General features: G+C 46.7%; 75 protein-coding genes (1 of these 75 cut by a window edge). 44 read left to right on the plus strand and 31 right to left on the minus strand.

Annotated elements, in window-relative coordinates:
- The 4 genes from BMZ28_RS13060 to BMZ28_RS13075 all read left to right on the plus strand — a co-directional run.
- Window positions 1–621, plus strand: the 3' portion of a protein-coding gene (locus tag BMZ28_RS13060; RefSeq protein ID WP_047779564.1) for a LysR family transcriptional regulator. 312 nt of this gene lie to the left of the window's left edge; only the last 621 of its 933 coding nucleotides appear in the window; its start codon lies beyond the left edge, outside the window; the stop codon is at window positions 619–621.
- An 877-nt stretch (window positions 622–1,498) separates the two neighbouring features.
- Window positions 1,499–3,520, plus strand: coding sequence for an EAL domain-containing protein (locus BMZ28_RS13065; RefSeq protein ID WP_074823826.1), 2,022 nt, complete (start codon window positions 1,499–1,501; stop codon window positions 3,518–3,520).
- Window positions 3,521–3,759: 239 nt separating this feature from the next.
- The gene (locus BMZ28_RS13070; RefSeq protein WP_047779566.1) at window positions 3,760–5,025 is read left to right on the plus strand and encodes a dicarboxylate/amino acid:cation symporter; all 1,266 of its coding nucleotides are present in this window, start codon (window positions 3,760–3,762) and stop codon (window positions 5,023–5,025) included.
- A gap of 266 nt (window positions 5,026–5,291) precedes the next feature.
- Window positions 5,292–6,734, plus strand: a complete 1,443-nt coding sequence (locus BMZ28_RS13075; RefSeq protein WP_047779567.1) for a M16 family metallopeptidase — start codon at window positions 5,292–5,294, stop codon at window positions 6,732–6,734.
- Window positions 6,735–6,802: 68 nt separating this feature from the next.
- On the opposite strand, the gene kdgK is transcribed toward BMZ28_RS13075, so the two are convergent.
- The 5 genes from kdgK to BMZ28_RS13100 form a co-directional block, all read right to left on the minus strand.
- Complete coding sequence (kdgK, locus tag BMZ28_RS13080; protein WP_074823828.1) at window positions 6,803–7,735, minus strand: 2-dehydro-3-deoxygluconokinase; 933 nt, start codon at window positions 7,733–7,735, stop codon at window positions 6,803–6,805.
- 113 nt (window positions 7,736–7,848) lie between these two features.
- Entirely contained in the window at window positions 7,849–8,757 is a 909-nt protein-coding gene (gene yhjD / locus BMZ28_RS13085) for an inner membrane protein YhjD (RefSeq protein ID WP_082118916.1), read from the minus strand.
- Window positions 8,758–9,070: 313 nt separating this feature from the next.
- Complete coding sequence (gene gorA / locus BMZ28_RS13090; protein ID WP_074823831.1) at window positions 9,071–10,423, minus strand: glutathione-disulfide reductase; 1,353 nt, start codon at window positions 10,421–10,423, stop codon at window positions 9,071–9,073.
- Window positions 10,424–10,516: 93 nt separating this feature from the next.
- On the minus strand, window positions 10,517–11,290 hold the full coding sequence (locus tag BMZ28_RS13095) for a hypothetical protein (RefSeq protein ID WP_074823836.1): 774 nt from the start codon (window positions 11,288–11,290) through the stop codon (window positions 10,517–10,519).
- A 36-nt stretch (window positions 11,291–11,326) separates the two neighbouring features.
- Window positions 11,327–12,169 (minus strand): 23S rRNA (adenine(2030)-N(6))-methyltransferase RlmJ, encoded by an 843-nt coding sequence (locus BMZ28_RS13100; RefSeq protein ID WP_047779572.1) that lies wholly within the window; start codon window positions 12,167–12,169, stop codon window positions 11,327–11,329.
- Window positions 12,170–12,566: 397 nt separating this feature from the next.
- On the opposite strand from BMZ28_RS13100, the gene prlC reads away from it, so the two are divergent.
- Window positions 12,567–14,609 carry an oligopeptidase A gene (prlC, locus tag BMZ28_RS13105; protein ID WP_047779573.1) on the plus strand — a complete coding sequence of 681 codons (2,043 nt, stop codon included), beginning with the start codon at window positions 12,567–12,569 and terminating at the stop codon, window positions 14,607–14,609.
- An 8-nt stretch (window positions 14,610–14,617) separates the two neighbouring features.
- Window positions 14,618–15,364, plus strand: coding sequence for a 16S rRNA (guanine(1516)-N(2))-methyltransferase RsmJ (gene rsmJ / locus BMZ28_RS13110; protein WP_047779574.1), 747 nt, complete (start codon window positions 14,618–14,620; stop codon window positions 15,362–15,364).
- Between the two features lie 90 nt (window positions 15,365–15,454).
- Here the strand turns inward: rsmJ and gdhA are convergent, their stop codons facing one another.
- The 3 genes from gdhA to pitA all read right to left on the minus strand — a co-directional run bounded on the left by gdhA (window position 15,455) and on the right by pitA (window position 19,501).
- Window positions 15,455–16,798, minus strand: coding sequence for an NADP-specific glutamate dehydrogenase (gene gdhA / locus BMZ28_RS13115; protein ID WP_047779575.1), 1,344 nt, complete (start codon window positions 16,796–16,798; stop codon window positions 15,455–15,457).
- A 494-nt stretch (window positions 16,799–17,292) separates the two neighbouring features.
- Entirely contained in the window at window positions 17,293–17,724 is a 432-nt protein-coding gene (gene uspA / locus BMZ28_RS13120) for a universal stress protein UspA (protein ID WP_047779576.1), read from the minus strand.
- Window positions 17,725–18,010: 286 nt separating this feature from the next.
- Window positions 18,011–19,501, minus strand: a complete 1,491-nt coding sequence (pitA, locus tag BMZ28_RS13125) for an inorganic phosphate transporter PitA (protein ID WP_074823842.1) — start codon at window positions 19,499–19,501, stop codon at window positions 18,011–18,013.
- A 280-nt stretch (window positions 19,502–19,781) separates the two neighbouring features.
- On the opposite strand from pitA, the gene BMZ28_RS13130 reads away from it, so the two are divergent.
- From BMZ28_RS13130 to BMZ28_RS13140, 3 genes are all read left to right on the plus strand, one after another.
- Window positions 19,782–20,981 carry a BaiN/RdsA family NAD(P)/FAD-dependent oxidoreductase gene (locus tag BMZ28_RS13130; protein ID WP_074823845.1) on the plus strand — a complete coding sequence of 400 codons (1,200 nt, stop codon included), beginning with the start codon at window positions 19,782–19,784 and terminating at the stop codon, window positions 20,979–20,981.
- Between the two features lie 553 nt (window positions 20,982–21,534).
- Entirely contained in the window at window positions 21,535–22,827 is a 1,293-nt protein-coding gene (locus BMZ28_RS13135; protein ID WP_428480391.1) for an HlyD family secretion protein, read from the plus strand.
- Window positions 22,820–24,955: a peptidase domain-containing ABC transporter gene (locus BMZ28_RS13140; RefSeq protein ID WP_074823852.1), complete on the plus strand. Its 2,136-nt coding sequence runs from the start codon at window positions 22,820–22,822 to the stop codon at window positions 24,953–24,955. The genes BMZ28_RS13135 and BMZ28_RS13140 overlap by 8 nt, the downstream gene beginning before the upstream one ends.
- Before the next feature lie 8 nt (window positions 24,956–24,963).
- On the opposite strand, the gene BMZ28_RS13145 is transcribed toward BMZ28_RS13140, so the two are convergent.
- Window positions 24,964–25,230, minus strand: a complete 267-nt coding sequence (locus tag BMZ28_RS13145; protein ID WP_047779581.1) for a DksA/TraR family C4-type zinc finger protein — start codon at window positions 25,228–25,230, stop codon at window positions 24,964–24,966.
- Window positions 25,231–25,691: 461 nt separating this feature from the next.
- Here BMZ28_RS13145 and BMZ28_RS13155 point away from each other — a divergent pair, with 461 nt between their 5' ends.
- From BMZ28_RS13155 to hemB, 11 genes are all read left to right on the plus strand, one after another.
- A complete protein-coding gene (locus BMZ28_RS13155; protein WP_047779583.1) occupies window positions 25,692–27,431 on the plus strand; it encodes a sensor histidine kinase in 1,740 nt (579 codons plus the stop codon).
- A 515-nt stretch (window positions 27,432–27,946) separates the two neighbouring features.
- Window positions 27,947–28,480 carry a DedA family protein gene (locus tag BMZ28_RS13160; protein WP_047779584.1) on the plus strand — a complete coding sequence of 178 codons (534 nt, stop codon included), beginning with the start codon at window positions 27,947–27,949 and terminating at the stop codon, window positions 28,478–28,480.
- 124 nt (window positions 28,481–28,604) lie between these two features.
- Window positions 28,605–30,113, plus strand: coding sequence for a DNA recombination protein RmuC (rmuC, locus tag BMZ28_RS13165; RefSeq protein WP_074823855.1), 1,509 nt, complete (start codon window positions 28,605–28,607; stop codon window positions 30,111–30,113).
- A 96-nt stretch (window positions 30,114–30,209) separates the two neighbouring features.
- Entirely contained in the window at window positions 30,210–30,965 is a 756-nt protein-coding gene (gene ubiE, locus BMZ28_RS13170; RefSeq protein WP_047779586.1) for a bifunctional demethylmenaquinone methyltransferase/2-methoxy-6-polyprenyl-1,4-benzoquinol methylase UbiE, read from the plus strand.
- Window positions 30,966–30,977: 12 nt separating this feature from the next.
- The gene (ubiJ, locus tag BMZ28_RS13175) at window positions 30,978–31,583 is read left to right on the plus strand and encodes a ubiquinone biosynthesis protein UbiJ (protein WP_047779587.1); all 606 of its coding nucleotides are present in this window, start codon (window positions 30,978–30,980) and stop codon (window positions 31,581–31,583) included.
- Complete coding sequence (gene ubiB / locus BMZ28_RS13180; RefSeq protein WP_047779588.1) at window positions 31,583–33,214, plus strand: ubiquinone biosynthesis regulatory protein kinase UbiB; 1,632 nt, start codon at window positions 31,583–31,585, stop codon at window positions 33,212–33,214. The genes ubiJ and ubiB overlap by 1 nt, the downstream gene beginning before the upstream one ends.
- 89 nt (window positions 33,215–33,303) lie before the next feature.
- Window positions 33,304–33,579 carry a twin-arginine translocase subunit TatE gene (gene tatE, locus BMZ28_RS13185; RefSeq protein ID WP_047779589.1) on the plus strand — a complete coding sequence of 92 codons (276 nt, stop codon included), beginning with the start codon at window positions 33,304–33,306 and terminating at the stop codon, window positions 33,577–33,579.
- Between the two features lie 3 nt (window positions 33,580–33,582).
- A complete protein-coding gene (gene tatB / locus BMZ28_RS13190; RefSeq protein ID WP_047779590.1) occupies window positions 33,583–34,107 on the plus strand; it encodes a Sec-independent protein translocase protein TatB in 525 nt (174 codons plus the stop codon).
- A gap of 3 nt (window positions 34,108–34,110) precedes the next feature.
- Complete coding sequence (tatC, locus tag BMZ28_RS13195; RefSeq protein WP_047779591.1) at window positions 34,111–34,908, plus strand: Sec-independent protein translocase subunit TatC; 798 nt, start codon at window positions 34,111–34,113, stop codon at window positions 34,906–34,908.
- Between the two features lie 99 nt (window positions 34,909–35,007).
- On the plus strand, window positions 35,008–35,790 hold the full coding sequence (gene tatD, locus BMZ28_RS13200; protein WP_074823857.1) for a 3'-5' ssDNA/RNA exonuclease TatD: 783 nt from the start codon (window positions 35,008–35,010) through the stop codon (window positions 35,788–35,790).
- A gap of 89 nt (window positions 35,791–35,879) precedes the next feature.
- The gene (gene hemB, locus BMZ28_RS13205; protein ID WP_074823860.1) at window positions 35,880–36,902 is read left to right on the plus strand and encodes a porphobilinogen synthase; all 1,023 of its coding nucleotides are present in this window, start codon (window positions 35,880–35,882) and stop codon (window positions 36,900–36,902) included.
- Window positions 36,903–37,210: 308 nt separating this feature from the next.
- Here the strand turns inward: hemB and rfaH are convergent, their stop codons facing one another.
- Window positions 37,211–37,702 carry a transcription/translation regulatory transformer protein RfaH gene (gene rfaH / locus BMZ28_RS13210; protein WP_047779593.1) on the minus strand — a complete coding sequence of 164 codons (492 nt, stop codon included), beginning with the start codon at window positions 37,700–37,702 and terminating at the stop codon, window positions 37,211–37,213.
- 222 nt (window positions 37,703–37,924) lie between these two features.
- Between rfaH and pepE the strand changes: the two genes are divergently transcribed.
- The 7 genes from pepE (at window position 37,925) to BMZ28_RS13245 (ending at window position 49,090) form a co-directional block, all read left to right on the plus strand.
- A complete protein-coding gene (pepE, locus tag BMZ28_RS13215; RefSeq protein ID WP_047779594.1) occupies window positions 37,925–38,650 on the plus strand; it encodes a dipeptidase PepE in 726 nt (241 codons plus the stop codon).
- A gap of 58 nt (window positions 38,651–38,708) precedes the next feature.
- A complete protein-coding gene (gene ubiD, locus BMZ28_RS13220) occupies window positions 38,709–40,196 on the plus strand; it encodes a 4-hydroxy-3-polyprenylbenzoate decarboxylase (protein ID WP_047779595.1) in 1,488 nt (495 codons plus the stop codon).
- Between the two features lie 52 nt (window positions 40,197–40,248).
- Window positions 40,249–40,950 carry an NAD(P)H-flavin reductase gene (fre, locus tag BMZ28_RS13225; RefSeq protein WP_047779596.1) on the plus strand — a complete coding sequence of 234 codons (702 nt, stop codon included), beginning with the start codon at window positions 40,249–40,251 and terminating at the stop codon, window positions 40,948–40,950.
- A 150-nt stretch (window positions 40,951–41,100) separates the two neighbouring features.
- A complete protein-coding gene (locus BMZ28_RS13230) occupies window positions 41,101–41,889 on the plus strand; it encodes a tyrosine-protein phosphatase (protein ID WP_047779597.1) in 789 nt (262 codons plus the stop codon).
- A gap of 545 nt (window positions 41,890–42,434) precedes the next feature.
- Window positions 42,435–44,558 carry a type VI secretion system Vgr family protein gene (locus BMZ28_RS13235; RefSeq protein ID WP_074823863.1) on the plus strand — a complete coding sequence of 708 codons (2,124 nt, stop codon included), beginning with the start codon at window positions 42,435–42,437 and terminating at the stop codon, window positions 44,556–44,558.
- Window positions 44,559–44,576: 18 nt separating this feature from the next.
- Window positions 44,577–48,650, plus strand: coding sequence for an RHS repeat-associated core domain-containing protein (locus BMZ28_RS13240; protein WP_074823867.1), 4,074 nt, complete (start codon window positions 44,577–44,579; stop codon window positions 48,648–48,650).
- Entirely contained in the window at window positions 48,650–49,090 is a 441-nt protein-coding gene (locus tag BMZ28_RS13245) for a YbbD-related protein (RefSeq protein ID WP_074823870.1), read from the plus strand. Before BMZ28_RS13240 ends, BMZ28_RS13245 begins: the two co-directional genes overlap by 1 nt.
- Before the next feature lie 75 nt (window positions 49,091–49,165).
- Here BMZ28_RS13245 and asd read toward each other — a convergent pair whose 3' ends face one another.
- Both asd and rhtB read right to left on the minus strand, forming a co-directional pair.
- The gene (gene asd, locus BMZ28_RS13250; RefSeq protein WP_047779598.1) at window positions 49,166–50,275 is read right to left on the minus strand and encodes an aspartate-semialdehyde dehydrogenase; all 1,110 of its coding nucleotides are present in this window, start codon (window positions 50,273–50,275) and stop codon (window positions 49,166–49,168) included.
- Between the two features lie 227 nt (window positions 50,276–50,502).
- The gene (rhtB, locus tag BMZ28_RS13255) at window positions 50,503–51,129 is read right to left on the minus strand and encodes a homoserine/homoserine lactone efflux protein (RefSeq protein ID WP_074823874.1); all 627 of its coding nucleotides are present in this window, start codon (window positions 51,127–51,129) and stop codon (window positions 50,503–50,505) included.
- A gap of 268 nt (window positions 51,130–51,397) precedes the next feature.
- Between rhtB and pldB the strand changes: the two genes are divergently transcribed.
- Window positions 51,398–52,393 carry a lysophospholipase L2 gene (gene pldB, locus BMZ28_RS13260; RefSeq protein WP_373994784.1) on the plus strand — a complete coding sequence of 332 codons (996 nt, stop codon included), beginning with the start codon at window positions 51,398–51,400 and terminating at the stop codon, window positions 52,391–52,393.
- Window positions 52,394–52,449: 56 nt separating this feature from the next.
- Window positions 52,450–53,247 carry a sugar/pyridoxal phosphate phosphatase YigL gene (gene yigL / locus BMZ28_RS13265; protein WP_074823879.1) on the plus strand — a complete coding sequence of 266 codons (798 nt, stop codon included), beginning with the start codon at window positions 52,450–52,452 and terminating at the stop codon, window positions 53,245–53,247.
- Window positions 53,248–53,549: 302 nt separating this feature from the next.
- Here the strand turns inward: yigL and BMZ28_RS13270 are convergent, their stop codons facing one another.
- From BMZ28_RS13270 to BMZ28_RS13320, 11 genes are all read right to left on the minus strand, one after another.
- Window positions 53,550–53,903: a VOC family protein gene (locus BMZ28_RS13270; RefSeq protein ID WP_074823881.1), complete on the minus strand. Its 354-nt coding sequence runs from the start codon at window positions 53,901–53,903 to the stop codon at window positions 53,550–53,552.
- A gap of 426 nt (window positions 53,904–54,329) precedes the next feature.
- A complete protein-coding gene (gene iolB / locus BMZ28_RS13275) occupies window positions 54,330–55,160 on the minus strand; it encodes a 5-deoxy-glucuronate isomerase (protein ID WP_074823884.1) in 831 nt (276 codons plus the stop codon).
- A gap of 95 nt (window positions 55,161–55,255) precedes the next feature.
- Window positions 55,256–56,146: a myo-inosose-2 dehydratase gene (gene iolE, locus BMZ28_RS13280; RefSeq protein WP_074823887.1), complete on the minus strand. Its 891-nt coding sequence runs from the start codon at window positions 56,144–56,146 to the stop codon at window positions 55,256–55,258.
- Between the two features lie 40 nt (window positions 56,147–56,186).
- Entirely contained in the window at window positions 56,187–58,085 is a 1,899-nt protein-coding gene (locus BMZ28_RS13285) for a bifunctional 5-dehydro-2-deoxygluconokinase/5-dehydro-2-deoxyphosphogluconate aldolase (RefSeq protein WP_373876101.1), read from the minus strand.
- Window positions 58,086–58,161: 76 nt separating this feature from the next.
- Window positions 58,162–59,295 (minus strand): Gfo/Idh/MocA family protein, encoded by a 1,134-nt coding sequence (locus BMZ28_RS13290; protein ID WP_047779605.1) that lies wholly within the window; start codon window positions 59,293–59,295, stop codon window positions 58,162–58,164.
- Window positions 59,296–59,465: 170 nt separating this feature from the next.
- Complete coding sequence (locus tag BMZ28_RS13295) at window positions 59,466–60,179, minus strand: exonuclease domain-containing protein (RefSeq protein ID WP_074823892.1); 714 nt, start codon at window positions 60,177–60,179, stop codon at window positions 59,466–59,468.
- On the minus strand, window positions 60,179–62,056 hold the full coding sequence (locus tag BMZ28_RS13300) for a DUF294 nucleotidyltransferase-like domain-containing protein (protein ID WP_074823895.1): 1,878 nt from the start codon (window positions 62,054–62,056) through the stop codon (window positions 60,179–60,181). Before BMZ28_RS13300 ends, BMZ28_RS13295 begins: the two co-directional genes overlap by 1 nt.
- A 61-nt stretch (window positions 62,057–62,117) precedes the next feature.
- Window positions 62,118–63,821 carry a solute:sodium symporter family transporter gene (locus BMZ28_RS13305; protein WP_047779608.1) on the minus strand — a complete coding sequence of 568 codons (1,704 nt, stop codon included), beginning with the start codon at window positions 63,819–63,821 and terminating at the stop codon, window positions 62,118–62,120.
- A 94-nt stretch (window positions 63,822–63,915) separates the two neighbouring features.
- Entirely contained in the window at window positions 63,916–64,902 is a 987-nt protein-coding gene (iolG, locus tag BMZ28_RS13310) for an inositol 2-dehydrogenase (protein ID WP_047779609.1), read from the minus strand.
- Between the two features lie 431 nt (window positions 64,903–65,333).
- On the minus strand, window positions 65,334–67,268 hold the full coding sequence (gene iolD / locus BMZ28_RS13315; RefSeq protein ID WP_074823897.1) for a 3D-(3,5/4)-trihydroxycyclohexane-1,2-dione acylhydrolase (decyclizing): 1,935 nt from the start codon (window positions 67,266–67,268) through the stop codon (window positions 65,334–65,336).
- Between the two features lie 21 nt (window positions 67,269–67,289).
- The gene (locus BMZ28_RS13320) at window positions 67,290–68,801 is read right to left on the minus strand and encodes a CoA-acylating methylmalonate-semialdehyde dehydrogenase (RefSeq protein ID WP_074823900.1); all 1,512 of its coding nucleotides are present in this window, start codon (window positions 68,799–68,801) and stop codon (window positions 67,290–67,292) included.
- A gap of 300 nt (window positions 68,802–69,101) precedes the next feature.
- Between BMZ28_RS13320 and BMZ28_RS13325 the strand changes: the two genes are divergently transcribed.
- Window positions 69,102–69,935: a MurR/RpiR family transcriptional regulator gene (locus tag BMZ28_RS13325; protein ID WP_047779612.1), complete on the plus strand. Its 834-nt coding sequence runs from the start codon at window positions 69,102–69,104 to the stop codon at window positions 69,933–69,935.
- Between the two features lie 387 nt (window positions 69,936–70,322).
- On the opposite strand, the gene BMZ28_RS13330 is transcribed toward BMZ28_RS13325, so the two are convergent.
- The 3 genes from BMZ28_RS13330 to glpT all read right to left on the minus strand — a co-directional run bounded on the left by BMZ28_RS13330 (window position 70,323) and on the right by glpT (window position 74,084).
- Window positions 70,323–71,243 (minus strand): hypothetical protein, encoded by a 921-nt coding sequence (locus BMZ28_RS13330; RefSeq protein ID WP_074823954.1) that lies wholly within the window; start codon window positions 71,241–71,243, stop codon window positions 70,323–70,325.
- A gap of 143 nt (window positions 71,244–71,386) precedes the next feature.
- Window positions 71,387–72,484: a glycerophosphodiester phosphodiesterase gene (glpQ, locus tag BMZ28_RS13335; RefSeq protein ID WP_074823904.1), complete on the minus strand. Its 1,098-nt coding sequence runs from the start codon at window positions 72,482–72,484 to the stop codon at window positions 71,387–71,389.
- Window positions 72,485–72,728: 244 nt separating this feature from the next.
- Window positions 72,729–74,084: a glycerol-3-phosphate transporter gene (glpT, locus tag BMZ28_RS13340; protein WP_074823907.1), complete on the minus strand. Its 1,356-nt coding sequence runs from the start codon at window positions 74,082–74,084 to the stop codon at window positions 72,729–72,731.
- Between the two features lie 375 nt (window positions 74,085–74,459).
- On the opposite strand from glpT, the gene glpA reads away from it, so the two are divergent.
- The 3 genes from glpA to glpC are packed head-to-tail and all read left to right on the plus strand — an operon-like array spanning window position 74,460 to window position 78,566.
- Window positions 74,460–76,100, plus strand: a complete 1,641-nt coding sequence (gene glpA / locus BMZ28_RS13345; protein WP_047779614.1) for an anaerobic glycerol-3-phosphate dehydrogenase subunit A — start codon at window positions 74,460–74,462, stop codon at window positions 76,098–76,100.
- On the plus strand, window positions 76,090–77,361 hold the full coding sequence (gene glpB / locus BMZ28_RS13350) for a glycerol-3-phosphate dehydrogenase subunit GlpB (RefSeq protein ID WP_047779615.1): 1,272 nt from the start codon (window positions 76,090–76,092) through the stop codon (window positions 77,359–77,361). The genes glpA and glpB overlap by 11 nt, the downstream gene beginning before the upstream one ends.
- Window positions 77,358–78,566, plus strand: a complete 1,209-nt coding sequence (gene glpC, locus BMZ28_RS13355; RefSeq protein ID WP_047779616.1) for an anaerobic glycerol-3-phosphate dehydrogenase subunit GlpC — start codon at window positions 77,358–77,360, stop codon at window positions 78,564–78,566. Before glpB ends, glpC begins: the two co-directional genes overlap by 4 nt.
- Window positions 78,567–78,908: 342 nt before the next feature.
- Here the strand turns inward: glpC and BMZ28_RS13360 are convergent, their stop codons facing one another.
- Entirely contained in the window at window positions 78,909–79,469 is a 561-nt protein-coding gene (locus BMZ28_RS13360; RefSeq protein WP_074823912.1) for a DcrB-related protein, read from the minus strand.
- A gap of 96 nt (window positions 79,470–79,565) precedes the next feature.
- Window positions 79,566–80,231, minus strand: a complete 666-nt coding sequence (locus BMZ28_RS13365) for a 7-cyano-7-deazaguanine/7-aminomethyl-7-deazaguanine transporter (protein ID WP_074823917.1) — start codon at window positions 80,229–80,231, stop codon at window positions 79,566–79,568.
- Window positions 80,232–80,496: 265 nt separating this feature from the next.
- On the opposite strand from BMZ28_RS13365, the gene tusA reads away from it, so the two are divergent.
- A complete protein-coding gene (gene tusA, locus BMZ28_RS13370) occupies window positions 80,497–80,745 on the plus strand; it encodes a sulfurtransferase TusA (protein WP_047779619.1) in 249 nt (82 codons plus the stop codon).
- Window positions 80,746–80,780: 35 nt separating this feature from the next.
- Here the strand turns inward: tusA and BMZ28_RS13375 are convergent, their stop codons facing one another.
- The 3 genes from BMZ28_RS13375 to rsmD form a co-directional block, all read right to left on the minus strand.
- Entirely contained in the window at window positions 80,781–81,407 is a 627-nt protein-coding gene (locus BMZ28_RS13375; protein WP_074823920.1) for a lysoplasmalogenase, read from the minus strand.
- A gap of 63 nt (window positions 81,408–81,470) precedes the next feature.
- Entirely contained in the window at window positions 81,471–81,734 is a 264-nt protein-coding gene (locus BMZ28_RS13380; RefSeq protein ID WP_047782438.1) for a DUF1145 family protein, read from the minus strand.
- Window positions 81,735–81,738: 4 nt separating this feature from the next.
- Window positions 81,739–82,353 (minus strand): 16S rRNA (guanine(966)-N(2))-methyltransferase, encoded by a 615-nt coding sequence (gene rsmD, locus BMZ28_RS13385; RefSeq protein ID WP_074823923.1) that lies wholly within the window; start codon window positions 82,351–82,353, stop codon window positions 81,739–81,741.
- Between the two features lie 318 nt (window positions 82,354–82,671).
- On the opposite strand from rsmD, the gene ftsY reads away from it, so the two are divergent.
- The 10 genes from ftsY to BMZ28_RS13435 all read left to right on the plus strand — a co-directional run.
- Window positions 82,672–84,186, plus strand: a complete 1,515-nt coding sequence (gene ftsY / locus BMZ28_RS13390) for a signal recognition particle-docking protein FtsY (RefSeq protein WP_074823925.1) — start codon at window positions 82,672–82,674, stop codon at window positions 84,184–84,186.
- Between the two features lie 4 nt (window positions 84,187–84,190).
- Window positions 84,191–84,865, plus strand: a complete 675-nt coding sequence (ftsE, locus tag BMZ28_RS13395) for a cell division ATP-binding protein FtsE (protein WP_047779623.1) — start codon at window positions 84,191–84,193, stop codon at window positions 84,863–84,865.
- Window positions 84,852–85,838 (plus strand): permease-like cell division protein FtsX, encoded by a 987-nt coding sequence (ftsX, locus tag BMZ28_RS13400; RefSeq protein WP_074823929.1) that lies wholly within the window; start codon window positions 84,852–84,854, stop codon window positions 85,836–85,838. The genes ftsE and ftsX overlap by 14 nt, the downstream gene beginning before the upstream one ends.
- 278 nt (window positions 85,839–86,116) lie before the next feature.
- Window positions 86,117–86,974 carry an RNA polymerase sigma factor RpoH gene (rpoH, locus tag BMZ28_RS13405; protein WP_047779624.1) on the plus strand — a complete coding sequence of 286 codons (858 nt, stop codon included), beginning with the start codon at window positions 86,117–86,119 and terminating at the stop codon, window positions 86,972–86,974.
- A gap of 142 nt (window positions 86,975–87,116) precedes the next feature.
- On the plus strand, window positions 87,117–87,440 hold the full coding sequence (gene glpE, locus BMZ28_RS13410; protein WP_047779625.1) for a thiosulfate sulfurtransferase GlpE: 324 nt from the start codon (window positions 87,117–87,119) through the stop codon (window positions 87,438–87,440).
- Window positions 87,441–87,726: 286 nt separating this feature from the next.
- Window positions 87,727–88,557, plus strand: a complete 831-nt coding sequence (gene glpG / locus BMZ28_RS13415) for a rhomboid family intramembrane serine protease GlpG (protein ID WP_074823933.1) — start codon at window positions 87,727–87,729, stop codon at window positions 88,555–88,557.
- Window positions 88,558–88,606: 49 nt separating this feature from the next.
- Window positions 88,607–89,368, plus strand: coding sequence for a DeoR/GlpR family transcriptional regulator (locus tag BMZ28_RS13420; protein ID WP_047779627.1), 762 nt, complete (start codon window positions 88,607–88,609; stop codon window positions 89,366–89,368).
- A gap of 360 nt (window positions 89,369–89,728) precedes the next feature.
- The gene (gene glpD, locus BMZ28_RS13425) at window positions 89,729–91,234 is read left to right on the plus strand and encodes a glycerol-3-phosphate dehydrogenase (RefSeq protein ID WP_047779628.1); all 1,506 of its coding nucleotides are present in this window, start codon (window positions 89,729–89,731) and stop codon (window positions 91,232–91,234) included.
- A 1,148-nt stretch (window positions 91,235–92,382) separates the two neighbouring features.
- The gene (locus tag BMZ28_RS13430; protein ID WP_074823937.1) at window positions 92,383–93,078 is read left to right on the plus strand and encodes a hypothetical protein; all 696 of its coding nucleotides are present in this window, start codon (window positions 92,383–92,385) and stop codon (window positions 93,076–93,078) included.
- A gap of 52 nt (window positions 93,079–93,130) precedes the next feature.
- The coding region (locus tag BMZ28_RS13435) for an ESPR-type extended signal peptide-containing protein (RefSeq protein ID WP_302846873.1) at window positions 93,131–94,872 on the plus strand (1,742 nt) is incomplete at its 3' end.

The following is a 94,872-nucleotide window of genomic DNA, read 5'->3' on the forward strand; positions in this document are numbered from 1 at the left end:
TTAGGTACGGCCCATTTAATGCACATCTTCTCTGAATATCGTAAGAAATATTCGAAAGTCAGACTGATTGTGGATTTGAGCGATAAGTTCGTTAACCTGAATGAAGGCCAGTTCGATTTGGCATTAAGAATTGTTAAAAAACCGCCAGAAAATTATGCTATGCGTGAATTGGCGCCAATTAATTGGGTGTATTGCGCCAGCGCTGAGTATTTGAAAAATCGAGGAGTTCCGGCCAGTATTCGAGATTTAAAAGACCATGATTGTCTGGTTTATCCAGGGATTGAGTCCGCCTGGTATTATCTTGACGATAACGGCGAAAAACAGCTGGTAAAGAGCCAACAGGAGCCGATACAGGCTAATAGTAGTTTGGTTTTGCTTGAAGCAGCGCTACGTTCTCAAGGGATTGCTTATTTGCCCACTTATTTATTGGGTAAACATATTGAAAATGGTGATTTAATTCCGTTACTTAAACCTAATTTGGGCAATGGAGGGCACCATCTTTATGCTCTTTATGTCCCGTGTCGATATGTGGATTATAATATCAGAACGTTCGTTGATTTTATTTACGATTGGGTGAATCCGGTTCCTTGGGATAACTGGACATCGGTAAATAAGAGATAGGCGTGTCTTTTTAATGATGTTTTTAAATTAATGATTAGATAATTATTTTATTTTTCTTGTTTCTTATAAATAGAAACTATGGATATCTCTATTTTCAGAGTAAGAATAATAAATCAGAAATGTTAATGTTAATTTCTTAACACGGATTTTCTTTCAAAATATGATACCCAAGTATTAAATTGATTGTTAGGGTGATTTTAAAAGAGGGGGTAAATTTTATTTTTTCTATTCACTAAGGCTAAGTTATATCTCTGGTTAATCAGATTAAAATTTCCGATTGTTGGTTAATCATTGGGTATTACATTCAATGAATATGAATGATGTTTTATCAAGCATATTATTGCGAATTAGGTACTCGATTTGCGTGTTCAGCATTTAGTTGAATATAAAGTTTATTCTGATATTTCATCATCCAGTAGCCGATATTTTTTAATATCGCTGACTTTTAGCTGATTCTGAGTGAGGTTCAGCCAGAATAACGCTTATGGGTGCTTGAGGTAGCGATATCGTTTAAATCGGCGGAGGACATTTTCTTTAGCATCAGTATTGCGCTATGTTTAGATCTCAACATGACCAACACTTTTTGCTTGATGTATATCGTTTAGCGAAAAAGTTATCCAAACTATAAAATTAGCTTCCGACCATTTTTACCAGTGTTCGCAGTACGGCTAACCTTTAGTGTCGCAAATTTAACTGCATGATGGCTGCATTTCTCTTTTTTAGCCCTGCTTGTGGTGTTTTATGCTGATTTTAAATGATAAAAAATTTTCGGTGAACTAGGTTAGAAAAAAACGGACGGTTATCGTTATAATATTTTAATATTAATGGTAAATTTGAATGTATTGCTTATTTAATTAGCTAATCTGGAGATAAAAGTTTGTTGGTAAAGCGTTCGCTAACAATTAAACAAATGTCGTTGGTAACGATTGTTGCCGTGGCGACAATCTGTATTTTTGTTGTGATACAAATGTTTGATTTTGTTCAGCAACGCAAACAGGATTACCTGATTCAGTTAGATAACATCGGTTATTCGGTTGCTGAGCCGCTGGAAAGAGACCTGTGGAATCGCAATTTGGAAGAGATACAGAACACGCTGGATGGCTTGATTGATGTTGGTTGGCTTAGCAAAGCGAATCTGCTGGTCAACGGGGAGATCATTCATTTATATAGCTTTCGAAAGTCGAATGACCGCGCTCCAACGTTCTTTGCTTCGATGTTGGGATTACCCATTAGCGCGCGGATGCCTCTTTATTCCCCCGAATATCGCTCGACAGATTCCAAACCAATGGGGTATTTGATATTAGAAGCGGATTCTTACCAGTTATATCAAGCTTCTCTGCATAAATTTGCTACCGTATTGGTGACCTATTTATTACTTGCTTTGATGCTCTCGATTGCTATCAGCTGGTGCCTCAATCGCTTATTGGTTTATCCACTGCGTGCCATTGCCGAAGACTTACGTACTTTGCCATCCGGCGTTATTCAGTACCATCAGCTTACCTTACCTCTGCGACATCAAGATGATGAATTGGGTATGTTGGTGCGAAATTATAATCGTAATCAACAGGCGTTGGCTAAGGCGCATAACCAGTTAAGTCGTCTAAGTACCCGAGATCCGGTCACGGATTTACCCAATTACACACTGTTTCAGGAATTGCTTAAACAGCAGATAGCCAATAGCTGTCTGACTAAGACCTCGTTCAGTCTGTTGTTTATCAATCTAGATTCCCTCAAGGATGTGTTTCAGGCGTTAGGGCCGGAGCGGGCTAACCAACATCTGGTGGAGATTATTGGGCGTATTCAACCAGTATTAAGCCATCATACGGTACTGGCGAGACTGCACGGTGAAGAGCTAGCGATATTAAGTAAATTCAGTGCCGCACCTCTGCAGGCGATGCAACTGGCTAAACGTCTGGTAGAGCTTGTTGAGTTACCCCTTGATGTTGATGAGTTTCATCTATTACCCGAGCTCAGTATTGGGATTGTTCAATATCCGAATGATGGTGAAGATGCGGATGAATTGCTTAGCCATGCTCAGTCGGCAATGCTGTTGGCTCAGCGGCGAGGGAAAAACCAAATCCAGTTCTTTGAACCTAATATGACCAATGAGGTTCAGCAGCGTTTAAAGATGAAAGGGGAAATTATTCGCGGCCTTAAGGAGAATCAGTTTCAGCTTTATTTACAACCTCAGGTTGATATTGCTACTGGCATTCCCTGCGGTGCTGAAGCATTGCTGCGCTGGCATTATTCTGCGGACGAGATCCGTTATCCGCTGGAGTTTATTCCTTTAGCTGAAGAGGCTGAACTGATCCTACCCTTGGGTCGTTGGGTATTGGAAGAGGCCTGTAGCATATTGAGCCGTTGGAAGCAGCAGGGCATTTCTCTGATCTTGTCGGTTAATCTCTCTGCTCTTCAACTGCAACAGGTCGATCTTATTGATCAACTGAAAGCGTTAGTTGAGCGTTACGATTTTGAGCCGGCCAAGCTCACGCTGGAATTAACGGAAACCGCGCATATCTACGATTTAGCGGAAGTGCTGCCAACGTTGATGAAAATACGTGAATTAGGCATATCTATCGCGTTGGATGATTTTGGTACCGGTTACAGTAATCTGAATTATTTGCGGCATTTACCGGTTGATGAGCTCAAAATTGATAAAAGTTTTATTGATGGTCTGCCTGAAGAGGGTGAACTGGTTAAAATTGTTAGTTCCGTCGCTCAGGTTTTATCCCTGAAGCTGGTAGTCGAGGGGGTAGAGACTCAGGCTCAGATCGATTGGTTACTGGCTCATGATATTCATATTGCTCAAGGATATTTATTTTCCCCAGCTATACCCTATAAAAAGTTTCAGGAAAAGTACCTGTCAGATTACTCTGAACCGCCAACTGATATTCTCTGAATCTAGCGGTATATCAGCGATTCCCCAGTAAATAGCCTGGAAGTTAATCGATTGCTTATGTGGTAATGAAATAACCAAGTTTTGGTCATAAAGTACCTAAAGCCCGCGTCTGTGATGCGATCCAGTTCATATTTCTGATTTTTCCCTATTGTTTCTTTAATAATTTAATATCCATAGTGTTAATTGGGTGTTATTTTCCTGCGCCTGTACCGTGTTGCTAATAAAAATAAGGAAGCATCATGAAATTGAGTATTTTTAAATCGCTATATATTCAGGTTTTATTCGCAATAACGGTTGGGGTACTGTTGGGGCATTTTTATCCTGAGATTGGCGCATCAATGAAGCCGTTAGGTGATGGTTTCATTAAATTAATTAAAATGATTATCGCACCAATTATCTTTTGTACCGTGGTGACGGGTATTGCCGGTATGGAGAACATGAAAGCGGTCGGTCGTACCGGCGGCATCGCGTTACTCTATTTTGAAATTGTCAGTACATTAGCGTTGCTGATTGGTTTAATCGTGGTTAACGTGGTGAAGCCTGGGGCAGGCATGAACGTTGACGCAAGCCAGTTAGATGCCAGTGCGGTAGCGGCTTATGCCGATGCGGCTAAGTCTCAGGGCATTATACCGTTCTTACTGGATATCATTCCTGGTAGCGTGATCGGTGCGTTTGCTAGCGGCAATATTCTTCAAGTGCTGCTGTTTGCTGTGCTGTTTGGTTTTGCTCTGCATCGTTTGGGTGAGAAAGGCCAAATGGTGTTTAACGTGATCGATAGCTTCTCCCGCGTCATTTTCGGCATTATCAATATGATTATGCGTTTGGCGCCGATTGGTGCATTCGGGGCAATGGCCTTTACCATCGGTAAATATGGTGTCGGTTCTCTGGTGCAGTTAGGGCAACTGATTCTGTGCTTCTACTTAACCTGCGTGCTGTTTATTGTGTTTGTGGTGGGAGCTATCGCCAGAGGCTTCGGTTTCAATATCTTTAAATTTATCCGCTATATCAAAGAAGAGTTGCTCATCGTTCTGGGAACCTCTTCTTCTGAGTCCGTTCTGCCAAGAATGTTGGATAAGATGGAGCGTTTGGGCTGTAAGAAATCCGTTGTGGGTCTGGTTATTCCAACCGGCTACTCTTTCAACCTTGATGGCACGTCGATTTATTTGACCATGGCCGCGATATTTATCGCTCAGGCGACCAATACGGAGATGAGCATACTCAATCAGATTACGCTGCTGGTGGTGTTATTGCTTTCATCGAAAGGGGCTGCCGGCGTTACTGGAAGCGGCTTTATCGTTTTGGCGGCAACCATTTCAGCGGTTGGCCATCTGCCATTAGCCGGATTGGCATTAATTCTGGGTATTGACCGCTTTATGTCAGAAGCTCGAGCATTAACCAATCTGATTGGTAATGGTGTAGCAACTGTTGTTGTGGCTAAGTGGTGTCGTCAGTTGGATGAAGAGAAACTCCAGTCCGAACTGAATAATCCAGGAAAAGAGGCTTAATAGACCGTTGTATAACTAGAATCGTTCAATTTATAACCATCTGTTCCTCCATTATATCCCGGTAGCTTGCTGCTGCCGGGATTCTCTGCATAATGTCACTATTGCAAGTTAGCCATCAGTTTTATCATTAAAATAGTAGTAGCATAACGTGATATCTCGACAGCCTGCTTTTTCAATAAAAAAACGTACAAAGATGCAAACATTCGCTGTCAGGCAATCATCACGATTCCCGTCCGGCTGATTTAAGCAGTAAATGAGGTTCCATTATGCAGTTTAAGTATTTACTCTCCGCGCTGAGCGGGGTCATGTTTATGTGGGTGGGAAGCGCGGCGCAAGCTGAAGCGTTAAAAGCCGATCCTGCCTGGCAGGAAGGGAAGCTGGAAAACGGTTTTAAATGGCAGATTTTGGCTACGCCGCATCGCCCGAGTGATAAAATTGAAGTTCGGTTAGAGGTTCATGCTGGTTCTTTACAGGAAGGCATACAGCAGACAGGGTTCTCCTATTTGCTTCCGCATCTCGCGATGGAGAAAACCGACAGTTATGAGTCGGAAGAAATTCAAAGCTTACTACCACTGATCACACCGGAAACTGAGCCTAAATCGCTGGTTGAGGTTTCTTACGATTACACCCGCTACAACCTTAGTTTGCCGACCAACAAACCAGAACTATTAAAAGAGGCATTTGGTTGGTTATCTGAGGCTGTCAGTCCTCCGACGGCAAGCAATGGTTTAATTCAGCTGATGAGTAACGATCCGCTTTCTCCACTGATTACCTTTCCGGCAGGCGTTAATGATGCCTGGTGGCACTATCGGATTAAAAACTCCCCATTAGTGGGCCATGAACCTGGAAGGCCTATCGCAGAAGGCGCAACGGCTGAGCGGCTGAATGAGTTCTACCTGAAATGGTATACCCCTGATTCAATGACGCTATATGTGGTGGGCAATGTTGACCGCCGTGCGATGGTTGAACAAATTAATAAGTCATTTGGTGGATTAAGCGGTAAGCGATTAACGCCAGCCACCATTGCAGCGTTGAGTGCATTGCCTGCAACGCCAGTCAATTTTTTATCTCAGGGCGTGGAAAAAGATCGCCTGAAGCTGGTCTGGGACGATCCATGGCATCCGATAGTCACGAAATTATCTCTGGAACGTCAGTGGCTGAGTATGATAGCTAACGATATGATCGCAAATCGGCTGAACCAGAAGATGGGCCGCGGCTCAGCAAAAAATGCGGCTCTGGATTTCGCATGCCAGATCCAGTTCCAGCGCTATCATTGCGATCTGACAATAGATACTCCGCTGGCAGCGATGAAAAATAATCTGAAGTTGGTTGCCGCTGAACTGGTGAAACTGGAGAAGGAAGGCGTTACTGACGCTGAGTTTAATACGCTGTTAGCAGAGCAGAAAGAACAGCTGGCTCAGATCATTTCTACTTATGCCAAGACGGATACTGCTCAAATTATGGCACAGCGACTGCTGGCTGAGAAAAGTGGTTCGATTACGGTTTCTCCCGAATCTTATCAGGAGTTACGCCAAAAGTTTCTTGATGGCTTAGACCTGATGACGGTGAATACGCGCATTAATCGGTTATTAACGATTAAGCCAACGTTGGTTCTGACTCAGCCTGCCGGGGAGCCGGAAGAGAATGTGCGGGTGTTGTCCGAACAGCTCGAGGCGATTATGGCACCTAAGGCTGACGAAGCTAAGTAAGCGCTAGTCTGGTGGATAAAAAATACCCCGGCCTGTTTTCAGCATCGGGGTATTTTTATTGAAGGGCTTTATACGACAGGCATGGCTGCGAGAGGAATAATTGCGCCACGGTATTGAATCACGGTGCTGGCGGTTAGATGACCGCGGATTGCTGCATCAACCACACTTCCCCCCTGTAAACGCACTGACAGATAGCCGGCGCTGAATGAGTCACCGGCGGCGGTGGTATCCACCACTTTTTCTTTTGGCAGTTTGACTGCCGGAATGACTTCCAACCCTTCATCGGTAGCAACAAGGCAAGAATCTGCCCCGCGCTTAATGACAATTTCACTAACGCCCAGCGCCTTGGTACGGGCAATTACGTTCTCATAAGGCTCTTCACCCCAGAGTAAGTCTTCATCATCCAGCGTCAGGAAGGCGATATCAGTGCAGGATAATACGTCATGATAAACCTGCTGAGTTTCTTCACGGCTTTGCCACAGGCGTGGACGATAGTTGTTATCAAAAATAACTTTACCGCCGTTTTTACGACATTCCATCAGTAGCTTTATCAGCTTTTCACGGCTTTGTTTATCGAGAATAGCTACGCTGATACCGCTTAAATAAAGGTAATCAAACTGAGCCAACTGCTGGCAAATGTGTGCAGAATCTTCACGCAGTAGCCAATAGCGGGCTGCCGCGTCATTACGCCAGTAATAGAATTGACGCTCGCCGGTATCATCAGTTTCTATGTAGTAAAGGCCCGGCATTTTATCGGCAAATTGTTGAATCAGATCGGTGTTGAGGTGTTCTTGTTGCCAGGATGCCAGCATTTGCTCACTAAAGGAATCGGTTCCCAGCGCGGTGACATAGTGCACGGCTAAGTTGTTAGTCGGCACCTGACGAGCAATATAAACGGAAGTATTTAAAGTATCACCGCCAAATCCGCGGCTGACGTTATTTCCTTTTTCCGACAGTTCAATCATGCACTCGCCAATAATGGCAATTCTTTTTGTTGTCATGATACGGCATCCCAATCTTAACTCGATAGATAATTGGGATTAGTTTTATAACTTACGGAACGATAGTCAAGGTAAAATAAAACATTGTTTCAATTATTTTACGGTAAGCATTATTAAGCTGACGATTTGTTTTGGTTTTCATCTGCGGTGGCAATCCATGCGGCGCAGAACAACGTTAGGCGGGCGAAGAAATAGAAGAAAGCCAGCAACCCGATAATAGAACCAAAGGCCGCCCCGGAAGGTGATTTTGCCAGTTGCGGCAGGGTGATAGTCATAATGAATTTGATAATTTCAAAACCGATAGCCGCCAGAAGTGTGCCTTTCATCAGTGCTTTTATATTGGAGCGTTGTTTTGGCAGCGCCCAGAAAATCCACAGGAACATAAAGTAATTAGCGGTAATGGATACCGCCAGAGCAATGGATGTCATTACCGGTCTTAACCAAGTGATATCATTTAAACCCAAAGCATCGATAATAGCCTGTTGAGCTGAACCGGCAACGGAGGTTAAGGCTATGGTGAACAACAGAGCCAGTATCAAGCCAGTTAGGGAAATGAAGTCTTTAATATATTTGAAATAGATTTTTTCCTGATCTTCCGGATTACGTTCCCAGACGTCGCGAGTTTGTGCCCGCACGGCTTCCCGCAGATTACCCATCCAGCTAATGCCGGAATAGAGGGCAACCAACAGGCCAGTAAGGCCAACGGTGGTACGCTGCTTGATGGCGGTGTTCACGGTATTTTCAAGGGTAATGGCCAGATTGGGATCGGAAACGCTGGTAACGATTTTATTGATCAGTCCGGCCAGCAGTTCAGGGTTAGAAGCTAGAATAAAACCGGCTGCCGCAAAAGAGACCATCAAAATAGGAATCAGGGATAAGAATGAAAAGTAAGTAATCGCTGCCCCAAACTGACTCCCCATACGATCGTTAAAACGTTCGGTTGCTCGCAATAAATGGGCAACGCTGGGAATAGCTTTAATTCTTTGTACTAGTCGGGAGGCAGTTTTTACGGTGTTCTTCATCAGAAAATTCTTTTGTTGTTGATCCGGATGGGCGATGGGAGAAAGTGGAAATCAAATCGCTCGCGGGTATACCGGTAATAGTAACAAAGTTTGTTGTTATGACCAAAAGGGGTAAGGGGAGTACTTATCCGCGAAGTTTTATGCCCGCGAAAGTTTCGTCCACTATGTATTGATGGTGGACGAAACGTTCACTGTTATTAAACTTAACTGACAAACATTAGCCAGATCGATTCCTTACCGTAAATCTTCACATAATAAAAAACCCGAATACCTAAACAGTACCCGGGTTTAAGATGACTGATAACCGTTATGCTTAACGCATGGTCACAAACTCTTCCGCAGCGGTTGGGTGGATAGCCACGGTGTTGTCGAAGTCTTTCTTGGTTGCGCCCATTTTAACGGCCACCGCGAAGCCCTGAAGGATTTCATCCATACCAAAGCCAATACCGTGGATACCGACAACTTTTTCCTCTTTACCCGCGCAAACCAGCTTCATGCGGCATGGCTGGCGATGAGAGGTGACTGCGGTATACATCGCGGTAAAAGATGATTTGTACACCTTCACTTGGTCGTCACCGTACTGCTGACGAGCCTGATCTTCCGTCAGACCGATGGTGCCGATAGGTGGATGGCTGAATACCACGGTAGGAATATTGCTGTAGTCCAGATGTTCATCAGGTTTGTTGTTAAACAGACGCTCGGATAAACGGCGGCCTGCGGCAACGGCAACCGGGGTGAGCTCTACTGCGCCGGTGTTATCACCAACAGCATAGATGCCCGCAACGTTAGTATTCTGGAATTTATCAACCGGGATATACCCTTTCTCATTGGTTTTTACGCCAGCAGCGGCCAGATTAATATTATCCGTTGCTGGTTCGCGGCCGATAGCCCAAATCAGGCAGTCGGTGGTGTGTTCTGTACCGTCTTCCAGCGCCAGCGTTAGGCTACCATCTGCATTTTTGCTGATGGCTTTTGGTATGGCATGGGTGTGTAACGTAGGGCCTTCTGCTGCCATAACTTCCAGCAAGGTTTCCACAATCATCGGATCAAACGTGCGTAATGGCGCATGTTGACGTACAAACAGATGTGCATCAGCACCCAATCCATTCATTACGCCAGCAATTTCTACCGCGATATAACCTGCACCAACAATGGCAACGCGTTTAGGCATGGCATCGAGCGCGAAGAAACCATCGGAATTGATACCATACTCAGCACCGGGGATTGATGGCACTGAAGGGCGACCGCCGGTGGCGATCAGAATATGGTCGGCGGTGATTTTTTCACCATTGACTTCAACGGTATGTGCATCGACAAAACGAGCGAAGCCATGAATGACGTCAACCTTGTTGTTGCCTAATACGCGATCGTAAGACTGGTGGATACGATCGATATACGCGGTACGGCTCTCGATGAGTTTCTGCCAGTCGAAATGGTTTACCGTAGTATCAAAGCCATAGTCAGAACCATAAAGATGGATGGCCTCGGCGATTTGTGCCGCATGCCACATCACTTTTTTAGGCACACAGCCAACGTTTACACAGGTTCCACCGAGATATTTAGCTTCGATAATGGCACATTTTTTGCCATAGGATGCTGCACGGTTAATTGAAGCGATGCCGCCGCTACCACCACCGATAGCGATATAGTCGTAATGTTTAGTCATGATAATGCCTACTGCTCTCTGATAGCCTAGAGGGGATTATGAAAGGTTCTCATAACCCGGTGGAGAATAAAAGATCCGTGGTCAGCTGAACGATTACATTTCCGCATAGACTGACTGGCAGGGATCGCTGTTGGTATTTAACCACTGATCGGGGATAGGTACCGATAATGTATCGGACATATCCTGTAAATTTTCACTTAGCCACTCGTTAGCCTGACGCATCAGTTCGAGTTCTTCTTTACTGTTTTTATTGGCATCTATTGCCGGTAAATCATCCAGCTGTTTAGATTCAACCACTTTGCCGTTCTGATACTTTTCATAAGACCAGCGACTGTTGGGGAGGAGTTTGTACTGAGTGCCATCAATCATTTTTTGATGGCGATAGCGAACCGGTACGGCTTTGCCCGCCAGATTATCAAATTTCCAGCCAATAAAATCACCGGGTACCGCAGGATCGGCATAAGTCCAGAAGCTGATGCCGCGACCAAGCTGTACATTCAACTCTGCCGGTGTACCGCCTTCATCAATATATTGCACCTGAACGCTTTGCTGATTGCTGTCTTGAAACCGGGTAATGCTGATTTTTTCGTTCCCTGATTTTACTACCAAGGAACATTGTCTAGCGCCGCTCCAAAACGTGAGTAAGGCTCCATCACCTTTAGGAATCGCGGGTTTGTTTTCAGGCTTACCGGTCGCACTATCTTTGGCTGGAGAATAGGTATAGCCCCGAACTTCAGAAGGTTTTTCACCATAGAAAACCCACTGAGCAATCGGAGATGGGAAGATAAATTGCCAGACCAGCCAGCCGCCCAGAACTACTACGGCGACAGCTGAAAGGCTAATGCCAATCAACTTGTCTTTTTTCATCACAATTCCCAATGATAGCTATTCATAAATGAGCGCTTACTCCGGCGTAATCCAGCTCACTTTGGTATGTCCGATGCCCTCAGGCACTAAGACTTTATGTATCCATGGTAAAACCGCATTCATCTGCTGTTCCAGTTTCCACGGTGGATTAATCACAATCATTCCCGATGCCGTCATGCCACGGCGCTCGTTATCAGGCTGAACTGCTAGCTCAATTTGTAGTATGCGGCGAATGCCGGTTTCTTCCAGTTCTTTGACCATACGTTTGATTTGCTGACGAAGCACCACAGGATACCACAAGGCATAAACTCCGGTAGCGAAGCGTTTGTAACCTTCCTGAATTCCCTGAACCACTGCCTGATAATCGGTTTTCATTTCATACGGAGGATCAATCAAAACCAAACCGCGGCGTGAAGCGGGAGGAAGCTGAGACTTCAGCTGTTGATAACCATCGGCGCGCAGAACTTTACAGCGCGGATCTTTTAGAAATTCATGGCGCAGCAGAGGGTAATCCGTTGGATGTAGCTCGGTAACGTGCAGGCGGTCATATTCACGCAGCAATTGAGCGGCAATCAGTGGCGAACCGGGATAGTACTTTAGCTGCCCACTCTTATTATAGGCGCGGACCGCGGAAAGATAGGGTTCAAGTTCAGCAGGAATATCATCACGTTGCCAGATACGGGCAATACCTTCCAGATATTCACCGGTTTTCTCCGCGTGTTCGCTACCTAAAAAATAGCGACCGGCTCCGGCATGCGTATCAAGATAAAGAAAAGGTTTCTCTTTTTCTTTCAGCGCTTCAATGATCAGGCTCTGGACCGTGTGTTTCACAACATCGGCATGGTTGCCGGCATGGAAGCTGTGGCGATAACTTAACATAATGTTTTAGACTTTCCTGTGAATAAATTATTCTTAATTAACTGAATTAATTAAAAATTAAGATGATTATCGTCTCAGTGTTATCCGCCAGAGAACCAACTAAAAAGCGTTTGTCCTGAAAACGGGCGGCACGTTGCGTTATGGGGCACAGTATAAACTGTCTGGTTGATAAAAAGTGAAAATCATTGTTGGCTTTATTCTATCAATGGAATTGAAGAAGCCGATAGTGTTGCTGTCAGTATAAGGCTGAGGTTATCCCTTAGTGAGTTAATGGATCGAACCATTGGAGTAAGAAGTAAAGAGAATATCTATTAATAGGATTTGTATCACCAGCCATTGATTTCGACCATAATAGTCCTCATGTTAGTTTTATCGCCAAATTTAAGGACCGTTTTTTATGACTAACCCATTGTTAGCTTTTCAAGGTTTACCACCATTCTCTTCCATTACGCCTGCTGACGTTGTTCCGGCAGTCAAATCAGCGCTGGCGGACTGTCAGGCTGAGGTCGAGAAAGTTGTTGCTCAACCGGGCCCGTTTACCTGGGAAAATCTGTGCCAGCCTCTGGCAGAAGTTGACGATCGGTTAGGCAGAATTTGGTCACCGGTCAGTCATCTGAATTCTGTTAAGAACAGTGCGGAACTGCGTGAGGCTTACGAACAGTCGTTACCGCTGCTGTCTGAATACGGCACTTGGGTTGGTCAGCATAAAGGGTTATATGAGGCTTACCGCAATTTAAGAAACGGTGAAGCGTTTAATCAACTGACTAAAGCACAGAAAAAATCGGTAGAAAATGCGCTGCGTGATTTCGAACTGTCCGGGATTGGTCTGGATGCGGAAAAACAAAAGCGTTATGGCGAAATCGTCTCTCGCCTGTCCGAACTGGGTTCAACCTACAGCAATAATGTGTTGGATGCCACCATGGGCTGGAGCAAATTAATTACCGATAAATCTGAACTGGCAGGTTTGCCGGAGAGCGCGTTAGACGCGGCTCACGAAATGGCAAAAGCCAAAGAACAAGATGGCTGGTTATTAACGCTGGATATGCCAAGTTATTTACCGGTTATGACCTATGCCGATAACCGCGAACTGCGCCACGAAATGTATCAGGCATTTACCACACGTGCTTCCGATCAGGGGCCGAATGCCGGTAAGTGGGATAATAGCGACATCATGGCTGAAACGCTGGCGCTGCGCTACGAGCTGGCTCAATTACTCGGGTTCAACACTTACGCGGATAAATCTCTGGCAACCAAGATGGCGGAAAACCCGCAACAGGTGCTGGATTTTCTTAACGATCTGGCTAAACGTGCTCGTCATCAGGGTGAGCAGGAGCTGGCGGATTTACGTACCTTTGCCGAGCAGAACTTTGGCAAAACCGAGCTTGAACCTTGGGATGTTAGCTACTACAGCGAAAAACAGAAGCAGCATCTGTATTCCATCAGCGATGAGCAGTTAAGACCGTATTTCCCTGAGCAGCGTGTAGTAGAAGGGCTGTTTGAGGTGGTTAAGCGGGTATTCGGTATTACCGCCAAAGAGCGCAAGGATATAGACGTTTGGCATCCGGAAGTGCGTTTCTTTGAGCTGTATGACGCCAGCGGTGAATTACGCGGTAGTTTCTATCTGGACTTATACGCCCGTGAACATAAACGCGGTGGAGCCTGGATGGATGATTGCATTGGCAGCCTGCGTTATGCCGATGGTCATTTACAAAAACCTGTGGCTTATCTGACCTGTAACTTTAACCGTCCGATCGGTGATAAACCGGCGCTGTTTACTCATGATGAAGTGACGACCCTGTTCCATGAATTTGGTCACGGTATTCACCATATGTTGACCAAAATCGATGCGGCGGGCGTATCCGGAATTAATGGCGTACCGTGGGATGCAGTGGAGTTACCGAGCCAGTTCTTGGAAAACTGGTGCTGGCAGCCTGAGGCATTAGCCTTTATCTCTGGTCATTATCAAACCGGCGAGCCGCTGCCTCAGGAGATGCTGGATAAACTTCTGGCGGCTAAAAACTATCAGGCGGCGCTGTTTATTCTGCGTCAACTTGAATTCGGTCTGTTTGATTTCCGTTTGCACTATGAATATCAGCCTTCAGAAGGCGCGAAGATTATGCAAACCTTGGCGGAAGTGAAAAAACTGGTGGCGGTTATGCCTGCGCCATCTTGGGGACGCTTCCCGCATGCCTTTAGCCATATTTTTGCTGGTGGCTATGCCGCTGGCTACTACAGCTACCTGTGGGCAGAAGTTCTGTCTGCGGACGCGTTCTCGCGTTTTGAAGAGGAAGGTATCTTTAACCCGCAAACCGGTCGTTCATTCCTCGATAATATCCTGTCTCAGGGTGGTTCAGATGAGCCTATGACGTTGTTTAAAAACTTCCGTGGCCGTGCGCCTCAGTTGGATGCGATGCTGCGTCATTATGGCATTAAAGGATAACGCTGAGGGTGTCAGTCTATTTAATCTGTGAAACAGGCGCCGATTCCGGCGCCTTATCCGTTTTAGCCGAACGCTGGGGCTTGGTTAGTGATGAGCAGTCGGTGATGGCACTGGTGTTAACGCCGGAACGTCTGGAGCTGCGAAAACGAGATGAGCCTAAGCTAGGGGCGATTTACGTTGATTTTGTTGCCGGAGCAATGGCACATCGGCGCAAGTTTGGCGGTGGTCGCGGTGAGGCGGTGGCTAAAGCAGTTGGCATCAAGGGCAGTTATTTACCCGATGTGGTTGATGCTACCGCCGGTTTAGGCCGAGACGCGTTTGTGTTGGCCTCCGTGGGATGCAAAGTGCGGATGCTGGAGCGCAATCCGGTGGTTGCTGCTTTATTGGATGATGGCTTACAGCGGGCTTATGCGGATGCCGAGATAGGTGGCTGGCTGAAGGAGCGTTTGACGTTGCTGCACGCGTCGAGTTTGACCGCGCTATCAGACATTCAACCAGCGCCTGACGTAGTATATCTGGACCCTATGTTTCCTCATCGGCAAAAAAGTGCACTGGTCAAAAAGGAAATGCGGGTATTCCAGTCATTGGTTGGTGAAGACTTAGATGCGGATGGATTGCTGGAACCAGCTTGTCAGATAGCTAAAAAGCGCGTGGTGGTTAAACGACCTGATTATGCTCCTCCATTGGCAAATCGCCAGCCTCAGGCATCAATCAATACCAAAAATCACCGTTTCGATTTGTACGTCACGCTATAAATCATACCCGTTTAGTTTCCGCGGGTTGATGCGGATCCTGTCATTAAATTCGGCGATAGCGCAGCTTGCACTATCGCCGTCAGCCTATTTTTATAACACGCCTTGACCTAACATGGCATCTGCGACTTTGACAAAGCCGGCAATATTGGCACCGCTGACGTAGTCCGTCTGGGCTTTGTTGCCGCCATAGTTTACGCAAGCCTCATGGATATCATGCATGATGTGCTGTAAGCGTAGATCGACTTTCTCTGCTCTCCAGCTAACGCGACCGGCGTTTTGCGCCATTTCCAGACCGGAAGTGGCTACGCCACCGGCGTTGGCTGCTTTACCTGGCGCAAACAGCACGTTAGCCGCCATTAGCGCTTCGGTTGCATCAATGGTGGTTGGCATGTTGGCCCCTTCAGCGACCGCTTGAACGCCATTTTGAATAAGCAGTTTGGCATCGGCTAACTCTAATTCATTCTGGGTAGCGCAAGGCAGGGCGATATCGGCCGGTACGCCCCATGGACGCTGGCCTTCAAGATAGGTTAAACCACGCTCGCTCGCGTAGTCCTTCATGCGGCCGTAGCGGCTATTTTTAATATCGATCAGGTGAGCCAGTTTATCGGTGGTGAAGCCTTCCTCATCAACGATAGAACCGCCGGAGTCGGAAGCGGTAATGACTTTTGCTCCCAGTTCCATAGCCTTCTCAATGGTGTATTGAGCCACGTTACCTGAACCAGAAACCGCAACGCGTTTGCCTTCAAAACCTGAACCATGACGTTTTAGCATGGCTTCAGTGAAATAAACCAGACCATAACCAGTGGCTTCTGGGCGGATAAGACTACCGCCAAACGAAATGCCTTTACCGGTGAAAACACAAGCGGTGTTGTTCGACAGTTTCTTCATCATACCGGCCATATAGCCGACTTCACGACCGCCAACGCCGATATCACCTGCCGGAACATCGGTGTCTGAACCTAAATGGCGATATAACTCGGTCATTAATGCCTGACAGAAACGCATGATTTCAGCGTTACTTTTACCTTTAGGATCGAAATCAGAACCGCCTTTACCGCCGCCCATTGGCAGAGTAGTCAGCGCATTTTTAAAGGTTTGTTCAAATCCCAGAAATTTAAGAATAGACAAGTTTACTGAAGGGTGAAAACGCATACCGCCTTTGAACGGACCAATGGCTGAGCTGAATTGAACCCGCCATGCACGGTTAACTTGAACGACGCCTTGGTCATTCATCCAGGAAACGCGGAATTGAATAACGCGCTCAGGTTCGACTAAACGTTCCAGCAGCCCTAGTTCGGTATAGCGCGGGTTTTCCTGTAGGAAAGGCCAGAGGGAAGTAAATACTTCGCGAACGGCTTGTAGAAATTCTGGTTGATGGCCGTCGCGTTTTTGCAGCATGACGAGAAAATCGTCCACAGTGGCATAATGATTCATTGATGTGATTCCTGTTGTCTTTTTTATTTTTTCCACGAAAAAACGCTATTCAGCATGGCGAATATTAGCGGGCTTCATGATCTGTGATGTATGTTCTTTCTGACTATAACACTAAATTATAGTGACAAAGCAAGCCGTTTTTTTAAGATAATTAATAGAATGAAACGATAGAGGCGGGAATATTAGAATCAATCATTATGCAATTTCAACAATTAATAAATCTAATTCAGATTTAATTCGACCTCTCTAATCTACTGATTTATATTTAAATTATAATTAATAAAATAGACTCGTTACGGATTTTGGCGTGATTGAATCTATAATATTCGAAGAAACCAGTATATTTCTCTTATTCTTAATCACAGATTAGCGCTAATAGTTAGGCGGAGATTTATCTTTTATTGGGGAAGGGGCGGAGGAATAATTTATTTCTATTGGTATTTTTATTAAACAAACGTCCGCATAAGCGGACGTTATATTATTTAAGCGAGAAATTATTCTTCGTCTCGCAAAGGAACAATCAGCATATCAATGTGCACGGTATTAATCAGCTGGCGGGCAGAAGACATCAGCTTGCTCCAAAAATCCTGATGATGGCCGCACAGCACAAGATCTATATCATACTTTTTAATTGCATCGACGAGCACTTGGCCGAGGTCGCCGCTACCGCTGAGCGTTTCGGCAATAGGATAACCGGCATTGGTTGCCAATTCGGTCAGTGCATTGTGGGTTTCTTCAGAGATGCGTTTTTGCATGTCACCCATATTGACATCGATTAATCCGGTATACAGATCGGAGTAATTGACATCTACGTGGATCAACGAAACTTTAGCGTTATACGGCCTAGCCATAGACACTGCTTTTTCTACCAGTACGCTGCTTTCCGGAGATAGGTCAACTGCAATCAAAATGTGTTTATATGACATAGGATAACTCCTTCTATAGGATCCGCTAACTTAGTTAAATAATAGCACTAATACGTGTAACTAAAGTGGTATATCGATCACATGATGTAAGCTTTTATCGCCGAATAATCCTGATCTCGATTCTGGTTAAGCATCATTACTTTAATGACTATAAAATAACGACAGGCTATTGGCTATAGTCCAATTTTATTCAGACCTTAATCATAGTGTGTTATTAGGGCTTCGGGTAATAAAAAACCCGTGGTGTTCATCACACTACGGGTTTTTATTCACCATTGGCTGATGATTAGATAAGTTTAAGCGCAATCCAATACAGAGAACCGGACAGCAACACCGCAACAGGTAGGGTTAGTGCCCATGCCAGAAAGATGTTCTTAACCGTTTTGCTCTGCACACCGCCACCGTCAACTAACATGGTACCGGCAACAGCAGAAGACAGAACTTGTGTGGTGGAAACCGGCATGCCGGTATAGCTGGCTACCCCGATGGACAGTGCGGCAGTAATTTGAGCAGAAACGCCTTGGGCGTAGGTCATGCCTTTTTTACCGATCTTTTCACCGATGGTCACCGCAACGCGTCTCCAGCCCACCATGGTGCCTAATGCTAAGGCTAAGGCGACCGAGATAATAATCCAGATAGGCGCATACTCAACGGTGATTAACAGATCTTCACGCAGCTCTTTGATATAGCGCTTATCTTGTGATGACGTTTCCGGTAGCTTGGTGACTTTAGCTGCCGTATCAGCAACGCATAAGAGTAAACGACGCAGTTGACCACGTTGCTCTGGTGCCAGTTGATCATAGCTGGTTAAACCCGCCAGCATTTGCTGTGAGTGACCAATAGCGACCAGAGCCCGGGAGTTATCGCAGTGATACTCGCTGTTGGAGCTGATCATTGGCAGCGGATCCGCATTGTTTTGCCCAACAATATGAGGAATGGCTTCACGGTGATTTTGATAATACTGCTCAAGGTGACCAATCGCATCACGAGTACGCGCAATATCATAACCGCTGGCACTCATATCGACGACGAAACCGGCAGGAGCAACGCCAATCAGCACCAACATTAACAAACCAATGCCTTTCTGGCCGTCGTTGGCGCCGTGAGAGAAGCTAACGCCAATCGCGGACAAAATCAGCATGATACGCGTCCAGAATGGCGGTTTACGTTTACCGTCTTTCTTTTCACGTTCTGCTGGCGTTAAGTGAATTCGCTGACGCTTTTTGCTGCCGCTCCAGAAACGACGCAGCATAAAAATCATCGCGCCGGCCAGAATCAGGCCAACTAACGGTGACAAAATCAGCGACAGGAAGATTTGAATCATCTTCGGCAAATTCAGCGCATCGACGATAGATGAATCGGTAACGATAGCGTTAGTCAGGCCGACACCAATGATAGAACCGATTAGCGTATGTGAACTGGAGGCTGGAATACCAAAATACCAGGTTCCCAAGTTCCAAATAATCGCCGCCAATAGGACTGAGAACATCATCGCTAAACCATGGGTTGAGCTGATATTGAGCAGTAAATCAGTGGGAAGTAGATGCACGATCGCATAGGCAACGCTCAGGCCGCCTAGCAAAACGCCCAAAAAGTTGAATACACCCGCCATAACAACAGCAAGCTGTTCACGCATGGCGCGGGTATAAATAACGGTAGCTACTGCGTTGGCTGTATCGTGGAAGCCATTAATTGCTTCGTAAAACAGCACGAACAGTAACGCGAGACCCAGCATTAGGGCAGTATGAAATTCTAGTCCTGCAAATATGTTTAGCATAAACCTTACTGTCAGTAATGGAGGTGGACGGGCGCATTATCAGCACAATTCTCCTGTTGGAAAAGGGGTAATTCACTTTTTTTTTGTTTCTGCAAAGTTGTTTACACTCTTTTACAAATATAACTAATTGTTATTTAATGAATAAATCGCCATATAAAATTAATATCATTCTGATAATAAAAATGGAATTCTCTGGTAGTAACTGGCGATGAACAATACAATCCGCTCATAAAGTGTAGATTAGCCGTAACAATATCGTCGGCAAATTTCAGAGGTTGGTGTGCTAGAACAAAAAGATGTGGTGATTATAGGTGCCGGAGCAGCAGGATTATTTTGTGCCGCTCAGGCCGGACAGTTAGGCTTGGAAGTGCTGGTTCTCGATAATGGTAAAAAGCCGGGACGGAAGATATTGATGTCCGGTGGCGGGCGCTGCAACTTTACCAATATGTACACCGATCATGGCGCTTATCTCTCTGATAACCCACATTTTTGTAAGTCAGCATTGGCGCGTTATACCCAGTGGGATTTTATTGATCTAGTCAGCCGACACGGTATTGCTTACCATGAAAAAACCTTGGGTCAGCTTTTTTGTGATAATTCAGCACAGGATATTATTGATTTACTGCTGAAAGAGTGCGAACAAGGTGGCGTTGAGCTGCGCATGCGTAGCGAAGTATTGAGCGTAGAACCCAACGAACGGGGCTTTCTGCTTCAACTGCCAGCGGGCGATATTCAGGCCAAATCGTTGGTAATAGCCAGCGGCGGTTTGTCTATGCCCGGATTAGGCGCGACCCCTTTCGGCTATAAAATTGCACAGCAATTTGGCATCAAGGTGTTACCGACCCGCGCTGGCTTGGTTCCTTTTACGCTGCATAAGCCCTTGCTGGAGATGCTGAATGTGTTATCGGGAATCGCGACACCGATAACCGTGACGGCCAATAATGGCACCAGCTTTAAGGAAAGCCTGTTATTTACTCACCGTGGGCTTTCTGGCCCGGCAATCTTGCAAATTTCCAGTTACTGGCAGGCCGGTGAAACGATAGCCATTAATTTATTTCCTGAATTGGATATCGACGGCTTCCTGAACAGCGAACGGCTGGAGCATCCAAATCAAAGCCTGAAGAATAGTTTAGCTCGTCATTTGCCCAAGCGATTAGTGGAGTGCCTGCAAACGTTGAATATTGTTCCTGATGTGACGCTAAAGCAGCTTTCAGTGCCACAACAACAGCGGTTAATTGAGGAACTCCAAAACTGGCAGATACAACCTAATGGCACGGAAGGTTATCGGACTGCTGAGGTGACATTAGGGGGAATAGACACCAAAGCCTTGTCATCCAAGACCATGGAATCGAATCAGGTTCCCGGCCTCTATTTTATTGGTGAGGTGGTTGATGTCACCGGTTGGTTGGGGGGATATAACTTTCAATGGGCGTGGAGTTCTGCCTGGGCTTGTGCGCAGGCGTTGGCTCAGCGGGAGTAGCTTGCTCGGCGTGCTCGTGCCACGGGTTCCCTTGTCTTTACGTTATTCCGAGGCTTGATTATCTAATATCATTTTTGCAGGTTGTTTGTTTACTACGACAAGTAGATGAATACCAAAATATAAAATAATGTTTGGATAATTTAGTCTCTCGCTTCTGATAAATTCATCATTGGATACTCTGATTTTATATAAGCCTGCTACCTGATCTATTGATACATCACAGAAAGGTTATCGAATAATATACGCTGGCTTTTGGTCTTTAAACGGAAATAAATAGCAATAAACACTTTTTAGTTAAGGCTATATTTATTAATTTTATTCATAGGGGGACTTTATCCGTTCTTTATTGTTGTGCATATGGCTTCAATCTGTTCATAGAATATCTCAATAAATCATAAAATTATTAATTAATATCAATATAATAATAGTGTTATCGCTATCGTGATATGCTTTCTGCTTAATTCAGGCGCGCTAATACAACAAATAACGTTTAAAAATTTAAACAGTGAGTGCTGACGGTATGCCTCTCAGGGAATCACGTAGTTAACGGATGATGAATAGAAAACGTATTTTCCGCCAAGAGGCGATAAATAATCAAAGGCAACAGTGGGTAGGTAAAGTCTTGTTGCTATCCGGCATTCCACCATGGTTAATATCATTACTATCAACGCTGTTTATTTTGGCTTTGTTTTGTTCTCTCTATTTTTTTCACTATACCCGAAGAATAGATGTAGAAGGCGAGATTATTACTATTCCCCATTCCATCAACGTTTATTCTCCCCAGCAAGGCTATATTATCAAGACCTATATAAAAGTAGGGGATATGGTTAATAAGGGAGATCCGCTGTATGAAATAGATGTTTCTCGTACCACTAATTTAGGCAATGTGAGCGCCGGGACAAAAACCTTAATTAAAAGCCAAATTGAAAATATCGACGCAATAACCGTCAAGCTGGAAGGAAATAAACAAACAACAATAGCCAGTTTACAAAGTCAGTTGGAACAGTACCTTTCATCCCATAAAGAAACCGAGAAGCTGATTGCCAGTGCCAGAGAAGGCGTGGAGAAAATGCGTCAGGGCATGGTTAATTATGAAAGGTATCTACGCAGTGGCTTGATTAATAAAGATCAGTTGAATAATCAGTCTTATCTCTTTTATCAGCAGCAAAATGCCTATCAGGGATTGAAAAGTCAGGGCATTCAAGAGGATCTGCGAATATCTGAATTGAGAAGCCAGATATTAACGCAGTCTGCCGATTTTGATAATCAGATCTTACAGAATGAGTATCAGCGCAACGATCTACAGCGCAAAATGATTGAGTCCGATGCCGGAGACACCATTATTATCAGTGCTCAATCATCTGGTCAGGTTGAATCATTAAGCGTGACCATCGGACAGATGGTCAATGCGGGTAGCAGCCTGGCTCAGGTTAGTCCAACCCAAAATAAACAATATTACTTGCTGCTCTGGCTACCTAATAACAGTCTGCCTTACATCAAAAATGGCGATGGAATTAATATTCGCTACGATGCGTTTCCGTCTGAAAAATTTGGCCAGTTTCCCGGTCAAATCGATACCATCTCCTATATACCGGCATCCCGCGAGGAATTAGCCCTGTATACCAGTAGTCCGGTTAAAAATCCTAATGAACCTACAGAAAACTTCTATAAGGTTTTGGTTGCCATCAAAGACACCAGCTTTAGTGACAAAGGAAAGCAGATGCAGCTCTCTAGCGGACTGAAAGCCAGAGTCATCGTGTTTCTGGATAAAAGACCGCTTTATGAATGGATGTTTATTCCTTTTTACGGCATCAAAAATAGTGTGGTTGGACCGATAAATGAATAACTCTCTATTCGAGTACATTAATAAGCGACTCAGCTTTAGTTTATGTAAAAAGGTACCGCAAATATTACAAACGGAATCATCCGAATGTGGACTTGCCTGTTTGGCTATGGTGTCCGGGTATTATGGTCTGAATATTGATTTATTTAATTTACGCCAGCAGTTTGGTATTTCGACTCAGGGAGCCACCCTTAACCTGATTAATCAAATAGCGGCTGAACTGGGGTTAAAAACCCGGTCGTTGGCGCTGGATATTGATGAAATCAAACAGCTAAAAAGGCCCTGTATATTACACTGGAATATGAACCACTTCGTGGTATTGGTGGCGGTCAGAAGGTCATCATTTATTATTCACGATCCGGCTTTTGGTCGACGCGTTATCGGGATTCAGGAGTTATCAAACAGCTTTACCGGCGTGGCGCTTGAACTATGGCAGGACAATAAATTTGAGAAGAAAACCCAAACCACTCGGGTGAAGTTGATCGAGCTGTTAAAAAACATAGCCGGTTTGAAAGGGGCGTTAACTAAAATATTTTTCCTGTCGGTGGTGGTTGAGGCAATCAATCTATTGCTACCGGTCGGTACTCAGTTGGTGACCGACCATGTTATTCAAGCCAGAGATCATAGCTTGCTGTCGGTTATCTGTATTGGCCTGCTGCTCTTTCTACTATTTCGAACCTTTGTCAGTATGATTCGCGCCTGGATATCATTGGTTATTGGGACATTAATTGATATCCAATGGAAAAGTTCTCTGTTCGATCATCTGATGAAATTGCCGCTGGAGTTTTTTGAGAAAAGAAAGCTGGGGGATATTCAATCTCGTTTCGGTTCCCTTGATTCAATCAGAAGCACCTTTACCAACAGTCTGGTGGGGGGAATGATTGATAGCATCATGGTTGTTGGTCTGATTACGATGATGTCGTTTTATGGCGGCTGGTTGGTTTGGGTGGTTATCGGCTTTACCGTGGTGTACTCCATTTTGCGTTTTGCGACCTATAACTATTACCGGCAGCTATCTGAAGAACAGATCGTGAAAGGGGCCAAATCTAGCTCTCATTTTATGGAAACCCTGTATGGTATTTCAACGATAAAAGCGCTGGGTATCGATAAAAAACGGTCTAACTTTTGGTTGAATCTGAATATTGATAAAGCCAACTCCAATATAAAACTCACTCGTTTTGATATGCTGTTTTCCGGTATCAATACTTTTCTGTCGACGCTCGATCAAATTACCATGCTTTGGTTAGGTGCATTGATGGTGATTGAGAATAGTATGACGCTGGGGATGTTTATGGCGTTTAATGCTTATCGCGGCCAGTTTTCCGATCGTTCCAGCAATTTGATTAACCTAATAATGCAGCTCAGAATGTTGTCTCTGCACAATGAGCGTATTTCCGATATTGTGTTCACCGAAGCGGAGAAAGAGATGCCGGAACGGCAGGTTTTCCAGACCGGTGAGGCGATCCCTTTCGAAATTAGAAACCTGTCTTTTCAGTATGACTCCTTATCCAAGCCGATATTTGAAGATTTCAACCTGAAGGTGGAACCTGGTGAAAGCGTGGCTATTGTTGGGCAGTCCGGTGTAGGGAAGACCACTTTGCTTAAGGTCATGTCTGGCCTGTTAAATCCCGTCTGCGGTGAGATATTCATTGGTGGACTGGATATTCATAAGATTGGTTTGAATAACTATAGAAATGCTATCTCCTGCGTCTTACAAGAGGATAAGCTGTTTTCTGGTTCGATAGCCGATAACATCTCGGGCTTTGACCTGCAATTAGATCGAGAGCTGCTGATTGATTGTGCAGTGTATAGCAATATACATGAAGAAATCATGAGTATGTCGATGGGATATGAGACGTTAATTGGTGAACTGGGTACCGGTCTGTCTGGCGGACAAAAGCAGCGGTTATTTATTGCCAGAGCGCTTTACCGCAAACCTAATATTATCTTTATGGACGAAGCCACCAGCCATTTGGATTTAGATAACGAAGCGTTTATCAATAATTCCATATCGCAGCTTAATATTACCCGTATTATTGTTGCCCACCGTCCTTCGACCATTGCTTCCGCTGATAGGGTGGTGACTTTGGGCAATAGCATGATGGATACAGAGCCCTTAGAAGGGGAATAGTGCCGGTATTATCTTAGCTGACTGTCTTTACTTCCCCGGCGGTTATAGCCAGCTTGCGGCAGGCTTTTCTTATCCAGTTGATTCTGGCAGGCAAGGCAATATCTGACGCCCGGTAGCGCCTGGCGTCTTGCTTCCGCAATGGGTTCTCCGCACTCGGCACAGTGCGTCGCGCTTTCGCCATGATTAAGCTGCGAGCGGGCTTTGGCCACCGCATCAGAAATGGTGCTGTCAATTTGATCCTGAACCGCCCCGTCAGCCGCCCATCCACTTGCCATGATAAAACCTCCTACAGAGCTGATGGTGGAAATGATGATGTGCTCTTATTAATACTATGGAGGCTATTTATTGGCATGCAAGAATTATGGTTATTTATTCATCTAATATGGATTTAATTTATTGATATTTAAAAACAAATAAAATAATTCGATTTTTATCCAAATTTTGATAAAAAAGAGCTTTACAGATGGTATTGATAATGATTATTATTTACATGTTTTCAAGGGGCGGTCATTCATGCCCACCTCGGGAAAGCACGACATTGCTCACATTGCTTCCAGTGTTTATTTTAGCCAGCCTTGCGCTGGCTTTTTTTTATTCCGGTTTTGAACGTCCGTCGCTGATTCGATTGAAACAGGGCATTGCTATCGCTAAATGTGGGAAATTTGCCGGAATATAGGCGGATAGTGGTAGAATAGCGGCGGTATTACGCCATCAGCAACCCAGAGAAACATTCGTCATGGACATCAAACAGATCGACCTCATTTTTTCGTTATTACAGCAAATGTGCGTCTATTTGGTGATTGCTTATCTGTTAAGTAAAACCCCGCTGTTTATTCCATTGATGCAGATTACTATTCGTTTACCTCACAAATTACTGTGTTACTTCACCTTTTCCATGTTCTGTATTATGGGCACCTATTTTGGTTTGCAAATCGATGACTCGATTGCCAATACTCGAGCGATGGGAGCAGTATTAGGGGGAGTGCTGGGTGGGCCGTCTGTCGGCTTCTTTGTTGGTTTGACCGGGGGGATACATCGTTATTCTCTTGGCGGGATGACCGCCATGGCATGTATGTTGTCAACCATCGTTGAAGGATTGGTTGGCGGATTACTGCACCGTTATCTGGTTCGCCATAATCGCATGGATTTACTGTTTCAGCCTTTAACGGTGGGCGCTATTACGCTGTTTGCCGAAGCCCTGCAAATGCTGATTATTTTATTAGTTGCCCGGCCATTCTCTCAGGCTTTGCATTTGGTTAATGATATTGCTTTACCCATGATGATTGCTAATACCGTAGGGGCGGCAATGTTTATGCGCATTTTGCTGGATCGGCGGGCAATTTTTGAAAAATATACCACCGCCTTTTCAGCTAAAGCCTTGCAGATAGCAGCCCGCTCGGAGGGAGTGTTGAGGCAGGGCTTTGACCAGAAAAACAGTATGCGGGTGGCGCGAATACTGTATGAGGAATTAGGCGTTGGCGCGGTTGCGATCACCGATCGTGAGAAACTGCTGGCCTTTATCGGCATTGGTGACGATCACCATTTAGCGGGTGCGCCGATCACTTCACACCATACCCATAAAGCGATTGAAAACAATCAGGTGGTGTATGCGGATGGTAACGAAGTGCATTATGCCTGTTCAATCACGCCTAATTGTAAGTTAGGTTCGACGTTGGTTATCCCCTTACGCGGAGCGGAACGAACGGTTATTGGTACCATTAAACTCTATGAGCCAAAGACCCGTTTGTTTTCATCCATTAATCGCACGCTGGGAGAAGGGATTGCCCATTTGCTATCGGCACAGATTCTGACCGGTACGCTGGATCAGCAAAAACAATTGTTATCCCAGTCGGAAATAAAATTGCTGCATGCACAGGTTAATCCCCACTTTCTGTTTAATACATTGAATACGTTGTCGGCAGTGATTCGAAAAGACCCCGGTCACGCTCGACGGCTGGTTCTTTCGTTATCTACCTTCTTTCGTAAGAACCTGAAGCGTAGCAATGATGTGGTTAGCCTAAGTGATGAGTTGGAGCATATTAACGCCTATTTGGAAATAGAGAAGGCGCGCTTTGCTGACCGATTAACCGTTGAAATTGATATTCCTGACGTTTTATTGCCTTTATCTCTGCCGGCATTTTCACTACAGCCGATTGTAGAAAATGCCATTAAGCATGGGACCTCCCAGATGTTGACGACAGGGTGTATCACGATTAAAGGCCATCATGAAGTTTCAGATATGGCTCATCAGTCATTGGTTCTGACGGTAGAAGATAATGCCGGACTTTACCAGCCTCGCCCCAATGGTGATGGATTAGGGATGAGTCTGGTCGACCGGCGTATTAAAGGCCGATATGGCTATGATTACGGTATCAAGGTTGAAAGTGAGTTTGAGAGTTTCACCAGAGTCGTGATTCGGGTACCTATTATTACCGCCGGAAATGATGAGCTTTTTGAAAGTCGCCCAACCGCTTAAGTAACATTTTTGACCGCTTAACGGGCTAAGCAACCGCTTATATATAATTAACTGTATCGTTTTTTACAAACGGGTATGGTGGTGCTCTGGAAACTCTCTCAGGGAGTGGCAGCATAAAGTTAATGGTTACTGCTGGTCGGTGGAATAGCTATTCCACGCTTGATGAAAAGGTATCGATATGTAGACCTCTATCGTGCTGTTGGCATTGCTTTTTGCCATCCTGTTTTTTCTGCTCCGTTAAAATATCGCTATCCTTTACATCATCAAGATGAAAGGGCTATCGATGGGAACGTAACGGCTAATGCTTAATCCTATATAAGTTAGTCGGTCTTCGAGTGGTAAAGCCGGGCAATATGCCCGGCTTTTTTATGGTTCTTAAGTAAAGTATCAGTGAGCTTTTGCTATTTTTTATTATTGCGGGGCGTTTTAATCCTACAATGTATAAAAATCAAAAGAGTATTGATTTTAGCGCGGGTTCTCTTGCTAAATGTATCAATTGCACGGGGAGCATTAGCATGACACTTGACCATATCATTAGCCTTACCATGAATTTTGTCCGTAACCATCAAGTATGGGGGCCACCAATTGTCTTTTTTTTGGCATTTGGCGAATCCATTGCTTTCCTTTCCCTGCTAATTCCGGCCACGGTGATCTTGATTGGCATCGGTGCGATTATCGGTGAAAGTGGTATTACTTTTTGGCCCCTGTGGGTGGCGGCTTCAGCCGGTGCATTTTTTGGCGATTGGATTTCCTACTGGTTTGGTCGGCACTACAAAGAAAAGGTGGCGGAAATGTGGCCGTTATCGCGCAATCCGCAGATGCTGGTACGCGGCCAGCACTTTTTTGATCGTTGGGGAACCGTTGGGGTCTTTATCGGGCGTTTCTTTGGTCCGTTGCGTGCAACCGTCCCTTTGGTGGCCGGCATCTGTGATATGCCCTCCAAGCCGTTTCAAGCGGTTAACCTCTCTTCGGCAATTCTATGGGGTTTTCTGATGTTAGCGCCCGGTGCCTTTGGTTTGCAGTGGATCACCCATTATTTGAGTTTTTAAACCGGACTTGTTTGATGATTATGCGAACAGTTAAGCAAAGCGCGATAAAACGGTCTGGACATTTATACAGTATTCTCTTACTTTTAACGCTTATTGAATAGCAACGCCAACATCCGGAGGCGCGGTGGATAGCAGCTTAATAATGATTATGGCCGCAGGTGTCGCAGGGCTAATCGTGGGCGGACTGGTTTCGGTGCTTTATAGCCAACGGCATAATCTGCAACAGGAAAGCCAAATTACATTATTAAAGTCTCAGCTTGATCAAGCCTGGTCTGAGAATGATGAGCTAGTGGCTGAGCGACAAAAACAGCGTCAGGAACTCCAACAGGGTCAGCTGGAACTGCGTGATACGCTGGCTCGTTTAGCCGCGCTACAGGAAAAGTCGCAGCAGCAGCTATTGTGGCATGAAGAGTGTGAACGTTTAAATCAGGAACTACGTAGTCTGCAAGGCATTAATAATGCATTGGAAGTTGAACTACGTGAAATGTCGACCCGCCTTGAAGAAACGCGTTTTGCCGCAGAAGAAAAACAGCGCCTGCTGATTAACAGTGAGCAGCGTTTAACCGTGCAGTTTGAAAATTTAGCTAACCGCATTTTTGACCAAAGCGGCCGCAAGGTTGACGAGCAAAATAGACAAAGTTTGGATCGACTATTGGTTCCTTTGTGTGAGCAACTGGACGGGTTTCGCCGTCAGGTTCAGGATAGCTATGGGCAGGAAGCGCGGGAGCGTCATACCTTGACCCATGAGATTCGCAATTTGCAGCAGTTGAATGCCCAAATGGCTCGCGAAGCCCTGAACTTAACCAAAGCCCTGAAAGGGGATAATAAAACCCAAGGTAACTGGGGCGAAGTGGTGCTCAGTCGGGTGCTTGAAGCATCGGGGCTGCGTGAAGGCTACGAATATCGGACCCAAGTGAATATTCGTGGCGAAGAGGGAAATCGGCAACAGCCGGACGTGATTGTTAATCTTCCACAGGGAAAAGATGTGGTTATTGACGCTAAAATGTCGCTGGTGAGCTACGAGCGTTATTTTAACAGTGAAGATGAGCAAGAACGGGCCCAAGCGATTAATGAACACGTTGCCTCTGTCCGATCGCATATTCGCCTGCTGGGGCGTAAAGACTATCAGCAACTGCCAGGATTACGCTCTTTAGATTATGTGTTGATGTTTATTCCGGTAGAACCAGCATTTTTATTGGCTATCGATCGTCAGCCAGAATTAATCAGCGAGGCGCTACAGCAAAATATTATGTTAGTGAGTCCGACGACATTATTGGTGGCGTTGAGGACGATCAGTAACTTATGGCGTTATGAACATCAGAGCCAGAACGCTCAGCAAATTGCCGATCGCGCTGCGCGGCTTTATGACAAACTAAGACTGTTTATTGATGATATGATGTCACTCGGCCTTAGTTTGGATAAGGCCCATGATAATTACCGGCAGGCGATGAATAAGCTATCTCAAGGAAGGGGTAACGTTATCGGTCAAGTGGAGGGCTTCCGCGCGTTAGGGGTTGAAGTCAAACGGCCGATAAATCCGACGATATCGGAGCCAGCTGTCGCTGAATCGTTATCAGAAATACCGAATAATATTACCTTGTCAGAGCATTCTGCTGATATTCCCAAAGAATAGCAAAAAAGAGTTAGTGGGTGGGTATGTTTCAAGGGGTTTCTGGTAAACTGAGCCGATTTTAATTCTTATTACCAACTATTGAACCAGGCTATAAAAATGATGAAGGATTCGCAGGAAACAACACATTTTGGTTTCCGCACGATCGAAAAAGATGAAAAAGTGGCGATGGTTGCGGAAGTTTTCCACTCTGTGGCGTCTAAATATGATTTGATGAACGATCTAATGTCATTTGGTATCCATCGTATATGGAAGCGCTTTACTATTGATTGCAGCGCCGTTCGTGAAGGGCAAAAAGTGCTCGATTTAGCCGGTGGTACCGGTGACCTGACGGCTAAGTTTTCGCGTTTAGTTGGCGAAAAAGGCGAAGTGGTACTGGCTGACATTAACGATTCTATGCTGAAAATGGGGCGTTCTAAACTGCGTGACATGGGCATTGTTGGTAATGTGAACTATGTACAAGCGAATGCTGAAGCGTTGCCTTTCCCGGATGATTACTTTGATTGCATTACCATTTCCTTTGGGCTGCGTAATGTCACCGATAAAGATAAAGCCTTAAGATCGATGTTCCGAGTTTTAAAGCCAGGCGGTCGCCTGCTGGTATTAGAGTTTTCTAAGCCGGTGGTTAAGCTACTGAATACCGCTTATGACGCATACTCTTTCCACGTATTACCGAAAATCGGTGAAATGATCACCCGCGATGCGGATAGCTATCGCTATTTGGCCGAGTCTATCCGTATGCATCCCGATCAGGATACCTTAAAAGGGATGATGGAAGAGGCGGGTTTTGACAATGTTAACTACTTTAACCTGACCGGCGGTATTGTCGCATTGCACCGTGGTTTTAAGTTTTAACAAAGGATTGCTATGTTGTTTGTTCCCTTGATTGCCGGCGTGATTGAGACTTCGCTTAACAGTTTGCTCTTTCGCGATCGCAGTATGCAGTCGGTTAGCCACAGGCTGGCAGGTAAGACGTTAAAGTTGAGTCTGCAAGAGCTGTCGACGTCTTTGACGCTGGTGTTTAGCATTAATCATATTGATGTTGTCAGTCAGTGGGAACAACCGGCTGATTGTACTCTGCTCACTCGCTTGCCGATTCTGTTTTCTCTGCGCGATCGCCAGCGCCTTTCGGCGCTGCTTCGAGACGGAGAGGTGGTGGTTGATGGTGATATGCAGGTCATACAGCAGTTTGTCACGCTTATCGATCTCGCTGAATGGGATCCCGCTGAGTGGCTGTCACCGTATATTGGTGATGTTGCAGCAGAGACGCTAAGCCAAGGGGTTCAGTCCGGTGTTCGAAAAATTCAGCAATGGACTCATCACCAACAGGATTATCTGGCTCAGGCAGTGACTGAAGAATGGCGTTTGGCTCCGAGCAAGTTGGAAGTGCTGCACTTTAGCGATCAAGCGGAAATGTTAAATCAACAGGTCGAATCTCTGGCCAAAAGAATAGAGAAGCTGGAGAAAGCCTGATGACCCCGTCTGAATTATTTCGTTTGTATGCCATTATTCGCGTTTTCCTGACCCATGGTCTGGATGAGTTAATCCCTAAGATGCGCTTAACCTGGCCGCTGAGAATGTGGTGCCGCTCACTGTTCTGGATGAAAAATAAATACCCGGATAAACCATTAGGCGAACGTTTGCGCTTGGCATTACAGTCTTTAGGCCCGGTATGGATTAAGTTTGGCCAGATGATGTCTACGCGCCGAGACCTTTTTCCACCGGTGATTGCAGACCAATTAGCGCTATTGCAGGATCAGGTTGCACCGTTTGACGGTGAGCTGGCTCGTCAGCAGATTGAAACTGCAATGGGCGGTAAGCTGGAGCAGTGGTTTGATGATTTTGAACCACAAGCTTTGGCGTCGGCTTCTATTGCTCAGGTACATACCGCAGTGCTCAAAAGCAACGGCCGGGAAGTGGTGCTAAAAGTGATTCGCCCGGATATTAAACCGGTTATAGAAGCGGATATTCGCCTGATGTATCGCATTGCTGGTTGGGTACCGAAACTGTTGCCCGATGGCCGTCGCCTGCGCCCGCGTGAAGTGGTACGTGAGTATGAAAAGACCCTGTTGGATGAGTTAAATCTGCTGCGTGAAGCGGCAAATACCATTCAGTTGCGCCGTAATTTTGATGGCAGCCCGATGCTTTATGTGCCTGAAATTTTCACCGATTATTGTCGTGAAAATGTGCTGGTTATGGAGCGTATTTATGGCATCCCGGTATCGGATATTGAAGCGCTGGAAGCTAACGGCACCAACATGAAAATGTTGGCTGAACGTGGTGTTCAGGTGTTTTTTACGCAGGTATTCCGCGACAGCTTTTTCCATGCGGATATGCATCCCGGCAATATTTTTGTCAGCTATTCTACTCCTGAAAATCCACAATATATCGGTATTGACTGTGGCATCGTCGGTTCTCTAAGTAAAGATGATAAACGCTATTTAGCCGAGAATTTCATCGCCTTCTTTAACCGGGATTACCGTAAAGTTGCTGAACTACACGTGGATTCCGGCTGGGTACCGCCGGATACTAACGTTGAAGATTTTGAGTTTGCTATTCGTACCGTATGTGAACCTATTTTTGAAAAGCCGCTGGAGGAGATATCCTTTGGTCACGTGCTGTTGAATCTGTTTAATACCGCTCGTCGGTTTAATATGGAGGTTCAGCCACAGCTGGTTCTGCTACAAAAAACGTTGCTGTATATCGAAGGATTGGGGCGTCAGCTGTACCCGCAGTTAGATCTGTGGACCACCGCGAAACCGTTCCTTGAATCATGGATGCGCGATCAGGTTGGTATTCCTGCGTTATTCCGTACCCTGAAGGAAAAAGCGCCTTACTGGATAGAAAAATTACCGGAATTACCGGAATTGTTTTATGACAGTTTGCGACAGCACAAAGAATTACAGAGCAGTATTGATAAACTGAGAACTCAGCTTTATACCCGGCAGGGGAAGCAAAATCAGTCACGTTACCTTTTTGGGGTAGGTGCTACACTGTTGGTAAGTGCTACAATTTTGTTCGTTAGCCATATTCCCGTTTGGCCAGCATGTTTGGCTGGTGCCGGAATCGCTTCCTGGCTGATTGGCTGGATTAAAGCGGCTTAAACAAATTTATTACTACAGCTTGATGAAACTGCCGTATACTTGTCGGCGATCACAAAATTAACCCGCTATCTAATGAAGAGGCATATCACATGGGTGGAATTAGCATTTGGCAATTACTGATTATTGTAGCGATTGTCGTATTGTTGTTCGGAACGAAGAAACTGCGTACCCTCGGCTCCGATCTTGGCGCATCCGTCAAAGGCTTCAAGAAAGCCATGAGCGACGATGAGACCACTTCTGCAAACACTGCAAATAAAGAAGAAACTCAGAAAGACGCTGATTTTGAAGTGAAATCTATTCCAGAGCAGCAACAGCCTGAAGCTAAAGCTGAAGAACAAAAGAGTCAGAATAAAGAGCAGGTATAATCCGTGTTCGATATTGGATTTGGTGAAATTGTACTGGTATTGATCATCGGACTGATTGTTCTCGGCCCGGAGCGGTTACCGGTAGCGGTAAGAACGGTGACTGGCTGGATTAGAGCAATGCGTTCTCTGGCCTCATCGGTACAAAATGAGCTTACTCAGGAACTGAAGCTACAAGAGCTAAAAGAAAGCCTGAAGAAAGCTGAACAAGCGGGTCTGCAAAATTTGTCTCCGGAGCTTAAGGCTTCTATGGATGAATTAAAAGAGATGGCCAGCGGGATGAAGCGCAACATCCAGAGCGATCTTAATAGTGCTGCCGAGTCTTTTGACAAGCCACCATCTCCTTCTCCAGACGCTGTAGCGACGGATAAAGCAGATACGGCCGCGAATGATACCGTGGCGAATAACAGCAAAGTACCTCCTGTTAACGCTGTTGCAGACGTTACTACACCGACTGTTGATGTGGCCGTTAAGTCAGTACAGCCGGAATCGGTCTCCGTACCCTCTAATAAACCTGATAGCGAAAAATAATCCATGGCAGTAGAAGATACCCAACCGCTTATCAGCCATTTGATTGAATTACGTTCCCGCCTGTTACGTTCGATGGTGTGTATCATCACGATTTTTCTGGCGCTGCTCTATTTTTCAAATGATATTTATCACATGGTGTCGGCACCATTGATGGATCAATTGCCGAAAGGCGCAAGCATGATTGCTACTGATGTGGCATCGCCATTTCTGACGCCTATCAAGCTAACGCTAATTGTGTCGGTCTTTATCTCTGCACCATATATTCTGTATCAAGTATGGTCGTTTATTGCGCCAGCGCTGTATAAGCACGAACGTCGTTTGATGATGCCCCTGTTGTTCTCCAGTACGGGGTTGTTCTATCTGGGAATGGCCTTTGCTTATTTCGTGGTCTTTCCGCTGGCGTTTGGCTTCTTTGTCAAAACGGCACCAGAAGGGATATTGATTTCCACCGATATCAATAATTACCTGAACTTTGTGATGGCGCTGTTTTTTGCTTTTGGCGTATCGTTTGAAGTACCCGTTGCCATTATCCTGCTGTGTTGGAGTGGGGTCACTACGCCAGATGACTTGAAGAAAAAGCGTCCTTATATCATCGTCGGTGCTTTTGTGGTCGGGATGTTATTAACGCCACCGGATGTGTTCTCACAGACGTTATTGGCGATACCCATGTGCATCCTGTTTGAGATCGGCGTGTTCTTTGCCCGCTTTTATGTTGGTAAAGGCCGCAAAAAACAGCGCGATCAGGATGACGATGATGATGAAACCCGCTCGGATGAAGGTGACGAAAAGCCTTCAGCCTGATGGATAATCCATAATTCTGATTTAAGCCGCCTTTCTTGGCGGCTTATGTTTTTATATAACACCAAAGGATAGCGGTGTTTAATCAGCAGGAGAAAAGTGATGTTTGATATTGGCGTCAACTTGACTAACCGACAGTTTGCTCAGGATCGGCATGAAGTCGTGAGTCGAGCAAAAGTGGCGGGTGTTAACGGTATGCTGATTACGGGGACGTCTTTAAAAGAGAGTTTGGCGGCCAATCAGTTATCCGATCACTATCCTGATTACTGCTGGAGTACGGCTGGCGTTCACCCCCATGACGCTTCTGGCTGGTCTGAATCATGCGCTCAGCAAATTTATCAGTTAGCGGCGAAAACCAATGTGGTTGCTATTGGTGAATGCGGTCTAGATTTTAATCGTAATTTTTCAACGCCTGAGCAGCAGGAACTGGCGTTTAACGCCCAGTTAGCCATGGCTGCCGAGCTGGGTATGCCGCTGTTTTTACATTGCCGAGATGCCTATCCGCGTTTTATTGAACTGCTTCGTCCTTGGTTACCGAAAATACCGGCGGCGGTGGTTCACTGTTTTACCGATAACCGTCAGGCTCTTGAAGCGTATTTAGCATTAGATTTATACATCGGCGTGACGGGTTGGGTCTGTGATGAACGGCGTGGTCAGGAATTACGCGAACTGGTGCCGTTGATCCCGGCGGATAAATTATTGCTGGAAACCGATGCGCCTTATTTGTTACCGCGTGATTTAACGCCAAAGCCCACTTCACGGCGTAACGAACCAGCTTATCTGGCTCATGTATTGCAGCAGGTGGCTATTCTGCGTGGTGATGATGCGGCTGAGTTAGGTGAAACAACGCAGAAAAATGCCTATCGGCTGTTGGGATTACGTTGAGTCATCGCTGTTGAAGCGTATGATAGGTTTGAGAGATAAAATTGTCGGGCCAAGTTCCCGTCAAGAGCACAGAACAGAGGAGAACTTTTGTGAGCTATATTATTCCGGGTGCTTTTCCTGAACGCCGACTGCGTCGGGTTCGTTACCATGATTTTAGCCGTCGCTTGGTTTCTGAGAATCAGTTGACGGTTAACGATTTGATTTATCCGGTATTTATCATGGAAGGCGAAAATCGCCGTCAGGATGTCCCTTCTATGCCGGGCGTTAGTCGAATGACTATCGATATTTTGGTTAAAGAAGCGGAAGAGTTGGCTAAGTTGGGCGTGCCGGTTCTTTCTCTGTTCCCGGTTATTGAAGCCGATCTTAAAACCCTGCATGCTGAAGAAGCTTATAATTCGCAGGGTCTGGTTCCTCGCGCGATTCGTGCTTTAAAGCAGGCAGTACCTGAGTTGGGTATCTTAACCGACGTAGCCCTTGACCCGTATACGGTACACGGTCAGGACGGTATTATCGACGAAGATGGCTATGTGATTAACGATATTACCAAAGAGATTCTGGTGCGTCAGGCCATGTGCCATGCCGCTGCCGGTGCGGATATTGTTGCCCCAAGCGATATGATGGATGGGCGTATTAGCGCGATTCGCCAGCAGCTGGAAGCGCAAAACCTGGTGAATACCCAGATTATGGCTTACTCCGCAAAATATGCCTCTTGCTACTATGGCCCTTTCCGCGATGCGGTAGGTTCCAGCGGTAATCTGAAAGGGGGCAATAAGAAAACCTATCAGATGGATCCGGCAAACAGTAATGAAGCCTTGCAGGAAGTGGCTCAGGATCTGCAAGAAGGGGCGGATATGGTGATGGTTAAACCGGGAATGCCTTATCTGGATGTGGTTCGTCAGGTAAAAGATACCTTTGGTGTGCCGACTTTTGCCTATCAGGTTTCTGGCGAATACGCGATGCATATGGCTGCTTTCCAGAACGGCTGGCTACAGGAAAAACCTGCGGTGATGGAATCCTTACTCTGCTTTAAACGTGCTGGCGCAGATGGCGTACTAACCTACTTTGCTAAGCGTGTGGCTCAATGGCTGCATGATGATGCTATGCGTCGTTAATAGTGGATGCCTGAAAAGTTATATGATTGCCATGAAACGGTTGGCAACTTCAAGGATGTTAATCGGAGGGAGAGACGGGCTGGGGGTCGTAGCAGCTTTAGCTGCCGGAGTGCCCGTAGCCCGGCTAGGCCCGACGCACGTCTAAGCTAATACAGGTGCCCTCCCGGCCGAACATGAGGGCGATGTGAGCATAGGGCTTTTTACGGCCGGAATATCCACTGGTATCGAAAAACACGTTTGGTATTGATCTCATGGCCGCGAATATCGCGGCCACTATTTTATTAACTCGTTCTAAACTACGCTAAACATCAATCGCGTTTCTCAAACTGTGTATTACTGATCTTATGTTCAACTTTCTGATTGATTAGGTTCAACAGCAGAATAGAGCGGGTTTCGCCATCGGGTTCGGCGTAAATCGCCTCCAGCCCTTCGAAAATCCCTTCGGTAATAATCACCGTGTCGCCGCTTTTTGGTAGGCTAGGATCGCTGACCTGTTGCTTAGGTTGCATCATCAGGCTTTTAATCAAACTGAATGGCACGGTAACCGGCATTTTACCAAAGCGAATAAAATGGCTAACCCCGCGGGTGGCGCTGATGGTGGTGGTATGAATTCTTTCCGGATCCAACTCAATAAACAGATAATTCGGGAACAGAGGCTCATCAAGGATGACCTTTTTACCACGAACAATTTTTTCTACCTGATAGGTAGGACTAAAGCTGGGAACATCCTGTCGTTGGAGATGCTCTTGAGCGCGCGTAAGCTGTCCGCGTTTACAGTAGAGTAGATACCAAGATTCCATTAATTATACGCCTAGTAATAATTCGCATTAAGGATAGCAAAACCGTTTAGCAATAAACATAAGCATCGGGGATTTAGTCGATTAATCTGAATATTAGGATTATGCTGGGAATCATTATCAATAATTGTTTCAATCTAAATAGTAATCGATCACAGTAAACGTGAGCGTTTTCCTGTATAAATAGCGTGTTAATAACTAAATAAAGAAACAGAGGTGGTTGAAATGGAAGCAATATTGTTGAGCAACGGTAAAACATCCGGTGACGCAGAATTGTTAGGTTACGCTAAAAAACAGATCCTGACAGTATTGGCGTCTCGGAAGGTTTCCAAAGCAATATTAATTCCTTATGCCCTGATTCGTAGTGATTATGACGATCGCGCTCGTGATCTGGAAAAGAGTTTAGGTATTTCCGTCACCAGCATCCATCATTTTGATAAACCAGCAGAAGCCATTGCACAGGCAGAATGCATTATCATCAGTGGTGGTAATACCTGGATGTTGAATCAGATGCTGCATGAGAAAGATTTAATTGTGCCTATCCAGCGCGCAGTACGTGAACGCGAAGTTCCCTATATTGGTTGGAGCGCAGGCTGTAACGTAGCATGTCCATCGATCAGAACAACCAACGATATGCCAGTACGTAGCAGCGTAGTATTACCGTCGCTGGGATTGTTCCCGGTACAGATTAACCCTCACTATATCGACGCGCACCTGAGCGGTCATATGGGCGAGAGCCGTGACGAACGTATTGCCGAATTTTGTGCGGTTAACCCAACAGAGTCCGTGGTTGCGTTACGTGAAGGAAGCTTGCTGCAAATTTCGGGTAACACACTGAGTTATTTCAGCGCCAAAGATCAGGGGTTCAAAATCTTTCGTCACGGTCAGGAAATCACTGAGCATTTTGACACCACTGCACTGAATTCATTAGTGCCTTTTACCTGCAGCTAAGCGCAAAGTTAGGGAAACCTTTCTATAATGACATCTTAACCGGCCACAGATAACAACTATGAAATACCGAGACCTACGGGAATTCCTCGATCTGCTCGAGAAGCAGGGGGAATTGAAACGCATAAAACAACCGATTGACCCTTATCTTGAAATGACGGAGATCGCCGATCGCACACTGCGCGCGAACGGGCCTGCGCTATTATTCGAAAATCCTAAGGGGTATCAAATACCCGTATTATGTAACCTGTTTGGCACGGCGAAACGCGTTGCTATGGGAATGGGGCAGGATGATGTCGGTGCGCTGCGCGATGTGGGTAAGCTGCTGGCATTTCTTAAAGAGCCGGAGCCACCAAAGGGCTTTCGCGATCTGGTGGATAAGCTACCGCAGTTTAAACAGGTATTGAATATGCCGACTAAGCGGTTGGCGTCGGCACCTTGTCAGGAGCAAATCTGGCAGGGTGATGATGTTGATCTTAGCCAACTGCCGGTCATGCATTGCTGGCCTGAAGATGCCGCTCCGCTGATTTCATGGGGGCTGACGGTAACTCGGGGGCCACATAAAGAGCGGCAGAACTTGGGTATTTACCGCCAACAGGTATTAGGTAAGAATAAGGTCATCATGCGATGGTTGTCCCATCGTGGCGGTGCGCTGGACTTTCAGGAGTGGTGCCAGCAAAATCCCGGGCAGCGTTTTCCGGTGGCTGTTGCACTAGGTGCCGATCCGGCAACGATTTTGGCTGCCGTTACGCCAGTGCCGGATACCCTTTCTGAATATGCGTTTGCCGGATTATTGCGCGGCTATAAAACGGAAGTGGTTAAGTGTATCTCGAACGATCTTGAAGTACCCGCTAGCGCTGAGATTGTGTTGGAAGGGTATATTGAGCCGGGGGAAATGGCGCCGGAAGGGCCGTATGGCGATCACACTGGCTATTATAATGAGATTGATCATTTCCCGGTGCTGACGGTTACCCATATTACTCGCCGAGCGGATGCTATTTATCACTCGACTTATACCGGTCGTCCACCGGATGAGCCTGCGGTGATGGGCGTGGCGCTTAATGAGGTTTTCGTCCCTATTTTGCAGAAACAATTCCCGGAAATTGTTGATTTCTACTTGCCACCTGAGGGATGTTCCTATCGGATGGCGGTTGTGACCATGAAAAAGCAGTACGCCGGGCACGCTAAACGTGTGATGATGGGCGTTTGGTCCTTCCTGCGGCAGTTTATGTACACTAAGTTTGTTATTGTCTGCGATGATGATATCAACGCCAGAGACTGGAATGATGTGATATGGGCGATTACTACCCGTATGGATCCCGCCAGAGATACGGTGTTGATGGAGAATACTCCGATAGACTATTTAGACTTTGCTTCGCCGGTTTCAGGGTTGGGTTCCAAAATGGGTATGGATGCCACCAATAAATGGCCTGGAGAAACTCAGCGGGAATGGGGGCGTCCAATTACTATGGATCCGGCCGTTCGTACTCGCATTGATGAGATCTGGGATGAACTGGCAATATTTGACGATAAAAAAATGCCTGAATAATTGCCGTGTAATCGGCAATGGCTTGAATTTAATGACTCTGTAGAGGGAGTACATGGCTATATTGAACTGCAAGATCGCTTCTGTAGAGTCGATCACTGACACGGTTTTTCGCGTACGTTTAGTTCCGGACGTACCGGTTTCATTTCAGGCCGGTCAGTATTTGATGGTGGTGATGGACGAACGGGATAAGCGCCCGTTCTCTATGGCATCAACACCGATGGAAAATAACCTGATTGAATTACATATCGGCGCCTCTGAAATTAACCTTTACGCAATGGCGGTGATGGACAGGTTACTGGCTGAGGATACCATTAGCATCGATATCCCACACGGTGATGCCTGGTTACGTCAGGACTCTCAACGGCCGATTCTGTTAATTGCTGGCGGTACCGGTTTCTCCTATGTGAATTCTATTCTGATGACGGTATTGGCGCAGCAGCCTGAGCGTCAGATTTCCCTGTATTGGGGAGGAAGAGAAGAAGCTCATCTGTATGACTTAACTCGTCTTGAGTCTTTGACGGTTCAATACCCAAACCTGAATGTGGTTTCGGTAGTCGAGCAGCCTGATGAGCTGTGGCGTGGGCGCAATGGAACCGTACTGGCCGCTGTGTTGTCTGATTTTGGTTCTTTGTCTGAGCATGATATCTATATTGCCGGACGTTTTGAGATGGTAAAAATTGCCAGAGAACGTTTCTGTAATGAACGCGGTGCCGATGAAACCCGAATGTTTGGTGACGCTTTCTCTTTTATCTGACCATCAGACAACGTTAACCGCAGGGTGTATTAACCCGGATCGTTTGTACATACCGCTGCACACACATCTTTGACAACTTGTCATTTGGAGATCGGCCACGGTCTCCAAAATGGCAGGTTTTATTTCAGATAGCTGAACTAAGAGGGACTCATGACAACTATCAATTTATTACATTCATCACTGTTACCTCTGCAAGGCGGCATCAACTTTCGCGATCAGGGGGGAAACCTCGCTCAGGATGGTCGTAAAGTTAAACCGGGCCTGTTATTGAGAGCGGGTGCTCTGGATCGATTAACCGCCGATGACTGCCATTATCTTAGTCAAATACCGCTAACCAATATTATTGATTACCGCGATGCCGACGAAGTAAAAGCAAAACCAGACGTAGTTTGGCAAGGGGTACAATATGACAATATTCCGGCTAATCCATTAACGGATGAAGTGAATGCTAACTTTGCCAAATTGACCGATGAGGCTCTGGCTTCATTTAACGCCGTTGATTTTATGAGTCGCTTATACAACCAGCTTCCTTTCAATAATCAGGCCTATCGTCATCTTACCCAAGTGATGCAGCAGCCGGGAGAAGGGGCACTGGTTCAGCACTGTGCGGTCGGTAAAGATAGAACCGGAATTGGTTCAGCCATTGCGCTGTTAGCTTTAGGGGCAAGTCGTGACACGGTGATTGAAGATTATATGCTGACGGAGACCACGCTGGCGCCTTATCGCACCGAGATCCTCAACCATATGTCAGCCCAACTGAGTGAACAGCACGGTATTGATAGCTTAAGCTATGTGATGTCGGCCAAAGAAACCTTTATCGGCACGGCGTTGAAGGCCATTGAACAACGTTACGGTAATACGGATAACTGGTTGGAACAAGAGTTTGGGCTAACGCCGGTGATTCGACAGCAAATGCAGAATAAGTATTTGGAAGGGTAGTTGGTTCTCATTAATCCTGTCTATTTAAAATCCGGCTAATGCCGGATTTTTTGTTATAGGAATGGCGGCATCGTGATGGGTGAATTTGATGGGAATATGGTGAAATAACTTAGCGAGACTAATTATCCTTGGAGTTTTGATGTAAAAATAACATAGTGACAGGCGTGGATATTACTATTATTAATGAAGAGTAAAAAGCGATAATTATTTTTATTAACGCGTTGTATTACTAACGTGTTAAATATGTGATTCAAGCGTTATTAATAACTGATTTTATTTGATCGAGTAAGTTATATAAGCTGGTTATGTTTTCTAGTTACATTATTTAATGAATTATATTCAATAGCTTGCTATTAATGTTAAATTTACCATTTCTTATAATTATATTGATTATTAAAATGTTACTTATCTTGTCTTTTCCACTTTTTCTAGTAAATATACGAGCTGTAATATATTAAGAATTAATATTAAATGTTCCTTGATTAATATTATTCATAATTTTTTAAAATCTTGAAGTTAATTATTGTGAAATAGGGATGTTGGGTATGGAAACGGGACTGTATTTTTCGTGCAAAGTTGGCGAATTATTGGAATCATCGGTTGATGTTATTAATTTTACTTTAGAAGAAGCCCTTTCAACCCTGTTTACTCTGCAAATTAAAGTGTCCAGCTTTGATGCGGATATCGATTTGGATGCCTTACTGCTACAACCCGCCTCTCTTACCGTCAGTGCTGATGGTGTTGGTCTGCGAATTATTAATGGAGTTATCTCAGAAGCCTTTCGAGGTGGCAGTGGCTTTAAGCGAACATATTATACCTTCACTATTCGCCCGGAGTTATGGTTATTAACCCTAACGCAGGATAACCGAATATTCCATCACAAGACCATTCCCGCCATTCTGGATGAACTACTGCAAAAACATCATATCCGAGCTGAGTCCAAATTAATTGATAGCCATAAATCTTGGGAGTACACCACCCAGCGCAATGAAACCGATTATGCCTTTTTTTGCCGTTTAGCCGCAGAAGAGGGAATTGTATTCTGGTTTGAAGAAGAGCAGTTATTCTACAGTGATAGTCGTACCGGCATGCTCGGTGGTGAAAAGTTGTTGTATAACGCCCATATTCAAAGCGCCAGCCGAGAGTCGGTGATTCACAATTTGGAATATGGCGCCAAAATGCAACCCAATGCGGTGCATTTGAAAGACTACAAATACTCACACCCGGCAGTGGGGCTGGATGCAAAAGTGAAGAGTCAGGGGGCTCGTCCATCTTATGCCATGTATGAGGGTTATGGCCGTTATGATGATGACGGTGTGGCGCAACAGTACGCCAAATACCGTTTGCAGGCGTATCAGGCTGACAGTTTATCTGGTTCGGCAGAAAGTAATTGTATTCAGTTAATGCCAGGTAAGATGTTTACGCTTTCTGAACATCCTACTCCATCCATGAACAGCAACTGGCAGGTAATTCGTATTGTTCATCATGGTAGTTTGCCGCAGGCAGTGGCCGATGAATCCCATGAGGGGGTACGAGTGGCCGTGCTGAGTAATCACTTCAGCTTTATTCCCGGTTCGGTGGACTGGCGCCCTCCGTTTATTGCTAAACCCATGGTATTTGGTAATGAGACAGCCACGGTAGTCGGCCCTGCTGGAGAAGAAATCTTTGTTAATGAACACGGTGAGGTAAAAGTCCACTTTCACTGGAATCAGTATGATCCTAAAGATGAAAATGCTTCTCTGTGGGTACGAGCGGGGCAGGCCTGGAACGGTGATGGTTTTGGGGTAATGGCCATTCCGCGTATTGGTCAGGAAGTTATTATTGCCTATCTGAACGGCGATATTGACCAGCCAATCATCGTCGGTACGGTATACAACGGCAAGAATGCCACTCCAATATCGCTGCCGGCGAAAAAGACGCAAACCACCATTAGGACTCGCACCCATAAAGGGGAAGGATTTAACGAATTGCGTTTTGAAGATGAGGCCAGTCAGGAAGAGATATACATCCATGCCCAAAAAGATATGAATACTGACGTGCTGAATAATCGAAGCACGCACGTGATCAACAATCACACCGAAAATGTGGATAACAATCAGTCGATGGCCGTCGGGGTTAATCAATTATTGCTGGTGGGTAACAACCAAACCAATGATATCGGCAGTAACCGCAAGACCACCATCGGCCATAACGACTCCCTAACAGTGAAAGCTAATCAGGCTGAAACTATAGCGCTGACTAAGGCCGAAAATATAGGCATAGCCAAAGCATTGAGTATTGGTGGCGCCTATCAGATTACCACTGGTGGAGCGATGAATACCTCGGTAGGGGGGATGCAGGCTTCCGAAATTGGCTTAACCAAATCTTTACTGGTCGGACAGAAGTACACGGCGGATATCGGTCAGGAAGTGAAGTGGACCATTGGTAACCGCAAAACCGAAACGGTGGGCAAGGTCTCCATTTATAACGCCGGAGAGCATCTGGAACTGGTCTGTGGTAAAGCCAAAATAGTGCTGACCAGCGACGGGGGTATTTACCTGAAGGGTGAACATATTGAACTGCAGGCCAATAGTGGTCTGAAAGGAGATGCCAATCTGGTGCAGTGGAATTGCAGTGCAACACAAAGCCCACCGGAAGCGTCTACAGAGAGTGACAGCAAGGATGCATAACAGCAAGGAGTTGCAAAGATGAGTGGTAAGCCAGCGGCCCGTCAAGGTGATGCAACACTAACAGGTGGCCCTATTGTTCAGGGTTCTGCCAGTGTATTAATTGGTACCCCCAGTGGTGTGGCCTGCTCTACCTGTCCCGGTGGTATGGCGGTAGGTAACCCGGTCAACCCATCTCTGGGAGCTAAGATACTGAGCGGCGAAACCGATATCGCCTTACTTTGCCCGATGCCGTTTGTGCTGTCGCGCAGTTATAGCAGTTATCAAACCGATACGCCGGGACCGGTAGGCATGTTTGGCCCTGGCTGGCAGGCGGCTTCCAACGTAAGCTTGCTGGTTATGGATGACGCATTGATACTCAATGATAATGGCGGTCGCAGTCTGCATTTCGAGCCTCTGGCTCCCGGTGAAGTCAGCTACAGTCGTAGTGAAGACCTGTGGCTAGTTCGTGGTGGGATAGAGTGCTTGCCCAACGACCATCCGTTAGCCACCTTATGGCTGGCATTACCTCTGACCTCACGCCTTTGTACTCATACTTATTTCGTTAGTAACAATGCTATTGGGCCGTGGTGGATACTGAATTATGTTATGACAGCTCCTCAAGAAGGGGATGTTTTACCCCCAATGCTACCGGCTCGCCGTTATCTGTTGGCTATTGTCGACCGCTTTGGTCAGCAGTTAACTTATAGGCGAGACTCTGAAGGGCTGTTTGCTGGTGAGATAACCGAAGTGATGGATGGTGCTGGTCGTCATTATCACCTTGAGCTCATAGATTTAATCAAAGATGATGAACACTTTTCTGATATGACAGCGGTTGGTTGGGGAACCGATAAATATATTCGCCTTAGCGCGGTTTATCTGACCAAAGACCCGCTCTATCCAGATGTCCCAGTCACACCGCTGGTTCGCTATGAATATACCTCCCGCGGTGAACTGGCTGCTGTCTACGACCGGGCGGGTTGTTTAACGCGTCGATTTGAATACCATCCTGAGCTGTTAGGGAGAATAACTTCCCATCAATACATCGGACGTCCTGCCAGTTTTTATGAGTATGATAATCAAGGCCGGGTAATTACCCAGACCAACCTTCAGGGGCTTAACTATCAGTTTAGCTATCAGCCAAACCAGACGATAGTGACCGACAGTTTAGAACGTCAGCAGGTTTACCATTTTGAGGGGGAGCGGGGGCTCAGACGTCTGGTGAAACTGGAGCAGGCCGACGGTAGTATCACTTCCAGCGAATATGACGGCAGCGGCAGACTGAAAGCGCAAATCGATGCGCTGGGGCGTAAAACTGAATTTGATATAGATGTGGCCAGCGGCAGGCTTCTGGGTCTAACCGCTCCAGACGGGGCGGTAACTCGCTTTAGCTATAACCGACAGAGGCAGTTAACCTCGACGATTCACCCTAATAGCAGTCGCACCACCAGTGAATATGATGTATTTGGCAGACTGGTATCCGCCACTGACTTATTGGGCAATACTTCTCGCTATCACTATCAGGATGAGAGTAGTGAATTGCTGGAGATGACTGAAGATGCGCGGGGTGGGCAACAATGGTTAAGCTGGACACCTCATGGGCAGGTTTCGGCCTATATCGACTGTTCGGGCTATCAGATTAAATACCATTATGACCGTTGGGGGCAGATAACGGAGATAGCGCGGGAAGAAGGGATGGTTAGCTGGCGTCATTACAATGCACGCGGCTGGCTGATAGCCAGCGAAAACGCTAATCATGAACAGACACGTTATGAGTATAATGCAGCGGGTGATCTGATTACCATCGTCCATCCGGATGGTAGTCATGAAACCATGGTACGGAGTGAACTTGGTCAGCCGCTGGAAACGGTAAAAGGCGGACTGATGCAGCAGTACCGTTACGATGCGGCAGGAAGGCTGGAATTGCTGGTCAATGAAAACGGTGCTGAAACCCACTTTAGTTATGATGTGATGAATCGTTTGACTACCGAAAAGGGTTTTGACGGACGAACTCAGCACTATCACTACAATGCTGTTGGTGAGCTGGTTCAGAGCAAGGATGAAGGACTCGCTACTCACTGGTACTATGACCTAGCCGGGCGACTGATACGTCGCCAGCATCCTCACTCTGTCAGTGAAATACCGAATGATGAGCAGTGGGATTATGATCAAAGTGGTCAACTGCTTTCTGCTCGCCATATCAGTGAAGGCTACTCGGTCAGCATCAATTATCTGAGGGATAAAGCCGGTAACATTATCGAAGAGCTTCAGCAGGTTCAAAAGCCAGATGGTAAAACTCTCTGGCAGTATAAAGTGAACCATCAGTATGACCCTCGGGGATTCAGGCATGAGACGCTGTTGGAAGGTTTACCGTCGTTACGTTGGCAAACTTACGGGCCAGGACATTTGTTGGGAGTTGCACTGGGCGATCGGCATCTGATTGAATTTAGCCGTGACCGGCTACACCGGGAGAGCGAGCGCCGGTTCGGAGAGGTTCAGCTTCATACTGACTATGACACACTGGGGAGGTTGGCTCGCTTTGAGATGAATGAGCAGCCTCTGCATCCGATGAATCGGGAGCATCATTATGACCTGCGCGGTCAAATGACCGGTATCACTCTGCCGGAGGGGGCATTGCATTATCGCTATGATGAGGTCGGGCGGTTAACTGAAGCACAACGAAGTGGCCCAGAAGGTTTCGCCTATCGCCAGAACTGGCGGTTTGATCTAGCTGGTAACCGTTTATCATCAGAACTGCCGGAGTCTACTGAGACGGATATGGGCCATAATATCAGCCGGATGGGTAACCGTATTACACAAGATGAGCACTATCATTATCACTATGACCGCTACGGCAATCTGATTGAGAAGCACCATAAATTGAATTCGGGCGAAGTGCATCACTTTGCCTACGATCGCCAACATCGGCTGGTTCGCTACACCCGTCTTCAGGATAATCAGAGTATATGTCAGGCTCACTATTTATATGACCCAATGGGGCGTCGAGTGGGTAAACAGGTTATCCGACAACATGAGGAACCGGAAACCGTTTGGTACGGTTGGGACGGTGATCGGATAGTCTTGACAGAAAGTAACGACAAGCGGGTTTATACCGTGTATTACCCGCAAAGCTTTGTGCCATTGCTACGAATTGAAGGTGACAGTCCATCTCCAGTGATATCACTGGCACAAAAGCTGGAGCAGCAGTCTGATATTGTTTTCCCAACAGAATTGAATACCCAATTTAATCAGATAGAGCAGCAACTGAGAGCAAGTGCATTAACAGCGGATAATCAGCGCTGGCTGCAACAGTTGTCCTTTGAACCAGAATATTTAACCTCATTACTTGATCCGTTACCTGTGGTGCCTGATACCGTGCATTTATATCACTGTGACCATCTGGGAACACCAATTGCATTAATGACGCCTAAGGGGGAAGTTGAGTGGCAGGCTGAGTTGGATGCTTGGGGAAATATGCTGAGTCAGCATAGTATTCGGAAGCTGAATCAACCCATTCGCTTACAGGGGCAGCAGCAGGATGAAGAGTCGGGATTATACTATAACCGTTACCGATATTATGACCCGCGGATGGGGCGATATATTAGTCAGGACCCGATTGGGTTGATGGGTGGGATGCATAAATATAATTATCCATTGAATCCTATTCAGTTTATTGATCCTATGGGGCTTGTAGGTATTATTAGTGGACCCTATAAGGCGGCTATAGATAGTTATCAAACTGGAGTGGCTTTCAAAATATTAAGTGATACTGAAAGCGATATGAAAAGATTGAATTTAAAAAGTACGGATAACTTTTTTCACTGTATGGGATTTTGTCGGGTATCTAAAAATATAGACGCAAAAAATAGTGGGGCGCGAGGTTTAGGTGTAATGAAAGAAACTCGCGATTATATATTAGGTAGGGTAGGGCTTTACGGTGATAAACGAAAACGCTCTCATGAGGAAATGATACAGGATAATATTAGCGATTTAGCTGTAAATGAGTTTGGGCTCTCTTGTCCTCAAGATATAAAATGTTCCGATCGTTGTAAAAGCTATATCAATGAAAACCATACTGAAACAATAAAGATCTTAGAAAAAGAAGGATATCTATAATGATTAAGTGGTTATTTTTCAGCATGTCAATAATGCTATTGAGTGGATGCGATAATACGGAAAAGGTATATTCTTCGTTTTCAGAAATTTTGCCGGAAGATAGTATAAGAAGCTGGTTGCCAGACTTTTTTCCTAAAAGCTCAACGGATATAATTTTTGCATCTAATATAGATTTAAATACTTTCCATATTTATTTTTCTTCAACCGATCAAAGTATGATTGAGTTACATAAAGTTTCAAAAGAAACGGTAATTTCTGAAGATGGTATTCTTTTTTTGAAGCAACAGGATGGGAATATTGTTTCAGCAGTGTGTATGATGACTGACCATAATCTCTTTGGCGATAAGAGTTTGGAATATTACTTAATGGGTAAGTTAAATAGTAAAGATAGATATTATTTGATGAATATTAATATTAAACAATACGAAAGATTCTGTTAGTGATAATTAAATAAAAAGCCCGCTATAAAACGCAGGCTTGTCCTAACTTTATCGTATGTTATTTGGCAAGAAACACTAGGCCTGTAACAAAATACGCAGCATACGGCGCAGCGGTTCTGCGGCACCCCACAGCAACTGATCGCCGACGGTGAAGGCTGACAGGTATTCCGGGCCCATATTGAGCTTACGTAAACGGCCTACCGGCGTAGACAGGGTGCCGGTTACCGCGGCTGGAGTCAGTTCACGCATTGAGATTTCGCGGTCGTTTGGTACCACTTTCACCCATTCGTTGTTTTCAGCCAGCATGCTTTCAATATCGGCCAACGGTATGTCTTTCTTCAGCTTCAGGGTAAATGCTTGGCTGTGGCAGCGCAGGGCCCCAACGCGTACGCATAAACCATCAACCGGAATTGGGCTGGAGGTATTCAGAATCTTGTTGGTTTCTGCCTGACCTTTCCACTCTTCGCGGCTTTGGCCATTTTCCAGCTGCTTATCAATCCATGGAATTAAACTGCCGGCTAACGGTACACCGAAGTTATCTGTTGGTAATGTGCCGCTGCGCATTAGCGAAGTGACTTTACGTTCGATATCCAGAATGGCTGACGCTGGATCTTGCAGCTCTTTAGCAACATTGGCATGTAGCATGCCCATTTGAACCAGCAGCTCACGCATATGACGAGCACCGCCGCCGGAAGCCGCCTGATAAGTAGAAACGGAAGCCCACTCAATCAGATCGTTAGCGAACAGTCCGCCAAGGGACATCAGCATCAGGCTAACGGTACAGTTACCGCCGACAAAGGTTTTGATTCCCTTATTCAGGCCTTGATGAATAACGTTATGGTTAACCGGATCGAGAATAATGATCGCATCATCTTTCATGCGTAAAGTCGATGCCGCATCAATCCAGTAGCCATTCCAGCCGGTTGCACGCAGTTTAGGATAGACTTCACTGGTATAGTCCCCGCCCTGGCAGGTGATAATGATATCCAACGCTCGCAGAGCATCGATATCATTAGCATCCTGTAGCGTGCCGCTTTGGCCGGCAAATGAAGGCGCAGCCTGACCTGTTTGTGAAGTAGAAAAAAATACCGGGCGAATGGCGTCAAAATCACGTTCTTCAATCATTCTTTGCATCAGAACGGAGCCGACCATACCGCGCCAGCCAACAAAACCGACGTTTTTCATATTGCTATCCTAACTTTGCAGTAATCAATGTGAATGCTTTTATCGATATTCATTATCGATATGAGTGTAAGCGTATTTGCTGTCTTGCCTTTTTACTGAATTATCATGAGCACGACTCCCTCCACATTACAAAATGTATCAGAGGGTGCAAGTAAAATTATTCGATATATAAAAATTATTCAGCAGTAAAACTTATAATCGCTCAATTGCTGGGGGAAGAAGCCCGTTTAATTACTGGCTCTGCGGGCAAATAACAGCAGTGTGCCCACCATAATAAACATCGAACCAAAGATACGGTTAAGCAGCTTCATTTGATGAGGCTGGCGTATCCATTTGGCAATGCTGCTGGCTAGCGTGGCGTAACCAATCATCACAATAATATCGACCACAATGCTGGTGGTGCCCAGTATCAGGTACTGAATGGCCTGTGGTTGATGGGGCACGATAAACTGTGGGAATAACGCTGCCAGAAACACAATGCTTTTAGGATTGGTCAGATTTACCAACACCGCGCGTTTAAAGCGTCCACTGCTTGGTAAAGCCTTGGATACCGCATTCAGATCCAGCGCGCCAGCCACCCGCCATTGCTGAATCCCCAGCCAGATCAGATAGGCCGCACCCAGCCATTTTAGAATATCAAATGCCAAAACCGAGCTGGAAAGTAACGTCCCCAAACCAATACCGACCAGAACAATATGTGCTGCCAGCCCCACCTGTAAACCGGCGATTGCCGGAATTGTGCCGCGAAAGCCATAAGTGATACCGGTACTCATCGTATTAATGGCCCCGGAACCGGGAGACAGGCTAAGAATAATCGTTGTCACTAAATAGGTTAGCCACCATTCAATGGTCAAAATAATTCTCCCTGAGCTTGGCCGTTCGGCGGTAAGATTTAGCGATATAGATATCTCGCCTGCCACTATTTTTATCTGATGTATTGGCTTAAGTCACTAGGGGCAAGGGATTATATTTTCTGCGGCAGATTCTGGACGTATCCGGCCAGTATTGATGATGGCAGAGGCTTTTTCAGCGCTGGATTCATTATTCCGCAATATTTTATTGATAAATTTTGCTCAATAGGTGATAAACAGCTATCGGCATAGGATGTGTGAGTCCATGACAATAGATTTTTCATCATTTAAAAACGACTGGTTAAGCCGCGAGAAACATTTCTCCTCTTTTACAAATGGACCTTTATTGAATTTCTGGCAACAGCGTCAGGAATGTCACTTTGAAGGTGCTGATGGTGTACCCATAAAATATGTCAAGTTCACCTCATCGGCGCATCAGCGCGCCATTGTGGTGGTTACCGGCCGCACTGAAGGGTATATCAAGTATCAGGAGTTGGCCTACGATCTGTTCCGCTGTGGCTACGATATTTGGATTTTGGATCACCGCGGCCAAGGGTTTTCAGGGCGCATACTGGAAGACAGCCAGCGTGGTCACGTTGAGAAGTTTGATGATTACGTTGATGATTTTGAATTCTTTTGGCTGAATATCTTCGTTCAGCAAAACTACCAGAAAGCCTTTTTGCTGGCCCACTCAATGGGTGGGGCGATTGCGGCGCTGTTTTTGGCCAGACATCCTCAGTCGGTTTTGGCGGCAGCGCTCTGTTCACCTATGCTGGGCATTGCCTTGCCTATGCCAACTTGGCTAGCCAGAAAAATTACCGATTTGACCGAACGCTGGCAAAGTGCCAGAGAGTATTATGCCGTCGGCACCGGGCGTTGGCTGCCGTTGCCTTATGCGGTGAATTTATTGACTCACAGCAAAGCACGCTATCGTTTGTTTTCTCGCCACTACTCGGATAAACCAGAGATTAGGCTGGGAGGACCAACCTATCATTGGGTTAGAGAGTCGATGATGGCAGGGGAGCGGGCTATTCAGCTTGCACCTCAAATCACCACGCCGTTAATTCTGTTGCAGGCCAGTCAGGATAGGTTGGTAGATAATGAGGCTCACGCCGCATTCTGCCAAGCGTTGGCCGATGCAGGCCACCCTTGTGAAGGGGGCGTACCGAAAATGATTAAGGGTGCGCGCCATGAGATTTTGTTTGAACATGATGTACTGAGAACTGAAGCATTGATCGATATATTGAGCTTTTTTGCCCAATATTAATCCGTTTTTTGTCGGTACAATTGATTTTATTTTTAGATAAAGGCGAGTTATTCACCATGTATCCTATAGTTGCATCCGATCTGGATGGCACGCTGTTACAAGCAGACCACACCCTGTCTCCATTTGCCAAAGATACGCTTAAGCTGATAGCGAAGCATGGCGTCAATTTTATTTTTGCGACCGGTCGCCATCATATTGACGTTGGTCAGATTCGTGATGGTTTAGGGATTGATTCTTATATGATCACCTCTAATGGCGCCAGAGTGCATAACGCTAAGGGCGAACTGCTTTTCAGTCATAATCTGGATGAGAATATTGCCTATGAGCTTTACCATATCGTCAATGACAGCCCGGATATTGAAACTCACGTTTACCGCAATGATGACTGGCTGACGAATCGAGAAAGTGAAGACCTGAAGAATTTTCATCAGGAGTCAGACTTCAACTATCAACTGTTTGAGGCTCATTCAATGGCGACGGATGGCATCTGTAAGGTGTTTTACACCTGTACCGACCACCAGAAGTTACTGCGTCTGGAAGAGAAGATTAATGCGCGTTGGGGAAATCAGGTACACGTGACTTTCTCCCTCGACTATTGCCTGGAAGTGATGGGCGCTGGAGTATCTAAAGGGCGGGCGCTACAGGATGTTTCCGGTATTTTGGGCTATGGCCTAAAAGATTGCATTACCTTCGGTGACGGCATGAATGATGTTGAAATGTTATCCATGGCGGGTAAAGGCTGCATTATGCAAAATGCTTCACTGCGACTGAAGAAAACCCTGCCTGAGCTGGAAGTGATCGGCAGTAACGTTGACGATGCGGTGATGCATTATTTGCGGAAGATGTATTTGTAGTTTTTTGAGTGGGTTAAAGCCGCCGTGTTACGGCGGCTGGGATAGCTGACAAAGTGGTTTAATTTGATGTCGGTGCACATTTCGTCCGTAGGAAGATCGTCGGAATATGAGTTTTCCCTCACGGCCGAGGGGGATGTTTTTCGGTTTAACGGGCGTCAGGCCCAGAATTCTTACGGTCCTCCGGCTGGTAAGCCAACTACGACCCCAACAGAATCCTCTCCTTCCGTTTAAGCTTCGCAAACTAACGAATTCAAACTTTAGGGTTTATCATTAATCTGAAGCCACCGTATTACTGAACTGCTCTACATTTCTTGGACGAACATCACGGTGTTTCCTGCTGGATCGCTGATTTGCGCAAGCTTTATGAATCCCAGGTCCTGTGTTTCGCTAGCGGTAACACCAGCGTCTTGACAAACTGCCCTCTGTGTTTCGATATTGTGGACGCCGCAAACTACAAATGATTTACCTGCAAGGCTTGGGTCAGGAGCAACCGAAACTTGAATCCAAGCATTTTCTGCCAACTGCCATTCGGCGATTCCCTCATCAGGTGTAACATCTGGCTTGCGCCCAAGCCATTTGGCGTACCATTCAACAGCTCCGTCGAAATCATTCACATGAAGAACGGAGACTACACTCGTAAAGTTGTTATTCGACATTTCCCTATTCTCTTTATCAAATTAAAATATCCGTTTTTGAACTTGTAGGCTCAAAATTATTGTTAGCTCAAATAGTAAACACAAAAAATTTAATTTCAATTTCCAATTGAAAAAAATTTACCAATGTAAAAAAGTTGAAACTATTCGGTGTTTTTCAAGGTAGTTGTCCGATTTTCCCGTTTTATGCTGCTGCCTGAACCTGCACGATTTCCCTATTTGGATTCAGACTACGGTCATTGACTGTAATGACGAATCTCATTACGAGGAAGGGGAATAAAAATAATGGCAAATGTTAACTTTCGTAGCGATGATGGAATAAAAATAATATTGCATATAGTTATTTAACCGCCTACGTGAACTGCACCCCAAAAGTTGGACACCTAACTGAGTAAGGTGCAGTTTTTTATGAGTAAGTGTCATCAGTGATTAGTCTGCGCTAAATTTCTCCGCATAGGTTTCACTGTTAATCCATTGGTGATCTTGTTCCCAAGTAAAGCGCCACTGGCGTACCGGGCCGGCCATAACGTTGAGGTAGTAGCTGTTATAGCCAGCGATGGTTGCAACCGGGTGGTAGCCTTTCGGGACTTTAACCACGTCTTTGTTGTACACCGCCATGCTTTCGTCCAGTGAGCGATCGTCAGTATAGACGCGTTGTAAGCAGAACCCCTGTTGTGGATCCAGTCGGTGATAATACGTTTCTTCCAGATAGCTCTCATGAGGCAGATTATCGCTGTCATGTTTGTGGCTGGGATAAGAGCTGGTGCAGCCTTCATTGGTATACACTTCAACCACCAACAGGCTGTCCGCCGGTTTGTCATCCGGTAGAATGTTGTGGACATAGCGTTGGTTATTGCCATGGCCGCGCTGTTCGGCATCAATATCTTGCGGTGAGATGAGGCGGGTTGGATAGCTACCTTTTCCCGGCGCCTGACAAACGGCCAGTTCCAGAGAAGTATGGGCAACGATAGTGATGCTTTCTCCTGCGGTGACATAGACCGCATAAGGCTTGGTGCGCTCAAATGGGCTCATGCGTTGGCCGATTTGTTGATAGCTCTGGGTTGGGGTGCTGATTGTGGCTTTACCGGCTACCAGTACCAGACAACGTTCATCAGTGGATGGCGGTAGCTCCAGTGTGGCCTGTGCGGCAAGCTCATAAACATCAAAACCAATGTACTTCCAGCCGGCATTCTCTACCGTGATATGTTGGGTGCGGCCTTTATCATCAGGCGAGTGGTAACGCGACAATAATCGGGACATCGTACGCTTCTCCTTATTTCGATACCGTACTGCTGGGCAGTACGGTCGAGTAAATAGTAAGTGGCATCCTGACAGTCCGTACATAAGGCCGTCGCTTAGAGCAGGCCAGCGTTACGGGCGAACTGATGCAGGTTGTTATAACCCAGCGTGGCGTAAGTAAGTGGATGTGCGATGGCTGGATCTTGCTCGGCTTCAACCACTAACCAGCCTTTATAATTCTGGTTTTTCAGCGAGTGAAACACTGAAGGGAAATCAACGCAGCCATCACCGGGTACGGTAAACACCCCGCTCAGTACCGCATCGAGGAAGCTGGTTTTGCGGTTACGTACATCCTGCAATACGTCTTTACGTACGTCTTTGCAATGAACATGATTAATTCTGCTGGCCCATTGACGGGCAACGGCAGCGGGATCGGCTCCGGCATAGGTTAAGTGCCCGGCATCCAGTAACAAACCAACTTCTGGCCCGGTATGCTTCATCAGATTGTCGATATCTTCCGCGCTTTCAATCACGGTTCCCATATGGTGATGATAGGCTACTTGAATCCCTTGTTGTTGGGTATAGCGGGCAAATTCAGTCAGTTTACGGCCATATTCTTGCCACTGGTCGGCAGGAAAACGCGGACGTAGATGTACCGGTTTGCTTTGATCGCCGTGAATACAGTCGGTTACTTCGGCGAAAACCATAACTTTTGCACCAAGATCGCGCAGCAGAGTTAAATGGCTTTGGGCGGCTTCAATTTCTTCTTCCACTGAACGGGTCAGCAGTTCGCCGGAATACCAGCCGGAAACCAGCTTAAGGTTATGTTCAGCCAGAATAGGGCCCAGTACTTCAGATTTTCGTGGGAACTTATTGCCCAGTTCAAATCCGACAAAACCGGCCTGCTTACCTTCACTGAGGCAGGTTTCCAGCGGGGTTTCAGCGCCCAGTGAAGGAAGGTCATCATTGGTCCAGGTGAGTGGGTTAATACCGAGTTGTACAGTCATGATTGTTCTCCATCAATAATGATAAATACTTGGATAATGCTTAACCGCGCTGTTGCCACAGGTCTATCAGCTGTAAATAGTTGCTCTTAATTTGTTGAATGAGGGTGCAATCGTCGATTTCACCTTTCAACCATTTCTGCGACGGCTTAGCAAACAGAGTACGTCCAACGGCAAATCCTTTGATCAGTGGATAACCGGCTGCGGCATTGAATCCGGCTTTCAGATCCTCCAGCGGTGCATCCAATCCCAGAATCACCACGCCCCGGCAGTGAGGGTCGCGTTGGGATATCAGGTCGGTCAGGATTGACCAGCTATGGGCGCTGAGCGGCGGTAGTTTCCACCAGTCCGGCTTCACGCCCAGATTATAAAAACGTTGAATAGCGCGCAGATAAAGCTCATCGGTACGCTGCATATCGGCGGGTAAAATCACTTCCAACAGCAGTTCGTGGCCGGACTTACAGCATGCCCGATAGACTTCCTGAACTTTCTTTTCTTGCTCCAAACGCAAAGGGTGGGAGTCTTCCGGGTGGAAGAACACTAAACATTTCACTACATGCTCAAGCGGCCAATCGATCAGCTGTGAACCGATATCGCCATGTTCCAGAGTGAGCGGGCGTGAACCGGGTAATTCAATTGGCCGGCCAATCCACCAACCTTCGCCGGTAATGTCGTTGAGTACCGCTTGTCCGAAGGTGCTGTCACACAACAGTCCGGCTTTTCCCTGTAGGCCCGATTGCTGTATTGCCTCGCGGCTGGACTGTAAAATAAGCTGTTTTAGGGTACTAATTTGTTGCGTATCCGCTCCGCAGGTGAGTGCCATATCTTCCATTTGGCTGCGGTGATCGAACGCCATCACGCAGAGCTCATCCCAGTTTGCACGCCGCGTGGTGACGCGGTGCAGATGGTTAAGCTCTTCATCCAGATCGGGACGAGGTACGCTCTCGGCTCTGGCCAGATAATTATCCAATTCTGTTTTGCTGGGCATGGCTGGGGCGCAGCCGTGGCGGGAAACCACCAGAGCGCCACAGGCGTTGGCATAGGCGCAGGTTTTTTCCCAACCTTCGCCACTCAGGTAGCCGCGTAGCAGGCCTGACATAAAGGCATCCCCTGCACCCAGAACGTTTAAAACATCAACCTGAACGCCCTGAATGGTTATGCCTTTATCCAGATGATCCGGAATGTCGCCGGTAAATACCGAACAGCCCAGCGAACCGCGTTTACACACCAGCTCAGCTCGCGTTAACTGACGAACCTGACGCAGGGCTTCCAGAGTATCGGTAGAGCCGCCAGCAATATGAAACTCCTCTTCGGTGCCGACAATCAGATCGAATAGCCCTAATACCTCTTGAAGCTGATGAGTGACCTGCGGTGAGGGAATAAATCGGGTTTCACCGTCTCCCAGCGATGTCAGTCCCCATAACACCGGGCGATAATCAATATCCAGAGCGGTTTTCACCCCGTTACGGCGCGCATAACTGAGAGCCGTTAGCACCGCGTCTCGCGTATCAGGGTGGGAGAGATGCGTACCGGTAACCGCCAGACAGCGGGCGGAGGCAATATACTCTTCACTAAAATCATCTTTATGAATGGCCATATCGGCGCAATTATCGCGATAGAAAATCAGCGGAAAGGTTTCGCGATCTTTGATGCCCAATAAAACCAGAGCGGTTAAACGTTCTTTGTCGGTAATCAGATGGCTGGTGTCGCAGCCAACGCTTTGCAGTTCTTCCCGTAAGAATCGGCCCATATGTTCATCGCCGACTCTGGCCAGCATGGATGAGCGCAGCCCTTGCCGAGCCGTACCGTAAGCCACGTTACCGGAAGAACCGCCAAGATATTTAGCAAAGCTTCCCATATCTTCCAGTCGAGCACCGATTTGTTGACCATAGAGATCAACCGCCACTCGGCCCATACAAATAACATCAAATTTTTTTTCCATGGTGTTCATCGTTCTTTTGTCTCCACCGCTGAGGTTGCGGGACAGGGCCGCGGCGATATCACCGCGGACCGTGTGATTAACGGATTTCGCTGACTTTTACCCAACGTTCTTCGGCGTGGGACAGGGCGATAGCATCCAATATGCGTGAAACTTTCCAGCCCTCTTCAAAGTCAGGCCAGATTGGTGTATTGGTTGCGATACCGTTAATCAGGTCTCGTACTTCAACCGCTTTCTGATCGTTGAAACCGATACCGTGTCCTGCGCCACCGCAGAACCAGGCATAGTCTGGATGTTCAGGGCCAACCAGAATGGTCTGAAAACCTTGTCGATTGGCCGGGGCATCGTGGCGGTAGAGTTTGAGTTCGGCCATCCGCTCTTGAGTAAAGCTCAGGGTGCCTTTGGTGCCGGTAATCACCCAAGTGAGTCCCATTTTGCGTCCGCAGGCGATACGTGATGTTTCAATTACGCCCATCGCACCATTACTGAAGCGGATAAGTGCACTGGCCTGATCTTCGTTTTCAACCTCAACCATTTTGCTGGAACCGGCTTGCTCCGGGCGTGATTTCACCACGGTTTGCAGGTCACCGCAGACGGTAGAGATATCGCTCACCAGATACTGAGCCATGTTGACGATATGAGCGGCTAGGTCACCAAGGGCGCCTAAACCGGCGGTGTTTTTAAAACAGTGCCAGTGAATTGGTTCCAGCGGATCGGCCATATAGTCTTCGTTATGGGTGCCGTAGAAGTGCACGATCTCACCGATTTCACCGTTGCTGATAATCTCTTTAGCCAAACTGGCCGTGGGGTTTTTCATATAGTTGAAGCCAACCATAGTTTGAACACCGGCCTGTTTCGCCGCATCTACCATCTCTCTGGCATCGGCTGCCGTCAGCGCCAGAGGCTTTTCCGAGTAAACGTGTTTACCGTGGCGGATCGCTTCTAAGGCCATTTCTTTGTGCAGATAGTTAGGGGAACAGATATCGACGACATGGATGTTAGGATCGGCAACTAGCTCTCGCCAGTCGCCGGTTGAACGGTTAAAGCCAAATGCCTGCGCGCGTTCGGCGGCAAGCTGCGGGTTTACCTCTGCAACCATGTCTCGAATGAGTTTACCTTTCAGGGGGAAGACGGTTGGCGTTTGGGCATAGGCGATAGCGTGGGCGCGTCCAATATAGCCGGTTCCGATTAAACCTATATGAATCTCTTTCATATCGACTCCTTGATCATAAGAATCTGAATAATGCCGTTATCTATGAATGAATATTATGGAATAAATATTTCATTATCCATGGTTTTGGAAATATAAATTTCGATTTGTGATCTGAATGGAGTTTTTGAATATTGGGCTTAATGCATTGAGGGACGAAGCGTTTCCTGCGATTAGCTTTGACCACGGCGGGATCGCTGATACAAGGGGAGTAGTTCGGGGATGTCACCGGCAAAAATGGTTTTTATCTGACACAGTAAAAGTTCTGCGGTCGCAATGGCATCGCTTAGCGCATCATGGGCAGGATAATCCGGCAGCCCGTAGCGTTGACGAACCTGTTGCAGATTATATTCTTGAGGGGATTGCCGATTAGCCATCAGCGATTTTTCCAGCATAAAGGTATCCAGCCAAACTATCGGTAGTACGGGTAAATGGTTAGCGAGCAATAGCTGCTGGATAAACCGTTGTTCTATCACCGCACAATGGGCGACAACGATTTTTCCTTGCGCCTGTTGCAACAGGTTAAGCAGGGCGGATTGAGTTTGTACGCCATGAATCAGCTTTTCCGGCACGATATGGTTAATGCAGGCAGTTTTCTGCCTGACGGAATGCGGCTGGGCCAGATATTGATGGCTGGCGCTGCGTAACAAAATACGCTGTTGATGAATGGTAACGGTACCGATGCTGAGTATCTTATCTTTGAGGGGATCCAGCCCCGAGGTTTCAAAGTCGATAACTAATAGATCTTGCTGGTCTAACGGCATATCGGCCTGCGGTAGCGGGCAGGACAGATACTCCTGCACTTCTGCCGGCCATGAGGGAAGCGGTCGCAATTTTAGACGCTTTTTCTCCAGCGCTTTTAACGGATCAAATAGTCGATGAAACATTATTGCAGCACGCCTTTAGCGCCGTATCGCTGCATAATGGCTTCTTGCGTTCTGGCGATAATACGGAAGGCATCTTTCAAATGGTTCCGCTCAAACTGAGTCAGGCTATCTGGCGCAATATGATTGCTGACGGGTTGGCTGGCTTTCAGGGATTGTAATTGATGGGTGAACCTCACGTTGTTAATAAAATCAAACGCCTTAAGCAGCTCTTTGTGGGTGGCATGACTAATGATTTGATGTTCTGCCGAATATTGGAGCCGATCGGCAGTGCCGGGCAGCAGCGTACCGGCATCGAGGGCATACAGGCGCGACAGCTCAACAATTAAATTGACCGCCTGTTTTTTAATATTGAATACGCTGAGATTATCGCCATTTTTAACCAGAACGAACTGACGGAACATACCCAGAGGTGGGCTGACTCGTAGGCTATTGGCCGCCAAAATACGCAGAAAGCGTCCGTTATTTTTCAATAGTGGCGTAATGCTCTGTTGTAATGAATGAAACAGCGGTTTAGCACCGTATAGAAAACGCAGATCGAGAAAAATCGAAGCGTTTAGCAGCGATTCGGGGTCGGAATGAATAATCCACTGTTGGTACTGTTGTTGCCACTGGGTCAGTGACTGACACCAGCGTGGATTGGTTGCCATAATATGTCCGGGGCAGAGGGGATAGCCGCACTCGGCCAAACCATAGCAAACATAGTCGGCTAACTGGCGAAAATAGCTGATTTCTTCTGCTTGCGGTGTTCGCTCAAGAATTAACGCATTATCCTGATCGGAATTCAGATGGATTTCATGGCGCGCTTGCGAGCCAGCGACAAACCAGGCATAAGCGCAAGGGGCTGGGCCAAATTGCCGTTCGGCCAGTTGTAGTAACCGTTTATTAAAGGCATCGGCAATCAGCGTCATCATCTGCTGTAACTGGCGTGGATGGATAGCTGATTCCACCAATGATTCAAACACCGCTTGGCGCTGTAGCGTTAGGGCTTTGAGTCCCGCCAAATTCTCCTGCCGGTAAATCCGACTAATCAAGTAGATCGCCTGTACGCTATTTTTTACTACCAGGCTGGTGGCGGTCACCACACCCACCACCTGTTTATCGCGGGTGACGGGCAAGCTGCGAACATTGTGCTGCATCATCATCTCAACCGCGGTTAACACCGAAGCGTGGTATTCAATGGTCACCGGATTGACGGTCATGACTGTGCTAACCGGCGAGTCCAGTGCGACGCCGGTCGCCACTACCCGCTTCGTCAGGTCGCGATCGGTAATAATTCCCAATAGTTTTTGACCGTCCATGATCAGCGCAGAAGAGCGATGTTGCTCCACCATCTGTTGTGCGGTTTGTCTGATGGTGACCGTTGGTGCCACAATCGCCATTTGGCTATTGAGCACGCTGGAGACCTGCTTGAGATAGACAATATCATCGTTGAACGCTGTCGGTGTTAGTATGGCGCTAGCCAGGCGGTTACCTTCATGATGGGCAAAATGCGCACGCAGTTCGGCGGAATTTTCCATGACCGATATCAGGGTTGCTTTGGGAATACAGTACAGCAAACTGTTTTCTATGGCGGTGACCTGATATTGCTCCCCATCGGTAGCGGAACGCATTAACTGACTAAAGCCAAAGATATCGCCGGTTGCTAATCGAGCTCGTAGGCTATTGTCGGCGGTGTGTCGTTGTTCAACGGCGCCGGTTCTGACCAGATACAGACCGTAGCCGATTAATTGTTCTGGCGGAAGTTGCTCACCGGTGGTGAGGTAGACGATTTCAATATGCCCGGCAATGGTATTCAGTAAGGCTTCCGGCAGCTTATCAAAGGGATCTTTTTGCGCCAGAAACGTTTGGATCATTGGGAATAATGAGGGATCTGTCATTGTTTAATTTCGCTTTTGCTAATGGCGATCCTCTATTTGCGAGGATCGCCATATCTCACGGTTAAGCTTCTTCGGTTGTGTTCTGTTGTAATTCGGGCCGTTTCATCAGTTCTTTACCCATACTGTAGAAAACATAGGCCAAAATAATCGCGGCACAGACGTAGTAGCCATACATCACATACTGGGGCGCATCCTGAGCCAGGAATACATACATAGAAATTGACCCCAGAACAATTAATAGCGCTACGGGCCAGACCAATCCCCACGGCGTAATGTCCACTTGTTTAGTGTATTCGGCTTCGTAAGGAGTGTTGGCCGGGAAGAAGTAGCCAATCGTCAGCATAAATACCACGTTCAGCACAAACAAGATGCCGACCAGATGGAAGAAATGGATATCAACCTTGATGATAAAGTTACAGATGATGTAAGCGGTCATACCAAACAGGAGCCCTAGCTTAGCGGCAATGGCCGGTACACGTTTGGTCATTAGACCCACCATCACCACGCTTAAAATAGGCGCGTTAAAGATTCCCTGTAACTGTTGGATAAGGTAGAACAATCCATCCGGTGCGTTGGCCACTAGCGGCGCAACTAACATGGTGACCAATGCCAGACCCAGCCCTAAATATTTACCGACGGCGACGGTTTGTGCTTCGGTTGCATCTGGTTTTAACCGCTTGCGGTAAATATTGACGGTAAACAGGGTTACGGAGGAGTTGAGGCCACCGCTAAACGTGGAGAATACGGCTCCAACCACCACTGCGGCAAAGAAGCCGACCAGAAACTCCGGCAGTACCAGCTGAACCAGACGTGGATAGGCATTATCCGGATTATCCAGATGTCCCTGAAAAATATGGAAGGCGATAATGCCGGGTAAAATGATAATGGTAGGAATAATCAGCTTAAACAGTGCGCAGAGCATGACGCCCTTTTGCCCTTCCGCCAGATTTTTAGCCGCCAGCGATTTCTGTACAATCGACTGGTTGGTACACCAGAAGAACATGTTGGAGATAATCACTCCGGTAAACAGGGTTGAGAAAGGCACCAGCGATTCTTCATCACCTATTGAGTTAAATTTGTCCGGATTAGCCTGATAAACGTCGCTTAATCCGGCCCAAATATCACCGTTGCCAACGTAGGCTAAAGCAAACAAAGTGACCATCAGACCGCCGATAATCAGGCCAGCACCATTGATGGTATCGGCAATGGCAATCGCCTTAATCCCACCGAGAATGGCGTAGACTGCGCCTAACCCGCCGACGCCCCACACCATAATCCAGAGCGCGGTGGTTTTATCGATTTGGAATACATGCGATACCTGAAACAGGCTTTCCAGTGCGATAGCGCCGGTATATAGCACGATGGGCAGCAGTGAGATCACGTACATCCCAAGGAACAGGATTGAAGTGATCATCAGTGTATCTCTATCAAAGCGGCGTTCGAGAAACTCCGGAATATTAGAGATACCCAGTTTGAGATATTTGGGCAGGAAATAGAGACCAAAAGCGACGATAGCGATGGCGGCCATCACTTCCCATGCCATAACGATAAAGCCGGTTCTGAAGGCTAAACCGTTAAGACCGACCAGATGCTCGGTAGACAGGTTCATCAGCAGCATTGAGCCGCCGATAAAAACGCCGGTCAGGGTGCGACCACCGAGGAAATAGCCCTCGGTAGAGTCGGTCAGATGGGCATGACGTGTTTTATACCAAGCGATGCCAGCTACCAGCAGGGTAAAACCAGCAAACGAAAGAAATGCTAACATAGGGGTACTCCATTCGGTTTATCATCTCTACCGCTCGGCAGATATATGATATGTCCGTGTTAATAAGGTACGTGTGTTGAGCGTGGTATTTAGCTTATAACGCAACGCATTTACCGCTTTTCATTGATTCCAGTGCCTTATCTGCCAGATAAAGCGCGCGTTCACCGTCGATGCCGGAGCATTCTGGACTCGCTCGCCCAGCCAGAACATCAATAAAGTGTTGCCACTCTGCCGCATAAGCTGCGCTATAGCGTTGGAGGAAGAAGTGTTCTGGTTTTGCCGCAGTACAGCCGGTCTGATCCCACTGTTCTACGCTGTTCTCTTTAATATTGGTGGCGGTCAGAACGCCTTTTTCACCATGAAGCTCAAGACGCTGGTCATAGCCATAGCCGGAACGTCGACTGTTCACAATGGTGGCCATGGCGCCGGAAGGGAATTTGATGACGATAAATGCGGTATCAATATCGCCAGCCTGCCCAATGGCGGGATCGACCAGATTGCTGCCCTGCGCAAATATGGATTCCGGCTCTTCACCGATGATAAAACGCGCCATATCAAAGTCATGGATAGTCATATCGCGGAACATACCGCCGGAGACGCGGACATACTCTGCCGGAGGAGGGGAAGGATCGCGGGAAATAATCAGCAGCGATTCGGCTTTGCCGATATTCCCGGCTTGTGCCAGCGTTTTGACCTGTCTGAATTGAGGGTCATAACGGCGATTAAAACCAATGAACAAGGGGACTTTTTGTTGTTCGACGACTTTCAAACAGTGACGAACTCGGTCGATATCCAGATGAACCGGCTTTTCACAGAAAATTGCTTTGTTATGTTTGGCGGCCAGTTCAATTAGATCGGCATGGGTATCCGTTGCTGACGCAATCAGTACCGCATGTACTTGTGGGTCGTTCATGGCTGATTCAACATCCTGAACCTTAGCCTGATATTTTTCTGCCAGCTCAGCAGCGGCACTCTGGTTTGGATCAATAACAGAGTAAATCCGGCTTTCTTTATGAGCGGCAATATTCACGGCATGAACCTGACCAATTCGCCCGGCGCCAAATAATGCAATGTTAAACATAAATATTCCTCGATATACCAGTATCCTATAAAAATTGTTATCAAACCGTGAGTTAGAGAAAACTCCCTTTCTCTTTGGCCTGACCCCCGTCGCATTTTTACGACGTTTTCTTTTCGCGTGTTATCCACCGAATTCATAGCTCTTAATAAAACATTTATTTCAATAAAGTTAAAAATGAAAGTTATGTTTTTGTAGCTTGGTTAACATTTTCATAAGAAAACGAGATGAAAATGATAATGGCATCACGAAAATTCGCGCGTGCCTGCCGTTTTTTAGTAGGCTGGTACTGAGTTTGTGGTTAAAAAACTAGGGGTTTTAATAAAAGCGAGAGGGTTACATTGTATGAAATGTTTGTTTCGATTTGTTCGGCGGCGGATAAAAAAGCCCTTCAGGAGCGATCTCCTGAAGGGCGATTGATAGTGGCATATGGCTTAGTATTGCCGAGCCTGAGTTTTGACCATCCGCTGAATTTCTTTAGCGGCCTGTTCAATTTCCGGTTTATCGGCGAGCTGAGCGGTGCCGGTTCGCCACCATGCGTCATAGCCATGGGTCATGGTTTTCGGCAAGACTTTAATATCAATCAATGCCGGTTCCGGACAGGCCTGAGCCGCTGCCAGCGCGGCTAATAGCGAGTCTTTATCATTGGCTCGCCAGGCTTTACAGCCATAGCTTTCGGCATTTTTAGCAAAGTCTACCTTAACCAGCGGGCCGTTCATCAAACCGGTGCTGGGGTTTCGATGTCGATTCTCGGTACCAAAGCTGCCCATACCCTGACTCATTTGCAAATTATTGATACAGCCAAAGCCAGCATTATCAAACAGCAAAATGATAACTTTAATGCCTTCCTGAACCGCGGTTTGTAGTTCGGAATGGAGCATCATATAGGCGCCATCACCCACCAAGCTATACACCGGCTGTTTTGGGCTGGCGAGCTTCGCACCAACTGCCGCTGCGACTTCGTAACCCATACAGGAGTAGCCATATTCCAGATGATAGGTATCAGGTTCTCGAGGGTTCCAAAGCCGTTGTAGATCGCCGGGAAGCGAGCCTGAGGCGCCGACAACAATGGCATTGCTTTCTAAATGCGCATCCAACAGGCCAAGGGCTTCGGTCTGAGTGAGATGGGTCTGTAGCGTGTGCCGATATTCATCAAGCTTATCGTCCAGATGACCTGAAATTTCCGGTACTAATCCTGGCGCATCACTGATAGCGAATAAACGCTGCCGTTCCTGATGCCAGTCGCGGCGGGCCTGTTCAATTTCAGTTTGCCACTGGCTACGATAAGATTGTGCAGCTAACCGCTGACTTAATGCCTGTAGCGCTGATTTGGCATCGGCCACCACCGGCACTGCATCTAATTTGCAGGCGTCAAACGGTGCAACGTTCAGCGTCAGAAATTCGACGTCCGGATGTTGGAATAACGATTTAGATGCCGTGGTAAAATCGGTGAAGCGGGTTCCTACGCCAATAATCAAATCGGCTTCTTTCGCCAGTTGATTGGCTGACAAGCAGCCGGTAACACCAATTCCACCGCAGTTTAATGGATGCTCAGCAATCACTGCGCTTTTTCCCGCCTGAGTTTCAGCAAACGGAATATTAAATTGCTCAGCAAACTGCCGGAAAGCCTCGTGGGCTTCAGAATAGCGTACGCCACCGCCGCAAATCAGTAACGGACGTTTTTTGCGGCTGATCAGATTGATGGCATCATCGAGCATCGCTTCGCTGGCCGGACGTCGTTCTATCCGATGTACCCGTTTGGCGAAAAAGCTCTCTGGAAAATCCCAGACTTCACCTTGTACATCCTGCGGTAAGCAGAGCGTAACGGCACCGGTGTCTGCCGGATCGGTCAGCACGCGCATTGCGTTGATGGCCGCACTCATCAGTTGCTCCGGTCGGGTGATCCTATCCCAGTAGCGGCTAACCGGTTTAAAGCAGTCGTTGGTGCTGATAGAGCTGTCGTAGTATTGCTCCACCTGCTGTAAGACTGGGTCAGGTTGACGGCAGGCATAGACATCCCCCGGCAGTAAAAGCAGCGGGATGCGATTTGCGGTAGCCGTGGCTGCCGCAGTGATCATATTGGCGGCACCCGGGCCGACGGAAGAGGTCACAGCATAGATTTTTTTACGCTTGTGTTGCTTAGCAAAACCGATGGCAATATGTGCCATCCCTTGTTCATTACACCCTTGATGGACAATCAGGTGACCGGGATTTTGCTCCAGCGCCTGACCAAGACCAACCACATTGCCATGGCCGAAAATGGTCATTACACCCTGTATAAAAGGCTGCTCTTTTCCGTCAACGCTCACATATTGCTGGTTAAGAAATGCAACCAGCGCCTGTGCTGTTGTCATTCGTTGAGTCATCATTACTACAACTCCCGTCTTCAGTTATTCAAGGGTTGGCATGACAAAACTGCTGGTGTGTTGCTCAAGGCGTACGCTTGCTGGCCAGCGGCTGGTGACGGTCTTCATACGAGTATAGAAACGTACTCCATCGCCACCGTGGACATTTAATGGACCAAAAATGGACCGCTTCCAGCCGCCAAAACTATGGAATGCCATTGGCACCGGAATAGGAATATTAATGCCGATCATACCAGCCTGTACATCCTCGCTGAATTGGCGTGCGGTTTCACCATCGCGGGTAAAAATCGCGGTACCATTGCCATACTGATGCTGATTAATCAGATTTAGGGCAGTGTTATAGTCAGGCACTCTGACAATGGATAACACTGGACCAAAGATCTCTTCCTGATAGATCGTCATATCTGGCGTAACGTTATCAAACAACGTTGGGCCAACAAAATAACCCTGCTCATGGCCTTTAACCGTGTAGTGACGGCCATCAATTTTTAGGGCTGCGCCTTGCGCTACACCACTTTGGATATAGTCACAGATCTTGGCTTTATGCTGGGAGGATATCACCGGACCCATATCGTTTTCTGGATTTTGTACCAGCCCCGGCCCTACACGCATGTTAGCGATATGCTGCTCCAGACGCTTAACCAGCTTGTCTGCATTATCATCACCTACTGCTAAGACTACGGATAGCGCCATACAGCGTTCGCCGGCAGCGCCATATGCCGCGCCCATAATCGCGCTGGTCGCCATTTCCATATCGGCATCTGGCATCAAGATACAGTGGTTTTTGGCGCCGCCTAACGCCTGACAGCGTTTACCGTGTGTGGAAGCGGTTTGATAGATATATTCGGCGATAGGGGTGGAACCAACAAAACTCACGGCCTGCACCTGCGGGTGGGTTAACAGGACATCTACGGCTTCTTTATCACCGTTGATCACGTTAAACACGCCGTTTGGTAGTCCGGCTTCTTTGAGTAGGGCTGCCAGCTCAAGGGCTAGAGAGGGATCTTTTTCCGACGGTTTAAGTATAAACGTATTCCCGGTAGCCAAAGAAATTGGGAACATCCACATAGGAACCATCGCCGGAAAGTTAAACGGTGTAATGCCGGCACAAACGCCGAGAGGTTGCATTAGAGAATGACTATCAACGCCGGTACCGACGTTGGCGGAGTGCTCGCCTTTTTGCAGATGAGGAATGCCGCAGGCAAATTCAACAACTTCTAACCCTCGGGTTAACTCTCCAACGGCGTCCGAATAAACTTTGCCATGCTCTTCGACAATGACTTTGGCTAATCGATCGAGGTTAGTTTCCAGCAGTGCTTTGAATTTAAACATCACTCTGGCTCGTTTCAATGGAGAGGCTTTGGCCCAACCAGGAAAGGCGAGTGACGCTGCGGAAATGGCTTGTTCTACTTCCGATGCGGTACTCATCACCACCTGACGGATCTGAGTACCAGTGGCAGGGTTATAGACCGGGCTGAAGCGCTGACTGCTACTGGCGGTGATTTGCCCGTTAACATAGTTTTGTATGGTTTCCATTCTGTACCTCTGTTCACTTATTTATCAGTAGGATCTCTGGGGAGATGAATAGATATGAAATATACATTTCATTTTGGTGAAATATAAAATAAAAGTTAATTATTGTGATCGGTTTAATGTTTTATTTTTTTGGCTCTCTTGGCCGGAAACGTGAAACATAGGTAAATAGAATGGCGGGATGTTCAGATAATCAGCAGCGAATCAATTATTTCATTTTCTGGCTTAATGGGAGCGAAAAGATTTCAAAACGGTGAAAGAAGGCACTACAATCATACAACGCTAACTATTTTGGAGCAGACAATGGCGGTTGCGACCACGCTGAATGAATTACAGGAAAAAATTCGAGCTCGCTATGGCGATCTCAGTAAACGGCTACAGCAGGTAGCCCGTTATGTATTGGATAATACCAATAGCGTGGCTTTTGATACCGTTGCGGTGATCGCCAAAGAGGCGTCTGTTCCACCATCGACCTTAATTCGTTTCGCCAATGCATTTGATTTCAGTGGATTTAATGAAATGAAACAGTTGTTTCGTATGCATTTGGTTGAGGAAACGGTTAGCTATACCGATCGCGCCCGTTTATTCCGTGAAATGGAAACGGAATCAGCGCCAGAAAGTCCCGTGGATATTCTTCAGGAATTTGCCCGCTCCAATTCCCAAGCGATGCAACAGCTTGCCGCTCGCGTAGCAGCGGATGATTTGCAAAAGGCGGTAGATTTGCTGGCGGAGGCCGACAATATTTATATTGTTGGGTTAAGGCGCTCATTTTGCGTTGCCACCTATCTGAGCTATGCTCTAAGCCATTTGGAATGTCGCCCTTTCTTGGTGACCGGTTTAGGTGGCATGTTCCGTGAACAGCTGAATCGCGTTGGGCCAAAAGATATTGTGGTATCCATTAGTTTCTCCCCCTATGCTGAAGAAACGGTGATGGTTAGTGAAATGGCTGCTCAGGCGGGAGCACGACAAATCGTGATTACCGATAGCCAGATCAGTCCGTTGGCCAGCTTTAGCGATGTCTGTTTTGTGGTTAAAGAGGCGCAGGTTGATGCGTTTCGTTCTTTATCCGCGACGCTGTGTTTGGTGCAGTCGTTAACCGTGGCGTTGGCTTATCGTCAGGGGAATTGTGGGGAATAGGGTGGGGTGGTTTAAATAGCTAAGGTTTGTTATTTGGACGTCATGTTATTCAGTTAGGTTTAACAGCAGCGGAAGTTTCGTCTACCATTAATACCGTGAATAAATCAACGTGGGAGCACGTGGCCGAGCAAAGGCGCTAAGGCGAGCGCCTCTGCACACCGCACCTTCGCCCCCGAATTCAGGTCGCCTATGGCGGCTACCCTCCGCCTTCGTTCGGGTTAACGCACCGGCGCTGATTCTCTCCCGGAGAAGCAGCGCCACGCCCAGCCTCCATGCTGGGCGTGCTCCCTCTCTCAGTTGTCGGCTGAATTCCAGCGCTTAATAGAAAGGGCAAAAGATAAAGCTAACTCGTGACACTTTATTGACTGAGCGGCATTACATTGTTTGCTACGGTTTTTTACAGCTTGGTTCCATGCCATAAACGTAGACCTCGCTAATTTCGCGGTCATAGCCGGGATAGAAGCCTTTTGGCATGCCGAGTACAATCTGTTTACCGCGGTTGGAATGAACCAGCAGTTCATGAGTTTGCGGGTTAATTGCCACGCCTTCGATTTCACCATAGTCTTTGAAATCAGTGAAGGCTCTCTCCAGCACCACTGGGGCATTAGTACTGTTTTTATCAATCTTCACCCGATAAAGATTATCGACTTCTTTATTGTCCGCAGTACCGTCATCGGCGGTTAGATAGATATCCCCCTGATAGGCAACAATACCTTGAATCCACTGAGGTACTGGCTGTAGGTGTACTTTTCTTTTGTATTTACCGTTATCGAGATCGTATTCATACAGATAACGTCCGCTCTCTTCACCTACCCAAGATGCCATCCAAATGCTGTTATTCACTTTATCAACGGTGATGGCGGAGACTTCCTGCTGACCAGATTCTGGATTAAACGGGAAGGTTCTTTTTAGCTTCAGGGTATCGGCATCATGTACTGCGATTTGAATATCTTTGCCGACGCCGTCCATAAACCATTCGGCGGAAACATAGATTTCATTGTTATAAACGTCGATATCACCAATATGGTTAGCTGGGATCTTGTAGCCTTCAAACGGGGTTTTATTGGTGGCTAATAGATTACCCTGCATATCGTACTTGGATAGGGTGGTGCTGCCGGAGACGTAGTAAAACTTGCTATCGGTAGTAATGCCTTGGCGGCCGTCAACTTCAAAGGTTTTCTTTAACTGGTAATGATATTTGGGAAGCGCATCACTGTAAGGGGCTTCACAGTGGCTATTAGCGGCAAGGGTTGGTAACGAGCAGATGGTCAGGGCGATCAGCAGAGCCAGTGATTTATTCTTTTTCATGTCATGGTTTTCCACAATAGCGTGATAAAAATGCAGTATCGGATTTAAAGCATTGAACGTAACAATCATGCAGACATAAACATTAGACGTCGGGGGAACCGCATTAGGCAGCGTAATGCTTAAGCGCTACGCTGCCGGATGGATTATTTATGCTGCCCCTCTTTTTGCAGGAACTGCACGGCCATATCCGGGAAGTCGGAGAACAGACCGTCAACCTTCGCTTGGTTATACATAATGTCCAGTAGCTGGTTCATGCTGGTTGCATAAGCGGGTAGGGCATCCGCGCGCAGGGTATAAGGGTGAACGACCATACCGCTGTTATGGGCATCTTTGGTCATTGAAGAAAGTTTTACGTCACCGGGTTTAGAGGCTTTAACATCCAGCAACATCGGATATTGAGGACCAATACCGTCCGCATATTTAGCGATTTCTTTCATGGCGCCCGGCTGGAACATCCAGTCATAGCTGTAATTCACCAGCTTACCTTCCGCATTTGGTTCAAAGGTTTCTTGCCAGTCGGTGAACGCAATAAGCTGAACCAGTTTCAGGTCAACGCCTGCTTTTGGCATCAGCTCGGTTTTAATGCGTTTCAGTTCGTTGAAGTCAAAGCATTGAAGATAAACGTTATCGCTTTTCTTGGTATAACCATACTTTTTCAATACATCGAGGGTTTTCACCGAAATATCTTTGCCTTCGCTGCGGTGGAACCACGGTGCTTTAATTTCTGGATAAATACCGATGTTTTTACCGGTGGAGTGGTTTAAACCCTGAATAAACTCAATTTCTTCTTCGAAGGTATGAATACGGAAATCAGATTTGCCCATCGGGAAACGCCCCGGATAAGACTGCACTTTTTTACCATCTTTAATATCAAAGCCTTCGGTAAATTTTAAGGATTTCACTTCATCCAACGTAAAGTCGATGGCGTAATAGCGGCCATCTTTGCGGGCACGGTCAGGAAAGCGCTCGGCCACGTCGGTCACGCGGTCCAGATAATGATCGTGTAATACAACCAGATGGTCATCTTTGGTCATGACCAGATCTTGCTCAAGAAAATCGGCACCTTGCTGATAGGCCATCGCTTTCGACGGTAAAGTATGTTCAGGCAGATAGCCGCTGGCGCCGCGGTGAGCAATAACAATTTTGTCGGTCTTATGGTTCTTTTCGGTGGCATCGGCGGCTGAAGCAAGAGACATACTCAGTACGATTCCTGTTAGTAGCGTTTTAAAACCTATTTTCATAAGTTTTTTCTCCATATTTTAATAACATAGGTAAGAATATAGGTAGGGGGAGAACACCAGAGACCCCGCTACTTATGCAGCGCGTTTTTCAGTGTATGGCTTATTTTTTTATTAGTATCAGTTGAATAACTGGTGGTGATAATACCCGCGGAAGATGACATTTTTGTGACGTCCGCGGGTATTGTTTTGAACTACTTATTTTAAGTTGCACCAGGCTGCTGCCGATAGTGCAACGATAATCTGATTATGCTGAGTGTTTAGCCAGCATTTCAGCTTTATGTTTGTTTTCGCTGATCATAGTCAGTACCAGCAGCACAACTGCCAGGCAGCTACCGCCGATCATTACCATAAAGCCGCCATCCCAACCGAAGAAGTCAACGGTATAACCTACGATGGCGCTAGCGGCAACAGAACCGCCCAGATAACCGAACAGACCGGTGAAGCCCGCAGCAGTACCAGCGGCTTTCTTCGGAGCCAGTTCCAGAGCGTGCAGACCGATTAACATAACCGGACCATAGATCAGGAAGCCGATAACGGTCATACAAGCCATATCGATGCCAGGGTTGCCGGCTGGGTTCATCCAGTAAACGACAGTGGCGATAGTAACCAGAACCATAAAGAACACACCGGTTGCACCACGGTTGCCTTTAAATACTTTATCCGACATCCAACCACACAGTAATGTACCCGGAATACCTGCATACTCGTACAGGAAGTAGGCCCAGGATGATTTATCCAGTGCGAAATGCTTAACTTCTTTCAGATAAGTTGGTGACCAGTCCAGAATACCGTAACGCAGTAAATAGACGAATACGTTAGCGATGGCGATATACCACAACAGTTTATTAGGGAAGACATACTTCATGAAAATTTCTTTTGCAGTCAGTTCTTCTTCCGCTTCTTCGGAGTAATCCGGTGGGTAGTCATTTTTATACTCTTCAATCGGTGGTAAACCACAAGATTGAGGGGTATCACGCATTAGAGCGAAGGCAATAATCGCGATGACAATGGCGCCCAGAGCTGGCATGTAGAACGCTGCTTTCCAGTCGTTAAACCAAGCCATACCCAACAGGAATAATAGAGGAGGAATACCACCGCCGACGTTATGAGCACAGTTCCAAATTGAGACGATACCACCACGCTCTTTCTGGGACCACCAGTGCACCATAGTACGACCACATGGAGGCCAACCCATACCCTGGAACCAACCACAGGCGAACAGCAGGACAAACATCACCATAATGCTAGAGGTTGCCCATGGAACAAAGCCCATAACCAACATGACCAGCGCGGCTAAGATCAGGCCCGCCGGTAAGAATACTCTTGGGTTAGAACGGTCTGATACCGAACCCATGATGAATTTAGAGAAACCATAAGCAATTGAGATGCCTGACAGGGCAAAGCCCAGATCGCCGCGGCTGAAACCTTGTTCGACCAAATAAGGCATTGCTAAAGCAAAGTTCTTACGAACCAGATAGTACGCCGCATAGCCGAAGAAGATCCCCATGAAAATCTGCCAACGCAGTTTGCGATAGGTGGGATCTATCTTATCCTTAGGGAGTCGCGCAATATGTGCCGCGGGTTTAAATATACTTAACATTATGCCTCCACTGGCAGTGATTCATCTCTATATTTTCGTATGAGTATGTTTTTAGAGTGAGTCGCCATAAATACGCTCACATTTTTTCTTTATCGCTCACTATATTATCTGTTTATTGCCAGATGATATGTGACCTGACGCGAATTATACGATTTTTTTACTTTCGTGGCGCGGAATGTATCATTTCTATAACTTTTTTGGGCGCTAATTTACATATTTGATGTGATGCGCATCACGAAAATGTTCTTTTTTGAGCGTTTGTCTTTTTATTGTGCTCGAATTTGCTCCTTATCAAACAATTCCCCTGCAATGTGTGCGTAAATAGCAGTATGAGAATTTTCTGAATTGACAGAATAAGACCGGGAGCAAAAGTCAATGAGCGGTTTTTCCTCGAACGAGACGGATGTCATCATCATTGGTGGTGGAGCGACAGGTGCTGGCGTTGCCAGAGACTGCGCCCGTCGTGGATTACGTACCGTTTTGCTTGAACGTTATGATATTGCCACCGGCGCGACCGGCCGCAATCATGGCTTATTGCATAGCGGTGCTCGGTATGCGGTTACGGATGCGGAATCGGCCCGTGAGTGTATAGAAGAAAACAAAATTTTAAAACGCATCGCCCGTCACTGCGTAGAGCCGACCAATGGTCTGTTTCTGACCCTGCCGGAAGATGATATGTCATTTCAGGCAACGTTTATTCAAGCCTGTCAGGCTGCGGGCATTGACGCCAAGGCTCTGGATCCCAAAGAAGCATTACGCTTAGAGCCGTCAGCTAACCCAGATATGTTGGGGGCGGTACAGGTTCCCGACGGTACCGTCGATCCATTCCGCCTGACCGCGGCCAATATGTTGGATGCGCGTGAACACGGTGCAGAAGTGTTGACCTATCATGAGGTTATTGGCCTGATTCGTCATAACGATCGCGTAACCGGTGTGAAGGTTTTTGACCATTACCAGAAAGAAACCAAAGATATTTATGGCTCCATTGTGGTGAATGCTGGCGGAATATGGGGGCAGCATATTGCCGAATACGCCGATTTACGCGTTCGTATGTTCCCGGCCAAAGGTGCGCTACTTATTATGGGGCACCGAATCAACAATATGGTGATTAACCGCTGCCGTAAGCCGGCGGACGCCGATATTCTGGTGCCGGGAGATACCATTTCATTAATTGGCACCACCTCAACGCGAATTCCTTACGACCAAATTGACAATATGATTGTTACGCCGGAAGAGGTGGATGTTCTGATTCGTGAAGGCACCAAGCTGTCACCAAGAATGGCCCACACTCGAATTCTACGCGCCTATGCCGGGGTTCGTCCGCTGGTGGCCAGTGATGACGATCCGTCAGGACGTAACGTGAGTCGCGGTATTGTCTTACTGGATCACGCTGTGCGCGATGGTCTGGAAGGGTTTGTGACCATTACCGGTGGCAAGCTAATGACCTACCGCCTGATGGCTGAATGGGCCACTGATAAAGTGTGTGAAAAGCTGGGGCACAGCGGAAAATGTACCACCGCAGAAGAAGCGCTACCGGGTTCACGCCATTCTGCCGAAGAGACGCTGCGTAAGGTGGTTTCCCTGCCGTCGACTATTCGAGGTTCTGCGGTTTATCGCCACGGCGATCGGGCAACTCAACTGATGGCGAATGGGCGTTTAGATAACAGTTTAGTGTGTGAATGCGAAGCGGTCACCGCTGGTGAAGTGCGTTATGCGGTTGAATCCTTAACCGTCAATAATCTGATTGATTTGCGTCGCCGTACCCGCGTTGGGATGGGGACCTGTCAGGGTGAGCTGTGTGCTTGCCGCGCCGCTGGCTTATTGAATCGCTTCAAAATTTCATCTCCTCAGCAGTCGTTGACTCAGCTTTCCACTTTTCTGAATGAGCGTTGGAAAGGCGTTAGGCCAATCGCCTGGGGAGATGCGCTGCGTGAAAGTGAGTTTACCAGTTGGGTTTATCTGGGGTTGTGTGGGATAGATGCATCGTCCGTGACGGAGAAAAATGATGAAATTTGATGTCGCTATTATTGGCGGTGGTTTAGCCGGTTTGACCTGTGGTATTCAACTGGCTGAGCAGGGCAAACGCTGCGCTATTATTAGTGCCGGGCAAAGTGCCCTGCATTTTTCTTCCGGTTCACTGGATTTTTTAAGCTATAGGCCGGATGGCTCAGCGATCGATAACCCTTTGGATGCGCTGGCTGAACTGGCAAAACATTCGCCAGAACATCCCTATTCGCTGTTAGGTGCCGAATGCGTGAAGCAGATGGCGGGGCAGGCTGAGCGCTTGTTGCAGGATTGCGGTTTACACTTTAACGGTAGTATTGATCATAACCATTTGCGGGTTACGCCGCTGGGCACACTACGCGCAACTTGGCTGAGTCCGGTTGAGGTACCAACGGCGGCGATTAATCGCCCGCTACCGTGGAAGCGCATTGCTGTTGTCGGTATTGAGGGTTTTCTGGATTTTCAGCCACAGTTAGCGGCGGGTTCATTGGCTGAACAGGGCATTGAGGTTACCACTGATTATCTGCATGTTCCGGCTCTCGATCGTTTGCGTAATAATCCCAGTGAGTTTCGCGCCACTAATATTTCTCGCGTATTGGATCTGCCGGAAAATACCGAACTGTTAGCTGAAGAGTTAGTTCGTTTGGCTGATGATGTTGATGCGGTGATTTTACCGGCGTGTATTGGCTTGGAAAACGCGAAGTCCGTATCACTATTATGCGCCAGAGTTGGTAAGCCGGTGATGTTAGTGCCAACGTTACCGCCATCTTTGCTGGGTATTCGTATGCATCAGGCGTTGCGTCGTCGCTTCCAACAGCTTGGTGGTCAGTTTATGCCGGGTGATTCAGTGCTGCGTGCAGAGATAGACGGGCAGTGCGTTAAGAAGATATATACCCGTAATCACACCGATATTCCGGTGGTGGCAGATCAGGTGGTGTTAGCCAGCGGCAGCTTCTTTAGCAATGGTTTAATTGCCGAGTTTGACCGAATTTATGAGCCAGTTTTTGGCTTGGACGTATTAGATGCCAGTCAACGAGGCGACTGGACTCAGGAAAATATGTTCTCTCCTCAGCCTTACCTGCGTTTTGGTGTTAAAACCGATCAAACCCTACGTGGTACGGTTGATGGTAAGCCACTCAGTAACCTTTATATTATTGGCGCGGTATTAGGGGGTTATGACCCGTTACAGCAGGGATGCGGAGCTGGTGTGTCTCTGGTCACTGCGCAATATGTCGCACAACAGATTCTCGCTTTGGCGGAGGTGGCAGCATGAGCCTGACATCGGATAACAGCTTTGAAAGCTGCATTAAATGTACCGTTTGTACCACTTATTGTCCGGTAGCTAAGGTGAATCCTAACTATCCGGGGCCGAAACAGGCTGGGCCGGACGGTGAGCGTTTACGTTTGAAGGATCCTGCCTTATTTGATGAGGCATTGAAGTACTGCACTAACTGCAAGCGCTGTGAAGTTGCCTGCCCATCCGACGTGAAAATTGGCGATATTATTCAGCGGGCGCGTATTAACTACAGTAAACCCAAGTTTAAGCTGCGGGACGCTATTCTGAGTAATACCGACTTGATGGGCTCGCTGTCTACTCCGTTTGCCCCCGTCGTGAATGCGGCCGTTGGTTTGAAGCCGGTTAAAAAGCTGTTGGACAGCGCACTAAAAATCGACCACCGCCGTCAGTTGCCAAAATACTCTTTTGGCACTTTCCGTCATTGGTATCGTAAGCAGGCAGCGGAACAACAGAAGTTTGATGAACAGATTGCGTTTTTTCACGGCTGCTTTGTTAACTACAACCATCCGCAACTGGGGAAAGATTTAGTTCGCGTATTCAATAATATGGGAATTGGCGTTCAACTGTTGAAGCGAGAAAAGTGCTGCGGTGTGCCACTAATTGCCAATGGTTTTATCGATCAGGCTAAAAAGCAGGCCAGAGTAAACGCGGATTCGCTAGTTGATGCGGTGATTGGCAAAGGCATGCCGGTGGTAGCCACCTCGTCAACCTGTACCTTTACCCTGCGGGATGAATATCCGCACCTGTTGGGTATCGATACCACGCCAGTGCGTGAGCAGGTTGAGCTGGCGACACGCTATCTTTATCGTTTGCTGTCTGAGGGTAGGGAACTGAAGCTGAAGCATACGCCAATGCGCATTGCCTATCATACGCCTTGCCATATGGAGAAGATGGGGTGGACCGCATACACGCTGGCATTATTGGAGCGTATTCCCGGCGTTGAGTTGATAGTGCTTGAATCTCAGTGCTGCGGTATTGCCGGTACGTATGGCTTTAAAAAAGAGAATTATGAAACCTCGCAGGGCATTGGCGCTTCGCTATTCCGCCAAATTGAAGAGAGCGGCGTGGACTTTGTGGTGACCGATTGTGAAACCTGTAAATGGCAGATCGAAATGTCCACCAGTAAACGTTGTGAGCATCCAATCACGTTATTGGCGCAGGCATTGGCTGATGAGGATTGATGATTGGGTTACAGGTATGAGTTTGTGATGAATAAGGGCGATCGTTTGATCGCCTTAAGATTTCTAGTATAGCGTTTCAAGTTGGATTCAGTAGTTACTACTTGTCCTGCGTCCGGCTAATTTGCAAGAATATTTCTCTTTAGTGCTCAGATAGAAGATCATCCATACTCAGCCACAGAGTGCGTCGGGCCTAGCCGGGCTACGGGCACTCCGGCTGGCAAGCCAGCTACGACCCCCACGCCCGTCTCTCCCGTCGATTGAGTGTATTAGAATTTTCTCATTAATCTAAGGGCGATCGTTTGATCGCCCTCTTTTTATATTTTTATGATGAGGCTAAGAATCTTATTGCTTAATTTTCAGTGAGCTGATGAATTTATCCACCGCTTTTTCTGCGTCAGCCTGCTGGTCAATTGGGTAGGTAATCTGCATGGTTAGTAGCTGATCATCAATTTGGCCTAACAGCGTAGATGAGAAGTTCTTTTTACCATCAATCTTGATAGCAGTATCCAGACGCTGTAACTGCTGGCCGCTGGCTTCTACGCTGGTTTTTTTGATCACGAGTAGCTCGCTATCGCGCATTTTTTGTTGATCTTCCATGCGGGTCAGCAGGTTTTCCAGAGAATCACCCGGCATGGAGCTGCTAATAACAATCAGCATTTTCTGCGCATTATTATCGGCGTAGACCGCCATATTGGTGGTTTGAGAGGTATTTTTACCGCTCTGATCCTGTAGACCATCTGGTACGGTAAAGCTGACTTTTCCACCCAATGCGCTGATTTGTTGAGCGGACTGTTCTGTGGAAGCACTATTTCCTGCCGGAGTCGATTGCTCTTTACCACCGTCACAGGCGGCAAGGCTAGCGGCGAACAGGCACAGACCTATAATCTTAACTATCTTCTGCATGGTACTTCCTTAAATTGATAAGCTGACGCTTTGGGATGAAATGAACGGGATAAAAATATCACTTCTATAGCTATCTCGCCAAATAATCTGCCAATTTTATCCGTGCAACAGCTTTGGCGAGGCGTTGGTTTGAACCAAACGCTTAAGCAAAACATTCAATAAAATGCCATACATTGGCAGGAAGAACAGGGCACAGATAATCAGTTTGAAAGCATAGTCTACCAGCGCGATTTCTACCCAGTTTTCGGCCATAAAGGCGTTAGTGCTGTTATAGAAAGCGATAGAGAAGAAGGCAATAGTGTCACTTAAGTTACCGAATACCGCCGATACGCTGGGCGCGATCCACCAGGTTTTTAACTGACGGAAACGATTGAACACATAAATATCTAAAATCTGACCCAATACGTAAGCCATAAAGCTGGCAATGGCAATTCTGGCCACCACCAAATTGAAGCTATAAATCGACTGATAGCCTTGCCATGAACCATCATAGAATAAGGTGGATAACAGATAAGAGATAGCCAGCGCCGGGATCATCACCACCAGAATAATTCTACGAGCCAACGGAGCGCCAAACACCCGAACGGTCAGGTCAGTGGTGAGAAAAATAAATGGGAACGTGAATGCGCCCCAAGTGGTATGGAAACCGAAAATACTGATCGGTAGCTGCACCAGATAGTTGCTGGACGCAATGATCAGAATATGGAAAAACGATAGCCAAATTAGCGCACGCAGACGCTGCTGAGGTGAAAATTCAAACATGTTTTTGACCTTTTTAGTTGAGTATTAACACTCTGTTGGGGTGAGGGAACCCAACCTATGCATGGATAAAATAGTTTATACGCCCAATAAAGCGAACGGCAAATGATACTCAGTTGTGGTATTAATGCAATCCTTGACTGTTTTTTATTCGTTATCGGTTCCAAGGTGCGGAAACGTTTTTTATTAACTTGGCTTGCACTGATAACCCATCGTATTAAACTAGTGCGGTTAGTAATCGCCCCTATTCTATTGATTTGAGATTTTCATGACTGATTTATTTACCCATCCGGATAAAACCCTTGATGCGTTAGGGCTACGCTGCCCTGAGCCGGTAATGATGGTGCGCAAAGCGGTACGCCATATGGAAGCCGGACAAACCTTGCTGATAGTGGCTGACGATCCTGCGACGACGCGTGATATTCCGGGTTTCTGTCGGTTTATGGATCACGAATTGCTCGGTGCAGACACCGAGCAATTACCGTATCGGTATTTAATTCGTAAGGGCAGTGCCTAGCGCTAGCCAGGTTGTTTCACTCTGAGAGTGGTGGGTCAAATATGTAATGACCGAACAATCATAAAGTGACCGAGGAAGTAACCGACAGCGATAATGGCGTTGGCCGCCTGAAAAGGCTGGCGATAGCGATTGGTCAGCCAAATCATGGCGGTAACCAATAGCAGTGTGCTACCAACCAATTGGCTAAAGCTCATATCGCTGGGCTGAGTAAGATAGCCTTCCGCAGCAACCCATACCATCAAGACTGTCATGGCGATATAAGTGGCGACCGGCCAACGCATATCCTCCAGACGATTCCACAGTAGCAGAATCACGGCAAGTCCAACCACAAACAGTATGACAATCAGCGGCCAGTAAAAACTCAGCTTTAGCGGACTGGCAAAATACAGCGTGTAGAGTAAGTGGGAAATAAATAGCGCACCCACGGTATATAGCATCCGTTCCTGAGGGAGCATTTGGACAATATCGCTCACTAAGCTGGCTAACAGACCCAATATAATCAGATAGCTAAAGGTGGTCAGGTCCGGAGCCTGCCATGCCCACAATAACATCAACAGCATGGTGACGGGTTTAAATACCCAACATTGCCATTTAGGACCACGGTAAGCGGAGTCGATATATATCCAACCTGAGAAAATTACGGCTAAAAATGGCCAACTCATAGTTCTTCCCTCGGTTATCTTTCTGCCATGTTGTTATGACTAAGTTTAGGGCGCTTACGCGGTTTATGGCTTATTTTTTTGTTGCCAGGCGATCAGCTCAAATACGCCAAAGACAAAAATCTTAAACTCCTGCCAACCGCTGATTTTAGGCCCATCTTTAGGCAAGGTTGATTTCAACATCATTAATTGCAAGCCGTGCATAAAAAACATAAAGGCCATGGCGACATGCATAAAGTACTTTAACGGGCTGGGAAACGGCTGAAATAAATTCAGCAGGAGGAATCCCCATACGCCAAGCATTAACAGGCGACCCAGATTAATAAAGATTTGTTTAAGCATCATCATCTTCCTGTTGTTCCAATACGCTCAGTGACTGGCGATGGTATAGGCGATAGGCAACCTGCCCGGCGGTTTTCTCACGATGTAAACGCCAGTTGGTTGGTACGTCTAGATTGCTGTGCTCAGTTTCCGCTTCGAGATAAATCCAGGCCTCATCGGCCAGCCAGCCCTGTTTTTCCAGTAAGGCGATGGTGTCGGGTAACAGACCGCAGCGAAAAGGCGGATCGAGAAATACCACATTAAATGCGCTGCCCGGTTGAGCCAACCAGTTAAGGGCGTTGGTATGTACGACCTGTCCTTTGTCTGAATTCAGCAGTGCCAGATTTTTTTGTAATTGCTGAGCGATAGACTTTTCGGCTTCTAGTAACACCGTTTCTCCGGCATAGCGGGAAAGTGCTTCAAATCCTAGTGCGCCACTACCGGCAAAACAGTCGAGACATTTAGCATCATAAAGTACCGGAGCCAGCCAGTTAAACAGGGTTTCACGTACCCGGTCGGTGGTTGGACGTAGGCCGGGACTATCCGGCACCGGTAGCTTTCTGCCTCGCCATTGTCCGCCAATAATCCGTATCTGTCCGGCTTTGTGTGGCTGTGGTTTTTTACTCATACGCTCTGCTATTGGTTAACGGTATGTGAAGAATCTATCGCTATTATAGCGGCAGCCGGTCAATTTAAAAATCGGCTTTAGCCAAAAGGGCGGTGAATGATGTTTGGCAGGAATGGATGTCACCGAGGATTAACTCTGATTTATCTTATTGAGGGAGTAAGGATTGAATGATTTTAATCCGATGGATGTTAAAATATCAGGCTTCAGAGATAACAGTGATTCAAATAGCGAATTGATATCTATCATTCCTTGATGAGTGTTAGACTTAAGCTATCTGTAAGTGTGCGTAATACTAGGGTGGAGGTTGTTGTTACAACTATGGCAAAAAATAAAAAACGCGGTTTATTTTCCTGGTTAGGCTTTAACCGTCAGGATGAAGAGGTTAAGCAACAGGAAGAATTAACCCAAGAAATTGAACAGCAACAGTCTGATGATTTATTACCTGCTTCAGAACCGGTTACCGATGCCATTTCTGAGCATACCGATCGCGCTAATGCTGATGCCGCCGCCACTGATACCGATGTTACGCCAGAACTCCATTTGGAACAGACGGCGGAAGCCGGTGCGCCAGAGGAAACTTATGACGATCCGTTAACGCCGTTGGTTGAGCCTCGTGAACAGGCTTTTCAGGTTATTGAGACGCTGGCCGCTGAGCCGCAGACTGCACTGACCGCGACAGATGATGAAGTGGAAACGGCTCGCGAACAGAATGAACAGGCTGAATACGATGATACTGATGTGGTTGATGAGCCGGTTTTCAATCAGACCGAATCATTAGATGAAGAAATCGATGAAGCTCTGGCCGCTGAGGCCCAGCGAACCGATGCTGAAGACCCCGAGCAGATTATCGAGGAAGAAGAGCAACAAGCGTTAGAGGACTCTTTTGAACAGCAAGAGCAGGAAAGACCAACCAAAGAAGGCTTCTTTGCTCGCTTAAAACGCAGCCTGTTAAAAACTAAACAGAATCTGGGTTCTGGTTTTATCAGTCTGTTTCGCGGTAAGCGAATTGATGATGATTTGTTCGAAGAACTGGAAGAACAACTCTTGATCGCCGACGTTGGCGTCAATACCACCAGTAAAATCATCGCTTCTTTGACTGAACACGCCAGCCGCCGCGATCTTAAGGATGCAGAATCGCTGTATGGCAAGCTAAAAGAAGAGATGGCAGATATTCTGCAAAAAGTTGAGCAACCGCTGGATGTCACCGGCCATAAGCCGTTTGTTATTTTAATGGTTGGGGTTAACGGTGTAGGTAAAACCACCACTATTGGTAAGTTGGCTCGTCAGTTTCAGGCTGAAGGCAAATCTGTCATGCTGGCCGCAGGTGATACTTTCCGCGCCGCAGCAGTAGAGCAATTACAGGTCTGGGGGCAGCGTAACAAGATCCCGGTGGTGGCACAGCATACTGGCGCAGATTCAGCCTCGGTCATTTTTGATGCCATTCAGGCGGCGCAGTCCCGCGGCGTTGACGTATTAATTGCTGATACAGCCGGGCGGTTACAGAATAAATCGCACCTGATGGAAGAGTTGAAGAAAATTGTGCGGGTGATGAAAAAGCTGGATGAGAATGCACCACACGAAATTATGCTGACGATTGACGCCAGTACCGGTCAAAATGCTATCAGCCAAACTAAACTATTTGATGAAGCCATTGGCTTGACGGGAATTACCTTAACTAAGCTGGACGGTACCGCAAAAGGCGGGGTGATTTTCTCCGTTGCTGACCAGTTTGGTATACCTATTCGTTATATTGGGGTAGGGGAAGGTATTGAGGATTTACGGCCTTTCCAAGCCGATGATTTTATAGAAGCGCTTTTCGCCCGAGAGGATTAAAACGATGATTCGTTTTGAACAAGTCAGCAAAGCTTATTTAGGCGGCCAGCAGGCATTGCAGGGGGTTAACTTCCATCTGCAACAGGCTGAAATGGCTTTCTTAACCGGTCATTCCGGTGCCGGTAAGAGTACGTTACTTAAGCTGATTTGTGGTATTGAACGCCCCAGCGATGGCCACATCTGGTTTTCCGGCCACGATGTCAGCCGCCTGAAGCATGCTGAAGTGCCTTTTCTACGCCGCCAGATCGGTATGATTTTTCAGGATCATAATCTGTTGGCCGACCGCACGGTGTATGACAATGTTTCATTGCCGATGATTATCTGTGGCGCCAGTCCAGAAGAGATCCGTCGTCGTGCTTCCGCCGCGTTAGATAAAGTCGGGCTACTGGATAAAGCCAAGTGTTTCCCAGTACAGCTTTCCGGCGGTGAGCAACAGCGAGTAGGTATTGCCCGGGCGGTAGTGAATAAACCTTCGGTATTATTGGCGGATGAGCCTACCGGGAATTTGGACGATGAACTGTCGGCCGGTATTCTGCGGTTGTTTGAGGAGTTTAACCGAGTCGGCGTGACGGTTTTGATGGCCACCCATGATAGCGGGCTAATTGCCAGTCGTTCTTACCGAGTGCTGACGCTTTCCCACGGTCGTTTAAGCGGGGGGGATGCCGATGCGCGGTACTAATCGTCAGGTAAAAAAAGCTTCATCTGCGGGGAATAAAACCAATGTACCGTCTCGCAGTACCGGAGGATGGCGCGAACAGTGGCGCTACGCCTGGCAGAATACCTTTGTTGATATGCTGCGTCAGCCGCTGGCGACATTTTTGACGATTATGGTGATTGCCATTTCGTTGACGCTGCCGAGCCTGTGCTATTTGGTATGGAAGAATGTGAATCAGGCTGCGACCCAGTGGTACCCAACGCCGCAAATTACCATTTATCTGGATAAGAAACTGGATGAGTCGGCGGCGGCAGGCGTTATCACTCAGATTAACGGGTTGAGTGGCGTTGAGAAGGTTAACTATATTTCCCGTGATAATGCCTTGAATGAATTCCGGGAGTGGTCAGGCTTTGGTAGTGCGCTGGATATGCTTAGCGATAATCCGCTGCCAGCGTTGGCGATTGTTTCCCCTAAAGCGGATGGTCTTAGTTCGGATGCCTTAGTAAAACTGCGGGAAGAAATACGCCAGATTCAGGGCGTGAACGATGTAAAAACCGATGATAGCTGGTTCTCTCGTTTATCGGCGTTAACCAAACTGGTTGGAAATATCGCCGGTACGATTGCGGTATTAATGATAGTTGCCGTGTTTTTGGTGATTGGTAACAGTGTTCGACTGAATATTTTCAGCCGTCGCGATACCATCAGTATTATGAAATTGATCGGTGCTACCGACGGATTTATTCTACGGCCGTTCCTGAATGGTGGGATGTTACTGGGATTATTGGGTGCCGTATTGTCGCTGATTATGTCTCAGGCGTTGGTTTGGTCGCTGGATTCCGCTGTGGCGGAAACGGCAAAGGTGTTTGGCACACTGTTTTCCATCAAGGGCCTAAGTTGGGATGAAAGCCTGTTACTGCTGGTGGTTTCAGCCATGATTGGTTGGGTGGCTGCATGGTTGGCAACGGTGCGACATTTACGCCAATTTACACCAAGATAAATTAATTTTGTTATACTATAAAAGTTGTGCTACGTGATGAGATGCTGTTATGGTTTGGGTTGTGCCGGATAGTGTGGAAGAGATAAACATCGTCTGCATTATCTGATGACATACAGCACAAAATGACTCAATCAGATGGAACTTATGGTTGAGATTCAAGTCTAAAAACGAGTAAGCAACAACGGCAAGGTAGAGCCCTTTACGTTTGGTTCCGGTGGATTATCCGGGTAAACAGTATCAAAATTACCAATGATTGATTTCTCTATGAGAGGGTTTGAATGACTAAAGAAATGCGAACTTTGGCTCTGGTTCCCCAAGGTAGTTTGGAGGCCTATATCAGGGCTGCCAATACCTATCCGATGTTAACTGCGGATGAGGAACGCGATCTGGCTGAACGGCTGCATTATGACGGCGATCTGGCGGCAGCGAAAAAGCTGATTCTGTCCCATCTGCGTTTTGTTGTTCACGTCGCTCGTAACTATTCAGGCTATGGATTACCTCAGGCTGATCTGATCCAGGAAGGTAACATTGGCTTGATGAAAGCGGTTCGTCGTTTTAATCCGGAAGTTGGCGTTCGTCTGGTTTCCTTTGCGGTTCACTGGATTAAAGCTGAAATTCATGAATACGTATTGCGCAATTGGCGCATCGTAAAGATTGCTACCACTAAAGCTCAGCGTAAGCTGTTCTTTAATCTGCGTAAGTCTAAGCAGCGTTTAGGCTGGTTTAGTCAGGATGAAGTTGAACTGGTTGCCCGTGAGCTGGGGGTTTCAAGTAAAGATGTACTTGAAATGGAATCCCGCATGGCGGCACAGGACATGGCTTTTGATATATCTCCTGATGAAGACAATGAAAACAGCGCTGTGGCTCCTGCGATGTTCCTGGAAGATAAAACGTCTGATTTTGCTGAAAGCATTGAAGATGAAAACTGGGACAACGACGCAGCTGATAAGCTGACTCAGGCTCTGAGTGGCTTGGACGATCGTAGTCAGCATATTATACGTGCTCGCTGGCTCAATAATGATGAGACCAAAGCAACATTACAGGAACTCGCTGACTGTTATGGTGTGTCTGCCGAGCGTGTACGCCAGCTTGAAAAGAACGCCATGAAAAAACTGCGTGTGGCGATTGAAGCATAATCGAGCTTTGATGCTGAGTTGAGAAAAGGTGGCTTAATTAAGCCGCCTTTTTTATTGCCTGAAAATGGTGTATTCAGATCTATACCTGATATTCAAAATACCGCTATAATAGTTGAGTGTTTTACTATGGTATGGCGAGATTATGGAACAGTTCGGCACAATTAGCATCGATGATGCTTTTAAGCGTTTACAACAGGGTGAGGTATCATTAGTCGATATTCGCGATGCCCACAGCTTTCAGTCAGGCCATGTACCTGAAGCGATACACCTGACAGACTCTACCTTGAATGGGTTTATGCAGCAGACCGACTTCAGTCATCCTATTTTGGTGATGTGTTATCACGGCATCAGTAGCCGAGGGGCTGCCCAGTACTTGGTTAATCAGGGGTTTGAAGAAGTATATAGCGTTGAAGGTGGCTTTGAGTCTTGGCAGCGTCATTATCCGCAGAATATCATCACGTCTTAGTCTTACTGGTTTTTAAGGCTATTGGGCGATTACCCGATAGCCAACTCAACCGCCATCCAGCCTACATCTTTCATTTCTACCGGATTTACTTGAGTCTATCTATGATTAGAGGCGGCGTTATTAAGATAACCTCTAATAGGATAAGGTTTAATGTGATAAATTATGCCGGTATCAATAAGTTTATTGCGTAACTAATGCTTCAATGGCTGACATATCACTGGATGATATATTGTCAGACTGGCTATTCTTTACCTAAATTGTTGGGTTAATTTTTAAGTGAGTGTAGATGCTTCAGTTAATTGCTTTCTCTAATCCTCGTATGGCTCAGGCCTTTGTTGACTATATGGCGACCCTTAACGTCGATATTGAAATGCGTCACCAGCACGATCAGGTGGAGCTATGGTTAGCTGATGAAAGTGCGGAACCTATGGTTCGTCAGGAACTGGAGCAGTTTATTCATAATCCTACCGATCCGCGCTATTTGGCAGCCAGTTGGCAGTCAGGGGATCTGGATGCCAATATTACCTATCATCGTTCTGATACCCTATCGACACTGCGCCAACAGGCTGGCCCGTTGACGTTTGCGGTTATTGCTATCTGTGTTGTTGTTTATATCTTGATGCAGATTTTTGGCGATGAAACTTTACTGAACTTACTTGCCTATCCGGCGGACAGCAGCCAATATATTCAGGTATGGCGCTGGGTTAGCCATGCTTTTTTACATTTTTCTCTGTTACATATTCTCTTTAATTTGGTGTGGTGGTGGTATCTTGGTGGGCCGTTGGAAAAACGCCTTGGTACCGGAAAACTATTAGAGATAACGCTACTATCGGCTATTTTATCCGGATATGGGCAAGCGATATTTAGCGGCCATTTGTTCGGTGGTTTGTCCGGTGTAGTCTATGCATTAATGGGATATTGTTGGTTGTCCGGTGAGCGTGCGCCGGAGCGTGGCGTCTTTATGCAGCGTTCATTAATGGTATTTGCCATCGTATGGTTAATTGCAGGCTACTTCGATATGTTTGGTATTTCGGTAGCCAATGCCGCCCATGTGGGTGGATTAGCCGTCGGTTTGGCTTTGGCATGGTGGGATACCCGAGCTTCTAAAAGGTATTAATAAACAATAACAAAGGGCGCGTCAGGATAAACGCGTTTAGGGTCTCGATGTGAAACAAACTCAACGACATGAGTCTATTATTGATCTGGTGCGTAAGCATGGCTATGTCAGTACCGAAGAGCTGGTAGAACATTTTAGCGTTAGTCCGCAGACGATTCGTCGCGATTTGAATGAGTTAGCCGATCAAAACAAAATTCAACGTCATCACGGCGGGGCCGCTTTACCTTCAAGTTCCGCGGTGAATGCCGCCTATCACGATCGTAAAGTGATGTGGTTGGCCGAGAAAGCCCGTATTGCTGAGCGCGTAGCCGCTCATATTCCAGACGGCGCCACTTTGTTTATTGATATCGGTACCACGCCAGAAGCCGTGGCTCACGCGCTGCTCAACCATAAAAACTTACGAGTGGTGACCAATAACCTGAATGTGGCGACCTTATTGACCGGTAAACCCGACTTCCGTTTGATTCTGGCCGGTGGTGAAGTGCGCTCTCGTGATGGCGGTATTATTGGCGAAGCGACGCTGGATTTCATTTCCCAGTTTCGTTTGGATTACGGCATTCTGGGCATTAGCGGTATTGATATGGACGGTAGCCTGCTGGAGTTTGATTACCATGAGGTACGTACTAAGCGGGCAATCATTGAGAATTCACGTAGCGTGATGTTAGTAACCGACCACTCCAAGTTTGGCCGTAATGCGATGGTCAATTTAGGCAATATGGGGCTGATTGATTATCTGTTTACCGATGAAGAACCGCCAGCCAGCGTAATGAGTATTATCAAACAGTACGATGTGAAGTTGGAACTCTGCTAATTAAACTATCGGCAGGTAGCACCTATTTTTTACGGGTTATCTGCTGATTTTCCCTCCTGTTTTTTATCTCTAATCCACTTTTTTACCTCAACCACTGCCTTACGGCGGTTCTTTGCTGTGATATAGACCATCAATAACCTTGTACTTTATGGCAGGTATGTCTATAGGTAACTTATCGGTCAAATAATAATCTTCTATAAAGCAGCAAATTACCCTTTAATTTATTGTGGTTTTAATGTTATCTGGATCACGCGAAAATGTTTTTATTTGGTTAATTGCTAGCTAAGCTGATTGCTTTTGTCTACAATAATGCTCGAAATCGAACATTATGAGCTCTTGCGAGCATAAAGAGGTAATAGAATGGAAACCAAAGACCTAATAGTTATCGGCGGTGGAATCAATGGTGCAGGTATTGCAGCTGATGCTGCCGGACGTGGGCTTTCCGTTCTACTGTTGGAAGCCCGGGATTTAGCCTGTGCAACCTCCTCGGCCAGTTCGAAGTTGATTCATGGTGGATTACGCTATCTGGAGCATTATGAATTCCGTCTGGTCAGTGAAGCATTGGCCGAGCGGGAAGTGCTGCTGCGCTTAGCGCCACATATTGCGTTCCCATTACGCTTCCGCTTGCCTCACCAGCCGCATTTACGTCCGGCATGGATGATTCGTGCTGGTTTGTTCCTGTACGATCATTTGGGCAAACGAACCAGTCTGCCATCCAGTAACGGTCTGAAGTTTGGCCCGGACTCGGTGTTAAAATCGGAGTTGACCCGTGGCTTTGAATATTCTGACTGTTGGGTGGATGATGCCCGCTTGGTCGTTCTGAACGCTCAGGAAGTGGTTGAGCGAGGTGGTGAAGTACGTACCCGTACCAAAGTGACCCGCGCCTGGCGTGAAGAGGGTATCTGGGTAGTGGAAGCTTATGATGAAACCACCGGTGAAACCCTGACCTGGCGTGCCAAAGGCCTAGTGAATGCGACCGGCCCATGGGTGAAACAGTTCTATGATGATGGCCTACAGCTAAAATCACCACGCGGTATTCGCTTGATTAAAGGCAGCCATATTGTGGTACCAAAAGTACACAATCAGCCGCAAGCGTATATTTTACAGAATGAAGATAACCGTATTGTTTTTGTTATCCCATGGTTGGGTGAGTTCTCCATTATCGGTACGACCGATGTGGAATATCATGGCGACCCGCATGATGTGAAGATTGACGATAATGAAGTGAATTACCTGCTGAAAGTGTATAACGATCACTTTAAAAAGCAGCTGAACAAAGATGATATTGTCTGGACCTATTCCGGCGTTCGCCCACTGTGTGATGATGAGTCTGATTCTGCTCAGGCGGTAACTCGTGATTATACTTTGGAAGTTGCTGATGATGCTGGCAAAGCACCGCTGCTATCAGTATTCGGCGGTAAATTGACGACCTATCGTAAGCTGGCTGAACACGCGATGGAGAAGTTAGCTCATTATTATCCGGGTATCGGCCCAGCATGGACCAAAAACGGTGTACTGCCTGGTGGTGATATGGGTACCGATCGCAATAGCTATGCGGCTCAGCTACGCCGTAAGCACGATTGGTTACCTGATACGCTGGCGATTCACTATGCCCAGACTTATGGTTCACGTACCGAAATGCTGCTGGAAAACAAAAATAGTCTGGCTGACCTGGGTGAAGACTTCGGTCATGACCTGTATGAAGCCGAGCTGGAATATCTGGTAGCTAAAGAATGGGCTCTGGAGCTGGACGATGTGATTTGGCGTCGTACCAAGTTAGGTATGTGGCTGAGTGAAGAACAGCAGCAGCGCGTCGCAGCTTGGTTAAAAGATGTAGCTGGTAGAAAAACTCGGTTTGCTGAATAAGCAAGTTAGGTAGCAGTGTTGCTATAATCTGACACTTTCTCTGCTTTTAAAACGCCCGATGGAATACATCGGGCGTTTTGTATTTTAGCGCCAGCAGGCGCATTATTAATATCGACAGCTCATTCATCCTCTTTCTCTCCCGATTCCTCTCTACCGGTCGTGTCTGCAATCATTTCATTGTTAACATTTCATTCACCCGCTCAGCCAGTATTTACCTTTGCTTTCATACATTTTTTACTACCTTAATTATGACCTGAAAGATTGAGTATTGATTTCAGATTTGGCCAATGATTAGTTGTGGCTGTGGTTCTTTTATTCACTTTTCTGGCATAAGAGGAAGAGATTTTCACCTAGGCTTTTGTGTTAGGGAGAATAGAAATGTATAGCTAGTTGAGTTGCATTCTAATTGATTTTATCAATGAACTTAAAATGGATATTGAGAAGGTGATGAGTTGGCAGGATGTTTAAAATAGTGTTACTAAATAGAATTCTCAGTCTGGTGTTTTTAATGTAAACACAAAAAATTAATCTTATTTGAGTGTTTTTTAATATGAAATTACGAGTGAAATTTTTTTATATATTTAGCGTGATATTTTTTACTGTGTATTTAATTCCATGAGTTATTATTTTTTTTATTAACTATTTATGATGTTACTTATTTATTTTATTTTGTTTTTTTGTGGTTTGCATTAAATTTCAATTGGTTATTTTTATTTTTTTTGCAGGGTGATACTAGGGTTGCCGATAAATACCTAAAAATGGTAATAGAACTTAACGATCGATTAATAAATTATAATAGTCATTAGCTATCATATCGATTTAATTGATCGGTTAAAACAATTATCATTTTTTCGAGTATCTTGCCTAAAATAAACCTGTTAATAGAAAAGGGGCTTTCATCTTTTAGCTAAATAAATAGTCTCCTAAAAAATAATTTTATAAATAAACTTATTTCCAGAATGATTAATGGAATGTGGTCTGCTGGATTGCGATTCTAACAGGACTCTGGCATATCGATATACGCTGAAAATGATGCTTTGAACGTCATGTCAGTTATTAACAATGGATGATTTTTCATTCTTTTAATTATTAAAAGAAAAATCGCTGATGGCTTTTATTAAGACGACGCACTCTGGGATAGAAATATTATGTTTATATTACCTGATAAAAACTCAGTAAGAAAAGTACTGAGTGTTCTGCTGTTTTCCTTATTTACCTGTGTGGCTACGGCTAATGACAAAACGCCTGCGGTAATATTCCAGCAGGCGATTAACGATGATCTTACCGGTTATCACAGTGATGCACGTCAGAAATATGATGTGCTGAAAGGGACTGAGATATCAAAGGACATTGCCGTACCTTCTGCTGTTAATCTGGCTGCGTTGGGGCGTTATGGAGAGGCTCAGCGAGCATTTAATTTACTGCAGCAAGACGGTAACAGACGTGAACAAGATTATGCCCACTTGTGGGATTTATGGTTAACCGCCAGAACCTATCAGGGAGGTGGAGGTAAGGCGGCACTACAACGAAAGCTGACTGACAAGGTTGCAAATTATAAGTGGTCTTCTGCATATGAGTCGGCCATCGCAGATATTTATGCCGGGAAAAGTAGCGCAAAGGAAATATTTCAGCTGATCGACGGTATCACTTTCAACCGGGTAGAGGAAAAAGCTGATGCGGTAACCCAGACGGTATTCTTTATGGGGGGATATTACCAATACGTAATAAACCAGCCACAGCAAGCCATGGAATTATATCAGCGCTATGTATCGCATTTGAATAATGATTCGCTGGAACGGAGTCTGATTCAGAAAGAGCTGCTGTTCCTGAGTACACCTAAATAATTTTTTAAAGGAATAAGCCTGTCTTTTTATCGAAGGGACTGGGGGGGAAGAGATGAATACAGTATATCGTTTGGTCTGGAATGTGAGCCTAGGAATATGGACCGCAGTCAGTGAATTTGCTAAAGCAAAAGGGAAAGGAAAAAGCGCATTACGGTTGGCAAAATCTGCGGTAATTAGCGCATTATCTGTTGCCATGATGTCCACATCTGCATGGGCTTATGTCGTCGGAGGTGGTTCAAGCGTTGATAGTAAGGCCGTGGCTATTGGAACAGGAGCCAACGCAGCTAACTACACGCTTGTATCGGGTGTTGGTGCTGGAAATAAAGAGATTAATGGTAAAAATGTTTCAGCCGTAGCGATAGGCAATAACGCTAAGGCCGTTGGTGCTTCTGTTGCTATTGGCGATAACGCCACTACTGCTGACCTTCTCTCTACTGCCGTAGGGGCCTATTCTAAGGCGGGAATGGGGGGATCTGCTTTTGGGGTTGCCTCTCTTGCGACGGGAAGAGACTCAGTGGCTTTTGGTTATGCCACTGAAGCATCGGGCAGCGGATCTCAGGCAATTGGCGTGTCCTCCAAAGCGACAGCAAGCAATGCTCTGGCAATTGGTGCTGGTGCTAACGCCGCTGGCGAATCTAGCCTTTCTCTTGGTTACACCTCTAAAGCTAGTGGCATAAATGGAGTTGCTATCGGTTCAGGGGCTGCATCCAGTGCATTACGTGCTGTAGCTATCGGCTCCGGGTCTAAATCCAGTGCAGCAAATGCTGTGGCGATCGGCACGAGTGCTGTGGCCAACAATGAAAACGATATTGCCCTAGGCACCGGTTCGTTAACCGAGAAAGCGGTAGCGACTAAAGATGTGACGTTGAACGGCCTCCATTATATTTTTGCTGGCGGTGGGCCAACCAGCACGGCCAGCGTGGGCAGCGTGGGGAATGAGCGTACCATTACTAATGTGGCAGCGGGTCGCCTGTCGGCCAGCAGTACCGATGCGGTGAATGGCTCCCAGCTGTTTGCTACCAACAGTGCGGTAACGAATATCTACAACACCGGTACTAAGTACTTTCATGCCAATTCTACCGGAGCTGATTCTCAGGCGAGTGGTCAGGATGCGGTGGCTATCGGTACGGGTGCAGTGGCCAACAATACTAATGATATCGCTTTGGGCGCAGGTTCGTTAACCGCGGCCGCAGTAGCGACTAAAAACGTGACGCTGAACGGCACCAGCTATATATTTGCCGGAACAACGCCCGGCAGCACCGTCAGCGTGGGCAGCTTGGGGAATGAGCGTACCATCACCAATGTGGCGGCGGGTCGCCTGTCGGCCAGCAGTACTGATGCGGTGAATGGCTCCCAGCTGTTTGCTACCAACAGTGCGGTAACGAATATTTACAACACTGGCACCAAGTACTTCCATGCCAATTCTACCGGAGCTGATTCTCAGGCGAGTGGTCAGGATGCGGTGGCTATCGGTACGGGTGCGGTGGCCAACAATATTAATGATATCGCTTTGGGGGCAGGTTCGTTAACCGCGGCCGCGGTAGCGACTAAAGGCGTTAAACTGAATGATGTTGATTATGTGTTTGCCGGAGCAACACCAACCAGCACCGTGAGTGTGGGCAGTGTGGGTAAGGAACGCACCATCACCAATGTGGCGGCGGGTCGTTTGTCGGGCAGTAGTACCGATGCGGTGAATGGCTCCCAGTTGTACGCCACCAACAGTGCCGTGACCAATATTAAGAACACCGGTACCAAGTACTTCCATGCCAATTCCAGCGGCACCGATTCTCAGGC

The sequence above is a fragment of the Pragia fontium DSM 5563 = ATCC 49100 genome (assembly GCF_900112475.1).
In the GTDB taxonomy this organism is placed as follows: Bacteria; Pseudomonadota; Gammaproteobacteria; order Enterobacterales; family Enterobacteriaceae; genus Pragia; species Pragia fontium.

Coding starts and splice junctions, on each gene's coding strand:
- BMZ28_RS13070 (WP_047779566.1), top strand. CDS start 3,760: ATGAAATTGAGTATTTTTAAATCGCTATATATTCAGGTTTTATTCGCA.
- BMZ28_RS13075 (WP_047779567.1), top strand. CDS start 5,292: ATGCAGTTTAAGTATTTACTCTCCGCGCTGAGCGGGGTCATGTTTATG.
- kdgK (WP_074823828.1), bottom strand. CDS start 7,735: ATGACAACAAAAAGAATTGCCATTATTGGCGAGTGCATGATTGAACTG.
- yhjD (WP_082118916.1), bottom strand. CDS start 8,757: ATGAAGAACACCGTAAAAACTGCCTCCCGACTAGTACAAAGAATTAAA.
- gorA (WP_074823831.1), bottom strand. CDS start 10,423: ATGACTAAACATTACGACTATATCGCTATCGGTGGTGGTAGCGGCGGC.
- BMZ28_RS13095 (WP_074823836.1), bottom strand. CDS start 11,290: ATGAAAAAAGACAAGTTGATTGGCATTAGCCTTTCAGCTGTCGCCGTA.
- BMZ28_RS13100 (WP_047779572.1), bottom strand. CDS start 12,169: ATGTTAAGTTATCGCCACAGCTTCCATGCCGGCAACCATGCCGATGTT.
- prlC (WP_047779573.1), top strand. CDS start 12,567: ATGACTAACCCATTGTTAGCTTTTCAAGGTTTACCACCATTCTCTTCC.
- gdhA (WP_047779575.1), bottom strand. CDS start 16,798: ATGAATCATTATGCCACTGTGGACGATTTTCTCGTCATGCTGCAAAAA.
- uspA (WP_047779576.1), bottom strand. CDS start 17,724: ATGTCATATAAACACATTTTGATTGCAGTTGACCTATCTCCGGAAAGC.
- pitA (WP_074823842.1), bottom strand. CDS start 19,501: ATGCTAAACATATTTGCAGGACTAGAATTTCATACTGCCCTAATGCTG.
- BMZ28_RS13135 (WP_428480391.1), top strand. CDS start 21,535: ATGAATAGAAAACGTATTTTCCGCCAAGAGGCGATAAATAATCAAAGG.
- BMZ28_RS13140 (WP_074823852.1), top strand. CDS start 22,820: ATGAATAACTCTCTATTCGAGTACATTAATAAGCGACTCAGCTTTAGT.
- BMZ28_RS13145 (WP_047779581.1), bottom strand. CDS start 25,230: ATGGCAAGTGGATGGGCGGCTGACGGGGCGGTTCAGGATCAAATTGAC.
- BMZ28_RS13155 (WP_047779583.1), top strand. CDS start 25,692: ATGGACATCAAACAGATCGACCTCATTTTTTCGTTATTACAGCAAATG.
- BMZ28_RS13160 (WP_047779584.1), top strand. CDS start 27,947: ATGACACTTGACCATATCATTAGCCTTACCATGAATTTTGTCCGTAAC.
- ubiE (WP_047779586.1), top strand. CDS start 30,210: ATGATGAAGGATTCGCAGGAAACAACACATTTTGGTTTCCGCACGATC.
- ubiJ (WP_047779587.1), top strand. CDS start 30,978: ATGTTGTTTGTTCCCTTGATTGCCGGCGTGATTGAGACTTCGCTTAAC.
- ubiB (WP_047779588.1), top strand. CDS start 31,583: ATGACCCCGTCTGAATTATTTCGTTTGTATGCCATTATTCGCGTTTTC.
- tatE (WP_047779589.1), top strand. CDS start 33,304: ATGGGTGGAATTAGCATTTGGCAATTACTGATTATTGTAGCGATTGTC.
- tatC (WP_047779591.1), top strand. CDS start 34,111: ATGGCAGTAGAAGATACCCAACCGCTTATCAGCCATTTGATTGAATTA.
- tatD (WP_074823857.1), top strand. CDS start 35,008: ATGTTTGATATTGGCGTCAACTTGACTAACCGACAGTTTGCTCAGGAT.
- rfaH (WP_047779593.1), bottom strand. CDS start 37,702: ATGGAATCTTGGTATCTACTCTACTGTAAACGCGGACAGCTTACGCGC.
- pepE (WP_047779594.1), top strand. CDS start 37,925: ATGGAAGCAATATTGTTGAGCAACGGTAAAACATCCGGTGACGCAGAA.
- ubiD (WP_047779595.1), top strand. CDS start 38,709: ATGAAATACCGAGACCTACGGGAATTCCTCGATCTGCTCGAGAAGCAG.
- fre (WP_047779596.1), top strand. CDS start 40,249: ATGGCTATATTGAACTGCAAGATCGCTTCTGTAGAGTCGATCACTGAC.
- BMZ28_RS13230 (WP_047779597.1), top strand. CDS start 41,101: ATGACAACTATCAATTTATTACATTCATCACTGTTACCTCTGCAAGGC.
- BMZ28_RS13235 (WP_074823863.1), top strand. CDS start 42,435: ATGGAAACGGGACTGTATTTTTCGTGCAAAGTTGGCGAATTATTGGAA.
- BMZ28_RS13240 (WP_074823867.1), top strand. CDS start 44,577: ATGAGTGGTAAGCCAGCGGCCCGTCAAGGTGATGCAACACTAACAGGT.
- BMZ28_RS13245 (WP_074823870.1), top strand. CDS start 48,650: ATGATTAAGTGGTTATTTTTCAGCATGTCAATAATGCTATTGAGTGGA.
- asd (WP_047779598.1), bottom strand. CDS start 50,275: ATGAAAAACGTCGGTTTTGTTGGCTGGCGCGGTATGGTCGGCTCCGTT.
- yigL (WP_074823879.1), top strand. CDS start 52,450: ATGTATCCTATAGTTGCATCCGATCTGGATGGCACGCTGTTACAAGCA.
- BMZ28_RS13270 (WP_074823881.1), bottom strand. CDS start 53,903: ATGTCGAATAACAACTTTACGAGTGTAGTCTCCGTTCTTCATGTGAAT.
- iolB (WP_074823884.1), bottom strand. CDS start 55,160: ATGTCCCGATTATTGTCGCGTTACCACTCGCCTGATGATAAAGGCCGC.
- iolE (WP_074823887.1), bottom strand. CDS start 56,146: ATGACTGTACAACTCGGTATTAACCCACTCACCTGGACCAATGATGAC.
- BMZ28_RS13285 (WP_373876101.1), bottom strand. CDS start 58,085: ATGGAAAAAAAATTTGATGTTATTTGTATGGGCCGAGTGGCGGTTGAT.
- BMZ28_RS13290 (WP_047779605.1), bottom strand. CDS start 59,295: ATGAAAGAGATTCATATAGGTTTAATCGGAACCGGCTATATTGGACGC.
- BMZ28_RS13295 (WP_074823892.1), bottom strand. CDS start 60,179: ATGTTTCATCGACTATTTGATCCGTTAAAAGCGCTGGAGAAAAAGCGT.
- BMZ28_RS13300 (WP_074823895.1), bottom strand. CDS start 62,056: ATGACAGATCCCTCATTATTCCCAATGATCCAAACGTTTCTGGCGCAA.
- BMZ28_RS13305 (WP_047779608.1), bottom strand. CDS start 63,821: ATGTTAGCATTTCTTTCGTTTGCTGGTTTTACCCTGCTGGTAGCTGGC.
- iolG (WP_047779609.1), bottom strand. CDS start 64,902: ATGTTTAACATTGCATTATTTGGCGCCGGGCGAATTGGTCAGGTTCAT.
- iolD (WP_074823897.1), bottom strand. CDS start 67,268: ATGATGACTCAACGAATGACAACAGCACAGGCGCTGGTTGCATTTCTT.
- BMZ28_RS13320 (WP_074823900.1), bottom strand. CDS start 68,801: ATGGAAACCATACAAAACTATGTTAACGGGCAAATCACCGCCAGTAGC.
- BMZ28_RS13325 (WP_047779612.1), top strand. CDS start 69,102: ATGGCGGTTGCGACCACGCTGAATGAATTACAGGAAAAAATTCGAGCT.
- BMZ28_RS13330 (WP_074823954.1), bottom strand. CDS start 71,243: ATGAAAAAGAATAAATCACTGGCTCTGCTGATCGCCCTGACCATCTGC.
- glpQ (WP_074823904.1), bottom strand. CDS start 72,484: ATGAAAATAGGTTTTAAAACGCTACTAACAGGAATCGTACTGAGTATG.
- glpT (WP_074823907.1), bottom strand. CDS start 74,084: ATGTTAAGTATATTTAAACCCGCGGCACATATTGCGCGACTCCCTAAG.
- glpA (WP_047779614.1), top strand. CDS start 74,460: ATGAGCGGTTTTTCCTCGAACGAGACGGATGTCATCATCATTGGTGGT.
- glpB (WP_047779615.1), top strand. CDS start 76,090: ATGAAATTTGATGTCGCTATTATTGGCGGTGGTTTAGCCGGTTTGACC.
- glpC (WP_047779616.1), top strand. CDS start 77,358: ATGAGCCTGACATCGGATAACAGCTTTGAAAGCTGCATTAAATGTACC.
- BMZ28_RS13360 (WP_074823912.1), bottom strand. CDS start 79,469: ATGCAGAAGATAGTTAAGATTATAGGTCTGTGCCTGTTCGCCGCTAGC.
- BMZ28_RS13365 (WP_074823917.1), bottom strand. CDS start 80,231: ATGTTTGAATTTTCACCTCAGCAGCGTCTGCGTGCGCTAATTTGGCTA.
- tusA (WP_047779619.1), top strand. CDS start 80,497: ATGACTGATTTATTTACCCATCCGGATAAAACCCTTGATGCGTTAGGG.
- BMZ28_RS13375 (WP_074823920.1), bottom strand. CDS start 81,407: ATGAGTTGGCCATTTTTAGCCGTAATTTTCTCAGGTTGGATATATATC.
- rsmD (WP_074823923.1), bottom strand. CDS start 82,353: ATGAGTAAAAAACCACAGCCACACAAAGCCGGACAGATACGGATTATT.
- ftsY (WP_074823925.1), top strand. CDS start 82,672: ATGGCAAAAAATAAAAAACGCGGTTTATTTTCCTGGTTAGGCTTTAAC.
- ftsE (WP_047779623.1), top strand. CDS start 84,191: ATGATTCGTTTTGAACAAGTCAGCAAAGCTTATTTAGGCGGCCAGCAG.
- ftsX (WP_074823929.1), top strand. CDS start 84,852: ATGCGCGGTACTAATCGTCAGGTAAAAAAAGCTTCATCTGCGGGGAAT.
- rpoH (WP_047779624.1), top strand. CDS start 86,117: ATGACTAAAGAAATGCGAACTTTGGCTCTGGTTCCCCAAGGTAGTTTG.
- glpE (WP_047779625.1), top strand. CDS start 87,117: ATGGAACAGTTCGGCACAATTAGCATCGATGATGCTTTTAAGCGTTTA.
- glpG (WP_074823933.1), top strand. CDS start 87,727: ATGCTTCAGTTAATTGCTTTCTCTAATCCTCGTATGGCTCAGGCCTTT.
- glpD (WP_047779628.1), top strand. CDS start 89,729: ATGGAAACCAAAGACCTAATAGTTATCGGCGGTGGAATCAATGGTGCA.
- BMZ28_RS13430 (WP_074823937.1), top strand. CDS start 92,383: ATGTTTATATTACCTGATAAAAACTCAGTAAGAAAAGTACTGAGTGTT.